General features: G+C 69.4%; 111 protein-coding genes, 2 tRNA genes and 4 pseudogenes (2 of these 117 only partly in view). 51 read left to right on the forward strand and 66 right to left on the reverse strand.

All coding sequences use genetic code 11. The features are described from left to right. Window positions 1-236 carry the 5' portion of a TRAP transporter substrate-binding protein gene (locus FNF32_RS04500; RefSeq protein ID WP_131674599.1) on the reverse strand. It extends 877 nt beyond the left edge of the window, so the window shows 236 of its 1,113 coding nt (coding positions 1-236); it begins with the start codon at window positions 234-236; its stop codon lies off the left edge, out of view. Window positions 237-562: 326 nt separating this feature from the next. On the opposite strand from FNF32_RS04500, the gene FNF32_RS04505 reads away from it, so the two are divergent. From FNF32_RS04505 to FNF32_RS04520, 4 genes are all read left to right on the forward strand, one after another. Beyond that, the gene (locus FNF32_RS04505) at window positions 563-1,432 is read left to right on the forward strand and encodes an ABC transporter permease (protein WP_131674592.1); all 870 of its coding nucleotides are present in this window, start codon (window positions 563-565) and stop codon (window positions 1,430-1,432) included. 5 nt (window positions 1,433-1,437) lie between these two features. Then, window positions 1,438-2,244: an ABC transporter permease gene (locus tag FNF32_RS04510; protein ID WP_131674598.1), complete on the forward strand. Its 807-nt coding sequence runs from the start codon at window positions 1,438-1,440 to the stop codon at window positions 2,242-2,244. Between the two features lie 89 nt (window positions 2,245-2,333). Further along, the gene (locus tag FNF32_RS04515) at window positions 2,334-3,431 is read left to right on the forward strand and encodes an ABC transporter ATP-binding protein (RefSeq protein ID WP_131674597.1); all 1,098 of its coding nucleotides are present in this window, start codon (window positions 2,334-2,336) and stop codon (window positions 3,429-3,431) included. 121 nt (window positions 3,432-3,552) lie between these two features. Continuing rightward, window positions 3,553-3,945, forward strand: coding sequence for a response regulator (locus FNF32_RS04520; protein ID WP_185961849.1), 393 nt, complete (start codon window positions 3,553-3,555; stop codon window positions 3,943-3,945). Window positions 3,946-4,139: 194 nt separating this feature from the next. Here FNF32_RS04520 and FNF32_RS04525 read toward each other — a convergent pair whose 3' ends face one another. The 6 genes and pseudogenes from FNF32_RS04525 to radA form a co-directional block, all read right to left on the reverse strand. After that, entirely contained in the window at window positions 4,140-5,099 is a 960-nt protein-coding gene (locus FNF32_RS04525; RefSeq protein WP_281285642.1) for a LysR family transcriptional regulator, read from the reverse strand. 4 nt (window positions 5,100-5,103) lie between these two features. Next, a pseudogene (locus FNF32_RS04530) lies at window positions 5,104-5,562 on the reverse strand (Lrp/AsnC family transcriptional regulator); the annotation flags it as partial. Between the two features lie 289 nt (window positions 5,563-5,851). Then, window positions 5,852-6,568: a VIT1/CCC1 transporter family protein gene (locus FNF32_RS04535; protein ID WP_246087688.1), complete on the reverse strand. Its 717-nt coding sequence runs from the start codon at window positions 6,566-6,568 to the stop codon at window positions 5,852-5,854. Between the two features lie 177 nt (window positions 6,569-6,745). After that, a pseudogene (purF, locus tag FNF32_RS04540) lies at window positions 6,746-8,194 on the reverse strand (amidophosphoribosyltransferase); the annotation flags it as partial. A 122-nt stretch (window positions 8,195-8,316) separates the two neighbouring features. After that, window positions 8,317-8,955 carry a CvpA family protein gene (locus FNF32_RS04545; protein ID WP_131674588.1) on the reverse strand — a complete coding sequence of 213 codons (639 nt, stop codon included), beginning with the start codon at window positions 8,953-8,955 and terminating at the stop codon, window positions 8,317-8,319. Between the two features lie 53 nt (window positions 8,956-9,008). Continuing rightward, window positions 9,009-10,373: a DNA repair protein RadA gene (gene radA, locus FNF32_RS04550; RefSeq protein WP_131674587.1), complete on the reverse strand. Its 1,365-nt coding sequence runs from the start codon at window positions 10,371-10,373 to the stop codon at window positions 9,009-9,011. 133 nt (window positions 10,374-10,506) lie between these two features. On the opposite strand from radA, the gene FNF32_RS04555 reads away from it, so the two are divergent. From FNF32_RS04555 to FNF32_RS04565, 3 genes are read left to right on the forward strand one after another with little or no spacing between them, the layout of a single operon-like run. Further along, window positions 10,507-11,805 carry a lipoprotein-releasing ABC transporter permease subunit gene (locus FNF32_RS04555; protein ID WP_131674586.1) on the forward strand — a complete coding sequence of 433 codons (1,299 nt, stop codon included), beginning with the start codon at window positions 10,507-10,509 and terminating at the stop codon, window positions 11,803-11,805. Next, window positions 11,798-12,472 (forward strand): ABC transporter ATP-binding protein, encoded by a 675-nt coding sequence (locus tag FNF32_RS04560; protein WP_131674585.1) that lies wholly within the window; start codon window positions 11,798-11,800, stop codon window positions 12,470-12,472. The genes FNF32_RS04555 and FNF32_RS04560 overlap by 8 nt, the downstream gene beginning before the upstream one ends. A gap of 31 nt (window positions 12,473-12,503) precedes the next feature. Then, the gene (locus FNF32_RS04565; RefSeq protein WP_246087689.1) at window positions 12,504-12,995 is read left to right on the forward strand and encodes a phosphatase PAP2 family protein; all 492 of its coding nucleotides are present in this window, start codon (window positions 12,504-12,506) and stop codon (window positions 12,993-12,995) included. Between the two features lie 18 nt (window positions 12,996-13,013). On the opposite strand, the gene FNF32_RS04570 is transcribed toward FNF32_RS04565, so the two are convergent. From FNF32_RS04570 to parE, 4 genes are all read right to left on the reverse strand, one after another. Further along, complete coding sequence (locus FNF32_RS04570; protein ID WP_131674584.1) at window positions 13,014-13,283, reverse strand: hypothetical protein; 270 nt, start codon at window positions 13,281-13,283, stop codon at window positions 13,014-13,016. A gap of 77 nt (window positions 13,284-13,360) precedes the next feature. Beyond that, a complete protein-coding gene (locus FNF32_RS04575) occupies window positions 13,361-13,618 on the reverse strand; it encodes a BrnA antitoxin family protein (protein WP_131674583.1) in 258 nt (85 codons plus the stop codon). Continuing rightward, entirely contained in the window at window positions 13,599-13,868 is a 270-nt protein-coding gene (locus FNF32_RS04580) for a BrnT family toxin (RefSeq protein ID WP_131674582.1), read from the reverse strand. The genes FNF32_RS04575 and FNF32_RS04580 overlap by 20 nt, the downstream gene beginning before the upstream one ends. Before the next feature lie 34 nt (window positions 13,869-13,902). Beyond that, entirely contained in the window at window positions 13,903-15,873 is a 1,971-nt protein-coding gene (gene parE / locus FNF32_RS04585) for a DNA topoisomerase IV subunit B (protein WP_131674581.1), read from the reverse strand. 178 nt (window positions 15,874-16,051) lie between these two features. On the opposite strand from parE, the gene FNF32_RS04590 reads away from it, so the two are divergent. Beyond that, window positions 16,052-17,146 carry an acyltransferase family protein gene (locus FNF32_RS04590; RefSeq protein WP_185961850.1) on the forward strand — a complete coding sequence of 365 codons (1,095 nt, stop codon included), beginning with the start codon at window positions 16,052-16,054 and terminating at the stop codon, window positions 17,144-17,146. Between the two features lie 16 nt (window positions 17,147-17,162). Here FNF32_RS04590 and FNF32_RS04595 read toward each other — a convergent pair whose 3' ends face one another. The 6 genes from FNF32_RS04595 to FNF32_RS04620 form a co-directional block, all read right to left on the reverse strand. Beyond that, window positions 17,163-17,825 (reverse strand): glutathione S-transferase family protein, encoded by a 663-nt coding sequence (locus FNF32_RS04595; protein WP_131674579.1) that lies wholly within the window; start codon window positions 17,823-17,825, stop codon window positions 17,163-17,165. A gap of 94 nt (window positions 17,826-17,919) precedes the next feature. Further along, the gene (rnhA, locus tag FNF32_RS04600; protein ID WP_131674578.1) at window positions 17,920-18,369 is read right to left on the reverse strand and encodes a ribonuclease HI; all 450 of its coding nucleotides are present in this window, start codon (window positions 18,367-18,369) and stop codon (window positions 17,920-17,922) included. Window positions 18,370-18,430: 61 nt separating this feature from the next. Further along, window positions 18,431-19,033, reverse strand: coding sequence for a LysE family translocator (locus FNF32_RS04605; protein WP_131674577.1), 603 nt, complete (start codon window positions 19,031-19,033; stop codon window positions 18,431-18,433). A 43-nt stretch (window positions 19,034-19,076) separates the two neighbouring features. Then, window positions 19,077-19,676, reverse strand: a complete 600-nt coding sequence (locus tag FNF32_RS04610; protein WP_131674576.1) for a glutathione S-transferase family protein — start codon at window positions 19,674-19,676, stop codon at window positions 19,077-19,079. A gap of 12 nt (window positions 19,677-19,688) precedes the next feature. Next, window positions 19,689-20,636, reverse strand: coding sequence for a 4-hydroxy-3-methylbut-2-enyl diphosphate reductase (gene ispH, locus FNF32_RS04615; RefSeq protein ID WP_131674575.1), 948 nt, complete (start codon window positions 20,634-20,636; stop codon window positions 19,689-19,691). 136 nt (window positions 20,637-20,772) lie between these two features. Then, a complete protein-coding gene (locus FNF32_RS04620) occupies window positions 20,773-21,339 on the reverse strand; it encodes a LabA-like NYN domain-containing protein (protein ID WP_131674574.1) in 567 nt (188 codons plus the stop codon). 28 nt (window positions 21,340-21,367) lie between these two features. On the opposite strand from FNF32_RS04620, the gene folK reads away from it, so the two are divergent. The 4 genes from folK (at window position 21,368) to FNF32_RS04640 (ending at window position 25,326) form a co-directional block, all read left to right on the forward strand. After that, entirely contained in the window at window positions 21,368-21,967 is a 600-nt protein-coding gene (gene folK / locus FNF32_RS04625; RefSeq protein ID WP_131674573.1) for a 2-amino-4-hydroxy-6-hydroxymethyldihydropteridine diphosphokinase, read from the forward strand. 65 nt (window positions 21,968-22,032) lie between these two features. After that, a complete protein-coding gene (gene rpoZ, locus FNF32_RS04630; protein WP_131674572.1) occupies window positions 22,033-22,389 on the forward strand; it encodes a DNA-directed RNA polymerase subunit omega in 357 nt (118 codons plus the stop codon). An 87-nt stretch (window positions 22,390-22,476) separates the two neighbouring features. Then, the gene (locus tag FNF32_RS04635; RefSeq protein WP_143796494.1) at window positions 22,477-24,615 is read left to right on the forward strand and encodes a RelA/SpoT family protein; all 2,139 of its coding nucleotides are present in this window, start codon (window positions 22,477-22,479) and stop codon (window positions 24,613-24,615) included. Between the two features lie 66 nt (window positions 24,616-24,681). Next, complete coding sequence (locus FNF32_RS04640; protein ID WP_131674570.1) at window positions 24,682-25,326, forward strand: DUF2062 domain-containing protein; 645 nt, start codon at window positions 24,682-24,684, stop codon at window positions 25,324-25,326. 15 nt (window positions 25,327-25,341) lie between these two features. Here FNF32_RS04640 and FNF32_RS04645 read toward each other — a convergent pair whose 3' ends face one another. The 14 genes and pseudogenes from FNF32_RS04645 to gloB form a co-directional block, all read right to left on the reverse strand. Further along, a complete protein-coding gene (locus FNF32_RS04645) occupies window positions 25,342-26,652 on the reverse strand; it encodes an NAD(P)/FAD-dependent oxidoreductase (protein WP_131674569.1) in 1,311 nt (436 codons plus the stop codon). A gap of 63 nt (window positions 26,653-26,715) precedes the next feature. Continuing rightward, a complete protein-coding gene (locus tag FNF32_RS04650; RefSeq protein WP_131674568.1) occupies window positions 26,716-28,071 on the reverse strand; it encodes a glutamine synthetase family protein in 1,356 nt (451 codons plus the stop codon). Window positions 28,072-28,112: 41 nt separating this feature from the next. After that, complete coding sequence (locus FNF32_RS04655) at window positions 28,113-28,745, reverse strand: FMN-binding negative transcriptional regulator (protein WP_131674567.1); 633 nt, start codon at window positions 28,743-28,745, stop codon at window positions 28,113-28,115. Then, window positions 28,745-29,473: a type 1 glutamine amidotransferase gene (locus FNF32_RS04660; RefSeq protein ID WP_131674566.1), complete on the reverse strand. Its 729-nt coding sequence runs from the start codon at window positions 29,471-29,473 to the stop codon at window positions 28,745-28,747. Before FNF32_RS04660 ends, FNF32_RS04655 begins: the two co-directional genes overlap by 1 nt. 177 nt (window positions 29,474-29,650) lie before the next feature. Then, entirely contained in the window at window positions 29,651-30,985 is a 1,335-nt protein-coding gene (locus tag FNF32_RS04665; protein WP_185961861.1) for a glutamine synthetase family protein, read from the reverse strand. A gap of 2 nt (window positions 30,986-30,987) precedes the next feature. Next, window positions 30,988-31,764, reverse strand: a complete 777-nt coding sequence (locus FNF32_RS04670; RefSeq protein ID WP_131674593.1) for an ABC transporter permease — start codon at window positions 31,762-31,764, stop codon at window positions 30,988-30,990. A gap of 47 nt (window positions 31,765-31,811) precedes the next feature. Further along, a complete protein-coding gene (locus FNF32_RS04675) occupies window positions 31,812-32,693 on the reverse strand; it encodes an ABC transporter permease (protein ID WP_131674564.1) in 882 nt (293 codons plus the stop codon). A 246-nt stretch (window positions 32,694-32,939) separates the two neighbouring features. Continuing rightward, a pseudogene (locus FNF32_RS04680) lies at window positions 32,940-33,662 on the reverse strand (transporter substrate-binding domain-containing protein); the annotation flags it as partial. Between the two features lie 100 nt (window positions 33,663-33,762). After that, window positions 33,763-34,617: an ABC transporter ATP-binding protein gene (locus FNF32_RS04685; protein ID WP_131675432.1), complete on the reverse strand. Its 855-nt coding sequence runs from the start codon at window positions 34,615-34,617 to the stop codon at window positions 33,763-33,765. Window positions 34,618-34,706: 89 nt separating this feature from the next. Next, the gene (locus FNF32_RS04690; RefSeq protein ID WP_131675431.1) at window positions 34,707-35,162 is read right to left on the reverse strand and encodes a tellurite resistance TerB family protein; all 456 of its coding nucleotides are present in this window, start codon (window positions 35,160-35,162) and stop codon (window positions 34,707-34,709) included. Between the two features lie 71 nt (window positions 35,163-35,233). Beyond that, entirely contained in the window at window positions 35,234-35,527 is a 294-nt protein-coding gene (locus tag FNF32_RS04695; protein WP_131675430.1) for a DUF1330 domain-containing protein, read from the reverse strand. Between the two features lie 36 nt (window positions 35,528-35,563). Then, window positions 35,564-36,472 carry a polyphosphate kinase 2 gene (ppk2, locus tag FNF32_RS04700; protein ID WP_246087697.1) on the reverse strand — a complete coding sequence of 303 codons (909 nt, stop codon included), beginning with the start codon at window positions 36,470-36,472 and terminating at the stop codon, window positions 35,564-35,566. 244 nt (window positions 36,473-36,716) lie between these two features. Continuing rightward, entirely contained in the window at window positions 36,717-39,038 is a 2,322-nt protein-coding gene (clpA, locus tag FNF32_RS04705) for an ATP-dependent Clp protease ATP-binding subunit ClpA (protein WP_131675429.1), read from the reverse strand. A gap of 229 nt (window positions 39,039-39,267) precedes the next feature. Next, window positions 39,268-40,017, reverse strand: a complete 750-nt coding sequence (gloB, locus tag FNF32_RS04710; RefSeq protein ID WP_131675428.1) for a hydroxyacylglutathione hydrolase — start codon at window positions 40,015-40,017, stop codon at window positions 39,268-39,270. 203 nt (window positions 40,018-40,220) lie between these two features. On the opposite strand from gloB, the gene FNF32_RS04715 reads away from it, so the two are divergent. The 7 genes from FNF32_RS04715 to FNF32_RS04745 all read left to right on the forward strand — a co-directional run bounded on the left by FNF32_RS04715 (window position 40,221) and on the right by FNF32_RS04745 (window position 46,759). Next, a complete protein-coding gene (locus tag FNF32_RS04715; RefSeq protein ID WP_131675427.1) occupies window positions 40,221-41,015 on the forward strand; it encodes a class I SAM-dependent methyltransferase in 795 nt (264 codons plus the stop codon). 316 nt (window positions 41,016-41,331) lie between these two features. Next, a complete protein-coding gene (locus FNF32_RS04720) occupies window positions 41,332-41,892 on the forward strand; it encodes a F0F1 ATP synthase subunit delta (RefSeq protein ID WP_185961852.1) in 561 nt (186 codons plus the stop codon). Further along, entirely contained in the window at window positions 41,892-43,427 is a 1,536-nt protein-coding gene (gene atpA, locus FNF32_RS04725; RefSeq protein ID WP_131675377.1) for a F0F1 ATP synthase subunit alpha, read from the forward strand. The genes FNF32_RS04720 and atpA overlap by 1 nt, the downstream gene beginning before the upstream one ends. A gap of 12 nt (window positions 43,428-43,439) precedes the next feature. Then, window positions 43,440-44,330: a F0F1 ATP synthase subunit gamma gene (locus FNF32_RS04730; RefSeq protein ID WP_131675378.1), complete on the forward strand. Its 891-nt coding sequence runs from the start codon at window positions 43,440-43,442 to the stop codon at window positions 44,328-44,330. Between the two features lie 21 nt (window positions 44,331-44,351). Then, window positions 44,352-45,773 (forward strand): F0F1 ATP synthase subunit beta, encoded by a 1,422-nt coding sequence (gene atpD, locus FNF32_RS04735; RefSeq protein WP_131675379.1) that lies wholly within the window; start codon window positions 44,352-44,354, stop codon window positions 45,771-45,773. 9 nt (window positions 45,774-45,782) lie between these two features. After that, a complete protein-coding gene (locus tag FNF32_RS04740) occupies window positions 45,783-46,232 on the forward strand; it encodes a F0F1 ATP synthase subunit epsilon (RefSeq protein WP_131675380.1) in 450 nt (149 codons plus the stop codon). 176 nt (window positions 46,233-46,408) lie between these two features. Further along, window positions 46,409-46,759, forward strand: a complete 351-nt coding sequence (locus tag FNF32_RS04745) for an H-type lectin domain-containing protein (RefSeq protein WP_246087690.1) — start codon at window positions 46,409-46,411, stop codon at window positions 46,757-46,759. 23 nt (window positions 46,760-46,782) lie between these two features. Here the strand turns inward: FNF32_RS04745 and FNF32_RS04750 are convergent, their stop codons facing one another. Both FNF32_RS04750 and FNF32_RS04755 read right to left on the reverse strand, forming a co-directional pair. Continuing rightward, window positions 46,783-47,601: an alpha/beta fold hydrolase gene (locus FNF32_RS04750; RefSeq protein WP_246087691.1), complete on the reverse strand. Its 819-nt coding sequence runs from the start codon at window positions 47,599-47,601 to the stop codon at window positions 46,783-46,785. After that, window positions 47,598-48,191 carry a 2-hydroxychromene-2-carboxylate isomerase gene (locus tag FNF32_RS04755; RefSeq protein WP_131675381.1) on the reverse strand — a complete coding sequence of 198 codons (594 nt, stop codon included), beginning with the start codon at window positions 48,189-48,191 and terminating at the stop codon, window positions 47,598-47,600. Before FNF32_RS04755 ends, FNF32_RS04750 begins: the two co-directional genes overlap by 4 nt. 118 nt (window positions 48,192-48,309) lie before the next feature. Between FNF32_RS04755 and FNF32_RS04760 the strand changes: the two genes are divergently transcribed. Then, window positions 48,310-49,329 carry a ribose-phosphate pyrophosphokinase gene (locus FNF32_RS04760; protein WP_131675382.1) on the forward strand — a complete coding sequence of 340 codons (1,020 nt, stop codon included), beginning with the start codon at window positions 48,310-48,312 and terminating at the stop codon, window positions 49,327-49,329. Here FNF32_RS04760 and FNF32_RS04765 read toward each other — a convergent pair. Then, the gene (locus FNF32_RS04765; RefSeq protein ID WP_131675383.1) at window positions 49,326-49,751 is read right to left on the reverse strand and encodes a DUF6508 domain-containing protein; all 426 of its coding nucleotides are present in this window, start codon (window positions 49,749-49,751) and stop codon (window positions 49,326-49,328) included. The genes FNF32_RS04760 and FNF32_RS04765 overlap by 4 nt on opposite strands. After that, the gene (gene purD / locus FNF32_RS04770) at window positions 49,748-51,010 is read right to left on the reverse strand and encodes a phosphoribosylamine--glycine ligase (protein ID WP_131675384.1); all 1,263 of its coding nucleotides are present in this window, start codon (window positions 51,008-51,010) and stop codon (window positions 49,748-49,750) included. Before purD ends, FNF32_RS04765 begins: the two co-directional genes overlap by 4 nt. A 113-nt stretch (window positions 51,011-51,123) precedes the next feature. Between purD and xseA the strand changes: the two genes are divergently transcribed. After that, window positions 51,124-52,851, forward strand: a complete 1,728-nt coding sequence (gene xseA / locus FNF32_RS04775; RefSeq protein ID WP_143796495.1) for an exodeoxyribonuclease VII large subunit — start codon at window positions 51,124-51,126, stop codon at window positions 52,849-52,851. Here the strand turns inward: xseA and eda are convergent. From eda to hemB, 5 genes are all read right to left on the reverse strand, one after another. Beyond that, window positions 52,848-53,498, reverse strand: coding sequence for a bifunctional 4-hydroxy-2-oxoglutarate aldolase/2-dehydro-3-deoxy-phosphogluconate aldolase (gene eda / locus FNF32_RS04780; RefSeq protein WP_131674467.1), 651 nt, complete (start codon window positions 53,496-53,498; stop codon window positions 52,848-52,850). The genes xseA and eda overlap by 4 nt on opposite strands. A gap of 38 nt (window positions 53,499-53,536) precedes the next feature. Further along, entirely contained in the window at window positions 53,537-54,199 is a 663-nt protein-coding gene (locus FNF32_RS04785; protein ID WP_131674435.1) for a DUF1190 domain-containing protein, read from the reverse strand. A gap of 3 nt (window positions 54,200-54,202) precedes the next feature. Beyond that, window positions 54,203-55,420: a glutathionylspermidine synthase family protein gene (locus tag FNF32_RS04790; RefSeq protein ID WP_131674436.1), complete on the reverse strand. Its 1,218-nt coding sequence runs from the start codon at window positions 55,418-55,420 to the stop codon at window positions 54,203-54,205. Between the two features lie 82 nt (window positions 55,421-55,502). Continuing rightward, a complete protein-coding gene (locus FNF32_RS04795) occupies window positions 55,503-56,363 on the reverse strand; it encodes a DMT family transporter (protein ID WP_131674437.1) in 861 nt (286 codons plus the stop codon). Window positions 56,364-56,427: 64 nt separating this feature from the next. After that, window positions 56,428-57,432, reverse strand: a complete 1,005-nt coding sequence (gene hemB, locus FNF32_RS04800) for a porphobilinogen synthase (RefSeq protein WP_131674438.1) — start codon at window positions 57,430-57,432, stop codon at window positions 56,428-56,430. Window positions 57,433-57,625: 193 nt separating this feature from the next. On the opposite strand from hemB, the gene FNF32_RS15255 reads away from it, so the two are divergent. Together FNF32_RS15255 and mfd are read left to right on the forward strand one after the other, a co-directional pair. Beyond that, complete coding sequence (locus tag FNF32_RS15255; RefSeq protein ID WP_185961854.1) at window positions 57,626-58,228, forward strand: hypothetical protein; 603 nt, start codon at window positions 57,626-57,628, stop codon at window positions 58,226-58,228. Between the two features lie 67 nt (window positions 58,229-58,295). Further along, entirely contained in the window at window positions 58,296-62,048 is a 3,753-nt protein-coding gene (mfd, locus tag FNF32_RS04810) for a transcription-repair coupling factor (RefSeq protein WP_246087692.1), read from the forward strand. A gap of 175 nt (window positions 62,049-62,223) precedes the next feature. Here the strand turns inward: mfd and FNF32_RS04815 are convergent, their stop codons facing one another. Together FNF32_RS04815 and FNF32_RS04820 are read right to left on the reverse strand one after the other, a co-directional pair. After that, on the reverse strand, window positions 62,224-63,414 hold the full coding sequence (locus FNF32_RS04815) for a PAS domain-containing protein (RefSeq protein WP_143796496.1): 1,191 nt from the start codon (window positions 63,412-63,414) through the stop codon (window positions 62,224-62,226). Window positions 63,415-63,512: 98 nt separating this feature from the next. Further along, complete coding sequence (locus FNF32_RS04820; protein ID WP_131674468.1) at window positions 63,513-63,992, reverse strand: hypothetical protein; 480 nt, start codon at window positions 63,990-63,992, stop codon at window positions 63,513-63,515. A gap of 103 nt (window positions 63,993-64,095) precedes the next feature. On the opposite strand from FNF32_RS04820, the gene hisF reads away from it, so the two are divergent. Further along, a complete protein-coding gene (hisF, locus tag FNF32_RS04825) occupies window positions 64,096-64,857 on the forward strand; it encodes an imidazole glycerol phosphate synthase subunit HisF (protein WP_131674440.1) in 762 nt (253 codons plus the stop codon). A gap of 26 nt (window positions 64,858-64,883) precedes the next feature. After that, window positions 64,884-65,186, forward strand: coding sequence for a phosphoribosyl-ATP diphosphatase (locus FNF32_RS04830; protein WP_246087698.1), 303 nt, complete (start codon window positions 64,884-64,886; stop codon window positions 65,184-65,186). 53 nt (window positions 65,187-65,239) lie between these two features. Here FNF32_RS04830 and FNF32_RS04835 read toward each other — a convergent pair. The 4 genes from FNF32_RS04835 to ssb form a co-directional block, all read right to left on the reverse strand. Then, window positions 65,240-65,314, reverse strand: a tRNA-Val gene (locus tag FNF32_RS04835). 189 nt (window positions 65,315-65,503) lie between these two features. Beyond that, window positions 65,504-67,924, reverse strand: coding sequence for an endopeptidase La (lon, locus tag FNF32_RS04840; protein WP_143796497.1), 2,421 nt, complete (start codon window positions 67,922-67,924; stop codon window positions 65,504-65,506). A 150-nt stretch (window positions 67,925-68,074) separates the two neighbouring features. Then, window positions 68,075-68,773, reverse strand: coding sequence for a fumarylacetoacetate hydrolase family protein (locus FNF32_RS04845; RefSeq protein ID WP_131674443.1), 699 nt, complete (start codon window positions 68,771-68,773; stop codon window positions 68,075-68,077). Between the two features lie 94 nt (window positions 68,774-68,867). Then, a complete protein-coding gene (ssb, locus tag FNF32_RS04850; RefSeq protein WP_131674444.1) occupies window positions 68,868-69,401 on the reverse strand; it encodes a single-stranded DNA-binding protein in 534 nt (177 codons plus the stop codon). Between the two features lie 272 nt (window positions 69,402-69,673). Between ssb and FNF32_RS04855 the strand changes: the two genes are divergently transcribed. The 5 genes from FNF32_RS04855 (at window position 69,674) to FNF32_RS04875 (ending at window position 73,327) form a co-directional block, all read left to right on the forward strand. Further along, complete coding sequence (locus tag FNF32_RS04855) at window positions 69,674-70,321, forward strand: lytic transglycosylase domain-containing protein (RefSeq protein WP_131674445.1); 648 nt, start codon at window positions 69,674-69,676, stop codon at window positions 70,319-70,321. Window positions 70,322-70,583: 262 nt separating this feature from the next. Then, window positions 70,584-71,087, forward strand: coding sequence for a type III secretion system chaperone family protein (locus FNF32_RS04860; RefSeq protein ID WP_131674446.1), 504 nt, complete (start codon window positions 70,584-70,586; stop codon window positions 71,085-71,087). A 118-nt stretch (window positions 71,088-71,205) separates the two neighbouring features. Then, a complete protein-coding gene (gene proC / locus FNF32_RS04865; RefSeq protein WP_131674447.1) occupies window positions 71,206-72,015 on the forward strand; it encodes a pyrroline-5-carboxylate reductase in 810 nt (269 codons plus the stop codon). Continuing rightward, window positions 72,012-72,374, forward strand: coding sequence for a tRNA-binding protein (locus FNF32_RS04870; protein ID WP_131674448.1), 363 nt, complete (start codon window positions 72,012-72,014; stop codon window positions 72,372-72,374). The genes proC and FNF32_RS04870 overlap by 4 nt, the downstream gene beginning before the upstream one ends. Further along, window positions 72,374-73,327 (forward strand): 2-hydroxyacid dehydrogenase, encoded by a 954-nt coding sequence (locus FNF32_RS04875; RefSeq protein WP_143796498.1) that lies wholly within the window; start codon window positions 72,374-72,376, stop codon window positions 73,325-73,327. Before FNF32_RS04870 ends, FNF32_RS04875 begins: the two co-directional genes overlap by 1 nt. A gap of 36 nt (window positions 73,328-73,363) precedes the next feature. Here FNF32_RS04875 and FNF32_RS04880 read toward each other — a convergent pair whose 3' ends face one another. From FNF32_RS04880 to FNF32_RS04895, 4 genes are all read right to left on the reverse strand, one after another. Continuing rightward, on the reverse strand, window positions 73,364-73,879 hold the full coding sequence (locus FNF32_RS04880; RefSeq protein ID WP_131674450.1) for a DUF2948 family protein: 516 nt from the start codon (window positions 73,877-73,879) through the stop codon (window positions 73,364-73,366). After that, window positions 73,872-75,155 (reverse strand): UDP-N-acetylglucosamine 1-carboxyvinyltransferase, encoded by a 1,284-nt coding sequence (murA, locus tag FNF32_RS04885; RefSeq protein WP_131674451.1) that lies wholly within the window; start codon window positions 75,153-75,155, stop codon window positions 73,872-73,874. Before murA ends, FNF32_RS04880 begins: the two co-directional genes overlap by 8 nt. Continuing rightward, window positions 75,156-75,353, reverse strand: a complete 198-nt coding sequence (locus tag FNF32_RS04890; RefSeq protein WP_131674452.1) for a hypothetical protein — start codon at window positions 75,351-75,353, stop codon at window positions 75,156-75,158. Between the two features lie 143 nt (window positions 75,354-75,496). Beyond that, a tRNA-Thr gene (locus FNF32_RS04895) sits at window positions 75,497-75,571 on the reverse strand. A 205-nt stretch (window positions 75,572-75,776) separates the two neighbouring features. On the opposite strand from FNF32_RS04895, the gene FNF32_RS15260 reads away from it, so the two are divergent. The 8 genes from FNF32_RS15260 (at window position 75,777) to modC (ending at window position 83,681) form a co-directional block, all read left to right on the forward strand. Further along, window positions 75,777-76,703 carry a hypothetical protein gene (locus FNF32_RS15260; protein WP_185961855.1) on the forward strand — a complete coding sequence of 309 codons (927 nt, stop codon included), beginning with the start codon at window positions 75,777-75,779 and terminating at the stop codon, window positions 76,701-76,703. Then, complete coding sequence (locus FNF32_RS04905) at window positions 76,703-77,083, forward strand: cell division protein ZapA (RefSeq protein WP_131674453.1); 381 nt, start codon at window positions 76,703-76,705, stop codon at window positions 77,081-77,083. The genes FNF32_RS15260 and FNF32_RS04905 overlap by 1 nt, the downstream gene beginning before the upstream one ends. A gap of 96 nt (window positions 77,084-77,179) precedes the next feature. Then, window positions 77,180-78,193, forward strand: a complete 1,014-nt coding sequence (ku, locus tag FNF32_RS04910) for a non-homologous end joining protein Ku (protein ID WP_131674454.1) — start codon at window positions 77,180-77,182, stop codon at window positions 78,191-78,193. Next, complete coding sequence (gene ligD / locus FNF32_RS04915) at window positions 78,194-80,656, forward strand: DNA ligase D (protein WP_131674455.1); 2,463 nt, start codon at window positions 78,194-78,196, stop codon at window positions 80,654-80,656. Continuing rightward, entirely contained in the window at window positions 80,653-81,030 is a 378-nt protein-coding gene (locus tag FNF32_RS04920; RefSeq protein ID WP_131674456.1) for a winged helix-turn-helix domain-containing protein, read from the forward strand. Before ligD ends, FNF32_RS04920 begins: the two co-directional genes overlap by 4 nt. Before the next feature lie 79 nt (window positions 81,031-81,109). Continuing rightward, complete coding sequence (gene modA, locus FNF32_RS04925) at window positions 81,110-81,892, forward strand: molybdate ABC transporter substrate-binding protein (RefSeq protein ID WP_131674457.1); 783 nt, start codon at window positions 81,110-81,112, stop codon at window positions 81,890-81,892. Between the two features lie 2 nt (window positions 81,893-81,894). Continuing rightward, window positions 81,895-82,605, forward strand: coding sequence for a molybdate ABC transporter permease subunit (gene modB, locus FNF32_RS04930; protein ID WP_131674458.1), 711 nt, complete (start codon window positions 81,895-81,897; stop codon window positions 82,603-82,605). Next, window positions 82,602-83,681, forward strand: a complete 1,080-nt coding sequence (gene modC, locus FNF32_RS04935) for a molybdenum ABC transporter ATP-binding protein (RefSeq protein ID WP_185961864.1) — start codon at window positions 82,602-82,604, stop codon at window positions 83,679-83,681. The genes modB and modC overlap by 4 nt, the downstream gene beginning before the upstream one ends. Window positions 83,682-83,705: 24 nt before the next feature. Here the strand turns inward: modC and FNF32_RS04940 are convergent, their stop codons facing one another. After that, window positions 83,706-84,296 carry a hypothetical protein gene (locus FNF32_RS04940; protein WP_131674459.1) on the reverse strand — a complete coding sequence of 197 codons (591 nt, stop codon included), beginning with the start codon at window positions 84,294-84,296 and terminating at the stop codon, window positions 83,706-83,708. 34 nt (window positions 84,297-84,330) lie between these two features. Continuing rightward, entirely contained in the window at window positions 84,331-86,469 is a 2,139-nt protein-coding gene (scpA, locus tag FNF32_RS04945) for a methylmalonyl-CoA mutase (protein ID WP_131674460.1), read from the reverse strand. 196 nt (window positions 86,470-86,665) lie between these two features. Here scpA and FNF32_RS04950 point away from each other — a divergent pair, with 196 nt between their 5' ends. Beyond that, window positions 86,666-87,079, forward strand: coding sequence for a DUF4174 domain-containing protein (locus FNF32_RS04950; RefSeq protein WP_246087693.1), 414 nt, complete (start codon window positions 86,666-86,668; stop codon window positions 87,077-87,079). 147 nt (window positions 87,080-87,226) lie between these two features. Here the strand turns inward: FNF32_RS04950 and FNF32_RS04955 are convergent, their stop codons facing one another. After that, window positions 87,227-87,829 (reverse strand): hypothetical protein, encoded by a 603-nt coding sequence (locus FNF32_RS04955; RefSeq protein ID WP_131674461.1) that lies wholly within the window; start codon window positions 87,827-87,829, stop codon window positions 87,227-87,229. Window positions 87,830-87,904: 75 nt separating this feature from the next. On the opposite strand from FNF32_RS04955, the gene FNF32_RS04960 reads away from it, so the two are divergent. Further along, complete coding sequence (locus FNF32_RS04960) at window positions 87,905-88,243, forward strand: DUF4174 domain-containing protein (RefSeq protein WP_131674462.1); 339 nt, start codon at window positions 87,905-87,907, stop codon at window positions 88,241-88,243. A gap of 87 nt (window positions 88,244-88,330) precedes the next feature. Here the strand turns inward: FNF32_RS04960 and FNF32_RS04965 are convergent, their stop codons facing one another. From FNF32_RS04965 to FNF32_RS04990, 7 genes are all read right to left on the reverse strand, one after another. Further along, the gene (locus FNF32_RS04965) at window positions 88,331-90,388 is read right to left on the reverse strand and encodes an acetyl-CoA carboxylase biotin carboxylase subunit (protein WP_131674463.1); all 2,058 of its coding nucleotides are present in this window, start codon (window positions 90,386-90,388) and stop codon (window positions 88,331-88,333) included. Between the two features lie 108 nt (window positions 90,389-90,496). Continuing rightward, complete coding sequence (locus tag FNF32_RS04970; RefSeq protein ID WP_131674464.1) at window positions 90,497-90,709, reverse strand: hypothetical protein; 213 nt, start codon at window positions 90,707-90,709, stop codon at window positions 90,497-90,499. A 105-nt stretch (window positions 90,710-90,814) separates the two neighbouring features. After that, window positions 90,815-91,063: a hypothetical protein gene (locus FNF32_RS04975; protein ID WP_131674465.1), complete on the reverse strand. Its 249-nt coding sequence runs from the start codon at window positions 91,061-91,063 to the stop codon at window positions 90,815-90,817. A gap of 235 nt (window positions 91,064-91,298) precedes the next feature. Further along, window positions 91,299-91,718 (reverse strand): hypothetical protein, encoded by a 420-nt coding sequence (locus FNF32_RS04980; RefSeq protein WP_131674466.1) that lies wholly within the window; start codon window positions 91,716-91,718, stop codon window positions 91,299-91,301. Window positions 91,719-91,793: 75 nt separating this feature from the next. Next, complete coding sequence (locus tag FNF32_RS15735) at window positions 91,794-91,922, reverse strand: hypothetical protein (RefSeq protein ID WP_281285643.1); 129 nt, start codon at window positions 91,920-91,922, stop codon at window positions 91,794-91,796. 187 nt (window positions 91,923-92,109) lie between these two features. Next, entirely contained in the window at window positions 92,110-92,925 is an 816-nt protein-coding gene (locus tag FNF32_RS04985) for a DUF6497 family protein (protein ID WP_143796499.1), read from the reverse strand. A 63-nt stretch (window positions 92,926-92,988) separates the two neighbouring features. Continuing rightward, window positions 92,989-94,521, reverse strand: a complete 1,533-nt coding sequence (locus FNF32_RS04990) for an acyl-CoA carboxylase subunit beta (RefSeq protein WP_131674995.1) — start codon at window positions 94,519-94,521, stop codon at window positions 92,989-92,991. Between the two features lie 206 nt (window positions 94,522-94,727). On the opposite strand from FNF32_RS04990, the gene alr reads away from it, so the two are divergent. The 4 genes and pseudogenes from alr to FNF32_RS05010 all read left to right on the forward strand — a co-directional run bounded on the left by alr (window position 94,728) and on the right by FNF32_RS05010 (window position 98,681). Beyond that, window positions 94,728-95,813 (forward strand): alanine racemase, encoded by a 1,086-nt coding sequence (gene alr, locus FNF32_RS04995; RefSeq protein ID WP_131674996.1) that lies wholly within the window; start codon window positions 94,728-94,730, stop codon window positions 95,811-95,813. A gap of 141 nt (window positions 95,814-95,954) precedes the next feature. Then, a pseudogene (locus tag FNF32_RS05000) lies at window positions 95,955-96,944 on the forward strand (PhoH family protein); the annotation flags it as partial. A gap of 188 nt (window positions 96,945-97,132) precedes the next feature. Then, window positions 97,133-97,753: an rRNA maturation RNase YbeY gene (gene ybeY / locus FNF32_RS05005; RefSeq protein ID WP_131674998.1), complete on the forward strand. Its 621-nt coding sequence runs from the start codon at window positions 97,133-97,135 to the stop codon at window positions 97,751-97,753. Window positions 97,754-97,757: 4 nt separating this feature from the next. Continuing rightward, complete coding sequence (locus tag FNF32_RS05010; RefSeq protein WP_131674999.1) at window positions 97,758-98,681, forward strand: hemolysin family protein; 924 nt, start codon at window positions 97,758-97,760, stop codon at window positions 98,679-98,681. A 4-nt stretch (window positions 98,682-98,685) separates the two neighbouring features. Here the strand turns inward: FNF32_RS05010 and FNF32_RS05015 are convergent, their stop codons facing one another. From FNF32_RS05015 to FNF32_RS05030, 4 genes are all read right to left on the reverse strand, one after another. Continuing rightward, entirely contained in the window at window positions 98,686-99,162 is a 477-nt protein-coding gene (locus FNF32_RS05015) for a GNAT family N-acetyltransferase (protein WP_131675000.1), read from the reverse strand. After that, the gene (locus FNF32_RS05020) at window positions 99,159-99,968 is read right to left on the reverse strand and encodes a DUF72 domain-containing protein (RefSeq protein ID WP_131675001.1); all 810 of its coding nucleotides are present in this window, start codon (window positions 99,966-99,968) and stop codon (window positions 99,159-99,161) included. The genes FNF32_RS05015 and FNF32_RS05020 overlap by 4 nt, the downstream gene beginning before the upstream one ends. A 95-nt stretch (window positions 99,969-100,063) precedes the next feature. Further along, window positions 100,064-100,408 carry a putative quinol monooxygenase gene (locus FNF32_RS05025; protein WP_131675002.1) on the reverse strand — a complete coding sequence of 115 codons (345 nt, stop codon included), beginning with the start codon at window positions 100,406-100,408 and terminating at the stop codon, window positions 100,064-100,066. Between the two features lie 126 nt (window positions 100,409-100,534). Continuing rightward, a complete protein-coding gene (locus FNF32_RS05030) occupies window positions 100,535-102,124 on the reverse strand; it encodes a Na+/H+ antiporter (RefSeq protein ID WP_143796500.1) in 1,590 nt (529 codons plus the stop codon). A gap of 172 nt (window positions 102,125-102,296) precedes the next feature. On the opposite strand from FNF32_RS05030, the gene FNF32_RS05035 reads away from it, so the two are divergent. The 4 genes from FNF32_RS05035 to FNF32_RS05050 all read left to right on the forward strand — a co-directional run bounded on the left by FNF32_RS05035 (window position 102,297) and on the right by FNF32_RS05050 (window position 104,969). Continuing rightward, a complete protein-coding gene (locus FNF32_RS05035; RefSeq protein ID WP_131675004.1) occupies window positions 102,297-102,869 on the forward strand; it encodes a TetR/AcrR family transcriptional regulator in 573 nt (190 codons plus the stop codon). A 116-nt stretch (window positions 102,870-102,985) separates the two neighbouring features. After that, a complete protein-coding gene (locus FNF32_RS05040) occupies window positions 102,986-103,360 on the forward strand; it encodes a VOC family protein (RefSeq protein ID WP_281285644.1) in 375 nt (124 codons plus the stop codon). A gap of 23 nt (window positions 103,361-103,383) precedes the next feature. Further along, complete coding sequence (locus tag FNF32_RS05045) at window positions 103,384-103,896, forward strand: DoxX family protein (protein WP_131675006.1); 513 nt, start codon at window positions 103,384-103,386, stop codon at window positions 103,894-103,896. Window positions 103,897-103,907: 11 nt separating this feature from the next. After that, on the forward strand, window positions 103,908-104,969 hold the full coding sequence (locus FNF32_RS05050; protein WP_143796501.1) for a saccharopine dehydrogenase NADP-binding domain-containing protein: 1,062 nt from the start codon (window positions 103,908-103,910) through the stop codon (window positions 104,967-104,969). A 47-nt stretch (window positions 104,970-105,016) separates the two neighbouring features. Here the strand turns inward: FNF32_RS05050 and guaA are convergent, their stop codons facing one another. Beyond that, the gene (guaA, locus tag FNF32_RS05055) at window positions 105,017-106,576 is read right to left on the reverse strand and encodes a glutamine-hydrolyzing GMP synthase (protein ID WP_131675008.1); all 1,560 of its coding nucleotides are present in this window, start codon (window positions 106,574-106,576) and stop codon (window positions 105,017-105,019) included. A gap of 41 nt (window positions 106,577-106,617) precedes the next feature. Beyond that, complete coding sequence (locus FNF32_RS05060) at window positions 106,618-107,238, reverse strand: thiamine phosphate synthase (protein ID WP_131675009.1); 621 nt, start codon at window positions 107,236-107,238, stop codon at window positions 106,618-106,620. 208 nt (window positions 107,239-107,446) lie between these two features. Between FNF32_RS05060 and FNF32_RS05065 the strand changes: the two genes are divergently transcribed. From FNF32_RS05065 to acs, 3 genes are all read left to right on the forward strand, one after another. Beyond that, entirely contained in the window at window positions 107,447-109,741 is a 2,295-nt protein-coding gene (locus FNF32_RS05065; protein ID WP_131675010.1) for a right-handed parallel beta-helix repeat-containing protein, read from the forward strand. Between the two features lie 206 nt (window positions 109,742-109,947). Then, window positions 109,948-110,355: a hypothetical protein gene (locus FNF32_RS05070; protein ID WP_185961856.1), complete on the forward strand. Its 408-nt coding sequence runs from the start codon at window positions 109,948-109,950 to the stop codon at window positions 110,353-110,355. 164 nt (window positions 110,356-110,519) lie between these two features. Beyond that, window positions 110,520-110,743, forward strand: the 5' end (the start) of a protein-coding gene (gene acs / locus FNF32_RS05075; protein WP_131675012.1) for an acetate--CoA ligase. The gene runs 1,729 nt beyond the window's last position; the window shows 224 of its 1,953 coding nt (coding positions 1-224); it begins with the start codon at window positions 110,520-110,522; its stop codon lies off the right edge, out of view.

A 110,743-nucleotide genomic window follows, 5' to 3' on the forward strand; every position in this document is an offset into this window, starting at 1 on the left:
ATCTCGCCCGCCGCGAAGACCTGAAGGTTGAACTTGCCGTCGGTCGCCTCGCGCAGGCGGTCAGCGACCTCGACGCCGCTGCCGTAGATGGTGTCGAGCGATTTCGGGAAGGACGACGCGACGCGCCAGTTGATGGTCGGGTTTTCCTGCGCGATGGCGGGCGCGGCCAGCGTGGCGCCGGCGGCCGCGACGGCACCGCCGAGCGACGCGGTGGTCAGGAACTTGCGGCGGTCCAGTGTGGTTTTCTCGGTCAAGTGCATCTCCTCCTCTGGTGCGGGCGACGGCATTGACCCACCGTTCGCCCGCCTGCGACGGCCAGATTGCAATGCCTCCGGGCCCCTGTCTACTCGCCGCATCGGCCCCGCGCCGCATTTCTGGCGGGGCGCCCGCAGGCACCCGCGCGTGGCCCTGCGCGCGGCCGTCCGTGCGGGCGTGCAGGCAGGGGCGCGTGCGGCCGCGCAACGCCCCTCGACCCGTCATCCGCGACCGCGCGAAAGCGGCTTTTCCTTTGCCTGCGGTTGTGGAATTCATGCGCCATATTCCGGCGAGGGCATGACACGGCATGGCGACAGGCAACGGCACAGAGACGGGGCAGGGACTTCGCCTGATCGCCCCGCCGCTGCTCTACGCGATCCTCCTGCTGGCGGTCCCGCTGCTGACGATCCTGGCCTATTCGTTCTTCAAAGACGGCTATCTGACGATCGTCCGCGAGTTCACGCTGGAAAACTACCTCGCGACGTGGGCCGACCCGATCTTCCGCACGATCCTGGTCCGGTCGCTGATGGTGGCGGCGATGGTTACGGCGGTGACCGTGCTGATGGCGTTCCCGGTCGCCTATTTCCTGTCGTTCGTGGTCGCGCCCGAGCGCAAGGCGCTGTGGATCTTTCTCATCACGATCCCGTTCTGGACCAGCTACCTCGTCCGCGTGTTCCTGTGGAAGGTGATCCTGGGCTTCAACGGGGTCATCAACTCGGGTCTCAAGGCGAACGGTCTTATCGACGAGCCGCTCAAGTTCCTTCTGTACAACACCGGCTCGATCGTCATGACGCTGAGCCATTCCTACGCGCCCTTCGCGATCCTGCCGATCTATGTCGCGCTGGAAAAGATCGACCGCTCGCTGCTCGAGGCGGGGCGCGACCTGGGTGAAAGCCGGCTGATGACGTTCTGGCGCGTGACGCTGCCGCTGGCGATGCCCGGCGTGGTCGCGGCCGTGCTGATCGTGTTCATCCCGACCATCGGCGACTACGTGACGCCCACGGTGATCGGCGGCGGCAAGATCCCGATGGTCGCGAACCTGATCCAGGCGCAGATGCTGGACATCGACAACAAGCCGCTGGGGTCCGCCGTGGCGATCAGCGCGATGGCGGTCGTGACGGCGCTGAGCCTGGCGTTCCTGTTCCTCAACCGCCGCTTCCTGAAGGTGCGCGCATGACCCGGCTGCGCGGATCGGGCCTTCGGGTCTATACGCTTCTCTACCTCGCGTTCCTTTACGCGCCGATCATCCTTTTGCCAATCTTCGCGTTCAACAACGCGACCGTCATCGCATTCCCGCTGCAGGGCTTCACGACCAACTGGTTCGTCCAGATGGCCGAGAACCCGACGCTGCGGCAGGCGCTGCTGAACTCGCTCTTGATCGCGGTCAGCGCGTCGGTGCTGGCGACCTGCCTTGGCATCTTCGCGGCCCGCGCCTCGACCCGGTTCGACTTTCGCGGCAAGGGGCCGGTGATGGGGCTCATCATGCTGCCGCTGGTCCTGCCCGAGATCATCGTGGCGGTGTCGCTGCTGGTGGTGCTGCTGGCGGCCGGGGTGGGGCTGTCGATCTTTACCGTGATCCTCGGCCACACGCTGATCTGCATGCCCTACGCGGTCGCGATCCTGTCCACCGCGTTCTCGAGCCTCGACAAGTCGCTTGAGGAAGCGGCCTACGATCTCGGCGAGACGAAGTGGAGCGCGTTCCGGCTGGTGATCCTTCCGCTGGTGATGCCCGGGATCGTGTCGGCGCTGCTGATGAGCTTCACCATCAGCCTGGACGAGTTCATCATCGCCTTCTTCCTTGCGGGCAACCAGCCGACGCTGCCGACCTATATCTTCAGCCAGCTGCGGTTCCCCAAGTCGATCCCGATGATCATGGCGCTCGGCACACTGCTGGTGCTGATGTCGATCCTGCTTCTGACCCTTGCCGAATACTTCCGCCGCCGCGGCGTCGCCCGCACCGGCCAGACCGATACCGGAGGCTTCATTTGACCGCCGCCCACACCCTTCAGCCCGTCGCGCTGGCCGCATCCGCGTCGCCGCGCGGCCCCGCGCGGCCTGCGCTCGACGATCGCAAGCCGATGATCGAATGCCGGGGCGTCCAGAAATACTACGGCGACTACCACGCGCTCCGCGGCATCGACCTGACGATCCGCGAGGGCGAGTTCTTCTCGCTTCTCGGGCCGTCGGGCTGCGGCAAGACGACGCTTTTGCGGACCATCGCCGGGTTCGAGGGGATCGACGGCGGCGTCGTGCTGGTGGACGGGCGCGACATGGCGAACGTGCCCGCGAACGTGCGGCCGACGAACATGGTGTTCCAGTCCTACGCGATCTTTCCGCACCTGACCGTGGCCGAGAACGTGGGCTTCGGCCTGCGCCGCGATCCGCGTTCGCGCGCCGAAAAGGCCGCGGCGGTGGACGACGCGCTCGACATGGTGGGGATGAAGGGCTTTGGCGGGCGCGCGGCGCACGCGCTGTCGGGCGGGCAGCGGCAGCGGGTGGCGCTGGCGCGGGCGCTGATCCTCAAGCCCAAGGTCCTGCTGCTGGACGAGCCGCTGTCGGCGCTGGACCGCAAGATGCGCGAGCAGATGCAGGTCGAGCTCATCAAGCTGCAGCGGCAGGTGGGCATCACCTTCGTTCTCGTGACCCACGACCAGGAAGAGGCGCTGGTCATGTCGGACCGGATCGCCGTCATGTTCGAGGGCGAGATCGCGCAGCTGGACGGCCCCGAGGCGCTGTATGCGCGCCCGGCCAGCCGCCGCGTCGCGGATTTCATCGGCGTGATGAACTTCATGCCCGCGCGGATCGTGGGCGAGGGGGCGGACCACGTCACCGTCGCGGTGCCGGGCTTCGGCACCGTGGACATCCCGGCGGCAAACGTCAGCCGCGCCGATCGCGGCGACGCGGGCCCCAGCATCGGCTTCCGCCCCGAGGCGGCGACGCTGCTGCCGATGGGCGCCGAAGCGCCGGGCCGCGTGACCGAAGGCGTGATCGACGAGGTCGTCTATTACGGCGACATGACCTATTACGACGTCATCATGGACGGCAGCGACGACTATGACGGCGTCCCGCACGAGGTCCGCATCTCGATGCGGAACGTGTTCGGCCGCGAGGTGCCGGACGTCGGCACCCGCGTCCGCGTCAGCTGGTCGCCGGGCTCGCTGGTGCTGTTTCGCTGAACCGCGCCGGCCGGTGTCTGGCCGCGTGGCATGGTGCGCGGTGCCATGACTGCGCCGCGCCGATGGCGCCTGCTTTGGCGCACCGCCGGTCTCGGCCATGCCTGATGATCGGAACGCGACCATGACCGATGCCGCTTCCCTCTCCGTCCTGATCGCGGAGGACGAGGTTCTGGTGTCGATGTTCCTTGCCGATGTGGTCGAGGACGCGGGACTGCGCGTGGCAGGCGTCGCCCGCACCGTCGAGGACGCGATCGCAAAGGCGCATGCCAATCCGCCCGACCTCGCGCTGCTCGACATGAACCTGAAAGGGGGCAGCGGGATCGAGGTGGCGCGCGCGCTGGCGGTCTACGGGACCGCGATCCTGTTCATCTCGGGCGATTCCGGGCTTGATCGCGACCCGGCGGTGCAGGCGATCGGGCCAGCCGCGGTGCTGGAAAAGCCCTGCATGCCCGACCGACTGATCGCAGTGCTGCAAAAGGTCGCGGCCGACGTGACCGCCGCCGGCGCATCCTGAGCCGAGCGGCCGCCGCGGAACACAGGACGTCGCGCACAATCGACATCCCCGACGACATGACGGTCATGGTGGCGAAGTCGCGCCGGGGGCACGCATGAACGGCAGCGGCCCGGATAGGCTCGACCGCGCGCCGCGCGCGATCCATGCGGCGATGCGGCGGGTCGCGACGCCACGCTGATGCCGCCGGAAGCGCGTCAGGTCGGCGGCAGGTCGGCCACGGTGCGGAAAATGCGCTCGATCGCGTCGATGATCCACGCCGTCGCCGGGCCGGGCGCGCTGCGCCGGCGGGTCACCAGCCACAGGTCGTAGCTGGTGGTCGGCGCCTCGGACAGGCTCATCCGCACAAGCCGGCCCTCGTCCAGATCCTTCTGAACCATGTGCAGCGGCATGTTGCCCCAGCCGATCCCCTGGATCAGCAGCGCGTGCTTGGCCGACAGGTCGGCGATGCGCCACGTCCGGGGCGAGCGGACCGAAAACTCCTGCCCTTCGGTCAGGGTCGAGCGGTCGGTCAGCACCAGTTGCAGGTAATCGCGCGCCTCGCCCAGGCGCAGGTCGTCGGCGGCCAGCGGATGGTCCGGCGCGCAGACCGGAACCAGCGTGATCGCGCCGAGATAGCGGTGGTCTGTGTTTTCGATCACAGGAGCGATGGGGCCGGTCACGGCCAAGTCGGCGCGGCCCGACAAGAGCCGTGCAAGGCCGCCCCCCAACGCCTCGACGTGCAGCTGCATCGGCACGGTCGGGAACGCAGCGGCGAAGTCGCGCAGCAGTTCGGCCGCCGCCGACATCGGCACCATGACGTCCAGCGCCAGCGCCACCTGCGGCTCGATCCCCCGGGTCAGCCCGGCCACGCGGGCCCGCAGCCGGTCCATGTCGTCGTCAACCCGCCGCACCTCGGTCAGAAGCGCCTGCCCCTTGGCGGTCAGCTTGGGCTTGCGCGACCCCTCGCGGTCGAAAAGCGACATGCCCAGTTCGGATTCGAGGTTCGACAGGGCGTAGCTGATGACGGACGTGGCGCGCCCCAGCTTGCGCGCGGCGGCCCCGAACCCGCCTTCGTCCACCACGGTAAGAAACACCCGCAACTGCTCGATCGTAGGGGATATTTCGTGCGATCCCGGGCCGTTTTCGCCGCCCCCATTTTCCGGTTTTCTGGCCACCGGATCAAAGCTCGATCGGAAGGGCTGTCGTCGCCTTCATCTGTTCCATCGACAAAAGCGCGGTCACGGACTGGACCCGCACCTCGGACGTCAGCGCCTGATAGAAGCGGTCGTAGGCGCGCGCGTTCCTCACCTGAACCTTGAGCAGGTAGTCGATGTCGCCGGCAAGCCGGTGCGCCTCGACCACCTCGGGGCGGGCGCGGACGGCGGCGATGAACTTGGCAGCCCAGGTCGGGTCGTGTTCGGCGGTGCGGATCAGGACGAAGAAGCACGCCTCAAGCCCCAGCGCCTCGGCATCCAGAAGCGCCACCTGCGCGCGGATCACGCCCTGGTCGCGCAGGCGGCGAATCCGGTTCCAGACCGGGGTGCGAGAGGCGCCCACCCGCGACGCGATCTCCTCCAGCGGCAGGGTCGCGTCCTGCTGCATGAGCGCCAGGATCTTGCGGTCGGTTGCGTCGAGCCGCGCAGGTCCGCCCCCGTCCTGAGGGTCGCGCCGGTCCCTTCGCCCCCCGGCTTTGGGGGCGTCGGAGGTCGTGCCCGTGCGAGCTGAGGGGGGGCGCGATTCGTCCGGCATGGGGGAAACACCTGCAGTTTGAGGGCTGCGGAGAAAACATTCCGGGAACAGAACAGACTGTTGGCGCGCAGGTTGCTGCACGCGGCGGCGCGCGTCAACGACAACAAATTATTACGACAGAACATCATCGGAACAGCGCGTTGTTCAGGAAAATGTTCTTTGTCAGGGGTGTGCGGGACTATGTTGATGCACCGAACAGGTGACCGACACCCGCGGTGACGGCCATCGCGAACACGCCCCAGCCCGCCACCCGAAGCGTCGCGGGCAGCATCGGGGCGCCGCCGGTCCGCGCGCCGAGCGCGCCCAGAAGCGCCAGCGCCGCGACCGTGACGATCAGGACCGTCGCCACGAGGGCGCCGGCGGGCGCGGCCACGGCAGCCAGCAGCGGCAGCGCGGCGGCGACCGAGAAGGTGACGCCCGACGCGAACGCCGCCTGCAGCGGGTTGGGGGAGTTCAGCTCGTGCAGGCCGAGTTCTTCCCGCACATGCGCGCCGAGCGCGTCGTGGGCCGTCACCTCGCGCGCCGCGGCGATCGCGGTCGCAGGTGTCATCCCGCGGCTCTCGAAGATCGCTGCAAGCTCGGCCAGCTCCTGTTCGGGCATGCGTTCCAGCGCGTCGCGTTCGCGTTCGATATCCGCGCGCTCGATGTCGGTCTGGGAATGGACCGACACGAACTCGCCGGCCGCCATCGACATCGCGCCCGCCGCCAGTCCTGCGATGCCCGCAAGCAGGATCGTCGGCCGGTCGCCGGTGGCGGTCGCCATCCCCACGATCAGCGAGCTGACCGAGACGATCCCGTCATTGGCCCCCATCACCGCCGCGCGAAGCCAGTTCGAGCGGTTGATGAGATGCGGCGCCTCGGGGTGGGCCGACGGGTCGTCGCTGTATTCGGTCACGTTCGGATCTCCGTGCCGCAACGGGCGGCCGGGCGATCCTAGGCACGCAAGCGCGGGTTGGCGAGCCGGTCAGTCGCCCATCGAGCGGGTCAGCTCGTTCGGCGTCAGCGTGTGGTCCACGGGCTTGTACCCTGTCTGGTCGGGCAGCGCCTCGGCGTCGCCGCTGACCGGATCGGTCTTCATTCGAAAGCCGCGGTCCACCTGGTCGGACGGCATCACCGGATAGTCGCCCGAGAAGCAGGCGTCGCAGTATTGCGGGCAGGCGTCGTTGCGCCCCTGCGCGTCGCCGGCCGCGCGGTAAAGCCCGTCAAGCGAGATGAAGGACAGGCTGTCCACGCCGATCCAGTCCTTCATCTCGGCCGGCGTCATCTGCGCGGCCAGCAGCTTGTCGCGGTCTGGCGTGTCCACGCCGTAAAAGCAGGGCCAGGCGGTCGGCGGGCTGGCGATGCGGAAGTGAACCTCGCTCGCGCCCGCGTCCAGGATCATGTCCTTGATCTTGCGGCTGGTGGTCCCGCGCACGACGCTGTCATCAACCAGCACCACGCGCTTGCCGCGCACCAGCGCCCGGTTGACGTTCAGCTTCAGCCGCACGCCCATGTTGCGGATCTGCTCGGTCGGCTCGATGAACGTCCGGCCCATGTACTGGTTGCGGATGATCCCCATGGCGTAGGGGATGCCGCTTTCCTGGCTGAACCCGATCGCCGCGGGCGTGCCGCTGTCGGGGACCGGGCAGACGAGGTCCGCCTCGGCCGGCGCCTCGCGCGCGAGTTCGACGCCGATCTGGCGGCGGGTCTCATAGACCGAGCGGCCGCCGATGATCGAATCGGGGCGGCTGAAATACACGTGCTCGAAGATGCAGAACCGGCCCGGATGGGTGCCGAAGGGGCGCGAGCTTTCGATGCGCCCCTTTGAGATCACGACCATCTCGCCCGGCTCCACGTCCCGCACATAGTCGGCGCCGATGATGTCCAGCGCGCAGGTCTCGGACGACAGGACGTAGCCTTCGTCGCCGATCTTTCCCAAGACCAGCGGGCGCACGCCTAGCACGTCGCGCACGCCGATCAGCTTGGTGCGGGTCATCGCGATGACCGAGAACGCCCCTTCGACCCGGCGCAGCGCGTCCTTCATCCGCTCGGGGATGTTGCGCTGGATCGAGCGCGCCATCAGGTGGATGATGCATTCGCTGTCGCTGCCGGACTGGAAGATCGAGCCGCGTTCGATCAGTTCGCGCCTGAGCGCGGTGGCGTTGGTCAGGTTGCCGTTATGGGCGATGGCGCAGCCGCCCATCGCGAATTCGCCGAAGAACGGCTGCACGTCGCGGATCGCGGCGGTCTTGGTGCCGCTGGTCGAATAGCGGACATGGCCGATGGCGAGGGGGCCCGGCAGCGTCTCCATCAGCGAGGACTTGGTGAAGTTGTCGCGGACGTAGCCGAAGCGGCGGGCGCTGTTGAACCCCTGTTCGGGGTCGTGGGCGACGATGCCGCCCGCTTCCTGGCCCCGGTGCTGCAGCGCATGCAGGCCAAGCGCCACGAAGTTCGCGGCATCGGTTACGCCGATGACGCCGAACACCCCGCATTCCTCGTGCAGGCTGTCGGAATCGAACGGGTCGGCGAGGAATGGCTGCATGGCACCACCTTGGGGTCGCGGCGTCGCGTCGGGGGAACGGCCCTATCTAGGGGCCGGCAACGGGAAAGTCACGCCCCCGGGCGCACGGGCCGGGAACGATTGCGAAGGGACGGGTCGCGGGATCAGTTTGTGGCAGGGGCCGGGGTGGTGGTCGTGGTCGTGGTGGTGGTCGCGGCCGGGGTTTGCGACGGCGACACGGCGGCGCCCGTCGGGCCGCAGGTCCGCACCAGCTGCTCGTAGCGACCGACGATCCAGCCGGGCGCATCGGCGGGGATCTGCTGGTCCATCTGGCCGCGCATCCGCTCGAACACGGCGCTGGAGCGCGAGTTCTCGACCATCGCGATCGGCTGCGTCGGCATCACCCGGTCGTAGACGATGAACGCGATCGCAACCAGAAGGATGCCGCGCGCGACCCCGAACAGGAACCCCATGCCCTGGTCCACGCCCCCCAGCGCCGAACGCTGGATCACCGACGAGAACAGCGGGCTGATGATCGAGAACACGACCAGCGCCACCGCGAACACCACCGCGAAGCCCGCGATCATCCCCAGTTCGCAGCTGTCGCCCAGGAAACGGTCCAGATAGGGGATCTGCGCGATCATCGGCCGCACGGTCGCCGCGAACAGGAACGCCAGCACCGCCGCGCCGATCCAGCCCAGAATCGACAGCGATTCGGCCACGAACCCCCGCGAATAGGCAAGGATCGCCGACAGGATGATCACCGCCGCAACGATGCCGTCGATAAGGGTAAATCCGTCCATCACATCGCCTTTGCTGCGGCTGTCCCGCCTCGCTTCATTCCGCCCGCGCGCCGTCACCCGGCGCCGAACGTCTCGCCCACGAAGCCGGTCAGGTCTGACGCCCGATCAAGCCGCATGCCGTCCGCGCCCTCGATCTTTTGACCGGCGGGCACGATCGCGTGTGAAAAACCAAGTTTCGTCGCCTCTTTCAACCTGTTTTCCGCCTGGGACACCGGGCGAAGCGCGCCGGAAAGGCTGATTTCGCCGAAGAACACGGCCTCGGCGGGCAGGGCATGATCCTCGCGCGCGCTCAGAAGGGCGGCGGCGATGGCAAGGTCGGCGGCCGGTTCGGCGACGCGCATGCCGCCCGCGACGTTCAGGAACACGTCGAGACCCGCGAACGGAACGGCGCAGCGCGCCTCCAGCACGGCAAGGATCGTGCTGACGCGGCCGCCGTCCAGACCCACGACCGTGCGGCGGGGCGCGGCCAGCGTCGAGGGGGCGACGAGCGCCTGGATTTCGGTCAGGACCGGGCGCGTGCCCTCGATGCCCGCAAAGACCGCGCTGCCCGCGACGGGCTGGCCGCGTTCCGAAAGGAACAGCGCCGAGGGGTTGGCGACCTCGGCAAGGCCGCCGCCCGTCATCTCGAACACGCCGATCTCGCCCGAGGGGCCGAAGCGGTTCTTGACCGCGCGCAGGATGCGGAACTGGTGGCCGCGCTCGCCTTCGAAATACAGCACCGTGTCGACCATGTGTTCGACGACGCGGGGGCCGGCGATCTGGCCTTCCTTGGTGACGTGGCCGACAAGGATCACGGCGACGCCGCTGCGCTTGGCGAACGTCACCAGCTCATGCACGGCGGCGCGGACCTGGCCCACGCTGCCGGGCGCCGCGTCAACCGTGTCGGACCACAGCGTCTGGATCGAATCGATGACCGCCACGTCGGGGCGTTCCGCGTCGAGCGTTGTCATGATGTCGCGCAGCGCCGTTTCCGTTCCCAGCCGCACCGGCGCATCGACCAGCCCCAGCCGCTGCGCCCGCAGCCGCAGCTGCGCGCCCGCTTCCTCGCCCGAGACATAGACCGCCTGCACACCCCGCCGCGCGAACGCGGCCGCCGCCTGCAAAAGCAGCGTGGACTTGCCGATCCCCGGATCGCCGCCGACCAGTATCGCGCTGCCGGGGACAAGACCGCCGCCCAGGACGCGGTCCAGTTCCTCCATGCCCGAGGGCGCGCGCGCGGGCGGCGCCTCGGTGATGTTCAGGCCGCTCAGCGGGATCGTCTTGCCCCGCTGCGCGCCCAGGCCCCGGCCCGGCCCCTGGCTCAGCGGCGCTTCCTCGACGATGGAGTTCCACTCGCCGCAGGCGTCGCAGCGGCCCGACCACTTGCGGTGGGCCGCGCCGCAGGCAGTGCAGGTGAAGACGATGACGGGCTTGGCCATGCGGGGGCTTGTGCCAGAACGCGGGGGCGGGCCGCAAGCGGCGCGAGCCTCACGGCAATGTCGGCTTGTCTTGTGGCGGGGCGCGGGGCAGGTTGCGCGCGCCTGACGAGAGGCCTGCCCCGAAAGCCACCCCATGCCGACCCCCCGCCCGTTTTCCCGCTACGAGTTCCTGATCGCCTGGCTCTACCTGCGCGCCCGCAAGACCGAGGGCGGGGTCAGCACGATGACCTGGATCAGCCTGATCGGGATCGCGCTCGGCGTCATGGCGCTTATCACGACGCTGGCGGTGCGGTCGGGCTTTCGGGCCGAGTTCGTGGACACGATCCTGGGCGCGAACGCCCACGTCACCGTCTACATGCCGCCGACGCAGGTCGAGAACGCGCTGACGGACGAAGTCTATACCGTATCCGGCCGGATCACCGACTACGACGCCGCCGCCGCCCGGATCGCCGCGCTGCCGGGCGTCGTCCGGGTGGACCCGGTCGTGAAGGGGCAGGTGATGGCCACGGCCTTCGACCGATCGAACGTGGCCGAGGTGATCGGGCTTTCCGCCGACGACCTGCGCGCGCTGCCCCGGATCGCGGACCCGGAAACGTCCTATGGCGACATCGGCGCCTTTGATCGCGGCATCGCGATCGGCTCGGGCATCGCCCGCGAACTGGGCGTGAACCCCGGCGACCGGGTGCAGCTGATCTCGCCCCAAGGCGCGCAGACGCCCTTCGGGACCACGCCGCGGGTCGTGTCCTACGAGGTTGTCTACGTCTTTTCCGCCGGCCGCTACGACATCGACCGCACGCGCATCTACATGCCGCTGCCCGCCGCGCAGGACTATTTCAACCGCGCGGGCGCCGCCGACGAAATGCAGGTCTATGTCGCCGACCCCGAACAGGTGGAACAGATCACCCCGGCGCTGATGCAGGCGCTGCCCGGCAGCATGGCCTGGACCTGGCGCGACGCGTCGGGGTCATTCCTGTCAGCGCTCGACATCGAGGACGACGTCATGTTCGTGATCCTGTCGGTGCTGGTGCTGATCGCGTCGATGAACATCACCTCGGGGTTGATCATGCTGGTCAAGAACAAGGGCCGTGACATCGGCATCCTGCGGACGATGGGGCTGGGCGAGGGGACGATCCTGCGGGTGTTCTTCCTGTGCGGCGCGTTCACCGGGGTGATCGGCACGCTTGCGGGCGTGATCCTTGGCGTGACGCTGTCGCTCAACGTCGATCACGTCATGTCGGCGGTGAACTGGGCGTCGGGCGGCGATGCGTGGGACCCGTCGGTGCGCGGCATCTACGAACTGCCCGCGCAGCTGCGCGCCTGGGACATCGGCCGCGCGATCGCGTTGTCGCTGGTTCTCAGCTTCGTCGTCACCATCTTCCCGGCCCGCCGCGCGGCCCGCATGAACCCGGTCGAGGCGCTGCGCTATGAATGACGTCCTGCGGCTGGAAGCGATATCCAAAAGCTACAACCCCGGCACGCCCGCCGCGGTGTCGGTGCTGTCGGACCTGAACCTGTCCGTCGCCCGGGCCGAGGTGGTGGCGCTGGTGGCCCCTTCGGGTGCCGGGAAATCGACCCTGCTGCACATCGCGGGCCTGCTGGACACGCCGGACGCGGGCCGGGTGGTGCTGGACGGGCGCGACATGACCGGGCTGCCCGACCGCGCCCGCACGGCGGCACGGCGCGAGCGGCTGGGCTTCGTCTATCAGTTCCACCACCTTCTGCCCGAGTTCACGGCGCTGGAAAACGTGGTGCTGCCCCAGCTTGCGAACGCCGTCCCCGAGGGACGCGCCCGCGACCGCGCCCGCGCCCTTTTGGACCGCGTCGGCCTGTCGGCGCGCGCAAGCCACCGTCCGGCGGAGATGTCGGGGGGCGAGCAGCAGCGCGTCGCCTTTTGCCGGGCGCTTGCAAACGGCCCGGCGCTGCTGCTTGCCGACGAGCCGACCGGGAACCTGGACCCGGCGACGTCGGACCACGTCTTCGCGGTGCTGATGGACCTTGTCCGCGCCACCGGCCTGTCGGCGCTGATCGCGACCCACAACCCGGACCTCGCGGCCCGGATGGACCGGGTGGTTCGCCTCCATGTGGGCGGGCGCGCCTAGCATGCGGTCGGGACGACGGGCAAGCGCGTGGATGAGGCGGGGTGGCGGCACCATCGCGGCGATCACCGCCGCATTCGTGACGGCGGCGACGCCGGTCCACGCCGATCCGTTCGAGGATTTCGGAACGGTGATGAAGTACGGGCTTCCGCTGGCCGCCGCTGTCTGCGCCGCCGAACAGGACCGGCTGGCCGACTTTGCCCTGCGCGGGGGGCTGCAGGTGGGCATCGTGCTGGGGCTGAAACGCAAGGTGGGCGCGCCCTTGGGGATCAGGCCGACCGGTCTGGACGAGGGGTTCCCAAGCGGCCATGCCGCATCCGCGGCGTTCGGCGCGGGCGATCTTGCCGCCCATTGCGTCGACGGAAACGAGGCCGCACAGGCGGGGCTGGTCGCCGCCGGCTTGCTGGCATCCGCCAGCCGGGTCCACGCGGGCGAGCATACGCCCGCCCAGGCCGCCGCCGGAACGGCGATCGGCGTGGTCCTCGGCGCGAGCGAGATCGGCTTCAGGATCGACGCGAAGTTCTGATGCCGCGCCTGCCTGGGATCACCGGTTCACGAACCTGAAGAACCGGCTTTCCTTCCCGTCCGCCGTTTCCTCCTGGTACAGGAAGGCGAGGCCGCGATCCTCGAAGGTGTCGAAGAACTCGTCCCACGAGATCTCCTCCAGCTTCTCGTCGCGCTCGGCGAAATCGACGCGCAGGATGCCCTCACCCTCGTCATCCTCGGTGCCCTTGACGACGGTCGGCACGCCGCCGCGATCCTCGATCCACTTGCGGATCGTGTCGTGGTCGGTGGTGGTTTCGCTGGTGGACATGGGTTTCTCCCGCAGGGTGTTCCGGGGATAACGTCGCGGGGCCGCGGCCGTTCCGGCGGCACACCGCCCCGCGTGGACTAAAGCCCCGCCGCCTTCCGCAGCAGCGCGTTGGCCCGCGTCTGCCACCCCTTGCCGTCGGCCTTGAGCCGTTCGAGCACGTCGCGGTCAAGATACATCGTTACCCGCTGCTTGCGCGCGTCCTCGGCCAGCGGCGGCCGGCCGCGACGGACCAGATCGGCGAGTTCGGGGATCTCGGACGAGGGTTTGGATCTGGCGAACCACTCTGCGTCGAGTTCCAGCGCGTCGCCGTTCTCGTCAATATAGCTCTTGCCCATAGAACTTTTCCTCACGCCGGTTCGCCTTTCGCAGGCTGATGACCCGCCTATGCCCATCGCGCCAGGTCCAGACGCAGACATGCAGACGGCGGTCGAGCGGCAGGATCGAGACGAAGCGCTCTTCTCCGTACGCGCCGCGGCTGTCGACGACCGTCCGCGCCGCCGACCAATCCAGCGCGCCCGCCGTCGCAAAATCCACGCCGTGTTTGGCAAGGTTCGCGGCGCGCTTCTCCTCATCCCACTCGAGCATTTAATATACGCACGTTAATCCCGAAAGCAAGGGCTCACACGTCCAGCCCCTCGTCCTCCACGAACCGGGCGTTCTCGCTGATGTACTGGAATCGCAGCTCCGGCTTCTTGCCCATCAGCCGCTCCACCAGGTCGCCGGTCTCGCCGCGTTCCTCCTCGTCGATAGACACCCGGATCAGCTTGCGCGACGCCGGGTTCATCGTCGTGTCCTTCAGGTCCTTGGCGTCCATCTCCCCCAGGCCCTTGAACCGCTGCACGTCGATCTTGCCCTTGCCGCCGAGGCCCTTCGCCAGCCAGACTTCCTTCTCGGCGTCGTCGGCGACGTAGATGCGTTCCGCCCCTTGCGTCAGGCGGTAGAGCGGCGGGCAGGCGAGGTACAGGTGCCCCTTGTCGATCAGCGGCCGCATCTGGGTGAAGAAGAACGTCATCAGAAGCGAGGCGATATGCGCGCCGTCCACGTCCGCGTCGGTCATGATGATGACCTTGTCGTAGCGCAGGTCGTCGATGTTGAAGCGCGAGCCAAGGCCCACGCCAAGCGCCTGCGACAGGTCAGCGATTTCCTGGTTCTGGCTCAGCTTCGACGACGCCGCGCCGAGCACGTTCAGGATCTTGCCGCGGATCGGCATGATCGCCTGCGTGGTCCGCTCGCGTGCGGACTTGGCGGACCCGCCCGCGCTGTCGCCTTCGACGATGAAAAGCTCCGTCCCTTCGCGCGCGCTGGCCGAGCAGTCCACCAGCTTGCCGGGCAGGCGCAGCTTCTTGGTCGCCGACTTCCGCGCGGTTTCCTTTTCCTGCCGCCGGCGCAGGCGTTCCTCGGCGCGAAGGACGAGGAAGTCCATGATCGCGCCCGCCGACTTCGCATCCGCCGCAAGCCAGTGGTCGAAATGGTCGCGGACCGCGCCCTCAACCAGCCGCGCCGCCTCGGTCGTGGCCAGGCGGTCCTTGGTCTGGCCCACGAACTCGGGTTCCGAGATGAAGCACGAGACCAGCGCGCAGCCGCCGGTCAGCAGGTCGTCGCGGGTGATGTTCTCGGCCTTGCGGTTCTTCGTCAGCTCGCCGTAGGCGCGCACGCCCTTGAGGATCGCGGTCCAGAAGCCCGCCTCGTGGGTGCCGCCTTCTGGCGTGGGGACCGTGTTGCAGTAGGACTGGATGAAGCCGTCGCGCGACGGGGTCCAGTTGATCGCCCAGTCCACCTTGCCGGGCACGCCGAAGCGTTCGCGGAAGCTGACCGATCCGGCGAACGGCCGGTCGGCATAGGTGGAGGCGCCGTGCAGCTGCTCGCCCAGGTAGTCGGCAAGGCCGCCGGGAAAGTGGAACGTCGCCTCGAGCGGGGTCTCGCCGTCGTCGATCTCGGACTTCCAGCGGATTTCCACGCCGGAATGCAGATAGGCTTTGGATTTCACCATCCGCATGATGCGGGCAGGCTTCATCCGGTTGTGGCCGAAGATGTCCTCGTCGGCGTGGAAGGTCGTCGTGGTGCCGCGCCGGTTCGGGGCGAGCCCGACCTTCTCGACGGGCCCAAGCGGGATACCGCGCGAGAAGGACTGCCGGAACAGTTCGCGGTTGCGCGCGACCTCGACCACCATGCTGTCGGACAGCGCATTCACGACCGACGCGCCGACCCCGTGAAGGCCGCCCGAGGTCTGGTAGGCGCCCTCGGTGAACTTTCCGCCCGCGTGCAGCGTGCACAGGATCACTTCGAGCGCGGACTTGCCGGGAAACTTCGGGTGCGGGTCGATCGGGATGCCGCGGCCGTTGTCGCGGATGGTGACGGACTGGTCGGCGCGCAGCTCGACCTCGATCCGGCTGGCGTGGCCCGCCACTGCCTCGTCCATCGAGTTGTCGAGAATTTCCGCGACGAGATGGTGCAGCGCCCGCTCGTCGGTGCCGCCGATATACATGCCGGGGCGCTTGCGGACCGGCTCCAGCCCCTCCAGCACCTCGATGGATGCGGCGGAATAGCTGTCGGTGGCGCGGTCGGCGCCGGAAAGAAGATCGTCGGACATGGGGATTTTTCTGTTCCGGTAAGGTAGGTGCTTATTCCACGCGAGTTCGACTTCGCGCAAGCCGAACCCCGCCGGCGCCCCGACTGCCCGTGCCAGGACTGCCCGTGCCTGACGCGGCGCTTGGCAGAAGCCCCGCCGGCGGATTATGGATCGGCAGCAGCAAGCAGGGCGGGCCCGGATGGACCAGAACTATCGTGCCTATATCGGCCGGTCGCATTTCGGCGACCTCGACGGGCTGCGCTTTCTCTGCATCGCGCTGGTCCTGTGGCACCACGGCAACCCGATGCTGAACCGCGGCCCGCAGATCTTCGAGCGCGGCTTCATGGGCGTCGATTTCTTCTTCGTCCTCAGCGGCTTTCTGATCACCACGCTGCTTCTGCGCGAGACACGGCGCCACGGCAGCTTTTCGTTGCTCGATTTCTACCGCCGCCGGATCCTCAGGATCCTGCCGCCGTTCTACCTGCTGGTGACGGTGGTGAGCCTTTACTACGTCGTCATCAAGGGCCAGTCCGAGCTCGCGCGGCTGGTGCCCTATTACTACCTGTTCCTGTCGAACTTCCTGACCGAGGACATATCGGTTCTGGGCATCACCTGGTCACTGTCGGTCGAGGAACAGTATTACGCGGTCTGGCCATTGCTGCTGGCGCTGCTGCCACGCCGGGCGATCGTGCCGGTGCTGGTGATGCTGATCGCGGTCAACGTGCTGGTGGGGGCGGGCGTGATCGACGTGGATGCGATCCCCGCCGGGCCGCTGCTGATCCGGCTGCCAACGGCGACCTACGCGCCGATCCTGATGGGGTCGCTGGCCGCGTGGCTTCTGGACCGGGCGGGCGGCTACGCCGTGTTTCACCGCCTGACGGGATGGACGGGGGCGCCCGTGGTGTTCCTCGGGCTGGTGCTGGTCCTGTTCCAGATGACCCCGCGCGACGTGAACGGCTGGCCCAACCTCGCGATCCACGGCGCCATGACGCTGGCGCTGGTGTCGCTGGTGATCGGGCCCGCGAACGTGCTGTCGCCGCTGCTGCGCTGGGGCCCGGTCGCGCGGTTCGGGCAGGTGAGCTACGGGATCTACCTTTACCACCTGATCGCGCTGCATGTCGGGCACGCGGTGCTGGGCCGGATCGGGATCGACGATCCGTGGCTGGCGCTGCCGGTCTATTCGCTGCTGTCGTGGGGGATGGCCGAGGTCAGCTTCCGCTACTACGAAAGCCGCTTTCTCGCGCTGCGCCGCAAACCGCCCGAGGCTGTGCCGGCGCTCGTCCCGCGGGGCTGAAACGCCCGCAGCGTCCTCAGGCTGGCTCGGCCAGCCGCGCCTCGATCATCTTCTTGAAGGCGGGGCGGTTCTGGCAGGCCTTCATCCAGGCCTCGACCGCCGGGAACTGGGACATCAGCGGCGCGTAGTCCTGCGCGTAGCGCGCGACCTCGGCCATGTTCAGGTCCGCCACCGTGAAGCGGTCGCCGACGATGTGGCGGCGGCGCGACAGGTGCTTTTCGAGAACCGCCATGGGCCGCACCAGCCGCTCGCCGGCCGCCGCGACCAGCGCCGCGTCCTCGCCCGACTGGGCCTGTCCGCGCGCGTGCAGGAACAGCAGCGTCAGCGCGTCGGGTTCGACCGAGGTCGCGGCGAAGAACGACCACTGGGTCATCTTCGCGTCCTCGGCGTCGTCTGCGGGACCCAGGCCGCCGCGATCGTGCTTGCGCGCGAGATGGAGCGTGCAGGCCAGCGATTCCGTCAGCACCAACCCGTCATCCTCGATCACAGGGATCGCACCTGCGGGCGACAGCTTCAGGAACTCGGGCGAGCGGGTGTTGAGCGGCGCGTCGGCGGCGTCGGCATCTGCAAGCCGATAAGCCTGAATCACGGGGATCTGCAGGAATGGCACGTCGAGCTCGAAGCACAGCCAGATGATACGCGAGGCGCGCGACCGGGTGACGCCGTGAATGGTCAGCATGAAGGGCTCTCCTCGAGGGTCGCGGGCACCGTAGGGGCGGCCGGGCCGTGGGGGAAGGGGCTTCGTGCGGGTGACGGCACGGCGGCGGGCGGGCCTACTTGAAGGGCGCCATCCCGGCGCGGGCGAGTTCGTCCGCGCGCTCGTTCTCGGCGTGGCCCGCGTGTCCCTTGATCCAGGCCCAGGTCACGTCGTGGCGTGCCTGCGCGGCGTCGAGCCGCTGCCACAGGTCCACGTTCTTGACCGGCTTGCGGTCGGCGGTTTTCCAGCCGTTCCGCTTCCAGCCGTGAATCCAGCCGGTGACGCCGTTCTTCACATAGGCGCTGTCGGTGGTGATGGTGATCGCGGTGTCGCGGCTCAGCGTTTCCAGCGCCGCGATGGCGGCCATCAGCTCCATCCGGTTGTTGGTGGTCAGCTTCTCGCCGCCCTGCAACTCGCGTTCCTTGAGGATCGCCGTTCCGTCCATGGCGCGCATGAGAACGCCCCATCCGCCGGGGCCGGGATTGCCGCTGCACGCGCCGTCGGTCCAGGCGAAAAGTCGGGTCATGGGGTCATCCTTCCGGCGCGGTCTTACCCGCCCCGCAAGACCGGGCGCAAGCCGGTGGCGGTCAAGCCCGCGCCAGCGCGAGCTTGAGCCCCAGCGCCGCGAAGGACGCGGCGAAAGCCCGGCGCATCCACGCCATCGCGGTTTCGGACGCGAGCAGCGCGTTGCGCCCGCCGGCAGCGACGAAGGCATAGCCAAGGAAGGTGACGAAGGTCACGACCGAGAAGCCGAACCCCAGCTCCATCAGCGCCCGTGTGCCCGCGCCGGGTTCGAGGAACTGGGGCAGGAACGCCACGAAAAAGAGCGGCAGCTTGGGGTTCAGCAGGTTCAGCAGCGCGCCCCGCCAGACGATCCGCCGCGCGGATTGCGGCGCGGCCGGTCCGACCGACAACCCGCCCCGGTCGTTCAGCACCGCCCACGCCATCCAGAGAAGGTAAAGGACGCCGGCGAACTTGATGGCCTGGAACAGCACGGCGCTTGTGTGCAGCACCGCCGCCAGTCCGGCCATCGCCACGATCAGGTGGACGACCGACGCCACCGTGCAGCCGATGGCCGCCCAGAACCCTGCGCGCAGTCCCCCGCCCAGGGTCGATGACAGAGTGAATACCACGCCGATCCCCGGCGACACGCAAACGATGAAGGCGGTCAGAAGATAGTCCCAGGTCATGCGCGCAACCTCCCCGTCGCGATGTCGGGGGCGGCGCGCGCCGTCAGAGCGCGCGATACCCCGGCAGCGCCGCCACCCGCGCGATCCAGGCGCCGATGCCGGGAAAGCGCGTCATGTCGAAGCCACCGCGATCCTGCGCCGTGTGGGTGTATCCGTAAAGCGAAACATCGGCGAGGCTGGGCGCGTCGCCCACCAGCCAGTCGTCCGCGGACAGCCGATCCTCCATCACCTGCAGATGGGCGTGGCCGCGGTCGAGCAGGTCGGCCATCCGTTCGGGCGTGGCGAGATGGCGGCGCGAAGGATAGTGGTTCAGCGCGCCCCGCACCGCGACCGTTCCTTCGTGCTGGTTCTGTTCCCAGAACAGCCACGCCAACACCTGCGCGCGGGTGAACGAGTCGGCGGGCAGGAAGGCGGAGCCTTCGCCCAGCCAGCACAGGATCGCGTTCGATTCGGGTAGCAGCCGGCCGTCGTCCAGTTCAAGCACCGGGGCCTTGCCGAAAGGCAGCCGGGCGTCTGCCCTGGCACGCGCCAGTTCGGGCGACGCGTCCTCCACGTCCACGATCTCGCAGTCGCGGCCAAGAAGCGACAGCAGCAGCCGGACCTTGTAGCTGTTGCCCGACGACGGCATGGACCACAGCCTCATCGCAAGCACCCCTCAGGCCCGCAGCACGCGGGGAACCTTGAACTCCACCCGCTCCTGCGCGGTTTCGACGATCTCGACCGACACGTCGTAGCGGGCGCGGACGGCGTCGATCACCTCGTTGACCAGCACCTCGGGGGCGCTGGCGCCCGCGGTGACGCCGAGCGAGCGGATCCCTTCGAGCGCGCGCCAGTCGATGTCGGCCGCCTCGCGCACCAGCTGCGCATAAGCGCAACCGGCGGTGCGGCCAACCTCGACCAGGCGGCGCGAGTTGGAGCTGTTGGGCGCGCCCACCACCAGCAAGGCGTCGATCCGGGGCGCGATCGCCTTGACGGCCGCCTGACGGTTCGTGGTGGCGTAGCAGATGTCGTCCTTGGCCGGACCGACGATGGCCGGGAACCGCGCCCTCAGCGCGTCCACGATGTCGGCGGTGTCGTCCACCGACAAGGTGGTCTGGGTGATCCACGCCAGCCGGTCGGGATCGCGGGGCGCGACGTGGGCCACGTCCTCGACCGTCTCGACCAGGATCACCTCGCCCTGCGGCAGCTGGCCCATGGTGCCCAGCACCTCGGGGTGGCCGCGATGGCCGACCATGATCATCTGCAGCCCGTCCTGGTGGTGACGCTCGGCCTCGACATGGACCTTGCTCACCAGCGGGCAGGTGGCGTCCACATAGATCATCTGCCGCCGCTCGGCCTCGGCCGGGACGGCCTTGGGCACGCCGTGGGCGGAAAAGATCACCGGCCGGTCGGTCGGGCATTCGTCAAGTTCCTCGACGAACACCGCGCCCTTGGCGCGCAGGCCGTCGACGACGAACCTGTTGTGCACGATCTCGTGACGGACAAAGACGGGCGCGCCCCATTTCTCGATCGCCATCTCGACGATCTTCACGGCGCGGTCCACGCCCGCGCAGAAGCCGCGCGGCGCGGCGAGATAGACGGAAAGGGGAGGTTTCGCGGTCATCGCAAAAGACGTATCGCCTTGGCGGCGCGCCGTCCAGCATGCCCGCGCATCTGCGGGCCGCGCCATCCCGCCCGGGCGGGTGGCGGACCGCAGCCGGGCAGGGGACCGCCCGGCCGCAGATCGCAGGGCCGGCGGCTCAGCCGTCCGTGTCGGCGCTGCTCGGCTCGCGCCCTTCGCGCGGCGGGCGGCCGATGACCTCGCGCAGCGCGTCCAGCTCGATGAAGTTGTCGGCCTGCCGGCGCAGTTCGTCCGCGATCATGGGCGGCTGGCTGCGCATCGTGGACACGACCGACACCCGCACCGCCTGGCGTTGCAAAGCCTCGACCAGCGGGCGGAAGTCGCCGTCGCCCGAGAACAGGACCGCGTGATCCAGCCGCGGCGCAAGCTCCATCGCGTTGACGGTCAGGTCGATGTCCATGTTGCCCTTGATCTTGCGCCTGCCAAGGGGGTCGGTGAACTCCTTCGCCGGTTTCGTCACCAGCGTGAAGCCGTTGTAGTTCAGCCAGTCGATCAGCGGGCGGATCGGGGAATACTCCTCGTTGTCCAGCAGAGCGGTGTAGTAGTAGGCGCGGATCAGCTTGCCCCGACGCTCGAATTCCTGGCGCAACAGCTTGTAGTCGATGTCGAACCCGAGCGCCTTTGCAGCCGCGTGCAGGTTGGAGCCGTCGATGAACAGCGCCAGCCTGTCGTCCTTGTAGAACATTGGTGAAAACCCTTGAGCGGAAAGTGGAATGGCGTCGAGTTGTGGGAAGCTAGCCGTGATCGCCCTTGGTGCAAACCTGACCAGTTCGGCAGGTCCGCCGGAGGCCACGTTGCGTGCCGCGCTGTCAGTAATTGCTGGCGAAAACGCGGCTGAGGGCGCCCGCCCGGTCCGTATCGCCGCGGTCAGCCGGTTCTGGCGCACCCCGGCCTTTCCGCGGGGCAGCGGGCCGGACTATGTCAACGCCTGCGCGGCGCTTGCCACGACGCTGGACGCGCCCGCGCTGCTGGCGCTGCTGCACCGGGTGGAAGCGGCGATGGGTCGCACCCGCGACGGCGGCCGCTGGGCCGCGCGGGGGATCGACCTCGACCTGCTGGCGATGGGGGCCGAGGTGCGACCGGATGCCGCGGGGCAGGCGCGCTGGCGCACCCTTCCGCCCGACCGGCAGCGGGTCGAGACGCCGGGCGAACTGATCCTGCCGCACCCCCGGCTGCAGGACCGCGCCTTCGTACTGGCGCCGCTGGCCGACATCGCACCACGCTGGCGCCATCCGCTGACGGGCGCGCGGGTGCAGGAAATGCTGGAGGCCCTGCCGCCCGGCGCGCTGGCCGAGGTGGCGCCATTCGCTTGACTTCGGGTCAGCTTATGGTCACCTATGCCACTTCGCCACAAACGATTCGCAGCGAAAGGTGACTCATGGCCCGCGTGACCGTCGAAGATTGCGTCGACAAGGTTCCGAACCGGTTCGACCTGGTGATGCTGGCGGCCCACCGCTCGCGCGAGATCGCTTCGGGCAGCACCATCACCATCGACCGCGACAACGACAAGAACCCCGTCGTCGCCCTGCGCGAGATCGCGGACGAAACGCAGCCGGTCGATGACCTGCGCGAACGGATGATCGAATCCACCCAGACCCAGATCGAGGTGGACGAGCCCGAGGATGACGCCATGGCCCTGCTGCTGGGCGCCGAGGTCGATCGCCCGCGCCCCGTGAGCGAGGAAAACGAGGAACGCGTCCTTCGCATGATGCTGGAAGCGAACGAGCGCGGCTGACGCTGCGCGGTTCCACCCGGGGGCGAGGGGCACAGAAACAGGAAGGCGCGGGAACTGGGCGAGGAAAAACCGGCGGTCGCAAGGGCCATGCAGGCCGGGGCCGGACTTGAACGGATCGACTGCGAGGACCTGATCGCGCTGATCCGCAACTACAACCCGCGCACCAACGCCGACCTGATCGCGCAGGCCTGGTCCTATGCCAAGCGCATGCACGAAGGCCAGATGCGGCAGTCGGGCGAACCCTACTTCACCCACCCCGCCGCCGTCGCCGCGATCCTTACGGAAATGCGGCTGGACGACGCGACCATCATCACCGCGCTTCTTCACGACACGATCGAGGATACAAGGTCCACCTGGGCCGACATCGCGGGCCTGTTCGGGCGCGAGATCGCGGACCTCGTCGATGGCGTCACCAAGCTGACGAACCTTCAGCTGTCCGGGGCGCATTCCAAGCAGGCCGAGAACTTCCGCAAGCTTTTCATGGCCATGTCGCGCGATCTTCGCGTGATCTTGGTCAAGCTGGCCGACCGCCTGCACAACATGCGCACGATCAAGTCGATGCGGCCCGAAAAGCAGGTGCAGAAGGCGCGCGAGACGATGGACATCTATGCGCCCTTGGCCGGGCGCATGGGCATGCAGTGGATGCGCGAGGAACTCGAGGACCTCGCGTTCAAGGTCATCAACCCCGAGGGGCGCAGCTCGATCATCCGCCGCTTCGTGCGCCTGCAAAAGGAAAACGGGGACATCATCCCCAAGATCACGGCCGAGATCCGCTGCGAACTCGACAAGGCCGGGATCGACGCCGAGGTGTTCGGCCGCGCCAAGAAGCCGTTCAGCGTCTGGCGCAAGATGCAGGAAAAGCAGCTGTCGTTCAGCCGCCTGTCCGACATCTACGGCTTCCGCATCATCACCCGGTCCGAAGCGGACTGCTACCGCGCGCTCGGCACGATCCACCAGATCTGGCGTGTCGTGCCGGGCCGCTTCAAGGACTACATCAGCCACCCCAAGGCGAACGGCTACCGGTCGATCCACACCACCGTCGCGGGCCGCGACGGCACCCGGACCGAGGTGCAGATCCGCACCCGCCAGATGCACGAGGTGGCGGAAGCCGGCGTCGCCGCCCACTGGGCGTATCGCGACGGCGTCCGCACCCGGAACCCCTTTGCGGTCGATCCCGGCGAATGGATCTCCAGCCTGACCGAGCGGTTCGGGCGCGAGGATCACGACGAGTTCCTGGAACACGTCAAGCTGGAAATGTACTCGGACCAGGTGTTCGTGTTCTCGCCCAAGGGCGACGTGATCCAGCTGCCGAAAGGGGCGACGCCCATCGACTTCGCCTATGCGATCCACACGCGGCTGGGCAACGCCTGCGTCGGGGCCAAGGTGGACGGCATGCGGGTGCCGATGTGGACGCGGCTGAAGAACGGGCAGTCGGTGGAAATCATTGCCGCGTCAGGCCAGCGTCCGCAGGCCACCTGGCTCGACATCGTGGCGACCGGCCGCGCCAAGGCCGCGATCCGGCGCAGCTTGCGCGAACAGGACCGGTCGCGCTTCATCAGGCTGGGGTCGGAACTGACCCGCGTCGCGTTCGAGCATGTGGGCCGCAAGGTCACGGACAAGGCGCTCAGGACCGCGGCGCGGTCGCTGGCGCTGCCCGACGCGGACGAGTTGCTCGCCCGGATCGGCAGCGCGGAGCTGTCCGCGCAGCAGGTGATCGCGGCGCTTTACCCCAACCTCGCCGCCCCGGCCGAGGACGTGGACGCGAGCCGTGGCGTGACCGGGCTCGCCGCCGACCAGGAATTCAGCCGCGCGCCCTGCTGCAACGCGCTGCCAGGCGAACGCATCGTGGGCATCACCTATCGCGGCAAGGGTCTGGTGATCCACGCGATCGACTGCCCGATGCTCGCGGAATACGAGGATCAGCCCGAACGCTGGGTCGATCTCAACTGGCGCGAGGGGCGGCACCCGCCGGTCTATTCGACCCAGCTGTCGCTCACGATCCGCCACGACGCCGGCGTGCTGGGGCGCATCTGCACGCTGATCGGCCAACAAGGCGCGAACATCACCGACCTGGAATTCGTCGATCGAAAGTCGGATTTCTACCGCCTGCGGGTTGAAGTCGCGCTGCGCGACCGCGAACATCTGCACGCGTTGACGACCGCGATCGAGGCGGAAAGCGACGTGGCGCAAGTGGCCCGGATCAGGGATCGCGACCGGCTGGTCTGACCGGCGCGCGTGACCCGGGGTCGCTCGTCGGGGCTGGGGTCGAGCGATCGGAAAGGAATCCGAGCGGTGTTCAAGCGCAAGCCGCGCAGCTACGCGCAGATGGCGTCCGACATGGTGTGGCCGCGCGGCGGCTGGTCGCGGTCGGCGCAGTACGTCGTTCACCGGGTGCGCCGCCTGCCGGACGAGCCACACCGGGTCGCCCGCGGCTTCGGCATCGGCGTGTTCGTGAACTTCACGCCGCTGTTCGGCTTTCACCTGATGCTGGCGATGGGGATGGCGTGGATCATGCGCGCCAACATGCTGGCGGCCGTCCTGGGCACCTTTGTGGGCAATCCGCTGACCACGCCGCTGATCGCGGTCCTTTCCGTCAGCCTTGGCAGGCGGATGCTGGGCGTCCACGGCAGCGCCAGTCCCGGCGCGATCCTCAAGGAGTTCACGTCAGCCGGGCAGGAGCTGTGGCAGAACTTCCTCGCCATCTTCTCGGACGCGCCGACGCAATGGGACCGGCTGGGCACGTTCTTCGACAGCATCTTTCTGCCCTATCTGGTGGGCGGGCTGCTGCCGGGGATCGTGCTGGGCATCGTCGCCCACTACCTGACGGTGCCGGTCATCCGCGCCTATCACAAGCGCCGCGCGGCGAAGCTGCGCAAGCGCGCGGTGCAGCTGGGGCTGCAGGTGGACCGCCGCGACGGCGGGTTGCCCCGGGCCTGAGGCACCGGCGGCGGGTCAGATCCCCAGCCGGTCGCGCAGCCCGTACCACGACATGCCCGCCACCAGCAGCGGAAGCCGCAGCGCCGCGCCGCCGGGAAACGGCCGCTGCGGCAGCGCGGCCATGACGTCGAACCCGTCCGACTGCCCCTGCACCGCCTGCGCCATCAGCTTGCCGGCAAGGTTCGCAAGCGCGACCCCGTGCCCCGAATAGCCGCTGGCCGACAGGCAGTTCGGCGCGGGTCGCGCGAACACCGGCATCCGGTTCATCGTGATCGCCAGCGTCCCGCCCCAGGCGTGGGTGATCGCCACGTCCCTCAGCTGCGGATAGACCTGCAGCATCGCCCGCCGGACCTTGCCGGCAATGTCGCGCGGGAACCGGTAGCCCACGTTCTCGCCGCCGCCGAAGATCAGCCGCCCATCCGGCGACATGCGCCAGTAATTCACCACGAAGCGGGTGTCGTGAACGGCGATGTCGCGGGCCAGCACGTCGCGGGCGCGGTCGCCCAGGGGCTCGGTCGCGACGACGAAGTTGTTGATGGGCATGACGCGCGCGGCGACGTGGCGGTCGAGCCTGCCCAGATAGCCGTTCGCGGCCAGGATCACGTGGTCGCAGAGGACGCTGCCCGCATCGGTGTGAACCCGGCTTGTCGCGCCCGCGTGCGGGCCGTGGTCGATGCGGGTGACGTGGCTCAGTTCGTGGATGACGGCGCCCGCGGCCTCGGCCTGCCCGGCGATCCCCAGCGCCAGCGCCAGCGGGTCCAGATGCCCCGACCCGTGATCGATGTCGCCGCCGACATAGGCGTCCGACTTCACCAGCGCGCGCAGGCCCTCGCGGTCCAGCTTCTCGATCCGGTCATAGCCGTAGTCGCGCGCCAGCCGGTCGGCCATCCCGTGCGCATGCGCGACCTCGGCCGTGGTGCGCGCTGCATGCGCGATGCCGGGGTGAAAGGCGACGCCCGACGCGCGGGCGAGCGACAGGGTCAGCGCCTTCGCCTCCTCCGCCATGTCCCACAGGCGGCGGGCGGCGGCCGGTCCCGCCATCCGCTCCAGCTCATCGACCTCGAGCCGCTGCCCCGATCCGACCTGCCCGCCGTTGCGCCCCGACGCGCCGAAGCCCGCGCGATGCGCCTCGATCACGACCACGCGCCGGCCCGCGCGGGCAAGATGCAGCGCCGCCGAAAGGCCGGTATAGCCCGCGCCCACGACCGCCACGTCGGCCCGCACCTCGCCCCGAAGCGCGGGCCGGTCCGGCGCGCGGGCCACCTGATCGGCATAAAGGCTGGGCGGATAGGCCCCGCGGGTGTCGTTGGAAAACAGCAGGTCCATCGCGGGCGCCTGTTCTTCTTTGCGGAAAATATCCCGGGGGTCCGCGGGCCGGCCCCCGGTCCGTCAGACGTTCAGCAGCAGATGCTCGCGTTCCCACGGGCTGATGACCTGCAGGAACTCCTTGTACTCGTTGCGCTTCACCGCCTCGTAGATATCGACGAACTGCGTCCCCAGAACCTCGCGCATGGGGGCCGACGCCGCCATGTAGTCCAGCGCGGCGCCCAGATCGGTCGGCAGGTCGTCATGCGACATGTAGGCATCGCCGAGGCATTCGGGGCGCGGGTTGGCCTTGTCGATCAGCCCCAGGTACCCGGTCGCAAGCGACGCGGCGAGGCCCAGATAGGGGTTGCAGTCCATCCCGGCCAGCCGGTTTTCCAGCCGCCGCGCCTCGGGGTCCGAGATCGGGACCCGCAGCCCGGTGGTGCGGTTGTCGCGGCCCCATTCAAGGTTGATGGGCGCGGCGAAGTCCGGGACGTAGCGGCGGTAGCTGTTGACGTAGGGCGCGAGCAGGGCCACGGCAGCCGGCAGGTGGTTCTGCATCCCGGCGATGAAGTGCAGGAACTCCGGCGTCTCGCGGCCCTTGTCGTCCGAAAAGATGTTGCGCCCGGTGGTGGCGTCCACGACCGAGTGATGGATGTGCATGGCGCTGCCCGGCTCGCCCTCGATCGGCTTGGCCATGAAGGTGGCGAAGCAGTCGTGGCGCAGCGCCGCCTCGCGGATCAGGCGCTTGAAGTAGAAGATCTGGTCGGCCAGATGCACCGGGTCGCCGTGGGCCAAGTTGATCTCGACCTGGCCCGCGCCGCCTTCCTGCAGGATGCCGTCGATCTCGAACCCCTGCGCCTCGGCGAAGTCGTAGATGTCGTCGATGACCTTGCCGTATTCATCGACCGCCGACAGCGAATAGGCCTGCTTGGCGGCCGCACGGCGCCCCGATCGGCCCATCGGCGGCAGGATCGGCTGGTTGGGGTCGATGTTGCGCGCGACCAGGAAGAACTCCATCTCCGGCGCCACGATCGGGCGCCAGCCGCGGTCGGCGTACATCTTGACCACGCGTTTGAGGACGTTGCGCGGCGCGGTTGGGATCGGCTCGCCCTGCTGGTCCAGCACGTCGTGGATCACCTGCAGCGTCCAGTCGGCGGTCCAGGGGGCGGCGGCCGTCGTCTCGAAGTCGGGCACGCAGACCATGTCGGGCTCGGTAAAGGCGCCGTGCGGGTTGTCGGCCCATTCGCCGGTGATCGTCTGCAGGAAGATGCTGTTGGGAAGAAAGAAGCTCGTCTGCCGCGCGAACTTGGACGCGGGCATGGCCTTGCCGCGCGCGACGCCCGCGATGTCGGGGACGATGCATTCGACCTCGTCCAGCCTGCGGTCGGCGAGGTAGCGGCGCGCGGCCTCGGGTGTGTTGGTAAGCCAGTCTGCCATGGGGTCTTTCCGCCGGATCATGGTCCGGCCTGGTTTCGGTCTCAGGCGCGGGGGATGACCCCGGCCATCGGGTTCTGTCGCGCGGCCAGCCCGTCGATGACGCCCGCGCGGTCGGCGGCGGGGCGGTTCTGGCTGGCCTTCCATTTGCCCGCGATCGCCGTGACGGGAATCTCGACCCCGACGATCCCGCGCAGTTGCGATGCGATGAAGGCGTCGGGCGCGTCGCCCACGCCCCACGGCGCGGGCTCGGACGATTCCAGCCGGTCGGTCAGGTCGGCCACTTGCGCGCGCAGCCAGTCCGCGTCGTCGATCACGCGGGGAACGCCCCGCACCTGCACCGCAAGGTAGTTCCACGTCGGAACGACCTTGCCGGTTTCCGCCTTGGTCGCATACCAGGCGGGCGAGACGTAAGCCTGCGCGCCCTGAAAGAGGACAAGGACGGGCGCGCCCGCCTGTTCCATTGCCCGCAGATCGGCCAGCTGACCGTTCGCGCGGGCGAGATGGGCGCGCAGGACGGCCGGCGCGCCGTCGCCCGCCGGGAGATGGACGACCGGGATCAGGTTCGCGGTCAGGCCGTTCTCGCCGTGAGTCACAACGGTTGCCAGCGGATGGGCGGCCATCAGGGCCGTCAGCATCTCTGGCCGGTCCTCGGCAAAGGCGGGCGGCACGTACATCAGGCGGCCCCGGCGACGGAGCCTGCCGCGTCCGCAGGCGCGCCTGCGGTCCGCTGCGCGGCGGGGTCCTTGAAGAACGCAGCGATGCGGTTGGCGAGCGCGGCCGGTTTCGCCTGGCCGCGCCGGGTCCGCGCCTCGTCCAGCAGCGCGGGCGGGACCGCGCCGCCGCGGTGTTCCATCAGCCCGTCGATGAACGGGTCGGGAAACTCGGGGTGCGGCTGCACGGTGAAGGCGCGGTGGTCATAGACCAGCGCGGCGGCCTGGCAGAACTCGTTCGTGCCCGCGATCTCGGCCCCCGGCGGCAGGTCCACGACCTGATCCTGATGCCAGGCGTTCAGCACCATCGGCCGCCCGTCGATCACGTAGTCATGCGCGCCCACGCGCCAGCCCTCGGGGTGCTTCACGACCCGTCCGCCCATCGCCTGCGCGATGATCTGGTGGCCGAAGCAGACGCCGACCAGCGGCACGCCTTCGGCGAACGCCGCGCGTATGAAATCCTCGAGCGGGGCGATGAACGGGTGATCCTCATAGACGCCGTGGCGCGACCCGGTGATGAGCCAGCCGTCCGCGTCGTGAACGCCCGCCGGGAACTGCATCGCCTCGACGTGGTAGCTGGCGAAGGTGAAGCCGCGGCCCGCCAGAAGCCGTTCGAACATGTCGTCATAGTCGCCCATCTCGGCCCGCAGGACGTCGGGCGACTGGCCGCATTTCAGGATGCCGATCCGCATGTGATGCTCGTGTTGTTCGTGCCGGAAGGTAAGCCCGCGTCGTCCGGCCCGCAAGCCTGCTAGCCTGCGGAGGGTGTTGCCAGAGTCCGGCTTTTGGTTCCCCCTACGAACACCGCGCATCGGTCGGACGCGCGAAGCGCCCCCGGCTCACCGGGGGCGTTCGTTCACGCGGCAGCGTCAGACGGTGTCAAGATACAGCTCGACCGTTTCCTCGTCCGACAGCTCGGCCATGTAGTGCAGCTCCTGACGCTTGGTCATGACGTAGTTCTCGATGAGGTGGTCCGGGAAGATGCGCCGGATCTCGGGCGATTTCTCGAAGCAGTCGATCGCGTCGCCCCACGAGGTCGGCAGCTGCGCCAGCCCCTGGTCGTAGGCGTTGCCCCTGATCGGGGCAGGGGGCTCGACCCTGTCCTCGATCCCGTTCAGCGCCGCGCCAAGAACCGCCGCGACGGTCAGATAGGGGTTCACGTCGCCGCCCGGGGTCCGATGCTCGATCCGGCGCGCCTTGTTGCCGGATGACGGAATGCGGATCGCCGAGGTGCGGTTTTCGTAGGCCCAGCCGATGCCCGTGGGCGCGTGGGCGTTCGGGACCAGCCGGTCGTACGAGTTTTCGTGCGGCGCGAACAGCAGCGTCGATCCCGGCATCGCCGCAAGGCAGCCCTGCACGGCGTGGCGCAGAACGTCCGACCCTTCGTCGGTGCCGTCGTCAAAGACGTTCTCGCCGTCCTCGTCCAGCACCGAGAAGTGCATGTGCATGCCCGAACCGTTGAACAGCTCGTAGGGTTTGGCCATGAACGATCCCGCAAAGCCGTAGCGGCGCGCGACCCCCTTGACCAGCTGCTTGAAAAGCCAGGCGTCGTCCGCCGCCTTCAGCGGGTCGGGCTGGTGCATCAGGTTGATCTCGAACTGCCCCGGCGCCGCTTCCGAGATCGCGGTGTCGGCGGGCACGTCCATCGCCTCGCAGGCGTCGTAAAGGTCGGTGAAGAAGCTGTCGAAAGCGTCGAGCGCGCGCAGGCTCAGCGTCTCGGCCCCGGTGCGGCGCTTGCCCGAACGCGGGCTGGGCGGCACCTGCAGATGCTTGCCGGAATCGTCGATCAGGAAGAACTCGAGCTCGGTCGCCACGACCGGCGTCAGGCCCGCGGCCTTGTAGCGTTCCACGACGCGGGCAAGCGCGTGGCGGGGATCGCCCTCGTACGGGCGCCCGTCGGGATGGAACATCCACAGGGGCAGAAGGCCGGTCGGCGCCTGCAGCCACGGCATCGGCATGAAGCCGCGCTCGGTCGGCATCAGCACACCGTCGGGGTCGCCCGCCTTGAAGACGAGGGGGCTGTCCTCGATGTCCTCGCCCCAGATGTCCATGTTCAGCACCGAATAGGGGAACTTGGTCCCTTCGGTCAGCAGCTTCTCGGCGAAACGTGCGGGCATGCGTTTGCCGCGTGCGACGCCGTTCAGATCGGCAGCGGCCACGCGGATCGTTCTTACCTCGGGATGTTCCCTCAGCCAGTCCATGATTGTCACCTGATAAGGTTCGGCCGGTATCTCGGCCGTTGGGCGGCACCCGGCAGGTGCCGGTTGAGCCGCCGATTGAAGACCCCGAAGATACCGATCAGGCACAGGGTCAGGAGGATGAAATACACCGCCGCGATCGGATAGGCCACGAACGGGTTGAAGGTCTTGTCCACGATGTAGCTGGCATAATACAGCGCGTCGCCTTGCTGGCGGAACGCCGGGAAGCTGGAAAAGAACACCAGCGTTGTGGCGTGGAACAGGAAGATCGCTTCGTTCGTGTAGGCGGGCCAGGCGAGTCGCAGCGCGGTCGGCCAGACGATCCGGCGGAACCGCGCCCAGCCCGACAGGCCATAGGCGTCCGCCGCCTCGAGATCGCCACGGGGAACGTTCCGAAGCGCGCCGTAGAAGATTTCGGCGGAATAGGCGGCGGTATTGAGGATCAGGACGATCAGCGCCCCGGCCCAGGCGCGCGACAGCCACGCGGTGGGCAGGGTTGCGCCGAAGATCTCGATCCCTTCCCGTGGCAGCAGGACGAACGCCTGGTAGGCCACGAAGAACTGGATGAAGAGCGGGCTGCCCCGGAAGACGAAGATGAACGCCTCGGCCGGGACCCGCAGCCACCTGATGCCGCCCGCCTTGGCGAGCGCGAGCCCGGTGGCAAGGCAGAACCCGATCGCGAGCGACAGCGCCCCGAAATAGAGGTTCCAGATCATCCCCGACCCGATCAGGACGACCTGCCGGCACAGCGTCATGTCGCCGGCGGGCAGCTTGAACTGCCCCATCCCGACCGAGCGCAGCGCGAAGTCGGCGAAATCCTGGGCGCAGGCGCTCACGGCGTCACCTCGTGGCGGATCGCCTCGCCGGCCATGGTGGCCTGACCGCGCGAAAGCCTGCGCGCCACGCGGTCGATCAGCCGCTGCGAAACCCAGGTCATCAGCAGGTAGAAGACGAGCAGCCCAAGGAAATACCAGACCCGCCAGTCCGGGTGTGGATAGGCGAAGTTCGCGGGCTTGGTCGCGCCGAGGTCGCGGGCCCAGTAGACGATGTCCTCGATCCCCAGCAGGAACAGCAGCGGCGTGGCCTTTATGAGCACCATCCACAGGTTCGACAGCCCCGGCAGCGCATAGGTCCACATCTGCGGGATCAGGACGCGGCGGGTCAGCTGGCGTTCGGACATGCCGTACGCCTCGGCCGTTTCCAGCTGCGCGCGCGGGACGGCGTTCATCGCCCCGCTGAGGACGTTGGCCGCGAACGCGCCGAACACGATGGCAAAGGCGATCACCGCCAGCGTGAAGCCGTAGCTCTGGTGAACCCAGGGCGCGGCGGTGGACAGGGGAAGTTTCGCTGCCTGGCAGACGACGAACTCGTTGCCTTGCCGGACGGGCACCGAGGGGTCGCAGTAGACCCGGCTGCGCAGCCATTCGAACGACTGGTCAAGCGCAATGGGCACGAACAGGAAGAAGATGATGTCGGGCACGCCGCGCACCATCGCCGTGTAGATCCGCCCGAACCAGCGTAGCGGCGCGATCCGCGACCGCGACGCCACCGCGCCGCCGAACCCGAACAGAAGCGCCAGCGGCGCCGTCACGGCAAGCAGCAGCAACACGGTGCCGAACGACCCGTAGAACAGCAGGTGCTTGCCGGACGTCAGATAACACGCCAGCCAGGCCAGCCCGTTCAGGGCGGAGGGATCGGAGCAGGTTGCGAACATGGCGATCGGAGAGCGACCGCCGCACACCGGGCGCGGTGTGCGGCGGCGCGCGTTGGGTCAGTTCGTGGCGGGTGCGGCGGGCGCGGCGGGTGCGGCGGACGCCGGCGCGCCGGTCGCGGGGGCCGGCGCGGTCGCGGCGGCGCCGGTCGGCGGCACGGTTGCGGGCGCGGTGCCGGTGGTGGCGCCCATCGTGGTGCCAGTCGTGGCGCCGGCGGTGGCGCCAGCCTTCGATGCCTCGAAGCTTGCGAAGGTCTCGGTCTTGTCGCCCAGCCACTTGGTGATCAGCGCGTCCAGCGACCCGTCGGCCTTCATGTCGGTCAGTGCCTTGTCGAAGCGCGCCTTCAGCTCGGTGTCGGATTTCCGCATCCCGATGCCCAGCCCCTCGGCCAGAACCAGGTTGTCCTGCCCCGTGATCCAGGACAGCTCGCCGTTCGATGCCGTGACCAGCGGGGCCGCGAACTCGCGGTCGGCCAGCACCGCCTCGGCCTCGCCGTTGCGGACGGCGGCCACGGCCTCGTCGAAGGTGCCGAACTCGAGCAGGTCTGCGCCCGACGCCGCCACGTGGGAGGACTGGACCGTGCCGGTCTGCGCGGCGACGACGCCGTCGATGGGCGCGTCGGCGGACAGGCCGACATAGCCCGACGCGGGCGGCGGGGTGTAGGGGATCGAGAAGGCGATCGCCTGCTTGCGTTCCTCGTTGATGTTCATGCCGGCCATGATCGTGTCATAGTTCGACGACACGAGGTTCGGAATGATCGAGTCCCACTCGTTGCGGACCCAGGTGCATTCGGCCTCGATCCGCTTGCACAGCTCGTTGCCGAGTTCGATCTCGAACCCGTCGAGCTCACCCTTGTCGTTGATGAAGTTGTAGGGTGCGTAGGCGCCTTCGGTGCCCATGCGGATCGTGTCGGCGGCGGCCATGCCGGCGGTCAGGGCCAGCGCGGCGGTGGCGAGCAGAAGCTTCTTCATTCAGGCAGTCTCCCGTTGGTGGTGTGGCCCGGTTGGTCGGGCGCTGGTTATGGCGAGGTGCGGGCGCGCGCAGGGCGGCGGGTTTGGTCCGGGGGCGAGGTCACGACGGCATCGTCGCGCTGATGAACTGGCGCAGCCGGTCGGTGCGGGGGGTGCGGAAGATCTGTTCGGGCGGGCCTTCTTCCTCGATCCGGCCCTTGTGCAGGAACACGACGTGGTCGCTGACGTCGGCCGCCAGCCGCATGTCGTGGGTGACGAGGATCATCGTCCGATGCTCGTTCGCCAGGTCCTTGATGACCCGCACGACTTCCTGCTGCAGTTCGGGGTCGAGCGCGCTGGTCGGTTCGTCGAAAAGCAGGGCGCGCGGCTCCATGCACAGCGCGCGGGCGATCGCGGCGCGCTGCTGCTGGCCGCCCGAAAGCTGCGCGGGCCAGGCGTCGGCCTTGTCGCCGATGCCGACCTTGGCAAGCAGCATCCGCGCCCGCGCCTCGACCTGCGCCGGATTCTGGCGCAGCACGGTCACCGGCGCTTCCATCACGTTCTGCAGGATCGTCAGGTGCGCCCACAGGTTGAACTGCTGGAACACCATCGCAAGGTTGGTGCGGATGCGGCGCAGCTGGTCGCGGTCGGCGGGGCGGCGTTCGCGGGCGGGGCCCGTCCAGCGCACCGGCTCCCCCTCGAACAGGATGGTGCCGGCCTGGCTGCTTTCCAGAAGATTGCAGCAACGCAGCAGCGTGGATTTGCCCGACCCCGACGACCCGATCAGCGTCACGACATGCCCCCGGGGCGCGCTGAGGCTAACGCCCTTGATGACCTCGAGCGGGCCGTACGCCTTGTGCAGATCGCGCAGTTCAATGACAGGGCTCGCGCCCGGTGCCGCCGCCGCTGCCTGCGCCGACTTCTGGGCGGCAAAGGCGGGGTCTGCGGCGGGCTGGAAAGGGGTGGACGCTGTCATGGTGGGGCTATCTGGCGCGATATCGCGGCCGATTGCAACGGCTGTCTGCGCGGGTGTCCGTGCGGCCGGGGCGTGCGGCCGCGCGCCCGTCAGCCGAGGCTGCGCGCCTCGACGACCTCCTGCCGCGCGACGGCGGATTCGCGGTCGGTGACGCCCAGAAGCTTGGCGGTCAGGCGGATCACCGCGTCCTCGTCGGCGGTCCTGCGGCCGTCGGCATAGGCCACTTCCCACATGGCGGCGATCACGCCGATGCGGTGTTCCAGCGCGATCCGGTCCTTGATCATGCGGGTGAAGCGCACGGTGTCCGGCGCCTCTGCCTCGATCATCTCGGCGGCGGCGCGGTATTCGGCGGCCGTGTCGGGGTCGAGGTGCTGGCGCGAGATCAGGACGCGGTCGATGTTGCGCCGCTCGGCGTCCGAATAGCGGTCGTCGGCGCGCGCGAGCCGCACCAGCAGCGCCGCGACCGCCACGTCGGCATCGTTGCCCGACAGCGGTGAAGCCTCGGACTCATCGGCGAACAGACGTGAGAGGAGGCTGCGGAACATTGTTCCATGATATGGGAACCGCGCGCGACTTCAACACCAATAAGTAGTGGTGCCCGGAAAGGCGGAACCGGTCAGCCGTCCCAGCCCTCGACCAGCATCACGTCGCCGGTGCTACAGGCCGTGCGAAGCGCCTTGGCTGCCTGGTATTCGGGCGAGTTATAGCACGCCTTCGCCGTCTCCATGTCCTCGAACTCGATCACGACGCAGCGCGGGCGCGTCTCGCCCTCGACCACCTCGACACGGCCGCCGCGGGCAAGGAAGCGCGCGCCGTACTTCTGGAACGGGACGGCGGTCGCCTTGCGGTAGTCTTCGTAGGCGACGGGATCGTCGACGGTGACGTGGGCCACCCAGTATGCCTTGGTCATGGCTGCGTTCCTTCCCGATGTTTCAGGGGGCCAGCCTCAGTATTTCTCGGGAACATACAAGTCGCGCGGCAGCACGTCGCGTTCGTAGTCGGGATTGAAGACGCGGTCGGGCAGGGTGATTTCCTCGTGCGGGACGTCCGTGTAGGGGACGAGACCCAGAAGATGCGAGATGCAGTTCAGCCGCGCCCGGCGCTTGTCGTTGGCGGGCACGATGTACCACGGCGCCTCGGGGATGTTCGTGTGTTCGAACATGTCTTCCTTGGCCTTGGTATAGGCTTCCCAGCGGACCCGCGACTGAAGGTCCATGGGGCTGAGCTTCCACTGCTTCAGGGGATCGTGGATGCGCATCAGGAAGCGCATCTGCTGTTCCTCATCGGTGACCGAGAACCAGTACTTCACCAGCCGGATGCCCGAGCGGACCAGCATCCGCTCGAACTCGGGGACGTCCTGGAAGAACTGTTCGACCTGGTCCTCGCCGGCAAATCCCATCACCCGCTCGACGCCCGCGCGGTTGTACCAGCTGCGGTCGAACAGCACGATCTCGCCGCCCGCCGGCAGGTGGGGGACGTAGCGCTGGAAATACCACTGGGTCTTCTCGCGGTCCGATGGCGCGGGCAGCGCGACGGTGCGGACCACGCGCGGGTTCAGCCGCTGGTTGATGCGTTTGATGACGCCGCCCTTGCCGGCGCTGTCGCGCCCCTCGAAGATGACGACGACCTTTTCCTTGGTGTGCGCGACCCAGTCCTGCAGCTTGATGAGTTCGGACTGAAGCCGCAGCAGCTCGCGGAAGTAGATGCGGCGGTCAAGCTGGTTCGGTCGCGCCTCGTTGTAGACGCGGGCGATCGCCTTGGACAGCTCGGCATCCTCGAGTTCAAGCTCCATTTCCTCGTCGAGGGTGTCGTCCAGCTCGTGGCGCAGCCAGTCGGCCGCCCCGTCGGGGGTCAGGTCCGCATGGGTCGGCGGCACGCCATCAACGGTTCTGTCGGTCACGGGCGAAGCTCCTCGATAGGTGGCCTGTCGGGTGAAGCATAGTTTTGTGACGGGAGTGTGGAAGGGCCGCCGATCCCTGCCCGTGGGGATCGTCGCACGCGGTGGTGATGCGCGACACGGCGCGGTGGACAGCAAAAAGGCGGCCCGGAGGTGATCCGGGCCGCCTGTACGATGGTCAAGGCCGTGGCCGGCGCTACGCTCAGCCTGCGGTCAGCAACGGCGGCATTTCCTTCGTGATCCGGGGCGTTTCGGGGCCCGAGATGTCGAAGGCGGGCTTGTCGTTCTCGATCCGCACCCGGACCACGCCGCCCTTCGTCAGGCGGCCGAACAGCAGCTCTTCGGCCAGCGGCTTCTTGATGTGCTCCTGGATGACGCGGGCAAGCGGGCGCGCGCCCATCTTGTCGTCGTAGCCCTTTTCGGCCAGCCAGGCCCCGGCCTCCTCGGTCAGCTCGATATGCACGCCGCGGTCCATCAGTTGGGCTTCCAGTTGCAGGATGAACTTCTCGACCACCTGCACGATCACCTCGCGCGGCAGCGGCGCGAAGCTGATGACCGCGTCCAGCCGGTTGCGGAACTCGGGCGTGAAGGTGCGCTCGATCGCCTCGCGGTCCTCGCCCTCGCGGCGGTCGCGGCCAAAGCCGATCGCCGCGCGGGCCTGGTCGGCGGCGCCCGCGTTCGAGGTCATGATCAGGATCACGTTGCGGAAATCGACCTGCTTGCCGTTGTGGTCGGTGAGCTTGCCGTGGTCCATCACCTGCAGAAGGATGTTGAAGACGTCCGGGTGCGCCTTCTCGATCTCGTCGAGCAGCAGGACGCTGTGCGGATGCTGATCCACGCCGTCGGTCAGAAGGCCCCCTTGGTCGAAGCCGACATAGCCGGGCGGCGCGCCGATCAGGCGGCTGACCGCGTGCTTTTCCATGTATTCCGACATGTCGAAGCGCAGCATCTCGACGCCAAGCGTGCTTGCCAGCTGTTTCGCGACCTCGGTCTTGCCGACGCCGGTCGGGCCCGCGAACAGGTAGTTGCCGATCGGCTTTTCCGGCTCGCGCAGGCCCGCGCGCGCGAGCTTGATCGACGAGGCCAGCGCCTCGATCGCCTTGTCCTGCCCGAAAACCAGCCGCTTGAGCGTCTTTTCAAGGTCGCGCAGCACCTCGGCGTCGTCCTTGCTGACGCTTTTCGGCGGGATCCGGGCGATCTTGGCCACGACCGCCTCGATCTCCTTGGTGCCGATGGTCTTGCGGCGCTTGCTTTCCGACACGAGGTGCTGGGCCGCGCCCGCCTCGTCGATCACGTCGATCGCGCTGTCGGGCAGCTTGCGGTCGTTGATGTAGCGCGAGGCGAGTTCGACCGCCGAGCGGATCGCGTCCGAGGTGTAGCGCACGTCGTGGTGCTTTTCGAAGCTGGGCTTCAGCCCCACGAGGATCTTGATCGCGTCGGGCACGTTCGGTTCGTTCACGTCGATCTTCTGGAACCGGCGGCTGAGCGCGCGGTCCTTTTCGAAGTGCTGGCGGAACTCCTTGTATGTCGTGGACCCCATGCAGCGCAGCTTGCCGCCCGCGAGCGCGGGTTTAAGCAGGTTCGACGCGTCCATCGCGCCCCCGCTGGTCGCGCCTGCGCCGATGACGGTGTGGATCTCGTCGATGAAAAGGATTGCGTCGTCGTGATCCTCGAGCTCTTTCACGACGGCCTTCAGCCGCTCCTCGAAGTCGCCGCGGTAGCGGGTGCCCGCCAGCAGCGCGCCCATGTCGAGCGAATAGATCGTGGCGCCCGCTAGGATTTCGGGCGTCTCGCCCCGCGTGATCTTGAGCGCGAGTCCTTCGGCGATGGCGGTCTTGCCGACGCCCGGATCGCCCACCAGCAGCGGGTTGTTCTTGCGGCGGCGGCACAGCACCTGGATGCAGCGCTCGACCTCGTCGGCGCGGCCGATCAGCGGGTCCACGTCGCCCTTCTGCGCCTTTTCGTTCAGGTCCACGCAGTATTTCGCCAGCGCGGATTCGTCCTTGCCGGGCTTGGCGCCCGACGCTTCGGCCTGCGGTTCCTGGTCGGCGCCCTGGACGTGCCGGGGTTCCGAGAAGGACGGGTTCTTGGCCACGCCGTGGGCGATGAAGTTGACGGCGTCGTAGCGCGTCATCTCCAGTTCCTGCAGGAAGAAGGCGGCGTTGGATTCGCGTTCGGCGAAGATCGCGACCAGCACGTTCGCGCCCGTGACCTCGGCCCGGCCCGACGACTGGACGTGGATCGCCGCGCGCTGGATCACGCGCTGGAACGCGGCCGTGGGCACCGCTTCCGAGCCGTCCACGTCGGTCACCAGCGTCGACAGGTCGTCGTCGATATAGTCGGTCAGCATCCGCCGCAGTTCGTCCAGATCGACGTTGCACGCCTTCATGACGGTGACGGCGTCCGGTTCCTCGGTCAGCGCGAGAAGGAGATGTTCGAGAGTGGCCAGTTCATGGCGGTGCTGGTTTGCCAGCGACAGCGCGGCATGAATGGCCTGTTCCAGGGTAGAGGAGAAGGTGGGCACGGGCAGGCTCCTGTCAGTCGGCTGGCGGTTTGGGCCACGCAGGGGTGCGGTCCACCTGTCAGACTGTCATCGTACGGTTAAGAATCTGTGGATCGGGGCGCAGTTCAAGGGAAATCGGAACGGTCGTCCCGAAACCGCGCCGGGTTGAATGAGATGTGATATTCGCGCCGCCGTTTTTCAAGGAACGCAGGGGTAAGGCGGCGCGGGGCGGCGCGGGGCAGGGCGGCCCTCAGCCCCGGAACTCGTCCTTCATCTTGCGAAGCCGCGCGAACACCTCGGCGTCGGGCGCGCCGTCCATCCCCAGCGACGCGGCGAGGACCGGCGCGCGCAGGAACGGGTTGGTCTGCCGCTCGTCGTCCAGCGTCGAGGGCGCGCAGGGGCGCCTGCCCGCCGCGGTGTCGTCCAGCCGCTGACGAAGCGCGGCGTTGCCTGCGTCCACCGACATGGCGAAGGCGCCGTTGCCCTTGCAATAGTCGTGACCCGAGCAGACGACCGTCTCGCCCGGCAGGGCGTTCAGCGCCGAAAGGCTGGTCCACATCTGGTCGGCCGTGCCTTCCAGCAGGCGCCCGCAGCCGATCGCCATCAGGCTGTCGGCGGTAAAGACCAGCGCGGCCCCGGGCATGTGGAACGCCACATGGCCCACGGTATGGCCGGGCACGTCGATGACATGGACGTCCTCGCCGCAGGCGGTGAAGGTCTCGCCCGCGCGCACCTGCCGGTCGAGCGGGGGCAGGCGGTGCGCGTCGGCGGCGGCGCCGGTGACGCGGGCGCCGGTCGCCTCGACGATCTCGGCCAAGCCGTCGATGTGGTCGTCGTGATGGTGCGTCAGCAGGATCTCGTCCAGCGTCCAGCCACGGCGGTCCAGTTCGGCAAGGATCGGCGCGGCCTCGGGCGCGTCCACCAGGATCGTCTGCCCGCCGCCCTGCACGAGATAGGCGTAGTTGTCGCTGAGGCAGCGGATCGTCACCAGTTCGGCCATGGCCTGTCCTTTCGTCTGCGTGACTGAAAGCTAGGACGCCGGGTGGCCGGGTTCAAACCCCAACCGCGCGATCGCGCGCCCCGGCCCCAACCGCGCGATCGCGCGCCCCGGTCCCGCCTACGCGCCTGCTTGACGCTCCCGCCCGACGCACCCGCCCGACGCTCCCGCTTGACGCGCGCGCGGTAGCGGGGCGTTCTGCGGCCATGCACCACGACGTCATCGACCTGCGGCGATTCTATTACCAGCGCGCTCTGGGCCGGGTCGTGCAGCGGATCCTGCGCGACCGCATGACCAGCTTCTGGGCGCCCGCTGGCGTGACCGGCATGACCGTTGCGGGATACGGCTTCGCCGCGCCTCTGCTGCGGCCATACCTCGCGCCCGCGCGCCGGGTCACGGCGCTGATGCCGGGGCCGCAGGGGGTGATGGCCTGGCCCACCGGCGCGCCCAACCATTCGGTGCTGTGCGACGAGAACGCCTGGCCCCTGGACACGGGCAGCGTCGATCGTCTGGTGATGCTGCACGGGCTGGAAACCTCGGACCACCCGGCGGCGCTGCTGGCCGAGGCGCGGCGCGTGCTGGGCCCCGGCGGGCGGGCGCTCGTCATGGTCCCGAACCGGGCGGGCCTGTGGGCGCAGACGGACGCGACGCCCTTCGGGTTCGGTCGCAGCTATACCCGCGGCCAGCTCGATGCGCAGGCGCGCGGCGCCGGGCTGGTGATCGAGCGGGGGGTGGCGGCCCTGTACATCCCGCCGTCGAACCGGCGCTTCTGGCTGAAAAGCGCGCAGATGTGGGAACGCACCGGCAGCCGCATCGCGCAGGCGCTGGTGGCGGGCGTGCTGATCGTGGAGTTGTCAAAGCAGGTCCACGCGCCTACCGGACCCGAGACGCGGATCACCGTGCCGGGCCCGCTGGACGTGCTGGAGGGAATCGTGCGACCCGCCGCGCAGCCGCCGGTCGGGGCCGGGCGGCGGCGCGGCCGGGCCGGTGGGGGCGCCTGAGCGCGCGCGCGCCCAGCGGGGCAGGGCGGTCGCCGTGAAAGCCGCGGACGTGGCGTCATTCCGCGCTTTCGCGACCCGCGCGCCCCCGGTCCGCAACGGTGCCTCGCGCCGCCGCGGAAGTTTGCAACTTCTTCCGCGTTTTCACGTTCCTTGCGGTTGCGTCGGTACCGAAACTGCTGCTAGAGACGCCGCAGATTTCCGGGGGCCCGCCGCAAGGCGTCCCCACCGAACGCGCCCCGCGACTGACCGGCAGGAACGCCGGCCCGGCCCGCGGGGCTACGCGCACAGCAGATGTGCCGATACCAAAGGGGTGACCGTGGCCAATACCGCTTCGATTTCCGCAAACGTCGCCGGGCGGTACGCGCAGGCCGTCTTCGACATCGCCCGCGAACAGGGTGACATCGACGCGCTGGCGGGCCAGGTCGACGACCTTGGCCGCGCGCTGACCGAAAGCGAGGATCTTCGCACGCTGACCACCTCGCCGCTGTATTCGCGGGACGAGCAGGGGCGCGCGATCGGCGCGATCGCCGACCGCATGGGGCTGTCGCCGGTGCTGGGCAACACGCTGCGGATCATGGCCCGCAACAACCGCCTGTTCGCGCTGCCGCAGCTGGTGCAGGCGCTGAAGTCGCTGGTCGCCGAAGCGCGCGGCGAGGTCACGGCCGAGGTCGTGTCGGCCGCCCCCCTGACCACGGAACAGGAACGCCGGCTGACCGAGACGCTGGCGCAGAAATCGGGCAAGACGGTGAAGCTGGATGCCCGCGTCGATGACACCCTCATCGGCGGCATGATCGTCAAGCTGGGCTCGCAGATGATCGACAGCTCGATCCGCTCGAAGCTCGCTTCCCTTCAGAATGTGTTGAAAGAGGTCCGATAATGGCTATCCAGGCTGCCGAGATTTCGGCGATCCTCAAGGATCAGATCAAGAATTTCGGTCAGGACGCCGAAGTGGCCGAGGTCGGCCAGGTGCTGTCGGTCGGCGACGGGATCGCGCGCATCTACGGCCTGGACAAGGTGCAGGCCGGCGAGATGGTCGAGTTCCCGGGCGGCATCCGCGGCATGGTGCTGAACCTCGAAACCGACAACGTCGGCGTCGTGATCTTCGGTGACGACCGCTCGATCCGCGAAGGCGACACCGTCAAGCGCACCCGTTCCATCGTGGACGTGCCGGTCGGTCCCGCGCTTCTGGGCCGCGTCGTGGACGCGCTCGGCAACCCGATCGACGGCAAGGGCCCGATCGAGGCGACCGAGCGCCGCGTGGCCGACGTGAAGGCACCCGGCATCATGCCGCGCAAGTCGGTGCACGAGCCGATGGCGACCGGCCTGAAGTCCGTCGACGCCATGATCCCCGTCGGCCGCGGCCAGCGCGAGCTGATCATCGGCGACCGCCAGACCGGCAAGACCGCGATCGCGCTCGACACGATCCTGAACCAGAAGAACTACAACGGCCGCGAAGCCGACGGGATGAAGACGCTGCACTGCTTCTACGTCGCGATCGGGCAGAAGCGTTCGACCGTGGCGCAGCTGGTCAAGAAGCTCGAAGAAACCGGCGCGATGGCCTACACCACCATCATCGCCGCGACCGCGTCCGAACCCGCGCCGATGCAGTACCTCGCCCCCTACGCCGCGACCGCGATGGCCGAATACTACCGCGACAACGGCATGGACGCGCTCATCATCTATGACGACCTGTCCAAGCAGGCCGTGGCCTATCGCCAGATGTCGCTGCTGCTGCGCCGTCCGCCGGGGCGCGAAGCCTATCCGGGCGACGTGTTCTACCTGCACTCGCGCCTGCTCGAGCGTTCGGCCAAGCTGAACGAGGATCACGGCGCCGGCTCTCTGACCGCGCTGCCGATTATCGAGACGCAGGCGGGCGACGTGTCGGCCTATATCCCGACCAACGTGATCTCGATCACCGACGGCCAGATCTTCCTTGAAACCGACCTGTTCTTCCAGGGCGTCCGCCCGGCCGTGAACACCGGTCTTTCGGTCAGCCGCGTGGGTTCGTCCGCGCAGACCAACGCGATGAAGTCGGTCGCGGGCCCGGTCAAGCTGGAGCTGGCGCAGTACCGCGAGATGGCGGCCTTCGCGCAGTTCGGGTCGGACCTCGACGCGGCGACGCAGAAGCTGCTGAACCGCGGCGCGCGCCTGACCGAGCTGATGAAGCAGCCGCAGTATTCGCCGCTGACCAACGCGGAAATCGTGGCCGTCATCTATGCGGGCACCAAGGGTTACCTGGACAGCGTTCCGGTCAACCAGGTCGCGCGCTGGGAAGAAGGCCTGATCGGCTTCCTGCGCAACCAGCACTCGGACGTTCTGGACTGGCTGACCCGCGAGGATCCCAAGATCAAGGGCGAGGCTGAAAACCGGCTCAAGGCGGTGCTGGACGCGTACGCCAAGTCCTACGCCTGAGGGGGACGCTAGATGCCCAGCCTCAAGGACCTCAAGAACCGGATCGGAAGCGTCAAGAACACGCGGAAGATCACGAAGGCGATGCAGATGGTCGCCGCCGCGAAGCTGCGCCGCGCGCAGGACGCGGCGGAGGCCGCGCGCCCCTATGCCGACCGCATGTCGGCGGTGATGGGCAGCCTGACCTCGGCCGCCGCCGGCTCGCCCGGCGCGCCGCGCCTGCTGGCGGGCAGCGGCTCGGACCAGCGCCACCTGCTGGTGGTCATGACCTCGGAACGCGGCCTCGCGGGCGGGTTCAACAGCTCGATCGTCAAGCTGGCCCGCGTCCGCGCGGACGAGCTGCGCGCGCAGGGCAAGGACGTGGCGATGCTGACCGTGGGCAAGAAGGCCCGCGAGCAGCTGCGCCGCGACTATGGCAAGAGCTTCGTCCATCACGTGGACCTGTCCGAGGTCAAGCGCGTCGGCTACGAGAACGCGCGCGAGATCGCGGATGAGATCCTGAACCGCTTCGAGGCGGGCGACTTCGACGTGGCGACGCTGTTCTACAGCCGCTTCGAATCCGTCATCGCCCAGATCCCGACCGCACGCCAGATCATCCCGGCCCTGGTCGAGGAAAGCGCGGCCACGGGCGCGGACGCAGGCGGCGCCTCGGCGCTTTACGACTACGAACCCGGTGAGGACGCGATCCTGGCCGAGCTGCTGCCGCGGTCGATCTCGACCCAGGTGTTCGCGGCTCTGCTGGAAAACGCGGCCAGCGAACAGGGCGCGCGGATGACGGCCATGGACAACGCCACGCGCAACGCGGGCGACATGATCGACCGCCTGACCATGGAATACAACCGCTCGCGTCAGGCCGCGATCACCACCGAACTCATCGAAATCATTGCGGGCGCCGAGGCGCTCTGACCGTAACGCAGGGGTAGACACATGGCAGCCACGGGCAAGATCACTCAGGTCATCGGCGCCGTCGTCGACGTCAAGTTCGACGACCAACTGCCGGCGATTCTGAACGCGCTGGAAACCGAGAACAACGGCCGCAAGCTGGTGCTGGAAGTGGCGCAGCACCTGGGCGAGAACACCGTCCGCGCGATCGCGATGGACGCGACCGAGGGCCTGGTCCGCGGCGAGTCGGTGCGCGACACCGGCGGCCCGATCCAGGTGCCGGTGGGCGAGGCGACGCTGGGCCGCATCCTGAACGTCGTGGGCGAGCCCGTGGACGACCAGGGCCCGGTCGTGGCGCAGGAAACCCGCGCCATCCACCAGCCCGCGCCCGAGTTCGCGGCGCAGGCGACCAGCTCGGAAATCCTCGTCACCGGCATCAAGGTCATCGACCTGCTCGCGCCCTATTCCAAGGGCGGCAAGATCGGCCTGTTCGGCGGCGCCGGCGTGGGCAAGACGGTTCTGATCATGGAACTGATCAACAACATCGCCAAGGTGCACTCGGGCTATTCCGTGTTCGCCGGCGTGGGCGAGCGGACCCGTGAAGGCAACGACCTTTACCACGAGATGGTGGAATCGGGCGTCATCAAGCCCGACAACCTCGCGGAAAGCCAGGTGGCGCTGGTCTACGGCCAGATGAACGAGCCTCCGGGGGCGCGGATGCGCGTCGCCCTGACCGGCCTGACGCTGGCCGAGCAGTTCCGCGACGCTTCGGGCACGGACGTGCTGTTCTTCGTGGACAACATCTTCCGCTTCACGCAAGCCGGGTCGGAAGTGTCGGCGCTGCTGGGCCGGATCCCGTCCGCCGTGGGCTACCAGCCGACGCTGGCGACCGACATGGGCGCGATGCAGGAACGCATCACCTCGACCAAGAACGGCTCGATCACCTCGATTCAGGCCGTGTACGTTCCGGCCGATGACCTGACCGACCCGGCGCCCGCCACAACCTTCGCCCACCTCGATGCCACGACCAACCTGTCGCGCGCGATCTCGGAACTGGGGATCTACCCGGCCGTGGACCCGCTCGACTCGTCGTCGCGCCTGATGGACCCGCAGATCCTGGGCGAGGAACATTACGGCGTCGCGCGTTCGGTTCAGGGCATCCTGCAGAAGTACAAGTCGCTGCAGGACATCATCGCCATCCTCGGCATGGACGAGCTGTCCGAAGAGGACAAGCTGACCGTGGCCCGCGCCCGCAAGATCCAGCGCTTCCTGTCGCAACCGTTCGACGTGGCCAAGGTCTTTACCGGCTCGGACGGCGTGCAGGTTCCGCTGGAGGACACGATCTCGTCGTTCAAGGCGGTCGTCGCCGGTGAATACGACCACCTTCCCGAAGCGGCCTTCTACATGGTCGGCGGGATCGAGGAAGTGAAAGCCAAGGCGCAGCGCCTGGCCTCGGACGCGGCGTAAGGGGGCGACATGGCCGACACGATGCAGTTCGACCTCGTCTCGCCGGAACGGAGCCTCGTCTCCGTCGCCGCGCGCGAGGTTCGCCTGCCGGGGACGGACGGCGACCTGACGGCGATGCCCGGCCACGCGCCGACCATCGTCACGCTGCGGCCCGGCATGGTCACGGTGATCGACAACGGCGGCACCGCGACCGAGTTCGCGGTGACCGGCGGGTTCGCCGAGATCAACGGCGACAGCGTCAGCCTGCTGGCCGAGCGCGGGCATCCGCGCGACGAGGTCACGCAGGACGTCTTCAACGGCATGATGAAGGACGCGCACCGGGTCCGTAAGGCCGCCGAAGGCCGCGTCGACAACGAAGGCGCGGACATGGTGGCCAGCGCCGCCAAGCTGCTGGGCGACATGCAGGCGCTTGGGACGCATATCGGGCTCGACCCGAACCAGGCCACGGTCCCGGAATGAGCCTGCCATCGACCTGAACGATCCGACGGCCCCCTTTGCGGGGCCGTCTGCGTCTTGCAGCCGGGCGTCTCACGGGCCTTCCTCGACGCCCCGTGCGGATCGGGCTTGCGCTTGGGGGATTTGCATCGTCCGATTGCAGGATCGCAGTCGGGTCCGTCACGACGAAAGGTATTGCCTTGATCAGGTTCGGTGATGCAACCGTCGGCATCGCGCGCGGCGCAAAGCTGATGTTTTCCGCGTTCGAGGATGGCGGAGAGATGTGGACCGGGCAGGGCGCCCGCGAGGCGCGGACCCGCGTCGTGTTTCTTGAGCCGTTCCTGTCGCCGCCGGTGGTCCATGTGGGGATCGGCATGTGGGACATGGGCGGCGACACGAACCAGCGCGCCGACATTCAGGCCGACCGGATCACCGCCGAAGGGTTCGACCTGGTGTTCAGCACTTGGGGCGACACCCGCGTCGCGCGGATCAGGGCCGAATGGCTGGCGATCGGCCCGGCGCGTCATCTGGACGATTTCGACGATATCTGACGCGGGCTGGCGCTGACAGCGGCTCAGGCGCGTTCGAGGTTCGCGGCGATCAGCCCGGCGATCTCGGCCGGGTGGGTCAGCGGCGCCATGTGCCCCGCGCCCGGAACGACCGCGCGCCCAACGTCGGGCAGCCGCGCGGCCAGACCGTCGATGATGCCGGTGATCTCCGGCCGCGTGTCGGCACCGCGGACCAGCATGACCGGGGCGTCAATCGCCTCCAGCCCGCCGTCGCGCAGGATGCGCGCGGTGTCGTGCCAAAGCGTCGCGTTGCTGTCGAGAACCAGCTCGATCTGCCGCGCGAGCGCCGGGTGCATCGCCGACGGCATCGCGTCGAACCCGCCCGGACCGCCCCAGGCATCCAGGAACTGCCGGGCCGCCGTCAGGTTCTCGCCTGCACCCACCAGCCGGTCAAGGTCGGGCACGCCGGCGTCGCGGCCCTCGGTCCCGTCCGGCAGGGCCGCGAACAGCACCGGCTCGATCAGCGTGAGCGTGCGCACCGCCTCGGGCGCCGCGACCGCGATCCGCAGCGCGACGGTCGCGCCCATGGAATGGCCGATCAGGTCCAGCGGCCGGTCGATCATGGCGGCGGCGATCCGGGTGACGCCGGTGTGGAAGTCGATGCCGCCCCCCGGCACCCACGGCGCGCTGCGTCCGTGCCCCGGCATGTCGAAGGCGCGCAGATCGACGGCGCCGCCCAGCCGGTCGGCGATCGGCCCCCAATAGGATGCGCTGCCCATCATGCAGTGCAGCGCCAGCGCCGGCCGGCCGGGATTGCCCGGCCAGTGCCGCATGTTCACCGGCCGGATCGCGGCCGACCCCGCCCGCTCGTCCACGCCGGTCACAGGGTCGACAGATGGCGGTCGAGGAAGTCGAGCCGGTCCTGTCCCCAGAACTTCTGCCCGGTCTCGCGGACGACGTAGAAGGGCGCGCCGAACGCGCCCGCCTCGACCGCGCGGTCTAGGTTGCGGCCGTATTCCTCGGCGCCCACCAGCAGCCCCTTGTCGGCCAGCGCCGGATCGAACCCCGCTGCCGACAGCACGTCGCGGATCACCGCGTCGTCTGAGGTGTCGCGCCCGTCCGCGAACCGCGCCGACAGGAACCCGCGAACCAGCGCGCCCACGTCGCCGCCGCCCTGTTCCTGCGCCGCGATCACCGCATAGGACGACGGCGCCATGTTCACCATCGGCACGTCGGTCCGCAGGGGCACGCCCAGATGCTCGGACCACCGCGCGAGTTCCTGCGCGCGGTAATCCATCCGCGCAGGGTGGCGCGCGGGCGGGCGCACGCCGCCCGTGCGGTCGAACAGCTGCATGATGTCGAGCGGGCGATAGGTGACGCGCGCCCCGTGGCGGCCGGCGATCTTCTCGAGCCGGTCGCCCGCAAGATAGGCGTAGGGGCTGATCGTCGAAAGGTAATAGTCGATCTGCGTCATGGATAGCTCCGTTGGCAAGGTGCCGTTCTCGCGGTTTGCCGGGACGCTATCGCGGTGATAATGCGGGCGCAATCGGCCGATTCCCCGCCCTGAGGCCCCAACTTCCCGGAGACGCGAGATGCCCGCAATGACCGAACCCAAGCTCATCGCGGGCAACGCGAACCGTCCGCTGGCGCTGGCGATCGCGCGGCGCATGTCGATGCACCGGGGGATGAACGTGTCGCCGGTGGACGCGCGGGTCGAACGCTTCAACGACCAGGAAATCTTCGTCGAGGTGTACGAGAACGTGCGCGGCGAGGACATGTACATCGTCCAGCCGACCTCGAACCCGGCCAACGACAACCTGATGGAACTGCTCATCATCGCCGACGCGCTTCGCCGGTCGAGCGCGGACCGCATCACCGCCGTGATCCCGTATTTCGGCTATGCCCGCCAGGACCGCCGCGCCAAGGCCCGCACCCCGATCAGCGCGAAGCTGGTCGCGAACCTGCTGACGCAGGCGGGGATCGACCGGGTGCTGACGCTGGACCTGCACGCGACGCAGATCCAGGGGTTCTTCGACATCCCGGTGGACAACCTTTATGCCGCGCCGATCTTTTCGCTCGATATCCAGCACCACTTCAAGGGGCGCATGGACGACATCATGATCGTGTCGCCCGACGTGGGCGGCGTCGCCCGCGCGCGCGAGATCGCGGCCCGGATCAACGCGCCGATGGCGATCGTGGACAAGCGGCGCGAAAAGGCGGGCGAGATCGCCGACATGACCGTGATCGGCGACGTGTCGGGCAAGACCTGCATCATCGTAGACGACATCTGCGATACCGCGGGCACGCTGGTAAAGGCCGCGCAGCTGCTGGCCGACCACGGCGCGACCGAGGTTCACGCCTACATCACCCACGGCGTCCTGTCCGGCCCGGCGGTCGAGCGGATCGAGAACTCGATCATGAAGTCGCTTGTCATCACCGATTCGATCCATCAGCAGGACGCGGTGCGGTCGGCCCGCAACATCCGCGTGGTCCCCACCGCGCCGCTGTTCGCGCAGGCGATCATGTCGATCTGGAACGGCACGTCGGTGTCGTCGCTGTTCGAGCTGGAAACCCTGCAGCCGATCTACGAGGGGATGTATTCGCCGCTTTAAGCGGCGGGTGCCCCTGCCAGCGCGGCAAGGCGGCGGATCAGGGCGGGCATGCGGCCGTCCGCGAACGCCTCGGCCAGCGCGCCCTCGGTAAAGCGGTCGCCGCGGATGATCGCGGTGACCGTCCGCTGAACGTCGGCCAGCGGATAGGCGGCCATCGCGGCGGGGTCGGCGAACACCACGTCGCGGCCCCCGTCCGACATCCAGTCCGACCAGCCGAACGGCACCACGAGCCCGTGTTCGTAGGCGGCCGCGACGAAATCGTTGACCATCGCCGATGCGGCGAACCACGGCATCGAGATTGCGTCCTCGTCCAGCGTGTCGCCGCCCTTCCATTCCCCCACCGGCTCGTCCAGCCGGTCGGCGAATGCGGCCAGCGCCGCAAGCCCGGCAGGCGCGATATGTCCCAGCGTCGCGTCTGTCACAGCGCCCTCCACCCGATGTCGCGGCGGAAGAAGCCGTCCGGCCACTCCACCGCCTCGGCCAGAGCATAGGCGCGCTCGCGCGCATGGGCCAGCGTCGCGCCGCGGCCGGTTGCGGCAAGCACCCGCCCGCCGTTCGCGACGATCGCGCCGTCGCGTTCTGCGGTGCCCGCGTGAAACAGCATCTGCGACGAGGTTTCGGGCAGCCCGTCCAGCCCCGCGATCGCGCCGCCCCGGGCGTAGTCGCCGGGATAGCCCTTGGCCGCCAGCACCACCGTCATCGCGTGGTCGTCGGCCCAGGTGACCGACATGTCCGCCAGCCGCCCCTCGGCGCAGGCCTGTATCAGGTCCAGCGCCTGCGCCCCCAGCCGCATCATCAGCGCCTGACATTCCGGGTCGCCGAAGCGGACGTTGTATTCGACCAGCCGCGCCGCGCCGTTCTCGATCATCAGCCCGACAAACAGGACGCCGTGGAACGGCGTGCCCCGGCGCGCCATTTCCGCCATCGTCGGCGTGACGATGCGGTCCATGACCTGCGCCTGCACTGCGTCCGTCATCACCGGGGCGGGGGAATAGGCGCCCATGCCGCCGGTGTTGGGTCCGGTGTCGCCTTCGCCGGCGCGCTTGTGGTCCTGCGCGGTGCCGATGGGCAGGCAGGTGGTGCCGTCCACGAGGACGAAGAAGCTCGCCTCCTCGCCCTGCATGAACTCTTCGATCACGACCTCGGCCCCGGCATCCCCGAAAGCGCCGCCAAAGGCCGCGTCGATGGCGGCGCAAGCCTCGGCCTCGGTCATGGCGACCGTGACGCCCTTGCCGGCGGCGAGCCCGTCCGCCTTGACCACGATCGGCGCGCCGGTGCGGGCGACGTGGGCGCGGGCGGCGGCGGCGTCGGTAAAGCGCCCCCAGGCGGCGGTGGGCGCCCCCACCGCGTCGCAGATTTCCTTGGTGAACGCCTTTGACGCCTCGAGCATCGCGGCCGCGCGCGAGGGGCCGAAGACGAGGATCCCCGCCTCGCGCAGCGCATCGGCGACGCCCGCGGCCAGCGGAGCCTCGGGGCCGATGACCACCAGGTCGATCGCCTGTTCCTCGCAGAACGCCGCGACCGCCTGCCCGTCGAGGATCGCAAGATCGGCGCAGCGGGCGATGGCGGCGATGCCCGCATTGCCCGGCGCGACGATCAGCCGGTCGCATTTGGGGTTCTGCCGGATCGCCCAGGCCAGCGCATGTTCGCGCCCGCCGCCGCCGAGAATGAGGATGTTCATGCCGGTCCCGCCTTGCCGCCCGCTTTGGATGGGGCGGTTGATATGGCGGGCGCCGCCCGCTCACAAGGCTCGCCGCACTTGCAAACCGCCCGCCCGCCACGCCATCTAGGCGCATGGATCTGTTCGAAGACGCGGGCCCCGGCCCTGCCGCCGGCCCCGGCAACACCCCGCCCCTGACGGTGTCCGAAATCTCGGGCGCCGTGAAGCGCGTGATCGAGGGGGAGTTCGCCCGCGTCCGCGTGCGCGGCGAGGTCGGGCGCGTGTCGCGGCCGTCGTCGGGGCACCTGTATTTCGACCTCAAGGACGACCGCGCCTGCATCGCGTCGGTCTGCTGGAAAGGCACCGCCGGCCGCCTGTCCCATCGCCCCGAAGAGGGGATGGAGGTGATCGCCACCGGCCGCCTGACAACGTTCCCCGGCCAGTCAAAATACCAGCTGCTGGTCGAAGAGGTCGAGCCCGCGGGCCTTGGCGCGCTGATGGCAATGCTGGACCACCGCCGCCGCCAGTTCGAGGCCGAGGGGCTGTTCCGCGCCGACCGCAAGCGCAGGGTCCCGTATCTTCCGGGCGTGATCGCGGTCGTGACCTCGCCGTCCGGCGCGGTGATCCGCGACATCCTGCACCGCCTGCGCGACCGCTTCCCCAGCCGGGTCCTGATCTTTCCCGTGGCCGTCCAGGGTCGCGAATGCGCGCCGCAGGTGGCGGCCGCGATCCGGGGGCTGAACGGGATCGCGCCGGGCGGGCCGGTGCCGCGCCCCGATCTGATCATCGTCGCGCGCGGCGGCGGATCGGTCGAGGACCTGTGGGGCTTCAACGAGGAAATCGTCGTGCGCGCCGTGGCGCAGGGGACGATCCCGCTCATCTCGGCCGTGGGGCACGAGACGGACACGACGCTGATCGACCACGCGGCCGACCTGCGCGCGCCGACGCCGACGGCCGCCGCCGAGCTTGCGGTGCCGGTCCGGGCCGAGCTGGTGCTGCGGATGGCCGACGCGCGGGCGCGGATGCTGCGGGCGGCCACACGGTCGGGGACGCTGGCGCGGCAGCGGCTGGGCGATCTGGGCCGCGCGCTCGGCCGGCCGCAGGCGCTGACGGAAGGGGCGCGGCAACGGCTCGATTTCACCGGGCCGCGGCTGGAACCGGCGCTGCGGGGCTTTGTCCGCGACCGGGGTCGTGCGGTCGCGGCGCTGCCGATCCCGTCGCTTCGCGCCTATACCCGCGACAAGCGTGCGGGCTTCGCGCAGCTGGGCGCCCGGCTCGACCCGGCGGTCCGGCGTGACGGGGCGGCTAGGCGCCGCGCGCTGGACCAGGTGCCGCGCGGAAACCTGCGCCGGCCGGTGGCCGACGCGCGCCGGTCGCTTGCGGGTCTCGCGCCCCGGCTGGACGGCGCCGCCCGCCGGGTCCGGCGCGGCCAGGCCGAGCGGCTGGCGCGGCTGGCCCGCCAGCTTGACGGTGCGCGGGCGCGGGTGCTGGCCGAGGCGCGGCGCGGCGTCGAGGACCGGCGAAGGATGCTGGACGGGCTCGCGTCGCGGCTGGACCAGTCGGGCGCGCGGATCGCCCCCGACCGGGCGCAGGCGCTTGAGCGGCTGGACCGCCTGCGCCAGACGCTGGGCCATATGGAGACGCTGCGGCGCGGCTTTGCCGTGATCCGCGGTCCCGACGGGCAGGTCGTGACCTCGGCCGTGCCCGCCGCCAAGCTGGCGCAGGTGACGATCGAGTTCCACGACGGGCAGGTGCTGACGCGGCCCGAGCCGCCGGGCGAGGCGACGGCGCCGAGCGGACCTGCCAAGGGCAGGGGCAAGGGCGGCGGGTCCGCGCCCGGCGCGCAGGAGTCGCTGTTCTAGGGACTGACCTGCCCTTGCAGCGACGCGGCCGCCCGCGCTCGGCCGCCGATCGCGTCCCAGTCGCGGGCACGCTGGTCGGCCTCGGGCGCGATCCAGCTGCCGCCGACGCAGGTCACGTTCGCGAGGGCGAGATAGTCGGGGGCGGTCGCGGTGGTGATCCCGCCCGTGGGGCAGAAGCTCAGCTGCGGCAGTGGTCCGGCCAGTGCCTTCAGCAGCGCGCGCCCGCCGACCGCCTCGGCGGGAAACAGTTTCAGCATGTCGAAACCCATGTCGCGCGCGGCCATCGCCTCGGTCGCGGTGGCGACGCCGGGCAGCAGCGGCAGGTCCAGATCCTCGCAGGCGGCGGCGATCGCGTCGGTCAGGCCGGGCGACACGGCGAAGGTCGCGCCGTGATCCTTGGCGCGCCGCGCGTCGTCGGCGCTCAGCACCGTGCCCGCGCCCACGTGCCCGCCCGGCAGCGCCGCCATCGCCCGGATCGCGTCGAGCGCGGCGTCAGATCGCAGCGTGACCTCCAGCACCGGCAACCCGGCCCCGATCAGCGTCCGGCCCAGGTCCGCCGCCACGGCCGCGTCCGGGATGACCAGCACCGGGATCACCGGGGCGAGGCCGCAAAGATAGCGGGTGTGGTCGGAACGTGACGGGGTCAGGCTGGTCATGGGGTGTCCTTTCACGGTCCGTGGGTGGTTCAGCCGCCGACGCTGCGCGCGGCCCCGCCGCCGGTGCCGCTCACGCCGCGCGAGGTGGCCGAGCGGCCGAACCCGCCCCGCTGCGACACCTGCGTCGAGGTCATCGGCGCCTTGCCGATGGTCGAGGGCGCGCGGGTAAAGGTGTTCCCGGGCACCCGCGCCGAGCCGCGGTTCGAGGCGAAGGACTGGTTGCCGTTGGGCGTCGAATAGCCGTTGGGCGTGCGGATCATCGGCTGGCTGAAGATGCCGCCGCCGCGCGACAGCATCGACCCCATCATGTAGCCCACGAGCAGCGGCATGAAGCTGAAACCCCCGCCCTGGTTCTGCTGCGCGGCCGGATCGCCCCCGCAGGCGCCCGCGCCGTGTTCCTGTTCGCACAGCTCCTTGCTGGCGTAGCGGGGCGCGGTTTCCAGATGCTCTTTCTCGGCCGCGGCGAACTGGGTGCGGCAGTCGTCCTCGGTGAAAAACAGCCCGCCTTCCTTGGCGGCGGCAAGGCAGCTGTCGAGATCGGGAAAAGCCTGCGCATCGACCTTGTCGTCCTCGCACGCGGCGAGCGTCAGCATCGTGGCCCCGGCCAGCAGCAGCGCGACATGGCGCGACCGCTTGCGGGCCGGGCGCGCGGCGGGGGCGGAAATGCGGGGGGTCGGGGTCTGGATGGTCATGGCTTAGCCCTCGATGAAATGCGGCTTGAAGCGCGACAGGTTGTGGGTGATGCGGGTCCGGTCCTCGCGCACGCCAAGGCCCGCGCAGCGCAGGCCCAGGATCCACGCGCCCAAGACCGGGTGGAAGCCGTCGAAATCGGGCAGCGGCGCCAGCGCCTGCACGACCTGCGGATGGTGCGAATAGCTCTCGTCGGGGGCGCGCTCGGTCTCGTGCCCGTTCTCGGTAATGACGACGCCCGCGCCTTCGCGCGAGAACACGGGCTTGGTGACGTGCCCGCGCCTGAGCAGCGGCTCGGCCAGGGCGATGGCGTCGGCGAAGTCGCCGCGTTCGCCCCGCCGCGCGGCGTCGAGGTCGGCGGCGAAAAAGGCGGGCAGAAGGTTGGGGTGGTCGGGGAACATTTGCCACAGCAGCGGCAGGATGCCCTTGTTGGACAGCACCGCCTTCCACGGCGGCTCGATGAAGCGGGTCTGCGAGGGTTGCAGGTTCGCGGCAAAGTCGTCGCGCAGCATGTCTTCCCACGGATACAGCTTGAACAGCGTGCCGATCACCCGGTCCCTGTCGTCGGCGAACTGGCCGTCCTCGCTGAGCCCGATGTCGGCAAGCGCCGTGAAATGCGCGCCAAGCCCCGCCTCGCGCGCGGCCCAGGCCATCGCCTCGACCGTGGCGAAATCCTCGGGGTTGTCGCGGTCGGCGGCAAAATGGATGTCCTCGCCCTGCGCCGCGATCTCGGCCCAGCGTTCGACCAGCGCCTCGTGGATGGTGTTGAACTGGTCGGTGTTGGGGCCAAGCGTGCCCGCGTCGCGGCTTTCCTCGAACCACAGCCACTGGAACGCGGCGGATTCGTAAAGCGAGGTAGGCGTGTCGGCGTTGTATTCCAGAAGCTTCGCGGGGCCGCTGCCGTCATAGGCGAGGTCGAAGCGACCGTAGAGCTCCGGCTCACCGTTGGCCCAGCTGCGTTCGACGAAATCCCAGTGCGGGCGCGGGATTTCCAGCCGGGTCATCCATTCCTCGGACGTGACGGCGTGGGCCACCGCCTGCCGGCACATGTCGTGCAGTTCGGTCGAGGGGTCCTCGATGTCGTCTTCGATCTGGCGCAGGGTGAAGCGGTAGGCCGAGGTTTCGTCCCAGTAGGGCTCGCCGCCCATGTCGGCGAAGGTGAACCCCACCTCGGCGGCGCGATCGCGCCAGCCGGGCCGTTCGGCAACGGTGATCTTCTGCATCGCGGCTCCTGTTCCTGCCCTGTCCGATTTGGCCCGGCCGGATCGGCTTTGCAAGATTGAAGGGCTCGCTCATGCGGGCCGGTCAGGCGAAACGCTTCGCCCCCGAGACGCAGGCGACCACGACCGCGGCGGACGCGACCATGGTCCACCCGATCGGCTCACCCAGCAGGATGGCGGCCAGCAGGAACCCGAAGAACGGCTGCAGCAGTTGCAGCTGGCCCACGCGGGCGATGCCGCCGGTCGCAAGGCCGCGATACCAGAACACGAACCCCACCAGCATGCTGAACACCGACACGTAGGCAAGGCCGATCCACGCCGGGCGCCCGACCCGGCCCAGATCGTCGGGCCAGCTGGCAAGCGCGATCGCGGCCATGACCGGCAAGGACAGCAGCAGCGCCCACGAAATGACCTGCCACCCGCCCAGCCGGCGCGAAAGCGTCGCCCCCTCGGCATAGCCCAGCCCGCAGACGAGGATCGCCGCGATCATCAGCAGGTCGCCCCGCATCGTGCCGCCCTCGCTTCCATACCGCGCGAATCCGGCGACGGCGACCGCGCCGAGGATCGAGAAAAGCCAGAAGGCCGGCCGGGGCCGTTCGCCGCCGCGCAAGACCCCGAAGATCGCGGTGGCGAGCGGCAGGAAGCCGATGAAGACGATCGAATGCGCCGCCGTGATCCGCTGAAGCGCAAGCGCGGTCAGCAGCGGAAAGCCGATGACGCCGCCGATGGCGACCAGCGCCAGCGGACCGATGTCGGATCGCTGCGGACGGCGCTGGCGAAGCGCCAGCAACAACAGCGCGGCCAGCGCGGCGGCGATCACCGCCCGGACCGAGGTGAGGAACATGGGCGAGAAACCCGCCACCGCCACCCGCGTGGCGGGCAGCGAGCCGCTGAAGATGATTACCCCCAAAAGGCCGCTGCCCCATCCGCCGAGCCGAAGCGTCATCCGTCGTTCCTCCGCCTGTCAATCATTCTTGCCGCTCGGGGTCGGCGCGCCGCCCCGCTTTTGCTCACCCTGCCGCCAGCGTCTCGGCGACCTGCGGGGCGTAGTAGGTCAGGACCCCGTCGCAACCCGCGCGGAGAAAGCCGAGCAGGCTTTCGGCCACCGCGTCGCGGCTGAGCCATCCGGCGCGGATCGCCCCTTCCAGCATCGCGTATTCGCCGCTGACCTGATAGGCGAAGGTGGGCGCGCCGAACCGGTCCTTCACCTCGCGGCAGAGGTCGAGATAGGGCATCCCCGGCTTCACTATCACCATGTCCGCGCCCTCGGACAGGTCGCGCGCCACGCAGCGGATGGCCTCGCCCCGGTTCGCGGGGTTGATCTGATAGGTCTTCTTGTCGCCCACCAGCCGCCCCGAGGCGCCGACCGCGTCGCGGAACGGACCGTAGAAGCTGGACGCGAACTTTGCCGCATAGGACAGGATCGCCACGTCCTTGTGGCCAGCGGCTTCCAGCGCCGCCCGCAGCGCGCCGATGCGCCCGTCCATCATGTCGCTGGGACCAAGGATGTCCGCGCCCGCATCCGCCTGCGCCAGCCCCATCCGCACCAGCGCCTCGACCGTCTCGTCGTTGAGGATGATCCCGTCGCGGACCAGCCCGTCATGCCCGTTGATGTTGTAGGGATCGAGCGCGATGTCGGTCATCACCGCCAGGTCTGGCGCGACTTCCTTCACCGCGCGGATCGCCTGGTTGCCGATGTTGTCCGCATCCCAGGCGCGGGCGCAGGTCTCGTCCTTCAGGGCGGGATCGGAATGCGGGAAGATGCAGATCGCCGGAATGCCAAGGCGCGCGGCCCGTTCGGCCGCCCGCCGCGCGCCGTCCAGCGTCAGCCGTTCGACACCCGGCATCGACGCGATCTCGCCTTCGGCGCCCGGAACCTCGGTCACGAAGATCGGCCAGATCAGGTTGCTGACGGACAGCGCGTGTTCGGCCGTCAGCGCGCGGATCGCGGGGGTGCGGCGCAGGCGGCGCAGGCGGGTCGCGGGGTAGGGGGCGATGACGGGGGTCGCGGTCATGTGGCTTCCTTCGGCTGGCAAGTGCGGGCGGCGGCCATGCGGGGGGCGCGGTCAGGGCGGGCAGCGGGGCCGCCCGTCCGTGATACGGGGCATTGGCGGGGCGCCGCAACCGCTGGCGGTTTCGCGTTCCCTCGCGCGGGGCCAATCCCTAAGGTAAGGGTTCGGGCGGGTTTTTGTTCTCAGGACGTGGGACGTGGCGGGATACGAAGGGTTCATGAAGCTTCTGGACCTGCGGTCCTTCAGCTCGGTCTGGTACTGGCTGGCGCTTCTGTCCGCGTGGACGGTCGTCGGGCGCGGCATTCTGGGCGTGCCCGGCGAGGTGCTGCACCGCGCCCGCGCCGCGATGCGGCCCGACGGTGACACCGGGGCGGGCGATCCGGTCCCGGCCGTCGCCCCGGCCGAGGGGCTGCTGCTGCTCGACTGGCTGTCGCTGACGCTGCCGCGCTGGCACGTGCCGCCGCTGGACGGCGCGATCCTTGCCGGAACCGGCGCCTTCGTCATGACCAGCCTCGGCGTTCTGGGCTTCGGCTACGGGCTGGAACTGGCGCAGGCGGTGTTCCTGCTGGCGGCGCCGCTGGCGGTCCTGCTGCTGCTGCGGGTGCGGCTGGCGCATCGCCTGTTGCCGGTGCTGGCCGACGCCCATGCCGGGCGCGTCCCGCCCGCGACGGCGGCCCGGACCGCCGCCGCCGCCATGGTCCGCCACCGACTGCAGGGAATGGTGCTGTCGATGCTGGCGGTTGCCGCCGCCGCGACCTGGGGGACCTGGTGGGTCATCGTCCACCCCTACGGTTTCTGATCCGCCCCGCGCGAGACCCGGGCCCGCGCGGCTTGACTTCCCCGGCCCTCGGTTTACCTCAACCCCCATGTCCGAGAACCTGATCCTATCCGGCGCCCCCGAGGGCATGGACGCAGCCCTGCTGGCGCAGGAGGCGCAGGCGGCCGCCGGGCGCGGCGCCGCCGTGGTCCACGTCGCCCGCGATGACCGGCGAATGGCCGCGATGCGCGCCGCGCTGTCGTTCTTTGCCCCGCAGCTCGCGGTGCTGGAGTTTCCCGCCTGGGACACGACGCCCTACGACCGCGTGTCGCCGTCGGGCGAGATCATGGCGCAGCGGCTGCAGGTGCTGGCGGCGCTTGCTTCGGGCACGGGCGACGGCGGCGTCATCGGGCCGCCCTTCGTCCTGCTGACCACGCTCAACGCCGCCATGCAGCGCGTGCCCGCGCGCGATACGGTGCGCGGCACCAGCTTCGCCGCCGTCAAGGGCGAGCGGCTGGACGAGGCGCGGCTGCGCGCCTTCCTCGTCCGCATGGGATTTTCGCAGGCGCCGACCGTGACCGAACCCGGCGACTACGCGGTGCGCGGCGGCATCATCGACATCTTCCCGCCCGGCGGATCCGGCCCGGTCCGGCTGGACCTCTTCGGCGACGTGCTGGACGGCATCCGCCGGTTCGACCCGGAAACGCAGCGCAGTCTCGGCAGCCTCGACCGGGTCGAGATCGCGCCCATGTCCGAGGTCGTGCTGGACGACGCATCCATCACCCGCTTCCGCACCACCTACCGCGCCGAATACGGCGGCGGCGCGAACGATCCCCTGTACGAGGCGATCAGCGCCGGCCAGAAGGTCGCGGGGATGGAACACTGGCTGCCGTGGTTCCACGAGCGGCTGGACAGCCTGTTCGACTATCTGCCCAATGCGTCGGTGATGCTGGACGACCACCTGGAACAGGTGCGCGCGGGCCGCTGGCACACGGTCAGCGAACAGTACGACGCCCGGCGCGAGGCGATGGGCAAGCGCAGCGGCGACAGCGTCTATCGCCCCGTCGCGCCTTTGCTGCTGTTCGCGGACGAGGGGGAATGGTCCGCCTGGATGGCCGCGGGGCGCACGCTGCGGCTGTCGGTCCTGCACCAGCCGCCGGGGCCGGGCGTGCTGGACGCGGGCGGCCGCGCTGGCCGCAACTTCGCGCCCGAGCGGCAGGCCGAAAAGACCGACCTGTTCGGCGCGCTGGCCGGCCACATCCGCGACCTGCGAAAGACCCGCCGCGTCGTGGTCGCAACCTTTTCCGAAGGCGCGCGCGAACGCCTGACCGGGCTTCTGGCCGACGAGGGGCTGGTCGGCGCGGCCCCCATCGGCGCGCTGCGCGACCTTTCCGACCAGCAGGGATCGCTGGGTATCGCCGTCTGGCCGCTCGAGGAAGGCTTCGTCGCCGACGGCAAGGCGACCGGCGCGCTCGCCGTCATCTCGGAACAGGACGTGCTGGGCGACCGGCTGATCCGCGGCGCGAAGAAGCGGCGGCGGGCCGAGAATTTCCTCAAGGACACGACCACGCTCAGCCCCGGCGACCTGGTGGTCCACGTCGAACACGGGATCGGCCGTTACACGCGGCTTGAGACGATCAAGGCGCTTGGCGTCCCGCATGACTGCGTGGCGCTGGAATACGCGGGCGGGGACCGGCTGTACCTGCCGGTCGAAAACATCGAGCTGCTGACCCGCTACGGCCATGAACAGGGGCTGCTCGACAAGCTGGGCGGCGGCGCGTGGCAGGCGCGGAAGTCGCGGCTGAAGGACCGGATCCGCCAGATCGCCGACAAGCTGATGCGGATCGCGGCCGAGCGCGTGCTGCGCGCCGCGCCCGTCCTGGAACCCGAGCACCACGAGTGGGAGGCGTTCGCCGCCCGCTTTCCCTATACCGAGACCGACGACCAGATGGCCGCGATCGAGGACGTGTCCGAGGACCTGTCGGCCGGTCGGCCGATGGACCGGCTGGTGGTGGGCGACGTGGGCTTCGGCAAGACCGAGGTCGCGATGCGCGCGGCCTTTGTCGCGGCATCCCAGGGCAAGCAGGTCGCGGTGGTCGCGCCGACGACGCTGCTTGCGCGCCAGCACTTCCGCAGCTTCGCCGAACGCTTCCGCGGCACGGCGATCACCGTGCGGCCGCTGTCGCGGTTCGTCACCGCGCGCGACGCGGCCGAAACCCGCGCAGGACTTGCCGACGGCACCGTGGACATCGTCGTCGGCACCCATGCGGTGCTGGCCAAGCAGGTCCGGTTCAAGGACCTCGGCCTTCTCATCATCGACGAGGAACAGCACTTCGGCGTCGCCCACAAGGAACGGCTGAAGGAACTGCGGTCGGACATCCACGTCCTGACCCTGACCGCGACGCCGATCCCGCGCACGCTGCAACTGTCGCTCACCGGCGTGCGCGACCTGTCGGTGATCGGCACGCCGCCGGTGGACCGTCTCGCCATCCGCACCTACGTGTCCGAATTCGACAGCGTCACCATCCGCGAGGCGCTGCTGCGCGAGAAATACCGCGGCGGGCAGTCGTTCTTTGTCGTCCCGCGCCTCTCTGACCTGCCCGAGGTCGAGGACTGGCTGCGCGGGAACGTGCCCGAGGTCAGCTTCATCGTCGCCCACGGTCAGCTTGCGGCGGGCGACCTGGACGAGCGGATGAACGCTTTTTACGACGGCAGCCACGACGTGCTGCTGGCGACGACGATCGTGGAATCCGGCCTCGACATCCCGCGCGCGAACACGATGATCGTGTGGCGCGCCGACATGTTCGGCCTGTCCCAGCTTTACCAGATCCGCGGCCGCGTGGGCCGGTCCAAGACCCGCGCCTATGCCTATCTGACCACGAAGCCGCGCGTCCCGCTGACGCCGCAGGCGATCCGGCGGCTGAAGTTCCTGGGCTCGATCGACAGCCTTGGCGCGGGGTTCAACCTCGCCTCGCAGGACCTGGACCTGCGCGGGGCGGGCAACCTTCTGGGCGAGGAGCAGTCGGGCCACATCAAGGAGGTGGGGTTCGAACTGTACCAGCAGATGCTGGAGGAAACGATCGCCAAGCTGAAATCGGGCGAGCTTGAGGGCACGCCCGACGACGAATGGGCGCCGCAGCTGAACCTGGGCGTGCCGGTGACGATTCCCGAAAGCTTCATCCCCGATCTGGACGTGCGGCTGGACCTCTATCGCCGCCTGTCGCAGCTGACGACCAAGGTCGAACTGGAAGGCTTCGCGGCCGAGCTGATCGACCGCTTCGGCCCGCTGCCGCGCGAGGTGAACACGCTGCTGCTCGTCATCCGCATCAAGGCGATGGCCAAGCGCGCCAACATCGCCAAGCTGGATGCGGGCCCCAAGGGCGCGACGGTCCAGTTCCACATGGACCGCTTTCCGAACCCGGCCGGGCTGGTGGAGTTCCTGGACGAACAGAACGGGCGCGCGCGGATCGTGGACAACAAGATCGTCGTCGCGCGAGAGTGGAAAACCGACGCCGACCGGATCAAGGGCGCATTCGGTGTGGCCCGCGATCTGGCGGCCAAGGTAAAGGCGGGCGAGGGCCCGACTTCGGTCGGCGTGGATCGGGGGCCGAAGGCTGCGACCGCGAAAGCGGGCGCGCAGCCGGGCAGCGACGCGGTTCGGGGCAAGCCGGGGTCCGCCCAGGCCGGGCCGACGACCACGGTCGCTGCGGTGGCAAAGGCCGTGGCACCGACCGCGCGCAAGGACGGGACGCTGTCGGCGAAACCTGAATCGCGGCCGTTCAAGCCCGTCGTGAAAAGCACGGCACGGGGTGCGGCGGCGCGCGCGGTATTCGATCGCAAGGGGAAGCCTCGGCCGAGATAGGGACAGAGGCGCGCGGTGCCGTTCACGTCGGCCGGCGCAAACGGCGATGCTGCACGGACGGTGCGTCGCAGCCCATGCCTCGCCGACCGGTCCGTTGCGACAGATCAAAGCGGCATGCCCGGTCTCGGCTGGCCACTGCCCGTGGGGCCCAACCGCCCCGTTGTTCCCCTGCCGCTCAGGACGCCGTCTCGAACTGGCGCAGAAGCGAGATCATCGGCGCGATCCCGTCACGCACCCGCGTATGAAACTCTTGCATCTGCGCCATGACGGCCGACAGGCCCAGGTCCGCGCCGCGCAGGCGGCTGCTTTCGACCTCGCCGAGGATCCGCACCTGCTCCAACCCCTTCATCAGGCGGATCACCGCCTCGGCCTCGTGCCTGACCTTTCGGACACGCTGCTGCAGCTCGTCCGGCGACAGGGTCCCGGGCGGCGGGGGAAGGTCGCCATAGGCTTGCATCAGGGCGGCCACCTCTGCCCCGGTCACCAATCCGACCAGCTCGTTCCGCGTCACCTGCGATGCCGCGGCGCGCAGCAGGCGGGTTGCCGCGTCGTGGATCATCAGCTCGTCAAGTTGCGCGATCACGGGCCGGACCGATCCGGGCCGGGTTTCCCCGCCGCCCGCAAGCTGTCCCAGCAATTCGGCCGCATCGGCCTTGTAGCGTTGCGAGATCGCGCTGATCGGCCCGCCCGACGGCTCGAGCCGCGAGGCGATGATCCGCATGTTCGTGGGCAGCAGGCGCATCGTCATGATCGAATCCGACAGGCGCTCGCGCGCGTCCTGCAGCGCCGCAAGCCGGGCGCGCACACCGGTCATCCGCCCCCGCCAATCGCGTGCGTCGTCGGTGTCGGGCAGGTCCGCGACCTCGGTCTGCATCGCCTGTGCCATGAACGACCGGAAATCGGCGAAGCCCAGATCGGCAAGTTCGCCGTCCAGCCGCGCAAGCTGCGCGGCCAGTCCTTCCCCTTGGCGCTCGGCCGCGCGAAGCCGCCGATAAGCCTCCGCGACCTCGGCGAACAGCGGACCGCGCGGGGCGCGCCGCACGTTGACATGCCCGCCCGCGACCGGGACTACGACCGAGAACACCCAGAAGAACCGCCCGTCCCCGGCAAGGTTCTTGACGTAGGCCGCAGCCAGCCCGCCGTCGTGCAGCAGTTGCCACGTGCGCGCGAACACCGCGCGCGGCATGTCCGGGTGCCGCACGACCCGGTGGTGCGCGCCGACGATGGACGCGGGATCGTGGCCCGACAGGTCGGCGAACGACCGGTCGGCCGACTGGATCACCCCGCGCCGGTTCGACAGCGTATGCATGATCAGACCGGGATCGACCGGAACCTCGGCTGGTGAATGGCTGAACGATCTGGGCACGTGCAAGACCGCGTTCCCCGGACGCATCGCGCGGGCGGCCCGTCCGCCCCGCGCGTCTGGCATAGCGCAAGCCCCTTAAGGCCCGGTTAGCGCGCCTCTCAGTCGCGAAAGAATCGTTTCGCGCAGGTCATCGTCAGCCCGAAGGCGAACCCGCCGCCCGACGCGCCCGTGACCGTCCCGCACCATTCGCCCGCGTTCGACATCAGGCTTTTCGTGTGCCCGCCCGCTGGCTGGTAAGCGACGCGCCGCCCGCTCGCCGAAAACAGGTTCAGCGCCCCGCCCGCTCGGGTGGCGTAGCCCGCGTATTCCCCGTCGGTCGTGTAGATCGCGTTGACGCCGTCGGGCGCGTTCGCGGGATTTTCGGGGGCGTTCCGCGCCGATTTGGGCGAATTGGCCCAGTTCGCGGCCGAGTTGCCGGGCTGCGACGGCGCGTTGCGGATATTGGCGGGCGAGTTCGCCTTGGCCCCGGGGCTGAGGTCGAAGGGAAGCTGCGACTGGTCCAGCACGAACAGGACCGAGTCCGCCCGCGCGGGCAGGGCGAGCAGCAGGGTGGCGATCAGGACGGCAACGGGGCGCATGGGCCGCAGGTTAGGCGCCCGTCCCGCTTCCGTCCAGCGGGCGCGATGTTGACTCGCCCGCGCGCCGCCGCCATGCAGCGGACGGTCGCTGCAAAGGTTCGCCATGCTGAAAACCCGCATCATCCCCTGCCTCGACGTGGCCGACGGACGCGTGGTCAAGGGCGTCAACTTTGTCGATCTGGTGGACGCGGGCGACCCGGTCCAGGCGGCGCGCGCCTACGACGCGGCGGGCGCCGACGAGATCTGCTTTCTCGATATCCACGCCACCCATGAAAACCGCGGCACGATGTTCGACCTTGTGACACGGACGGCCGAGCAGTGCTTCGTGCCGCTGACGGTCGGCGGCGGCGTCCGGTCGCACCACGACGTGCGCGACCTGCTGCTGGCGGGCGCGGACAAGGTCAGCTTCAACTCGGCCGCGGTCGCGGACCCCGACGTGGTGGCCGAGGCGGCGGCGCGGTTCGGCAGCCAGTGCATCGTCTGCGCCATCGACGCCAAGACCGTGGCCCCGGGGCGGTGGGAGATCTTCACCCATGGCGGGCGACGGGCCACTGGCATCGACGCGGTGGCGTTCGCGCGCACCATCGCGGAGAGGGGCGCGGGCGAGATCCTGCTGACCAGCATGGACCGGGACGGGACTCGCACGGGCTTCAACCTGGGCCTGACCCGCGCCATCGCGGACGCGGTGCAGGTCCCGGTGATCGCGTCGGGCGGGGTCGGGACGCTGGACCACCTGGTCGAGGGCGTCACGCTGGGGCGCGCGAGCGCGGTGCTGGCGGCCTCGATCTTCCATTTCGGCACCCATACCGTGGCCGAGGCCAAGGCCCACATGGCCGCCGCCGGCATTCCGATGAGGCTGACATGACCGACCCGAGTGACCGCACCCACCCGATGGACCGCCTTGCCGCAACGATCGAGGCGCGGCGCGGCGCGGACCTGGCGTCCAGCTGGACCGCGCAGCTGCTGGCCAAGGGCCCGGCGAAATGCGCCGAGAAGTTCGGCGAGGAAGCGGTCGAGGCGATCATCGAGGCGGTGCGCGGCGACCGCGCGCGGCTGGCGGCGGAAGCGGCGGATGCGCTTTACCACCTGGCGGTGATGCTCGCCGCCTGCGACGTGCCGCTGTCGGATGTCTGGGCGGAACTGGAACGCCGCGAGGCGCAGTCGGGCGTCGCGGAAAAGGCCGCGCGCGGCTGAACCCCGGCCCGCCACGAAGAAAGCCGCCCCTTTCGGGACGGCTTTCGGAATGATGGTGGGTGATAACGGATTTGAACCGCTGACATCTTCGATGTGAACGAAGCGCTCTACCACTGAGCTAATCACCCGGTGACGCGCCTGATACCGGCTGGCGCGGCGCGCTGCAAGGGCGAAAAGCGGTTGAGCAGTCGCGGGGATTATGGACCGACCTTGGCGCGCCAAGCTGCGTCGTGTGGCCCAAGCCGCAAGACCCCGGCGCGCGCAAATGAAAACGGGCGGAGTTTCCTCCGCCCGTTCCCGTGTCCAAATGCGCGACCTCAGTGGGCGACGGCCACGCTTCCCGGATCGCGCATCGCGGCCAGCCGGGCGGCCTCGGCCGCGGCGGCTTCCTCGGCCGCCTCGTCCCATTCCAGCGCCTCGGGCATCCGCACCAGCGCATGGTGCAGCACCTCGCGGACGTTCGAGACGGGGATGATGTTCAGCCCCTCCTTCACGTTCGCCGGGATGTCGGCCAGGTCCTTCTCGTTCTCCTGCGGGATCAGCACCGTCGTGATGCCGCCGCGGAGCGCCGCGAGAAGCTTTTCCTTCAAGCCCCCGATCGCCAGCGCGTTGCCGCGAAGCGTCACCTCGCCCGTCATCGCCACGTCCTTGCGGACCGGGATGCCGGTCATGACCGACACGACCGAGGTCACCATCGCCAGACCGGCCGACGGGCCGTCCTTGGGCGTCGCGCCTTCGGGGACGTGAACGTGGATGTCGCGCTTTTCGAACTCCGGCGGACGGATGCCCAGTTCCGGCGCGACCGACCGCACGAAGCTCGACGCCGCGTCGATCGATTCCTTCATCACGTCGCCCAATTTCCCGGTCGTCTTCATGCGGCCCTTGCCGGGCAGGCGCAGCGCCTCGATCTGCAGCAGGTCGCCGCCGACCTGCGTCCACGCCAGACCCGTGACCACGCCGACCTGGTCGTCCTTTTCGGCCAGGCCGTAGCGGTGCCGGCGGACGCCCAGGTATTCCTCGACCTTCTCGGGCGTGACGTGCACGGACTTCGCGCCGCCCTTGAGGATCTCGGTCACGGCCTTGCGCGCCAGTTTCGCGATCTCGCGTTCCAGCGACCGGACCCCGGCTTCCCGCGTGTAGTAGCGGATCATGTGGGTCAGCGCCTCGTCCGAGACCGAGAACTCGCCCTTCTTCAGGCCGTTCGCCTTGATCTGCTTGTCCAGCAGGTGCTGGCGCGCGATCTCGCGCTTCTCGTCCTCGGTGTAGCCCGACAGCGGGATGATCTCCATCCGGTCCAGAAGCGGGCCCGGCATGTTGTAGCTGTTGGCCGTGGTCAGGAACATCACGTTCGACAGGTCGTATTCCACCTCGAGATAGTGGTCCACGAAGGTCGCGTTCTGTTCCGGGTCCAGCACCTCGAGCATCGCCGACGCCGGGTCGCCCCGGAAGTCCTGGCCCATCTTGTCGATTTCATCGAGCAGGATCAGCGGGTTGGTCGTCTTGGCCTTTTTCAGCGCCTGGATGATCTTGCCGGGCATGGAGCCGATATAGGTCCGGCGGTGGCCGCGGATCTCGCTTTCGTCACGCACGCCGCCCAGGCTGATGCGGATGAACTCGCGCCCCGTCGCCTTGGCAACCGACCGGCCAAGCGAGGTCTTGCCGACGCCCGGAGGGCCGACGAGGCACAGGATCGGACCTTTCAGCTTGTCTGACCGGGCCTGCACGGCCAGATACTCGACGATCCGCTCCTTGACCTTTTCCAGACCGTAGTGGTCGGCGTCCAGCACCTGTTCCGCGCGGCCGAGATCCTTCTTGGTGCGCGACTTCACGCCCCACGGTAGCGCCAGCAGCCAGTCGAGGTAGTTGCGGCTGACCGTCGCCTCGGCCGACATCGGCGACATCGACTTAAGCTTCTTCAGCTCGGATTCCGCCTTTTCGCGGGCTTCCTTGCTGAACTTGGTGGCCGCGATCTTCTCTTCCAGCTCGGCGATCTCGTTCTGGCCCTCGTCGCCATCCCCCAGCTCGCGCTGGATCGCCTTCATCTGCTCGTTGAGATAGTACTCGCGCTGCGTCTTTTCCATCTGGGTCTTGACGCGGGTCTTGATCTTCTTCTCGACCTGCAACACGGACATCTCGCCCTGCATCAGGCCATAGACCTTTTCCAGCCGCTGAGCGACGTCCAGCGTGTCCAGCAGGTCCTGCTTGCGGGCGATGTCGATGCCAAGATGGCCCGACACCAGGTCGGCCAGCACGGCCGGCTCGCGCGCTTCGCCGATGGCGGACACGGCTTCCTCGGGGATGTTCTTGCGGACCTTGACGTAGCGCTCGAACTCTTCGGACACGGTACGGACCAGCGCCGCCACGCTGTCGGCGTCGCCGGGCAGCTCGGTCAGCGGTTCTGCCGTCGCCTCGAAATGGGCGTCGTTCTTGACGAAGCCGGTGATGGTCACGCGCTCGCGCCCCTCGACCAGCACCTTGACGGTGCCGTCGGGCAGTTTCAGCAGCTGCAGGACGTTCGCCAGCACGCCGGTGCGGTGGATCCCGTCCTCGCCCGGCTCGTCGACCGAGGCGTCCTTCTGCGCGGCCAGCAGGATCGGCGCGTCGCCGTTCATCACCGCCTCGAGCGCGCGGACGGATTTCTCGCGTCCGACGAACAGCGGCACGACCATGTGGGGGAACACGACGATGTCACGCAGCGGAAGCACGGCATAGGTGTTCGGGGAAGATGCAGTGGTCATCCTGGTCCTTTCGTGCCCGGAAGTGGGGGCCCCGTCATGGCAGCCCGCCAAACCGGCTTGCGAGTAATCTAGGACCGCAGGTCCGCCGCTTCAATGCCCGCGACGTTCCCCCGATGTTCCCGCGTTGAAGGCGCAGGAAGGGACGAAGGGCTACTCGGCCGCGCCGATCGTCAGCTCGATCCCGGCCAGCCCGTCCACGCCGCCGCGCAGCACGTTGCCCGGCGCGACCGCGCCCACGCCGGCGGGGGTGCCGGTATAGATCACGTCGCCTGGCTGCAGGTGGTAATAGCGCGACAGGTCGGTCAGGATGTCAGGCACCGACCACACCATCTCGGACAGGGTGGACTGCTGGCGGACGGTGCCGTCCACCTCAAGCCAGATGCGCTGGCCGCCGATCTCGCCGAACTCAGCTGCCCGGGTGATCGGCGACAGCACGGCGCCGGTCTCGAAGTTCTTGCCGAAGTCCCAGGGGCGGCCCTGGTCCTTGGCCTTGTTCTGCAGGTCGCGCCGGGTCATGTCGAGCCCGGTCGCATAGCCCAGCACGGCCGCCATCGCCGCGTCGCGGCTGGCGCGGAACAGGGGCTTGCCGATCGCCACGACGAACTCGATCTCGTGGTGCAGGTTCTCGGTGCCGGGCGGGTAGGGGGCGGTCGCGCCGCTTTCCACCAGCGCGTAGGCGCCCTTGAGAAAGTAGAACGGCGCTTCGCGGTCCACCTCGGACCCCATTTCCTTCGCGTGGTCGGCGTAGTTGCGGCCGACGCAGAAGATGCGGTGAACGGGAAACAGCGCATCCTCGCCCACGACCGGAACGGCGGGGAAGTCGGGGCTGGGGAACAGACGCTGGGACATGGGGCCTCGGCTGGTGCTTGGGGGTTTGACGGGAGGTGAGGCGAGCCGAAACGATGACGGCGGCCGATCAGGGGCCGCCGTGGTCGCTCAATCCTCAGAACGGGATCTCGTCGTCGAACTCGGGCCGGTTGCCGCCCGCGCCGCCGCCCGATGAGCCCGAACCGCCGCGCCCGCCGGAGGAGCCGCCCGAACCCCCGCCGTAGTCACCGTAGCCCTGGTCGTAGCTGCCCTGGCCGCCGCCCGCGCCCCCACCCTGGCCACCGCCAGAACCGCCGCCGCGCGCGTCGAGCATCTGCAGTTCCGACCGGAACGGCCGCAGCGCGACCTCGGTCGAATAGCGGTCGGCGCCCGACTGGTCCTGCCACTTGCGGGTTTCAAGCTGGCCCTCGACGTAGATCTTCATGCCCTTCTTCAGGTACTGTTCGGCCACCCGCACCAGCGGCTCGGAATGGATCACGACCGTGTGCCATTCCGTGCGCTCGCGCCGCTCGCCGCTGTTCTTGTCCTTCCAGTTCTCGGACGTGGCGATGCGAAGGTTCGCGATCTTGCCGCCGTTCTGGAAGGTGCGGATTTCCGGGTCCTGGCCCAGATTGCCGACCAGGATGACCTTGTTGATGCTGCCTGCCATGGTGCGTCCCCCTTCTGCACGTCCGTATTGCCGGGTGGTGTAGACCGCGCGGCCGCCGCCCGGCAAGGGCCGTGGGGGGCCATGGGGAGCCGTGGGGGCCGGGGCGCAGGTAACCGGCCGCCCGGACCGGCACCGGCCCGGCACTGGCCCGGAACCGGCTCGGCGTGATCCTGCCGATCGTTTCTCGCGGCTGCGTGAGAAAACGTGGCGGATAGTCGCGATTTGCGTATAGTCGCCCCAAAACAAGAATACGGCGGATCAAGAGGGCGACCATGATGATCAGCAAGACGGCTGGGCGGATTCTGAGGGCCTGTGTCCTGGCGGTGGCCGCCACGGCGGTCGCGGTGCCAGCCTCGGCAGAAGGGCTCAGGCTTTCGGGGGCATCGTCGAAATCGCGGGCGAGCCAGTTCCAGCGCCAGACGCAGCTGATGGATTCGCGGCTGTCGGGCCAGTACCAGCGCTCGCAGAAACTGCGCCCGGACGCGGGGCGCGAGCGGCGCACGGTGAAGGTGATCGAGCTCGACCGCGGCGCGATCCCGGCCTATCGCGGCAACCAGCGCAGCAAGTACCTGCCGCACGCCCGCGCCGTCGCGCGCAAGCACGGCATCCCCGAGGATCTGTTCCTGCGCCTCGTCCAGCAGGAATCGGGCTGGAACCCGGCGGCGCGGTCCCACAAGGGCGCGCGCGGCCTCGCGCAGCTGATGCCCGCGACGGCCGCCAAGCTGGGCGTGAACCCGAACGATCCGCTGCAGAACCTGGAAGGCGGCGCGCGCTACCTGCGCCAGCAGTACAACACCTTTGGCAACTGGCAGCTGGCGCTTGCCGCCTACAACGCCGGTCCCGGCGCGGTGCAGAAATATCGCGGCATCCCGCCCTACCGCGAGACGAAGAACTACGTCCGCATCATCCACGGCGGCTGATCGCGCCGGTCCCTTGCGGGCGCAATAACCACCGAGACGACCGCCCGCGATCCGCGGGCGGTTCGCGTTTCAGGGGGGCGGCATGCGTGCGCGCGGGGGTTATCCCCGGAAAACATCCACCGTCATCAATGTTTTCCTTTACACCACTCCCGATTCGACCCGACGATATCTGGTAGAGGCGGCGCGGAAACCACCCGGTTGTTGTGTTCGCCACCACAGGTTGGGGTTAACCCGACCGAGCAGAGGCAGAGGGCAGACAGGCATGGCACAGACCGACAGCTTCATCCTCAGCGACGAGATCCATCCCATCGACATCGTCGAAAGCGTCGCCACCCACCACGAATGGGATTTCGACCGGCTCGCCGACGACCAGATCGCCATGGTGGTCGAGGGGCAGTGGCGCAGCTACTCGCTCACGCTCGCCTGGTCGGCCCGCGACGAGGTGCTGCGGCTGGTCTGCACCTTCGACATGGACCCGCCCGCCGACCGGATGACGACGCTGCACGAGCTGCTGAACCTTGCCAACGACCAGGTCTGGGACGGCGGCTTCACCTTCTGGGGCGAGCAGCGGCTGATGGTGTGGCGCTACGGACTGGTCCTGTCGGGCGAGGCGGTGGCCGGGCCCGAGCAGGTCGATCGGATGATCCGCGCCGCCATCGACGCCTCGGAACGGTTCTATCCGGCGTTCCAGATGGCCTGCTGGGGCAACGCCCCTGCGTCCGAGGCGCTCAACATCGCCATCGCCGGGGCCTACGGCCGCGCCTGAGCGCGCGTCATTCGCGCCCGTGCCATAGCCGGGAAGGCTGCGGCTGGACAGGCTGCGGCTGGACAGGGTGCGGCGGGCTGGCTACCCCTAGGGCGTTTTCGGAAAACAGGGGGCGCGCATGGACCTTGCGGAACTGAACGGGCGCGGGCTGGTGCTGGTCGGCTGCGGCCGGATGGGCGGCGCGCTGCTGAAAGGCTGGCTCGCGCGCGGGATCGAGCCGGGCGCGGTCGCGGTGATCGACCCCGATCCGCCCGCGTGGCTTTCGCAGGCCGGGGTCGCGGCGAACGGGGTCCTGCCGGACGATCCCGCCGTTCTGGTGATCGCGGTCAAGCCGCAGATGATGGGCGACGTGCTGCCGCGCCTGCAACCCGGGCGCGCGGGGCGCACGCTGGTCCTGTCGGTCGCGGCGGGCGTCACCCTTGCCGCCTTTGCGCGCGCGTTCCCGGGCGCGGCGGTGGTGCGGACCATGCCCAACACGCCGGCGGCGATCGGGCAGGGGATCACCGCCATCGTCGGGAACGACCGGGCCGATGCATCGGCGCTCGACCTCGCCCATTCGCTGATGGCGGCGGTCGGCAACGTCGTTCGGCTGGATGACGAGGCGCAGATGGATGCGGTCACGGCGCTGTCGGGATCGGGCCCGGCCTACGTGTTCCACCTGATCGAGGCGATGGCGGCGGCTGGCGAGGCGCAGGGACTGCCGCCCGCGCTGGCGCTCGATCTTGCCCGCGCGACGGTCGCGGGCGCGGGCGCGCTGGCCATGGCGGGCGATGAGGATCCGGCGGTGCTGCGGGCGAACGTGACCTCGCCCGGCGGGACCACGGCGGCTGGTCTGTCGGTCCTGATGGACGAGCGCGCGGGCCTGCCGCCGCTCATGGCGCAAACGGTGGCCGCCGCCGCCGCCCGCTCGCGGGAACTCGGCGCATGACCGACGCCAGCGCCGCACCGGACGCCGTCCTGGCCACAATCGACGACTTCGACCGCCTCGACCTCCGCGTGGGCACCATCACCCGCGCCGAACCCTTCCCCGAGGCGCGAAAGCCCGCGATCCGGCTGTGGATCGACTTCGGCCCCTTGGGCGAAAAGCGCAGCTCGGCCCAGATCACCCGGCATTACGACGCGGCGACGCTGCCCGGGCGGCAGGTGATCGCGGTCGTCAACTTTCCGCCCCGCCAGATCGGCAAGGTGCTGTCCGAGGTCCTGGTGCTGGGCCTGCCCGATGCGGATGGCGAGGTCGTGCTGATCCGCCCCGACCTCGACGTGCCCGACGGCGGAGCGATGTATTGATGCGCCTTCTCGTCACCCGCCGCATGACCGAGGCCGCCGAGCGCGCCATGACGGCGCGGTTCGACACCACCATCCGCCAGGATGCCGCGCCGCTTGCGGTCGCGGACGCCCGCGCGGCGCTGCGCGACTTCGACGCGATTATCCCTACGCTGGGGGACGCGTTCACCGCCGAGGCGTTCGCGGGCCGCGGGCTGCGGACGCGGCTGGTCGCGAACTTCGGCGCGGGCTTCAACCACATCGACGTGGACGCCGCGCGCGCCGCGGGGGTCGTCGTCACCAACACCCCCGGCGTCGTCACCGACGCCACCGCCGACATCGCGATGACGCTGATCCTCGCGACCGCGCGCCGCGCAGGCGAGGGGGAGCGGATCCTGCGCGCGGGCGGGTGGGAGGGCTGGCAGCCGACGCAGATGCTGGGCCGCCACGTCACCGGCGGGATCGTCGGCATCGTCGGCATGGGACGGATCGGCAAGGCGATCGCCGCGCGCTGCCATCTGGGCTTCGGGATGCGGGTCGTGTTCCACAACCGCTCGCGCGTGTCGGCGCTCGACATCCCGGCGATGCAGCTTGCCGACATCGACGCGCTGCTGGCGGTGGCCGACTTCGTCGTGCTGGCGGTGCCGGGCGGGGCGGGGACGCGGCACATGATCGGCGCCGCCGAACTGGCGCGGATGCGCCACGACGCCTTTCTCATCAACATCTCGCGCGGCGACGTGGTGGACGAGGCGGCGCTGGTGCGGGCGCTGGCCGCAGGACAGATCGCGGGCGCGGGCCTTGACGTCTATGAACACGAGCCCCGCATGCCCGAGGCGCTGCGGGCTATGGAAAACGTCACTCTGCTGCCGCATCTGGGCACCGCCACCGCCGAGACGCGCACCGCGATGGCGCTGCGGGCGATGGCCAACGTCGTGGCGCTGGACGAGGGACGCGAGCCGCCGGACCGGGTCGCCTGATCGCTCGGGCTTCAGGGCGTTCGGGTTATCGGGCGGTCACACGTCGTGCCTCGGCATCGCGCCAGACACGGCGCGGTGCGGGCGGTTCACATCGCGCAGGTCCACCGACAGGCACTCGCAATCGACCGCCAGCGCGCCGTCGCCCGCGAATGTCAGGACCAGCGTTCCGGTGCCGTCCGGCCCGGGGGTCCAGCCCAGTGACAGAAGCGACAGGACGGTGTCCTTGTCCTCGCGCCCGATCCCGTCGCTGCGGACCGCCGTCACGTCGCGGACGGCAAGGATCGCGCGCACCCGCTCATACGGGCGGTCGGCGTCCTCGGCCGAGGCCGCGCTTGCCAGCCCGAACGCCGGCGCCCGGTCGGCCAGATCCTCCCACCGGAAGCGGCTGGTCAGCAGCGCCAGCGTGCGGGCGGTCCCGTCATAGCGGATGTCGCCCACGGTCAGCACCGCGTCCTGGCAGAGCGCCGACAGGATCGGCAGCTCGTCGGGCGTTTCCGCCCGGATCGCCAGCGCGCCGCCCTGCGCGCCGTCCGTGTAGCTTGCGTCAGCCATGGCTCGCCGGCTCCTTGATGCGTTCGATGTCGGCGCCGACGCCGCGCAGCTTTCGCACGACCTTCTCGTAGCCGCGGTCGAGGTGATAGACGCGGCTGACGACGGTCTCGCCGTCCGCCGCGAGCCCGGCGAGGATCAGGCTGACCGAGGCACGCAGGTCGGTGGCCATCACCGGCGCGCCGCGCAGCTTCTCGACGCCCCGCACCTTGGCGGTGCCGCCGTGAACCTCGATCCGCGCGCCCATCCGCAGCAGTTCGGGGGCGTGCATGAAGCGGTTCTCGAAGATCGTCTCCTCCAGCGTGCTTTCGCCTTCGGCCGTGCAGAGCATCGCCATGATCTGCGCCTGCAGGTCGGTGGGGAAGCCGGGGAACGGCTCGGTCCGCACGTCCACGGCCCGGATCGCGCCGTTCTTGCGTGCGACGGTCAGGCCGCGCTCGGTCTGGGTGACCGACACGCCCGCCTCGTCCAGCTTCTCGCAGAACGACTGCACCAGCTCGATCCGGCCGCCAAGGCAGGTGACCTCGCCGCCGCAGATGGCGGGCGCGAGCATGTAGGTGCCCAGTTCGATCCGGTCGGTGACGACGGGGTGGGTGGCGCCGTGCAGCGCGTCCACGCCCTGGATCGTGATGGTGGACGTGCCCTCGCCGTCGATCTGCGCGCCCATCGCCCGCAGGCAGCGGGCGAGATCGACGATCTCGGGCTCGCGCGCGGCGTTGTTGAGGACGGTAGTGCCGCGCGCCAGGGTCGCGGCTAGCAGCGCGTTCTCGGTCGCGCCGACGGACACCAGCGGAAAGTCGATGACCGCGCCCTTCAGCCCGCCCGCCGGGGCCTTGGCGTGGACATAGCCGTCGCGAAGATCCAGCGACGCGCCCATCAGCTCTAGCGCCCGCAGGTGCAGGTCCACCGGACGCGCGCCGATGGCGCAGCCCCCCGGCAGCGACACGATCGCATGACCGTCGCGCGCCAGCATCGGGCCAAGGACCAGGATCGATGCGCGCATCTTGCGGACGATGTCGTAGTCGGCCGTGTGGTTGCCGATGTCGTCGCTCGACAACGCCAGCACCTGCCCGTCCTGCAGCGAGGCGACCTCGGCCCCCAGCGACTGCAGAAGCGCGGTCATGGTGCGGATGTCCGACAGCCGCGGCGCGTTCGTCAGCGTCAGCGGCTCGTCGGTCAGCAGCGTGGCGGGCATCAGCGCCAGGCAGGCGTTCTTGGCCCCGGCAATCGCGATGTCGCCGTTCAGCGGGCCGTTCCCGCGAACCAGAATCTGGTCCATCTATCCCTCGCTTTCGTCCGCCGGGTCCGGGCGCTCGATCCCCGCCGGCGGCTCGTTCTCGTTGTGGTCGCGGCCACCGTCCGCGCGGCTGCGGGCCTGTTCCTTGCGCCGCTGCAGGTTGGCGCGAAGCGCGGCCCCGCGGCGGGCAAGGCGGTCGGATGCCGAGGCACCGGGCGGATCGGGAAGACGTCTGGTCATCCCGCCCAATTACCCGCGCCGCCCGCCGAGGTCCATAAGGGACGGGTGATGGGCGCGTCGGAGTTGGCGGCAGCCGGGGCAGGACGCAGGTGTCCGACAGGACAGTTCCGCACGTCGCCGGGGTATCGCTGCAAGGGGGAAGATGGTGCTGTGAGAGAGGATTGAACTCTCGACCTCACCCTTACCAAGGGTGTGCTCTACCACTGAGCTACCACAGCATCGGCGGCCGTCTGGGCCGTGGGGCGCGATGTAGACAAAGCCTTGGGGCGGCGCAAGTGAGAAAAATCCGTGACGCGGCCGAATGTTGCGGCAAGGGGCGGCGAGCGTCCGAGCCGATGGGGCGGATGACGCGATCCGGCACTACGGCTTGCCAGCCCTCGCACCCGATGCCACAAAAAGGGTGGACAAGCGGGAACCCAGTGAATGAGTGATCTCTCGGCCAGTGAACGGCGGCTGATCGTCGCGCTTGACCGGCTCGACTATACGGTCGAGCAGGCGGGACGCGACCTGACCCGGCTGCGCGCGCGGCCCGCGACCGCGGTCGCGCCGGCAGTTGCCGCGCCGCCCGCCCCATCGCTGCAAGCCGAGAACCGGCAACTGTCGGACGATGTCGTGGCGCTGCACGACCGGCAGGCCGCGACGCTCGAGGCGATGCGCGAACGGCTTGAGGAAACGCTTGAGCGGCTGGCGGGCGCGGGCGAGCACATGGCGCGGCTTGCGGCGGCAAATGACGGGCTGTCGGCCGCGAACCGCGACCTGATCGCCGCGGCGGACGGCAAGGCGCCCTCAGGCGATGCGGCCCGCGACACCGTGCGCGCGGCGCTGGAGGCCGAGATCGAGTCGTTGCGGGCCGCCCGCGCCGCCGAGATCGCGCAGATGGGCGAGATCCTCGACGCGCTGGACCGGATGCTGGGAACGCCCGCGCCCGCGCCGCGCAAGCCGCTGGTGGGCAAGCCCGCATCGGCTGCGGATCACGGTTCCGACGCGTTCGCGGGCGACGTTCCCGATGCCGTTGCGGCAGCGCGCGATACCACCGCCACCTTCCTTCCTGCTGGCCTGCCCGCCGGCCTGCCCGCTGGCCTGCCCGTCAGCCCGCCCCAAGCCGTTGCGGAATCGGGCACCGACCTGACCGCCGGTGACACCGACGCAGGCGCCGGCGCGCAGGACGACGCCGACTTGGCCGCCGATCTCGACCTTGACCTTGACGGCGGCGGGCCCGCCGAACGCGAACTGACGGTCGAGCGCGAAGACCTGCCCGAGGACGAGCTGTCCCTTTTCGGCGGCGTCTACGACGACGAGGATGACGGGGAGGGCAGCGTCCCCGAGGACACCGAAGGAGACCGGCGCTGATGCCCAACGTGGAATTCAAGGTCGGTCACAAGGACTACACCCTGTCCTGCCAGGACGGCGAGGAAAAGCTGCTGCGCCGCGCGGCCGGCATGCTGGACGCCGAGGCGCGCCAGATCCTCGACCAGGCGGGCCGGATGCCCGAGCCGCGGCTGCTGCTGCTTGCCGGGCTGATGCTGGCCGACCGCACCTCGGCGCTTGAGGACCGGGCGGCGGCGGCCGAGCGTGAACTGGCGCGGCTGAAATCGAACCCGCCGCGCATCGAGGTCCCGGTGATCCCGGCCGAGATCGGCGAGGTCATGGCCGAACTCGCCGCCCGCGCCGAGGCTCTGGCCGAGAAGGCCGAGGAGATGCTGGGCGACGAGGAAGATCGGTCCGCGTAACGTCCGCCTGCGCCGCCACGCCGCGCGGTAAAATCACGGTCCTGCCGAAACTCGCGCGGGGCCGGCGCGTTCCGCCCCTGGAACAGGGGAACGACGATGGCCTCACGTGCGATCTGGAAGGGACAGTTGCGCCTGTCCCTCGTGGCGATACCGGTGGAAATCCACAGCGCGACCAAGACCGCGCGCAGGGTGAGCTTTCGCCAGATCCACGGCCCCAGCGGCAAGCCGATCCGCTATGAAAAGACGGTCGCCGGGATCGGTCCGGTGGACACCGACGACATCATGAAGGGCTATGCGCTCGGCGATAACGAATACCTGCTGATCGAACCTGACGAGATCGACGCGATCAAGCTTGAGACCAAGAAGACGTTCGAGTTGGTCCAGTTCGTCGGCATGGATGAGATTTCGCCGCTTTACTACGACCAGCCCTATTACATCGTGCCCACGGACGAGCTGGCCGAGGATGCGTATCGTGTGGTGCGCGACGCGCTGAGGAAATCGGGCAAGGTGGGTCTTGGGCAATTGACCGTGCACGGCAGCGAAAAGCTGTGCGCCGTGCGCCCCTGCGGCGACGGGCTGCTGATGGAGACGCTGTTCTACGCCGACGAGATCAAGGACGCCGACCCGCTGTTCTCGTCGATCGAGGACGAGGAGGCGGACGAGGACCTGCTGAACGTGGCCGAGGCGCTGATCGAGAAAAAGACCGCGCCGTTCGATGCGGCGGCGTTCACCGACCACTACGACAGGGCGCTGCGGGCCCTGATCGAGGACAAGCGCAAGGGCCGCGCGCCGCGCGTGACGACCGAAGGCGAAAGCCGCCCGTCGGGCGACAACGTCGTGGACCTGATGCAGGCACTGCGCGAAAGCCTGAAGGCGTCGGGCGGATCGGCGGGCAAGGCCGGGGCCAAGGCCGCCCCGAAAGCGGCCCCGAAGGCTGCGGTGAAGCCCGCGGCAAAGACGACGGCAAAGACCGCGGCCGCCACCAAGACTCGCGCGTCCCGCGCCAAGTCCACCGCTCGACCCGCCGACAACGCCGACGATGACGACGACGCGCCCGCCAAGCCCGCGAAAGCGCCCGCCCGGCGCGCGCCCGCCCGCAAGGCGGGTTGATTGGCCGACCGGCTCGACACTTACCGCGCCAAGCGCAACCCCGCCCGCACGGCCGAGCCGTTCGACGAGGGCGCGCCATCCTCGGGCGCGCTGCGCTATTCCATGCAGAACCACGACGCGACCCGGCTGCACTGGGACCTGCGTCTGGAATGGGGCGGCGTGCTGCTGAGCTGGGCGGTGACGCGCGGTCCCAGCTTCGATCCTAAGGAAAAGCGGCTTGCGGTGCGGACCGAGGATCACCCGATCCCGTACCTCACCTTCGAGGGCACGATCCCCAAGGGGGAATACGGCGGCGGCACGGTGATGCTGTGGGACATCGGGTCGTGGCGGCCCGACGGCGATGTGGACGACGGCCTGGGCAAGGGGCACCTGCGGTTCCAGATCTACGGGCGGCGGCTGACCGGGTCGTGGGACCTCGTGCGGATCAAGGGAAAACCCAGCGAAAAGCGCGAGAACTGGCTGCTCATCAAGCAGGATGACGACGCCGCCCACGCGCCCGATCCCGTTAAACGCTACCGCGCGAGCGTCGCCACCAACCGCGACTTCGCGGGGATCGCCGGGGACGCGCCCGTGGCGCCGTTCGGGCGCGCGGATCGTCTTGCTCGGCCCAAGCCGGTCGAGCCGATGCTGGCCAAGCTCGTGGATGACGCGCCCTCCGGCGAGGGCTGGCAGCACGAGATCAAGATCGACGGCTATCGCGGGCTGGTCGAGATCGGCAAGGGTGGCGCGCTGATCCGCACGCGCAACGGCCTCGACTGGTCTGACCGCTTCGCCCCCCTGCTGCCCGCGTTCGAGGAACTGCCCGCGCGTTCGGCGCTGATAGACGGCGAGATCGTGGCGGGCGCGGGGCAGCTGGGGTTCACGGCGCTGCAACAGGCGATCAAGGCGGGCGGGCCGTTCGCGTTCGTGGCTTTCGACCTGCTGCACCTCGATGGCAAGGACCTGAAGCGGGAACCGCTGAAGGCGCGTCAGGCGGCGCTGGCGGCGCTTCTGAAGGACGTGCCCGCGCTGGGGTTGATCGAGCAGTCGCTCGCGGTGGAAGGCAGCGGCGACGACGCGCTGGCCGCGATCTGCGCCGCGCGGGGCGAGGGCATCGTGTCGAAGCGGATCGATTCGACCTATCGCTCGGGACGCGGCGACAGCTGGCGCAAGGTGAAATGCGAACGCCGCGACGACTACCTGATCGTGGGCTGGGTGCCCTCGCAGGCGACCGGGCGCGCGTTCTCGTCGCTGCTGCTGGCGGACCGGGCTGAGGATGGCGAGTTGTTCTATCGCGGCAAGGTGGGCACCGGGTTCGACGGCGCGGCGCAAGACGCCGTCACGGCGGCGCTAAGGCCACATGCGCGCCCCAAGCCCGCGCTCGACGTGCCCCGGGCCGAGGCGCGGGGCGCGAAATGGGTCGAGCCGGTGATCGCCGCCGAGATCCGCTTTGCCGACATAACCGGCGACGGCCGCCTGCGCCACGCGAGTTTCCAGGGGCTGCGCGAGGACAAGATGCCCGAGCCGCCCGCCGCGCGGAAAGCCGCCAAGCCCGCGCGGCGGACGGCCGCAAAGCCCACCCCCGTCGTCCGGGTCGCATCGGGCCGGTCGGACGAAGGCGCGGTGGTCGCGGGCGTCCGCATTTCGAACCCAAAGCGCGTCGTCTATCCCGACGTGAAGGTCACGAAGGGCGAGATCGCCGCCTATTACGAGGCTGCGGCGGGGCTGATGCTGCCCCATACGGGCGACCGCCCCGTCTCGCTGGTGCGCCTGCCCGAAGGGTTGGGCGGCGAGTCGTTCTTTCAGAAGCACGCCGGCAAGGGGTTCCCCGCGCAGATCCGCGAGACGGAGATCGAGGGGGAGGACGAGCCGGCGCTGTATGTCCGCGACGCGGCGGGGCTGGTCGCGGGCGCGCAGATGGGCGTCATCGAATATCACATCCGGGGCGTTCACCGCGACCGGCCGGATCGGCCCGACCGGCTGGTGTTCGACCTTGACCCCGACGAGGGGCTGGGCTGGGGCGACGTGCGCCGCGCGGCGTTCGACCTGCGCGACCGGCTGCAGACGCTCGGCCTGCCGAGCTGGCCGATGGTGACCGGCGGCAAGGGCGTCCACATCGTCTGCGACATCAAGCGCACCGTCCCGTGGTCCACCGCGACGCTGTTCGCGCGCACGCTGACGACGGTGCTGGCCGACGAGGAGCCCGACCGTTTCGTCGCCGTGATGTCCAAGGCGAAGCGGACCGGGCGCATCTTCATCGACTGGCTCAGAAACCAGCCGCAAGCAACTGCTGTCGCTCCTTTTTCCCTGCGCGCCAGACCGGGCGCCACGGTCGCCGTGCCGGTGTCTTGGGACGTCCTGGAAACGCTGCCCGGCGCGAACGTCTTCACCATCCGCGACGCGCTGGACCGCGCACCGGGCGTCGCGCCCGACTATCCGGCCCCGGTTCCGCTGACTCCGGCGATCCGGGCGCTGACCACATGACGGATGAAGCCCGCGCCCTGACCGGCCGCCCGCTTCGCCTGCGCGTCTATCTAGACGACCGGCGCTGGCTGGGGCCCGGCAAGGCCGACCTGCTGGCATTGATCGGGGAAACCGGCTCGATCGCCGCCGCCGGGCGGCGCATGGGCATGAGCTACAAGCGCGCGTGGACGCTGGCCGAGGCGCTGAACGCCATGTTCGACGCGCCCCTGATCGAAAGCGCGCGCGGCGGCGTGCAAGGCGGCGGCGCCGCGCTGACACCCTTGGGGCACGAGGTGCTGGCGCGGTTCCGCGCCATCCAGGACGGTGCCGAGAAAGCGGCGGCCGCCGACATCGACGCGCTGCGGCGGCTTTCCGATATGTCCGGGCGGAAATAGCGCTTGCCGCCGGAACGCGGCTTTGCCTAACTGGCGGCGACGCAGCCCCCTTCGAACCCCAGCAAGCAAGGTCCCCAGCATGACCCGCATCCTCCGCCTCGCCGCCGCGACCCTGACCGCCGCCCTGATCGCCGTCCCGGCCCACGCCGAGGAGATCACGGTCTTCGCGGCCGCCAGTCTCAAGACCGCGCTTGACCGGGTCGTCGTTGACTGGGAAAGCCGCACCGGCGACACTGCGACCGTGTCCTACGCGGGCAGCCCCCAACTAGCGCGCCAGATCGAGGAAGGGGCGCCCGCCGACATCTTCATCTCGGCCGCCCCCGAATGGATGGACACGCTGGAAAAGGCCGGCCGCATCGACGCGGGCAGCCGGGTGGACCTGCTCGGCAACACGCTGGTCCTCGTGCGTTCGGGTGGCGAGACGCCGCGCGAGGTGCCGCAGATCGACGGCAAGCTTGATCTCAAGGGGCAGCTTGCGGGCGGGAAGCTGGCGATGGCGCTGGTTGATTCGGTTCCGGCCGGGGTCTACGGCAAGCAGGCGCTGACCGCGCTGGGGCTGTGGGACGGGGTTCAGGCCGACGTGGCGCAGGCCGACAACGTGCGCGCGGCGCTGGCGCTGGTCGCGTCGGGCGAGGCGGCGATGGGGATCGTCTATGCGACCGATGCGCATGCCGAGTCGGGCGTTAGCGTCGCGGGCGTGTTCCCTGCGGGCAGCCACGACCCGATCACCTATCCGGCGGCGCTGGTGACCGGGGCCGCGGCCAGGCCCGCCGCCGCCGGGTTCTTCGCGGAACTCAAGGGCGACGCCGCGCAGAAGATCTTCGCCGCCGAAGGCTTCAGCCAGCCGCCCGCCGCGAACTGATCGTGCTTGGCGGGGCGGCGGGCTGGCTGGGACCGGACGGGGCGGCGGCGCTTGCCTTGTCGCTCAAGGTCGCGCTGGTCGCCACGGCCGCAAGCCTGCCGCTGGGAATGATCTGCGCGCTGGCCCTGGCGCGGGGGCGGTTCTGGGGGCATGGGCTGCTGAACGGGCTCGTCCACCTGCCGCTGATCCTGCCGCCGGTGGTCACGGGCTACCTGCTGCTGGTGACGATGGGGCGGCGCGGGCCGATCGGCGCGTGGCTGGAACAGACGTTCGGCATCGTCTTCGCCTTTCGCTGGACGGGTGCTGCGCTGGCCGCCGCCGTCATGGCGTTCCCGCTGATGGTCCGCGCGATGCGGCTGGCGATCGAGGCGGTGGACCCCCGGCTCGAGGATGCGGCGGCGACGCTGGGCGCGTCGCGCGCGGCGGTCTTCGCGACCGTCACCCTGCCGCTGGTCCTGCCCGGCATTATCGCCGGGGCGGTGCTGGCGTTCGCCAAGTCGATGGGCGAGTTCGGGGCCACGATCACCTTCGTGTCGAACATCCCCGGCCAGACCCAGACCCTGCCGTCGGCGATCTACACCGCGCTGCAGGTTCCGGGGCAGGAAGGAGCGGTCGCGCGGCTGGCCGCCTTGTCCATCGCGGTCGCGATGGTGGCGCTGGTCGCGGCGGAGTGGCTGTCGCGCCGCGTCGCGGCCCGGATCGCCGGGCGCTGATGCTGGACGTCGCCCTGCGCCACCGCTTTCCGGGCTTCGCGCTCGATGCGTCCTTCGCGGCGCCCGCAGGCGTGACCGCGTTGTTCGGGCGCTCGGGCTCGGGCAAGACGACGATCGTGAACGCGGTCGCGGGGCTGATCGCGCCCGACCACGGCAGGGTGGTCGTGGACGGGCGGGTGCTGACCGACACCGCCGCGGGCATCGCGGTGCCGGTCCGCCGCCGCCGGATCGGCTACGTGTTCCAGGACGCGCGGCTGTTCCCTCACATGACGGTGCGCGGCAACCTCGGCTACGGCACGCGCTTTGCGCCGCCCGGGGCGGCGGGGCCGTCGCTGGAAGCGGTGGTGGCGATGCTGGGGATCGGCGCGCTTCTGGACCGCCGGCCCGCGCTTCTTTCGGGCGGGGAACGCGCCCGCGTCGCCATCGGCCGCGCGCTTCTGTCCCGCCCGCGCCTGCTGATCCTGGACGAGCCGCTGGCCGCGCTCGACGCCGCCCGCCGGGCCGAGATCCTGCCCTATCTCGAAAACCTCCGGGACCGGACCGAGGTGCCGATCCTCTACATCAGTCACGCCATCGCCGAGGTCGCGCGCCTCGCCACGACGCTCGTGCTGGTGGACGCGGGCCGCGTCGCGCGCGCGGGCGGGCTGGAACAAATGCTGGCCGACCCCACCACCGCCGCGCTTCTGGACCGGGATGAGGTCGGGGCGGTCCTGACGGGCAGGGTGGCCGGGATCGAGCCCGACCGGCTTGCCCGCATCGCCACGGCTGCGGGCGACCTGCTGGTGCCGGGGCTCGCGGCGGAACCCAGCACGGCGGTGCGGCTGCGGATCAGGGCGGCCGAGGTCATTCTGTCCCTGACCCCGCCCCGCGACAGTTCCGCCCTGAACGTCCTGCCCGCGACGGTCGCCGCCATCGTGCCCGAGGGGCCGACCGCGCTGATCCAACTGCGCCTGCCCGGCGGCGCGGCGCTGCTGGCCCGCATCACCGCCCGCTCGGTCGAGGCGCTGCGGCTGGAACCCGGCACGCCCTGCCACGCGACGGTGAAAAGCGCGGGGCTGGTGCAGGGCGGGGGGTGAGCGTCGGGCGGTCGGCTCAGGTCATCATTCGGCGACGAGCGTGATCCTCGCGGCGCGGATGATCTGAACCATGCGGCCGATTTCGGTCGAGGCGAGCGTCGTCGTCAGCGTATCCTGGATCTCCATCAGCATGGTCTTGAACTCGATCAGCTTGATGGGGTTGCCGCCCATCGCTTCGATGAACGCGGGGCGGGTTTCCCAATCCTGCGCTGCGCCTTTCAGCCGCGCGACGGCAGTCACATAGGTAAAGCTGCTCGACCCGGTTTCGCGCAGGACGGCGGCGCGGAAGGCTTCGGACCATTTGGGGCTCGTCAGCTCGCGGAACCGCTTGCTGGCGCTGCTGCCACCGATTTTTCCGCCGCTTTCGATGGCCTTGATGACAGACTTGGGATTGAACCCGCTTTGCCAGCTTTTGCAACTGACAGCCATGATGCGCTCCGGGCCCGTGATGGTCGGGTGGATGCCGATCACATCGATGTCGCTGTGGTTCGAGTCCTGGTTGGTGACGTAGTCGGCGTGACCCTTGTCCGGCAGGAACTTGACGTTGTGCCGGACAAAATAGCCGCGGTGGGACAGGTATTCCTCGACGATCTGTTCGAGAACGTCTTCCTTCACCTATCCACCCCCTCTGCCCGGACTACGCCCCAGCCTACGCCCGCGATGCCTGCACGATGTCCAGGATCTCGCGCGCGGCCACCGGGATGTTGGTGCCCGGGCCGAAGATCGCGGCAACGCCCGCCTGACGCAGAAAGTCGTAGTCCTGCTGCGGGATCACGCCGCCGCAGATCACGATGATCCCGTCGGCGCCCTTGTCCTTGAGCGCGCGGATCAATTGCGGCGCCAGCGTCTTGTGGCCCGCCGCCTGGCTCGAGATGCCGACCACGTGGACGTCGTTGTCCACCGCGTCCTGCGCCGCCTCGTCGGGGGTCTGGAACAGCGGTCCCACGTCCACGTCGAAGCCGATATCGGCGAAGGCGGTGGCGATCACCTTGGCCCCGCGGTCGTGGCCGTCCTGGCCCATTTTGACGACCAGCATCCGCGGGCGGCGGCCTTCTTCCTCGGCAAAGGCTTCCACGTCGCGCTGGATCTGGGCGAACCCCTCGTCGCCGTCATAGGCGGCACCGTAGACGCCGGCGAGCGTCCTCACCTCGGCGCGATGGCGGCCGAACACGTCCTCCATCGCCATGCTGATCTCGCCCACGGTGGCGCGGGCGCGGGCGGCCTCGACGGCCGCTTCCAGCAGGTTCCCGCCCTCGCGCGCGCGGCGCGTCATCTCGGCCAGCGCGGCGTCGCAGGCCGCCTTGTCGCGGGTGGCGCGGATGGTTTCCAGCCGGGCGATCTGGCTGGCGCGGACCTTCACGTTGTCGATGTCGAGGATGTCGATCGGGTCCTCGCGGTCCTTGCGGTAGCGGTTGACGCCGACGATGACTTCCTCGCCGCGGTCGATCATGGCCTGGCGGCGGGCGGCGGTCTCCTCGATCCGCAGCTTGGGCTGACCGGTGGCGACGGCCTTGGTCATGCCGCCCATCGCTTCCACTTCCTCGATGATCGCCCAGGCCTTGTCGGCCAGTTCGGCGGTCAGGCTTTCGATGTAATAGGACCCGGCCAGCGGATCGACGACATGGGTGATCCCGGTTTCCTCTTGCAGGATCAGCTGCGTGTTCCGCGCGATCCGGGCCGAGAAGTCGGTCGGCAGCGCGATCGCCTCGTCGAGCGCGTTGGTGTGCAGCGACTGGGTGCCGCCCAGGGCGGCGCTCATCGCCTCGTACGCGGTGCGGACGACGTTGTTGTAGGGGTCCTGTTCCTGCAACGACACGCCCGAGGTCTGGCAATGGGTGCGCAGCATCAGCGACGACTGCTTCTTCGCGCCGATGTCCGACATGATCCGATGCCACAGCAGCCGCGCGGCCCGCAGCTTGGCGATTTCCATGAAGAAGTTCATGCCGATGGCGAAAAAGAACGACAGGCGGCCCGCGAAGTCGTCCACGTCCATGCCGGCGGCCATCGCGGCGCGGACGTATTCGCGCCCGTCCGCCAGCGTGTAGGCCAGTTCCTGCACCAGGTTCGCGCCCGCTTCCTGCATGTGATAGCCGGAAATCGAGATCGAGTTGAACTTGGGCATTTCCGCCGAGGTGTAGCCGATGATGTCCGCGATGATCCGCATCGAGGGTTCGGGCGGATAGATGTAGGTGTTGCGGACCATGAACTCCTTGAGGATGTCGTTCTGGATCGTGCCCGACAGGACGGCGCGGGAATGGCCCTGTTCCTCGCCCGCCACGATGAAGTTCGCGAGGATCGGGATCACCGCGCCGTTCATGGTCATCGACACCGAAACCTTGTCGAGCGGGATACCGTCGAACAGGATCTTCATGTCCTCGACGCTGTCGATGGCGACGCCCGCCTTGCCCACGTCGCCTTCGACCCGCGGGTGGTCGCTGTCATAGCCCCGGTGCGTGGCCAGGTCGAACGCGACCGACACGCCCTGCTGCCCGGCGGCGAGATTGCGGCGGTAGAAGGCGTTCGATTCCTCCGCCGTCGAAAAGCCCGCGTATTGCCGGATCGTCCAGGGCCGGCCCGCATACATCGTCGCGCGAGGGCCGCGTGTGAACGGCTCGATCCCCGGCAGGCTGCCCATGTGCGGCAGGTCCTGCGTGTCGGCCGAGGTGTACAGCGGCTTGACGCGGATCCCTTCAAGCGTGTCCCAGTCCAGCGTCTCGGGTGCTGCGCCCTTGAGCTCTTTGCGGGCAAGGTCGTTCCACTGGTCGAGCGTTGGCTTGGGGTCGGTCATCACGTGGTCCTTTAAGGCGGCGGGCGCGTCACTATACTTGCGAAAACGAGGCGAGGCACAGATGCTATCGATGCGATGGACGGCAGGATTGGCGGCAATGATGGTGGCGGCAATGGGGGCAGGGACCCCGCCCGCGCCGGGACCCGCATCCACGCCCGCATCTGACGCAGCGTCAGGTCCGGCAGAGCGTCCTTCTGTGCGTCCGGCCGCGCCCGCCGCCGTCCAGGCCCCCGATCTGGCGCTGCACCAGGCATCCGGGGTCGCGCCCGAGGATTTCGTGTTCGCCTCGCGCCCCGTCGTCGTCTTTGCCGATACGCCCGACGACCCGGCCTTCCGGTCGCAGCTGGACCTCATCGCGCGCGACGCGGCGTATCTTGCGCAGCGCGACGTGGTGGTGGTGGTCGACACAGATCCGGCGCAGCAATCGGCGTGGCGGCGCAAGCTGCGGCCGGTCGGCTTCTCGCTCGTGATCCTCGACAAGCAGGGGGTGCTGGTCGATCGAAAGCCGTTCCCGTGGAGCGCGCGGGAAATCGGCCGGGCGATCGACAAGACGCCCGAAAGCCGGGCCGAAAATGCTCGGGCGCGCGCGGGGAATGCAGGGGCGGAATGACGCCAGAGGAAAGATTGGCCGACATTTGCCGCGCGCGATTGAAACCCCCGGCAATGGGCTATTGAATACGGGCGTTATCGTTCCTATTCTTTGCGAGCAGGAACAGGAGCCCGCGAATGAGCACCACATCCTACAACCCGCCGCCGATTACCGGCCGGACCGGTCCGAAGCCGGGCTACTGACCGCGCGTCCGCCGCGCGCGTTTGCGCCGGTTCCGCGCCCGTCGATGTTGCTGCGGATCGCCAGCAGCGCGGTCTGCCCCATCTCCACCGCCTCGACCTTCATCGCGATATAGTCGCGATACATCGACGCCGCCCGTTCCGGGCCGATCTTGGCCAGATCAATGCTCCTAAGATCGGCGATCATCGCCACGATGGCGTTGAGCTGGCTGTAGTAAAGGACGACCGGATCGACGGTGTCGCGCGGCAGCACGTGGATCTCGCCCACGATCGCGTTGAAGATGGCGTCGTTGCGTTCCGACGGGATCACCGGGAAATAGCCGGGCTCGTCCACGATCCGCGCCGCGATCCGCGCGCCGTAAACCGCGACATCGTCGCGTTCGAGAACGGCGAGATAGGCGCGGATTTCAGCGAACAGCGCGCGTTGCACGTCGCGCACCCGCTCGGCCCGCAGGCGGTCGTCGCGCCGGCGGTTCTGCCAACCCACGACCCACCAGCCGATCGCCAGGAACAGCCCCGCGATGACCGCCTGCTGGGCCTGCGGCGACAGAAGATCGTCAAGCGGCGCCATCAGGAACTGGCCCCGACGGGAACCCGGCCGGGTCCCGGCGCGTCAGTCCGCAACAGACCGGAAGGAACCGCCATCATGGAACGAGTCGTCACCATCCCGCTTAGCGAGGCCGACATGGACAAGCTGCACGGAAGAGCGCGCCCGCTCGTCATCGCCGCGCCGTCCAAGGGCGACGGCCGCGTGACCGAGCAGCTGCGCATCCTCGAGGCGGCGGCGCACGGGCTTGGCGAACGCGACATGCCGGTGCTGACCGATTTCGGCGGCGTGGACGGGTTCGAGCTGCGCCTGATCGGCAAGGACGGGACCGTCAAGCGCCGGTTCGAGACGCCGGTCGATGCCGAGACCTTGTTCGAAATCGTGGACGCGATGCCGATGCGGCAGGACGAGATGGAGCGCGACGGCGACCCGGGCTGAGACGCAGCCTGCGACCCGGCCCGAGACCCGGCCAGCGCCGGGCCGGCGGGCGGACGCTTTCGTCCCTGTGCCGCGCCGCCGGTCAACTCACTCGAACTCCATGATGACGTCGTCCACCTTCAGGCTTTCGCCCGCGCTGGCGGCGACCGACTTGACCACGCCCTTGCGCTCGGCCCGCAGGATGTTTTCCATCTTCATCGCCTCGACGGTGGCGAGCGGCTGGCCTTCCTGCACCTCGTCCCCGGTGGCGACGTTGATGCGGACGACAAGGCCCGGCATCGGGCACAGCAGGAACTTCGACGTATCGGGCGGCAGCTTTTCGGGCATCAGCCGCGAAAGCTCGGCCGCGCGGGGGCTGCGGACGTGGGTGCGCAGGTCCGCGCCGCGCGTGCGCAGGCGGTAGCCGGCGGGGATCCGTTCGACCTTCATGACCAGCGGCGCGCCGTCCACCATGATCTCGGCCAGGGCCATGCCGGGCTTCCACCCGCTTTCCAGGCGCAGGTCGCGCCCGCCCACGGTCACGGTCGAGCCCGCCTTGTCGGCCCGAACGCGCACCGGGAACTCGCGCCCGTTCAGGCCCACGACCCAGTCCTCGCCCACGCGGCGCTCGTGGTTGCCCAGCCGCCCGGTGATCTGGGTGCGGCGGATTTCGGCCACGCGGTGCATGGCGGCGGAGGCGGCGGCGATCCGTTCCAGCTCGGCGTCGGGCAGGGTCACGCCGGCGAAGCCTTCGGGGTATTCCTCGGCGATGAACGCGGTCGAGATGTCGCCCGACACGAAGCGCGGATGGTCCATGACCGCAGACAGGAACGGCAGGTTGTGCCCGATCCCCTCGACCTCGAAGCTGTCGAGAGCGCTGCGCATGGCGTCGATGGCGGCGGCGCGGTCGGGGGCCCAGGTGCAGAGCTTGGCGATCATCGGGTCATAGAACATGCTGATCTCGCCCCCTTCATAGACGCCGGTGTCGTTGCGGATGGCGGCGTCGCCCACGGCGGGCGCCGTGCCCGCGACCGACGGCACCCAGCGGTCGTTCGCGGCCAGCGGGCCGCCCGCGACCTCGGCGGGGGGCCGGTAACGGGTCAGGCGCCCGATCGAGGGCAGGAAGTTGCGATACGGGTCCTCGGCGTAAAGCCGGCTTTCGATCGCCCAACCGTCGATCGACAGGTCGGCCTGCGCGAAGGGCAGCGGCTCGCCCGCCGCGACGCGGATCATCTGCTCGACCAGGTCGATCCCGGTGATCAGCTCGGTCACCGGATGCTCGACCTGAAGTCGGGTATTCATTTCAAGGAAGTAGAAGTTCTTGTTCGCGTCGACGATGAACTCGACCGTGCCGGCGCTGGCGTAGCCCACGGCCTTGGCCAGCGCGACCGCCTGCTCGCCCATCGCCGCGCGGGTGGCGGGGTCGAGGAACGGCGAAGGGGCCTCTTCGATGACCTTCTGGTTGCGGCGCTGGATCGAACATTCGCGTTCATGCAGATAGACGCAGTTGCCGTGCGCGTCGGCCAGCACCTGGATTTCGATGTGGCGCGGTTCGGTCACGAACTTTTCGATGAAGATGCGGTCGTCGCCGAAGCTGCTGGCGGCTTCGCTTTGCGACGAGGCGAACCCCTCGCGCGCCTCGTCGTCGTTCCACGCGATCCGCATGCCCTTGCCGCCGCCGCCCGCGCTGGCCTTGATCATCACCGGATAGCCGACCTGGGCCGCGATCCGCGCCGCCTCGTCCGCGTCGCCGATCAGCCCCATGTAGCCCGGAACGGTCGAGACGCCGGCGTCCTGCGCGATCTTCTTCGACGTGATCTTGTCGCCCATCGCCTGGATCGCGGGCGAGGGCGGACCGATGAAAACCACACCCTCTTTCTCAAGGGCGGCCGCGAAGTTCATGTTCTCGCTAAGGAAGCCATAGCCGGGGTGAACGGCTTCGGCGCCGCTGCGGCGGACGGCGTCCATGATCTTGTCGATGACGATATAGGACTGGTTCGCGGGCGACGGGCCGATGTGGATCGCCTCGTCCGCCATCTTGACGTGCAGCGCGTTCCGGTCTGCATCCGAATAGACCGCCACCGTCGCGATGCCCATCTTCTTCGCGGTCTTGATGACGCGGCACGCGATTTCGCCGCGATTGGCAATCAGGATCTTCTGGAACATGCGGCGCGCCTTGAACTGGACATGGAAAGGCCGCCCGGAATGAAGCGTCCGGGCGGCCGGGATGGTGGTTCGGAACGGTCGCGTCGGGCGCGACCGTCCGCCGTCAGCTTACTGGCACAACCGGACGTCGTCGCACAGCGCGCCGCCGACCGCACCGATCGCGGCGCCGCCGGCGACCGATTTGCCCGACAGGTCGGCCACGACCGCGCCGGTGCCGGCGCCGATGATCGCGCGGTCCAGGTCGGTCGGCTGGATGTTCTGGGTGCAGCCGGCAAGCAGGGCAGCGCCAAGGCCAGCGACGAGCAGCAGTTTCTTCGACATCTGGTGTCTTTCTTTTCTGTGGGCGCGGGCTCCGCGAGGGGCTGTCCGGCGGCCGTGATGGTCAGGTCGCGCGCCGCCCGGGGAAGGGCCGGCGCGCGGGTCGGATTACTGGCAGACGCCCACGTCGTCGCAAAGCGCGCCGCCGGCCGCACCGATGAGGGCGCCGGTCGAGGCTTTCTCGTCAAGCGCCTTGGCGATGACCGCACCGGCGACGGCGCCGCCCGCGGCGCGCTGCGCGTCGGCGGGGATGCCGGTCTGGTAGCCGTAGCCGGGGTAGCCGCCCTGTGCGCAGGCCGACAGGCCAGCGGCCAGAAGCGCGACAGCGGCGACGCGAGCGATGAACTTGGTTTGCATTTTCCCATGCCTGTATTGAGGGCCCTTTTCCGGGCCGATTGGATAACACACGGCGTAACTATGTCACGGAGGTTACATCCGTCAAACTGACAAGCCGGTGATGGATGCGGCATCGGCGCACTCATGCCAACGTCCCGTGCCTGCGGCCCTTTTCCGGCAAGTGCCGCACCGGTCCGGCCGGGCGGATTGCTGGCGGTCAGGGTCGGGGTCAGCGGCGGCGCGGCGCGGTGCGCGATCATGCGTCGGCTTCGTCCCCGGCATCGTCGTCATCGTCCCAGTCGTCGTCGTCCCAGCCGAAGTCGGGCGGACTTTCGACCGCGAACAGCTCGGGGAACGACGCCTCGGCCTTTTTCAGATCGACCTTCAGCAGCTGCTCGTAGCTGGTGGGGTCCAGCTTGCCGACGGCCACGACCTCGCGCCCCAGAAGCCAGGACAGGCGGCCCGCGTCGAGATTGCCGCGCTCGAACGGCTCGTCGCCGAACTGGCGGATCAGCGCGGCCATGAAGCCCGCGTCGGCGCGGCGGTCGGCGGGCTGGCGGTCGCGGTAGCGTTCGCGGGCGACGAGCTTGGTCGCGCCCTTCTTGTTGGCGCGACGCACCGTGAACTGGAAATCGGTCGAGGGAAGGCGGCCCGGAAAGCCGCGGTGCTTCAGCATGGCATGGCTTTCAGGCAGACGGCGGGCTGCGCCGGTTGCGGGCCGGCCAATTCGGCCGACCCGCGCACGGCAGGATCAGTTGCCATACTTGCCGGCGAACACCGGCTCGGGGGTGACGACCGGCTGCACGACCGGCGGGGGCGGCTGCTGGCAGCCTGCGACGACGCCGGCCAGAACCAGCACCAGTGCGATCTTCTTCGACATGTTCCCATGCTCCTGTTTCGCGGGGGTTTCGTGCCCCGACTGCTCGGTTGAAGGCCCGCTCGGCGCGGGCCGCCCCCGATCATACAGGCCGCCGCGCCGCCGTCACGGCCGGGCCCCCGCGCGCCGGCACCGCCGCCCGCGCCCTGTGGCGCGGCTGCATCATGGGCGCAAGGCGGCCGCGCGCCGCTCACCACGGTTCCCAGATGCAGGCGTCGCGGTCGGGCGGAATGCGGAACCCCTCGAACAGCTGGACCACCGCGGGGTCGAAGGTGCCGAACTCGCTTTCCGCCGAGGCGAGCGAGATCACGACCTGTGACGGGCGGTCGGCCATGTCCCTGACCTGCGGCAGGGCCACGTTCTCGCACAGCCAGACCACGTCGATATGGTTGGGATCCTGCATCAGGACGTCGGGCGCCGCGGGCAGGGGAATGTCGGCGTCGGCTGCGGCCTCGGCGCCCGCCTGAACGGGCGGGACGGGCAGGTCGAACGCCTCTTCCGGGATCATCTCGCCCGCCTGCGCTTCGATGGCGTCGACGGGGGAGGCGGGGGCTGCGCCGGGTGCGTCGCCCCCAGCCTGGTCGCCCCCGGTGTGGTCGCCCCCGGTGTGGTCGCCCCCGGTCTGATGGCCCTTGGTCAAGTCGGTCGCGGGGGTGTCGGGGGGCAGCACCTCGAACACGGGCCCGTCGTCCATTCCCGCGCCGCCGTCCACCGCCGCGTCCCCGGCCGGCGTTCCGCTGAGCGAGCCGTCGTTCAGCGCGGCCTCATCCTCGGCGCTGAGAGGCTCGTCGGTATAATCCTGGATCCCCTCGGCCCCGATCTCGGGCACCTGGGCGGCAAGCGCCGGCATGACGAAACGGAACCGCGACACCAGCCCCATGCCCGCGACCTGCTCGGTCAGCACCTCCTGCAGCCAGACCTCGGTCCCCGACGGCACGGCCAGCTGCGTGCCCGAGGCGGCACCCACGGCAAGCGCGGTCGTGAAAAGCAGGTCGAATTGGCTCATTGCAATGTCGTGGTGGCGGCAAAGGGCAGGGGGCGAGATGCAGGGGGCGAGGGGCAAGCGGCGTCAAAGCGGGATGTTGTCGTGCTTCTTCCAGGGGTTGCTCAGCTGCTTGCCGCGCAGGCTGGCCAGCGCGCGGGCGACCCGGCGGCGGGTCGAATGGGGCTGGATCACCTCGTCGATGAAGCCCTTTTCGGCCGCGACGAAGGGGTTGGCGAAGCGGTCCTCGTAGTCCTTCGTGCGCGCCGCGATCTTGTCGGCGTCGCCGAGTTCCGAGCGGTACAGGATCTCGACCGCGCCCTTGGCGCCCATCACCGCGATCTCGGCCGTGGGCCAGGCATAGTTGAAATCGCCGCGCAGGTGCTTTGACGACATCACGTCGTAGGCCCCGCCGTAAGCCTTGCGGGTGATGACCGTGACCTTGGGCACCGTCGCCTCGCCATAGGCGAACAGCAGCTTCGCCCCGTGCTTGATGACGCCGCCATATTCCTGCGACGTGCCAGGCAGGAAGCCGGGCACGTCGACCAGCGTCAGGATCGGGATGTTGAAGGCGTCGCAGAAGCGCACGAACCGCGCGGCCTTGCGGCTGCTGTCAATGTCCAGCACGCCCGCCAGCACCATCGGCTGGTTGGCGACAACGCCGACCGTCTGCCCCTCGATCCGGACGAAGCCGGTCAGTGTGTTGCCCGCGAAGTCGCGCTGGATCTCGTAGAAGTCGCCCTCGTCGGCGATCTTCGCGATCAGCTCCTTCATGTCGTAGGGCTGGTTCGGGTTGTCGGGAATCAGCGTGTCCAGCGACGCCTCGACCCGCGCGGGATCGTCGAAGAACGGCCGGGTGGGCGCGCGGTCGCGGTTCGACAGCGGCAGGAAGTCGAACAGGCGGCGGATTTCGGTCAGCATCTCGACATCGTTGTCGAACGCGCCGTCCGCGACGGAAGATTTCTTGGTGTGGGTCGAGGCGCCGCCGAGCTGTTCGGCCGTCACGACCTCGTTCGTCACGGTTTTCACGACGTCCGGGCCGGTCACGAACATGTAGGACGTGTCGCGCACCATGAAGATGAAGTCGGTCATGGCGGGCGAATAGACCGCGCCGCCCGCGCAGGGCCCCATGATGAGCGAGATCTGCGGCACCACGCCCGATGCCAGAACGTTGCGCTGGAACACGTCGGCATAGCCCGCAAGGCTCGCCACCCCTTCCTGGATGCGGGCCCCGCCGGAATCGTTGATGCCGATCACGGGCGCGCCGTTCTGCATCGCCATGTCCATGATCTTGCAGATCTTCTGCGCGTGGGTTTCCGACAGCGAGCCGCCGAACACGGTGAAGTCCTGCGAAAAGACATAGACCATGCGGCCGTTGATCGTGCCCCAGCCGGTCACGACGCCGTCGCCGTAGGGGCGGTCCGCCTCGATCCCGAAGTCGGTCGAGCGGTGGCGCACGAACATGTCGAACTCCTCGAAGCTGTCCTCGTCCAGCAGCAGCTCGATCCGTTCGCGGGCGGTCAGCTTGCCGCGGGCGTGCTGGGCATCGATTCGGCGCTGCCCGCCGCCCAGCCGTGCTTCGGCGCGGCGCTGGTCGAGCTGTTCCAGGATGTCCTTCATGCGGTCTCCGTTCGTTTCGTCGCGGTCCGGCCTAGGGGTGGCGTCCGTCGGGTCGTGAAAGGGACACTACTTGCGGCCGCGGCGGTGGCAAACATCTAATCCGTGCGCTTGCGCGCGGCGGGACGCAGCGAAAAGCGACGAAGCGGGTCGGTTGCGGCGCGATCGGCGGCCTTGACGGAGGCGGGGCCGCGCGACAATCAGTCGGCATGGGATTGAACGTCAGCCTTGATGCGATCGCGGCCAACTGGCGCAGCCTTGCGGCGCGCGCGCCTGCCGCGCGAACCGCCGCGGTGCTGAAGGCGGACGCTTATGGCACCGGCGCGGCACGGGTCGCGCCCGCGCTTTATGCGGCCGGCGCGCGCGATTTCTTCGTGGCGCTGCCGCACGAGGGGCGGGCGATCCGCCCGCTGCTGGCGCCCGACGCGCGTATCTTCGTGCTGTCGGGCCCGCTTGCGGGTGACGCCGATCTGGATGGGCTGATCCCGGTCCTGAACAGCGCCGAGCAGTTCTTCCGCGACCGGGTCACGCGGAAGAAGGGGGCGTTCGCCATCCAGCTTGATACCGGCATGAACCGGCTGGGGATGGAGCGGGCGGAATGGGCGGCCGTGCGGGCCGAGGCGCTGGAAGCCGTAACCGATCACGGCACCGGCCCGGCGCTCGTCATGTCGCACCTGGCCAACGCCGACGAGCCCGACCATCCGTCGAACCCGGCCCAGTTGGCCGAGTTCCGGGCAATGACCGACGGCATCGCCGCGCCGCGCAGCCTTGCGGCGACGGGCGGCGTCCTGCTGGGGCCGGATTACCACTTCGACCTGACCCGGCCGGGGATCGGCCTCTATGGCGGGCTGCCATTCAGGGGTGCGCGTCCGGTCGTGTCGCTGGACCTGCCGGTGATCCAGACGCGGCCCGTCCGCGCGGGCGAATGCGTGGGCTACGGCCATGCCTGGACGGCCCCGCGCGACGGCCGCATCGCCACGGTCGCGGCGGGCTACGCGGACGGCATCCCGCGCGCGCTGTCGGGCGCGGGGCTGCGCCTGTGGGCCGGGGACCGCGCCTGCCCGGTGGTCGGGCGGGTGTCGATGGACCTGATCACGGTGGACGTGACCGGACTGGACCGCGTGCCGCCGGTCCTGTCGCTTCTGAGCGAACGGCAGACGGTGGACGAGGTGGCGTCACTTGCCGGGACCATCGGGTATGAGATCCTGACCTCGCTCGGGTCGCGCTATCCGCGCAGCTGGACGGGCGATCAGGAGCCGGCAGCGTCGCCGCCGCCGCAGATGCCCCGACCCTGAGGCGCGGATCGCGCGCGCGCACGGCGCCTTCCAGCCGCCGCCCCCCAGCTTGCCCTTGCGCTGGACCGCCCGGCTTGCGACCATGACCCCACGCTCGCCACCCTCTCTTTCGCCCGCCAACCCCTTCGACGAGGATCGCTCTTGGGTCTTGCCCCGACCATTTCGGCAGCCGCCGAAACGCAGATCGAATTTCCCGACAACCGGCTGCTGATCGACCTTTGCGGCCCCCACGACCGGCACCTCGCCAGGATCGAACAGGCGCTTGGCGTCCACATCCTGCGCCGGGGCAACCTGCTTGCGGTAGTCGGCCCGGCCGACGCGCAGGGCGACGCGGCCGGAGTCCTGCGCGGGCTTTACGCGCGCCTCGAACAGGGCCGCCCGGTCGAGCCGGGCGACATCGACGCGGCGTTGCGGATGACCCTGGACAACGGCACCCGTGGCCCGACGCCGGCCGAACAGCTGGAAATGTTCGCGCACGGTCCGGTCGAGCTGCGGACCCGCAAGAAGGTGGTCGAGCCGCGCACCGACGCGCAAAAGGACTATGTGCGCTCGCTGTTCGCCAACGAACTCGCCTTCGGGATCGGGCCTGCGGGCACCGGCAAGACCTATCTCGCCGTCGCGGTCGGCGTTACGATGCTGATCGGGGGCCAGGTGGACCGGATCGTCCTGTCGCGCCCCGCGGTCGAGGCGGGCGAGCGGCTGGGCTTCCTGCCCGGCGACATGAAGGAGAAGGTCGATCCCTACATGCAGCCGCTCTACGACGCGCTGAACGACTTTCTGCCGCAAAAGCAGATGCAGAAGCTCATGGAGGAAAAGCGGATCGAGATCGCGCCGCTGGCGTTCATGCGCGGGCGCACGCTTGCCTCCAGCTTCGTGGTGCTGGACGAGGCGCAGAACGCGACCTCGATGCAGATGAAGATGTTCCTGACCCGCCTTGGCGAAGGGTCGCGCATGGTCATCACCGGCGACCGCACCCAGGTGGACCTGCCGCGCGGCGTGCAGTCGGGGCTGTCGGACGCCGAGCGCATCCTGAAGGGCGTGCCGGGGATCAGCTTCAGCTACTTCACCGCGCAGGACGTGGTGCGCCACCCGCTGGTCGCCCGCGTGATCCAGGCCTACGACGCCGCCGACGAGAACGCGCAGGCACGGGTGGCAGGCGCCGAAATGCGCGGCGAGTATCCGTCGCGCAAGAACCCGTTCGCGGGCGGGACGCGCGCGGCTGCGGGGCTGGATGCGGGGCATGACGCGGGGCCGGGGTCCGGGGCTGCCGGCGATGCGGGCGCGGGCACAGGTGCTGGAACGGGTGAGGGGCAGGGCGCATGAGCGTGCAGGCGAACGCCCCCGACCGGGTCCCGCCGGTCGATATCGTCATCGAGGACGAGCGCTGGATCGACGCGGGCCTTGAAGACCTGTCGAGCCGCGCGGTGGCGGCGACGGCGCAGTATCTCGGCCTCGGCCCGGTCGAGGTGGTGGTGCTGGGCTGCAACGACGAGCGGATCGCGGGGCTGAACGATCATTTCCGGGGCAAGTCCAGGCCCACGAACGTCCTCAGCTGGCCCGTCAACGACCCCGAGCCGCGCGACCCCGGGGCACGGCCCGCGCTTCCATCCGGCCACGGCCGCCACGCGGGCGACATGATCGAACTGGGCGACATCGCCATCAGCTACGACACCTGCCTGCGCGAGGCGGATGAGCAAGGCAAGCCGCTGGCCGACCACGTGGTCCACTTGGTCGTCCACGCCACGTTGCATCTGATCGGCTACGATCACGAAATCGACGCCGACGCCGAAACCATGGAGGGGTGCGAGCGTTCGGTGCTTGGCCTGCTGGGCATCCCCGACCCCTATGCGGACAGCCTCGCGGCGTCCGCCGGCGGCGCGGACGACCGGCGCCCGGCCACGCACGAAGCTTCGCACCAAGACACTGAGCAAGGCGCCTGATCCGATGAACGACCCCCGAAGTCCCGACACCTCCGGTTCCGACGCCGAGGGCGGCTGGCCCGACAGCGACGGGAGCGGGGGACGGGAACCGCCGGAACCGCGCGGCTTCCTGGGCCGGATTTTGGGGCGGCTTGGCGGCGCGGGCGCGGACAGTGATGACGTCCCCGCCTCGATGATGGAGGCGGCGGTCGCGGGGACCGCGCCAAGCATCCTCAATCTGCGGCGCAAGTCGGTGGACGACGTGGCGGTCACGCGCGCCGATATCGTGGCCGTGCCGGTGGACGTGACGCTGCCCGACCTGGTCGAGGTGTTCCGCGAACACGGCTATTCGCGGGTGCCGGTGTTCCGCGGCAACCTGGACCAGCCGCTGGGGCTGATCCACCTGAAAGATTTGGCGATGAAGCACGGCTTCGGCGCGCGGACGCCGATCCGCTTTGCCGTCCGGCCGATGCTGCGGCCGCTGCTTTACGTCCCCGGCAGCATGCCGATCGGCGCGCTCTTGCAGCAGATGCAGCAGAAGCGCATCCACATGGCGCTGGTGATCGACGAATACGGCGGGGTGGACGGTCTCGTCACCATCGAGGACCTGATCGAGCAGGTGATCGGCCAGATCGACGACGAGCACGACGACAGCGAGGATGCGATCTGGGTGGCCGAGCGGCCGGGCCAGTGGATGATCCTTGCCCGCGCGCCGATGGAGGAAGTCGAGCGGCAGACCGGCCTGCGCCTCGCGTCGGCCGGCGACGACGACGAGGTCGATACGCTGGGCGGTCTGATCTTCATGCTGGCCGGGCGGGTCCCCGCGCGGGGCGAGGTCATCACCCACGAAAGCGGCGCCGAGTTCGAGGTGGTGGACGCCGACGCCCGCCGCATCAAGCGGGTCCGGCTGCGCCTGCCCGACATGCCGGCCACCGGTTCGACCCTGTAACCCCTTAGCCGAGCGCGGAAAACGCGGGCGCGTAGGCGATGCGCGCGTGGTCGGGCACGTGCGGGCCGGTGGCTTGCAGGAACGGGCCCGCATAGGGGCAGTCCCAGCCCACCGGACGAAAGCCGAAGCGGCTGTAGAAGCGGGGCTCGCCCAGCACCACGACGGTGTGGCCGGGCCGCGCGGCCAGCGCCGCCCTGACCAGCGCCGAACCGATCCCCCGACCCTGATGCCGCGGCTCGACGGCGACCGGCGCGAGCGCCAGCGCCGGGAACGGCGCGGCAAGCGGCGACAGCGCCACATGCCCGACGATGCCGCCGTCGTCATTGACCGCCACCAGCGACAGGTCGAGGTCGCCATCGCGGCGCAGTTGGTCCACCAAAGCGGCCTCGGCGCCCGGTTCGCCCCCGTTTGCAAAGGCGGCGTTCAGAACGGCGGCGATGGCACCGGCGTCGACGGCGCGCTCGGGCCGCAGGCCGGTCACGCCTGCGTCCGCTCGATCAGCGCCATCGCGGCGGCGGGGTTGGCGGCCTTGTGGCCCGAGATGACGAACAGGAACACGTCGCGCGCACCGGACCTTGCAGGCGCGGCGATCCCCGGCAGGTCGTCGGGCTGCTGCCCCCCGGCCAGCGCCCGGGCGCGGTCCGCCCAGGTGTCGAGCGCGGCGGGCGGGTAGCCCTTGGGGTGCCCCTCGGTCGTGCCCGTGATCCGCAGGTAGCTGAAGTCAACGGTCTGGTCCGCGATCAGCGGGTAGTCGCTGTCGCCCGCCAGCACGATCGCCACGTTGCGGTCGCGGCAGGCGTCCACCGCGGCCGCATCGGCGAATGACGGGTGGCGCAGCTCGACCGCGTGGCGCAGGGCCACGTCGCCCGCGCGCCCGGGCAGCAGGTCCAGAAAGGCGCGGAAATCGTCGGGCTCGAACTTCTTGGTGGGCGGCAGCTGCCACAGCAGCGGCCCCAGCTTCGCGCCCAGCCTGTCGAGCCCGCTTTCGACGAAGCGGCCGATCGATTCGCCGCCCTCGGCCAGCACCTTGCGGTTGACGGCGTAGCGGGGCGCCTTGACGGCAAAGACGAAATCCTCGGGCACGGCGTCGTGCCACGCCTGGAACGTCTCGGGCTTCTGGGTGCGGTAGAAGGTGCCGTTGACCTCGATCGCGGACAGCTGCATCGCGGACCACGACAGCTGGTCCTTCTTCCTGAGATCGGCGGGGTAGAAGCTGTCGTCCCACGGCTCGAAGGTCCAGCCGCCGACGCCGATGCGGATGCTGCCCGCGCTGCCCTTGCCCGTCATGATCGTTCCCCCCCGCATGGATGTGGGCGCACCATCGGCCGATGCGCGGGCGGGGACAACCCGTCCCGCGGCAAGGAAGCCGCTGCCCGTGACGGTCAGGCCGCGTCGATGCGGTGGATGTCCCGGGCGATCCCCGCCGTCGCCGCCGCCCATGCGCTCGCCATCGTGCGCGCCTTGTGCGCCTTGAGCGCGGCGTCACCCGTGAACAGCTCCTCGACCTGCCAGACGAGCGGGTCGTCGGTCTGGGCGATGTCGAAATGCAGACAGCCCGCCTCGGCCCGGCTGGCCGCCACGTGATCGGGCAGATGCGTCAGCACCGCCATCAGCTGCGCGGCGTCGGCACAGCGCAGCTGGCCCGACAGGGCGATCTGGTCGCCAATGGGCGCTGGACGGCCGTGCCCGGCGGAGGGCCCGTGGTGACGGCCGCAGGCGCAGGTCATGGCCGGGCCTTCGGGCAGCGGCGCGCAGCCGGGTTCACACACGCCCTCACGCCGCCGGCGGCGACGCTCGAATCGCCTGGCTGAAATCTCATCGCGCTTCGTCCTTTCCTGCCGCCCGGCCGTTCGTCATACCGCGTCGCCGCGCTGAAGCATGATGCCCAGCTCCTCGACGTCAAGGTCGCGTTCCAGTTCGTGCAGGACCTCGTCCTCGATCAGCCCGGCGCGGTGCAGGCGGATCAGCTCGTCCCGACCGGCGGCCATCGCGTCCAGCTTGATGCCCCAGTGGGGCTGCAACTTTTCCATCGCCACCTCGGCGTTCGCGGCATAGCGGTCGGTCAGTTCGACCCGGCGGCGGTGTTCCTTGAGCAGCTGGGGGTGCAGCAGGGTGCCGTCGTCGCCGTAGACGAGTTCCTCGACGCGGGCGAGGCGCGCGCGCGTCATCGCGGCCTCGGCGGCAGGCAGGCGCACGGGCGCGGGCGGATCGAGGTCCTGCGGGTTGACCAGCCGGATCACCCAGCCCAGCGTCGATCCCTGCAGGATCACGGTGACAAAGATCGCGGCGAATGCCGCGAGCAGCATCAGGTCGCGCCCCGGCATCTCGGCCGGCAGCGCCAGCGGCACAGCCAGCGTCACGACGCCCCGCATGCCCGCCCATCCCAGCACGGTCGCCTGCCGCCACCCCATCGGCCGCGCCCGGCGCCAGCCCGCCCGGACGGCGGCGCGCAAGATCGCCTCGGACCCGAAGACATAGGCGAAGCGGGCCGCGATGATCGTCACGACGACCGCCACGACGGCCTGGATCATCGCCGGCGGCATCGCGCCCGCGCCGCCCACCCGGTCGATCGCGCCGCGCAGCGAAAAGCCGATCAGGATGAACACCAGCGCCTCGAGCACGAAGGAGAATATCTGCCAGAACGAGGTGCCGAGGATCCGCTCGGCCGCCGTCCAGACGGTGTGCTGGTACCAGCCCAGCACCAGCCCCGCGGCCACCACGGCGATGACGCCCGACACCTCGACCGCCTCGGCGGCGATATAGGCGGTCCAGCTGAGAAGCACGGTCACGATGACCATCAGCACGCGGTCGTCCAGGCGCCGAGCGATGAACACCCAAAGATAACCGCAGGCAAGTCCCACCGCCGCGCCGCCCACGGCCACGACCGCGAAGCCGCCAAGCGCTTGGCCCGCGTCGAACGTGCCGCTGAGGGTCGCGGCCACGGCAAAGCGCAGCAGCACCAGCCCGGTCGCGTCGTTGAGCAGGCTTTCCCCCTCCAGCAGCGTCGTCACCCGGCGCGGCAGCGGCACGTTCTTGAGAACCGCGCGCGCCGACACCGCGTCGGGCGGCGACACGATCGCGCCGAGCGCGAAGCACGCGGCCCAGGGCAGGGACGGCACGATGATGTGGACGACGACACCGACCGCCAGCGTGGTGAAGACGACCGCCCCGACCGCAAGCGACAGGATCCCCGGCAGGAGCCTGCGGAACCGCCCCAGCGCCGTGTAGAACGCCCCGTCGATCAGCAGCGGCGGCAGGAACAGGACCAGCACCAGTTCCGGGTCGAGCGAGATTTCCGGCAGGCCCGGGATGAAGGCAAGCGCCCCGCCGCCGACCAGCAGCGCGGTGGCGGGCGGCACGTGCAGCCGCGACGCCAACCAGTAAAGCGCGACCACGACGCCAAGAAGGGCAAGGACAAGTTCGAACGCTTCGACAGCAGGCATGATGGCTTCCTCTCGGTCCTGCCCCGGCGCGGGTCTGACGGTGGCGTGCGATCCGGCGGACCCATCGGCGCAGGACCGCTCGAGCCTGCGGTGCAACGGCCCGGGCTTCAAGGTGGCGCGTCAAGACCAAGGGCGCTTGCCGCCGGGTTAGGTCCATGTTAACAGCGTTACCATGATCGACGAGACCGACCCGGACAGCGCCCCGAAGCGGGGATATCACCACGGCGACCTGCGAAGCGCGCTGGTCTGCGAAGGGCTGCGCCTGCTTGCAGCCCAGGATGCCGATACCCTGTCGCTGCGCGAGGTCGCGCGGGCGGCGGGGGTAAGTGCCACCTCGGTCTACCGGCATTTTCCCGACAAGACGGCGTTGCTGACCGCGCTTGCGGCGCAGGGGCTGGCGCAGCTCGGCGCCGAACAGACCGCCGCGGCGGAGGCCGCGGGAGGGGGCGAGGCGGGGTTCCTTGCGACCGGCCGCGCCTATGTGCGGTTCGCCCGCGCGAACCCGGCACTGTTCCGCCTGATCTTCGCCACGCCCATCCTCAGCGCCGCGCAGGACATGGACCCGGCGGAGTCCGACGCCAACAGGATCCTTCAGGCGAACGCCGTCGATGCCGCCGCCCGCGACGGCACCGAGGCGCGCGTCCATGCGCTCCGTAGCTGGGGCCTGGTCCACGGGATCGCGATGCTCGCGCTCGACGGACAGATCGAGATCGACGACGCGATGATCGACGCGGTGATCGCGTGACCGGTGTGTGCGGCGCCCCCGCCCGCGTCCTTTCGCGCGCGGCGCGGCGCGGACGCCGCTGAACCCGAAACTTCCCCACGACAAGAAAGCAAAGCCGATGCTCACCCATCCTGCCGATCCGCTACGTCGCGGACGTCGCCGCCACCACCGCCTTTTACGAAGGGCTGGGCCTGCGCCACGACCGCGCGGCCAGCTTCGCCCCCGTCTATCAGCACCTGCAGGTCGGGGCGGGGGCGCTGGGGATCCACGATGCGGGCGCATCGAAGGGCCGGCCGATCGGCACGGTGGAGCTGAACTTCATGACCGACGAGCCGCTGGACGACGTGGCCGCGCGGCTGGCGGAAGCAGGCTATGCCTTCACGCTTCACGACGAGGATTTCGGGCGCAGCCTGCGCGTCGTCGATCCCGACGGCATCATGGTCCAGATCCAGCGCATCGACCCGGACGTGTCGCGCCGTTCGGCCGGCGAACTTGCCGGCGCGGCGGACTGACGGACGCGGATCGGGGTCAGGTCATGGATGATTTGCTGATCGTGGTGCTGTGCCTCGCGCCCCTGGCGGTTGGCGGGCTGATCCGGGGCCGGACGCCTGCGGAACGGCGCCGGCTGGCGGCACTGGGGATGGGGCTTGCCTTCTGCTTCTTCGCGCTGGGTCATGTGGCCATTCACGACCGGATGGTGCGGATGCTGCCGGAATGGTTGCCCGGCCGCAGCCCGCTGGTCCATGCGACCGGCGCGCTCGAGGTGCTGATCGCCGCGGGGCTGATGTCGCCCCGGTGGCAGCGGGTCGCGGCGCGCGCGGCGATGGTGGTGCTGGTCCTGTTCTTTCCGGCCAACGTCTATGCGGCTTTCGCGGGCACGTGGGACGTGCCGGGGCAAGAGGGTCCGGGCTACCTGTGGATCAGGGCCCCGTTGCAGCTGTTCCTGCTGGCCTGGGCCGCCTGGCCTGCCTTTGGCGGGCGGGATTCCGAAGGCACGGCGGGGCGACCCGTCCGCGACGATCGAACCAACAACGAAACTGCAGCATGACGGAGGACAGGATGACGCAGAAAGATGGACACGACTCGCAGCGGGATGCGGGGCAGGGCAGTGCCCGCAAGGTCGCGGTCTATGGCGCGACGGGCCACACGGGGCGCCTCGTCGTCGGGGAACTGCTGCGGCGCGGGTTTAACCCGATCGCGGTCGCCCGCGATCAGGCGACCCTGTCCGCCGCCGATTTTCAGGGCGGCGACGTGACCCGGCGGGTGGCGGCGGTGGACGACGCGGCGTCGCTCGATCGCGCGCTCGAGGGGGCGCTTGCGGTCGTCAACTGCGCCGAGGCGTTCCTTGACACGGCCGACGCCGTCGCCGGGGCGGCGGTACGGGCGGGGATCCATTATCTCGACGTGACCGCCGAGCAGCCGAGCGCGGCCGCCACGCTCGAGGATTTCGACGCGCCCGCGATCGAGGCCGGGGTGGTCGTGATCCCCGCGATGGGTTTCTACGGCGGGTTCGCGGACCTGCTTGCCACGGTCGCGACCGATGGCTGGGACAGCGTGGACAGCATCGACGTGATGATCGGCCTGGACAGCTGGCAGCCGACGCGCGGGACGCGACTGACGGGCGCGCGCAACACCGCCCGCCGCATGGTGATCGAGGGCGGCGCGCTGGTCCCGGTCGACCTGCCGGCCCGCGAACGGGGCTGGCAATTCGCCGCCCCCATCGGCCCGCAGCCGATGCTGGAGGTCCCGTTTTCCGAGGTGGTGCTGATCGCCCGGCACCTCGCGCCCACGACGCTGCACACCTATCTCAGCGCCAACGCGCTCGGCGATATCCGCAACGAGGCGACGCCTGCGCCCACCCTGGACGAAACGGGGCGGTCGCCCCAGCATTTCGCGGTCGAGGTGGTGGCGACGGCCGGGGACAAACACCGGCGGGTGAAGGCCGCGGGCCGCGACATTTACGCGTTCTCGGCGCCGCTGGTCTGCGAGGTGGTCGAGCGCATCCTTTCCCCCGGCTTCGACCATCGCGGCGCGTTCGCCCCGGGCGAAATCCTCGACGCGGGGGACGTTCTGCGGTCGCTGAGCGAGGGCCACATCACGCTGGCGGTAGAGGCCGGTTAAGGGCGAGGTCAGTCAAGGCCGGACGGCGGCGCGATGCTGCCGTCCGGTCACTCCCACTCGATCGTGCCGGGCGGCTTCGACGTGATGTCGTAGGTCACGCGGTTGATGCCCTTGACCTCGTTGATGATGCGGGTCGCGGTTTCGCCCAGGAACTCGTGCGTGAAGGGGTAGTAGTCGGCGGTCATGCCGTCCACCGATGTCACCGCGCGCAGCGCGCAGGCGAAATCGTAGGTGCGGCCGTCGCCCATGACGCCGACCGTGCGGACGGGAAGGATGGCGACAAAGGCCTGCCAGATTTCGTCGTAAAGGCCGTGGCGACGGATCTGGTCGATGTAGACGGCGTCGGCGCGGCGCAGGATCTCCAGCTTCTCGCGCGTGATCTCGCCGGGGCAGCGGATCGCGAGGCCGGGGCCGGGGAAGGGGTGGCGGCCGATGAAGCGGTCGGGCAGGCCCAGCTCGCGGCCAAGCGCGCGGACCTCGTCCTTGAAAAGTTCGCGCAGCGGCTCGACCAGCTTCAGGCCCATCTTTTCGGGCAGGCCGCCCACGTTGTGGTGCGACTTGATCGTGACCGACGGCCCGCCTGAAAAGCTGACAGACTCGATCACGTCGGGGTAAAGCGTGCCCTGGGCCAGGAACTTCGCCCCGCCGACCTCGGCCGCGTGTTTCTGGAACACGTCGATGAACAGGCGGCCTATGGTCTTGCGCTTGACCTCGGGGTCGCTGACGCCTTCCAGCTCGCCCAGGAACAGGTTGGACTCGTCGGCGTGGATCAGCGGGATGTTGTAGTGGTGGCGGAACATGGTCAGGACCTCGTCCGCCTCGCCCTGCCGCAGCAGGCCGTGGTCCACGAAAACGCAGGTTAGCTGGTCGCCGATCGCCTCGTGGATCAGGACCGCCGCGACGGACGAATCGACGCCGCCCGACAGGCCGCAGATGACCTTGGCGTCGCCCACCTGCTCGCGGATGCGGCGCACGGCCTCGGCCCGGTAGCCGGCCATCGTCCAGTCGCCGGTGAACCCGGCAAGGCGGACGAAGTTCTCCAGCATGACGCGGCCGTTGCGGGTGTGATGCACCTCGGGGTGGAACTGGACGGCGTAGAAGCGGCGCGACTCGTCCGCGATCATGGCGAGGGGGGCGCCCGGCGAGGTGCCGATCACCTGGAACCCCGGCGCAATCGCGGTCACGCGGTCGCCGTGGCTCATCCACACCTCCTCGCGCCCGTCGGAGAATAGGCCCGCGAAGATGCCGTCGCCGGCGTGGCCCGGCGCGGGCGTCACAAAGGCGCGGCCGTATTCGGCGTGGTGGCCCGCCTCGACCCGGCCGCCGAGCTGTTCCATCATCGTCTGCTGGCCGTAGCAGATGCCGAACACCGGGACGCCCAGCTCGAACACCGCCTGCGGGGCGCGGGGGCTGCCGGGCCGGGTCACGCTGTCGGGGCCGCCCGACAGGATCACCGCCTGCGGCGGGTCGGCGCGCAGGTCGGCGTCGCTGATCGACTGGTAGGGGCGGATCTCGCAGAAGATGCCGAGTTCACGCAGGCGGCGCGCGATGAGCTGCGTCACCTGGCTGCCGAAATCGATGATGAGAAGGCGCTGATGCTGGGTCATGGCCAGCGATTAAGCCAGCCGCGTCCGCCCGGCAAGCGGGGTCAGGCGCGCCAGAGCCGCGAGAGCGCGGCGACGGGGTCATCGGCCGACCAGATCTCGGGGCCGATGGCGACGAAGTCGGCGACTGGCCACAGCTTTTCGACCAGGTCGGGGTCGAGCGCGCCTTCGGCGACGACCGGAACCTCGATCATCTCGGACCACCACTGGAAGAGGTCGATCGGCGCGGGTTCCGCGTTGCCCAGCAGCGTCGCGCCGCAGGGGCCGAACGCCACATAGTCGGCCCCGGCCTCGCCCGCGCTCATCCCCTCGTGCCGCGACGTGCCGCAGAACGCGCCGACGATGGCATCGGACCCCAGTTCCTTGCGGGCATAGCGCACGGTGCGCGCGCCGTCGGTCAGGTGGACCCCGTCAAGCCCGTGCGCGCGGGCGATCGCCACGTGGTTTTCGATCACCACCGCCACGTCGCGGGCATGGGCGATGTCGCGGACGAGATCGGCAAGGCGGCCCAGCGCGCCCTCGTCCCCCGTTCCGGGCAGGCGCAGGCAGGCGACGGGATGGGCGCCCAGCACCGCGGCCAGCCGGTCCGACAGCTCGGTTTCGGCGACCAGCGACGGCGCGATCAGGTAAAGCTGCGGCGCGTCCGGGACGGTCAGGTCGGTCATGGCGTGTTCCCCGTTGATCGGCCGCAGATACATGAGCGCGCGCCGCGTTGGAAGGCCGGTCCGTCGCGGCCTGTTGCGGTGCGGGCCGTTGCGCCGCGCGCAAGGTTAAGGGGCGGTTAACGCCCTGTTGCGACCTTGCGCGCGATGACTGCGCCCATGCCCGGCCCGACACGGCCTGGCCCCGCGCGCCGCTTTGGGGAGATCACGGATGAACATCGCCATCACCGCCGGCCTGCAGCTGAACCCGCCCGGCTTCGGGGCGGGGCTCGGCGCCTGGTCCCGCGAGAACGGTCTGTCGGGCGAGCCGACCTGGGCCGGCGTCCCGAACGCCGCCATCGTGCCCGGCGACCAGGACTTCGGCACCTGCATGGAGATCGTGAAGCAGGCGGACGTGACGCGCCTGCGCTTTGTCGGCGAAACGCCGATCCTGCCCGGCACCTACCTGCGCGTCTCGGCGAGGGTGAAGGCGATCGCGGGCAACCTGCCGCAGGTCCGCATCGGGGCCTGGGCGGGCACCGCGGGCCGCGTCCATGTCGATGGCGTGGCCGAGGCGGGGGCCGCGACCGCGCTGCGCGGTTACGGCGAGATCGTCGAGGTGTCGGCGATCGTGGGCGTGGGACGGCGTCCCGGCGTCACCATGTCGTGGGGCCGGACCGCGCAGATCGGGCATTTCGGGATCGACCTTGTCGGCGTCAACGGCGGCGCGGTCCGCATCGAAAGCATCCGCATCGAGGATGTGACGGCGGCGTTCCTGCCCGCGGGCCTCGACTGGGTGGACGTGCGCGACTTCGGCGCCGTGGGCGACGGCATCGCCAACGACCGCGACGCGTTCATCGCCGCCGACGCGGCCGCGAACGGGGGCGAGATCCTCGTGCCGGACGGGGTCTATTTCCTTGCCGCCGACACCGCGATCAAGGCGCCGGTGCGCTTCAAGGGCCGCATCACCATGCCGCGCGCCGCGCGCCTGTCGCTGCAGGGCCGGTTCGACTTTCCGACCTACGCCGACGCCTTCGGGGACGAGACCGAGGGGCTGAAGCGCGCGTTGCAGGCGCTGTTCGGGTTCACCGACCACACCGCGCTCGACCTCTGCGGCCGCCGCGTGGACCTGACCGAGCCGCTGGACGTAGCGGCCGCCTGCCCGGGTCTTGCCTCGTTTTCGAACCGCCGCGTGATCTGCAACGGCCAGATCGCGACGGTGTCGGGGACGGCGTGGAGGACGACGGCCGTCACGTCGAACGGCACCTACGACCCGGCGCGACCCGAGGAAATCCGCGCCGTGCCGCAGGTCGCGCAGATCGCGATCGGATCGCGCGTCAGCGGTGCGGGTGTGGGACGCGAGGTCTATGTCCGCGACCGCAACGTGGCCACCGGCACGCTGACGCTGTCGCAGCCGCTTTACGGCGGGGCGGGGACGCGCAGCTATACCTTCACCCGCGAAAGCTATGCGCTCGACTTCGCTGCCTTGGGCAACATCGACCGCCTGACCTTCGCCGATATCGAGTTCCTGATGGACGGGACTGGCAACGGCGTCATGCTGCCGCCCGCGGGCCAGCTCTGGACCTTCCGCGACTGTTTCTTCACCCGGCCGCAAAGCCGCGCGATCACCTCGATCGGGCGGGCCTGCCAGGATCTGGTCGTCGAACAGTGCCAGTTTTTGTCCGACGAGATGGGCGAGCTGGCGCAGAACCGCCGTTCCATCGCGATCAACGTGAACGGCAACGACACCAAGATCCGCAACAGCCGCTTCGTGCGCTTCGGCCATTTCATGGTCGCGAACGGCAACGGCCACATGATTTCCGGCAACCACTGGTTCCAGGGCGACAGCGCCACCTCGGGCGTGCGGTTCGCGGGGCTGGTCCTGACCTCGTGCAACCTGCAGGTCAACGTGACCGGCAACTACGTCGACAACGCCACCATCGAGTGGACGAACGAACACAGCGCCTATCCCAACTACAACCCGCAGTTCTACAGCTTCGGCGGGCTTACCATCACCGGGAACACCTTCCTCTGCTCGAACGTGGTGCCCGGATTCTCGTGGCTGGTCATCAAGCCCTATGGCACCGGGCAGTTCCTGCAGGGGCTGACGGTGATGGGGAACGTGTTCAAGTGCAGCGTGGGGCGCGTGACCCGGATCGACCGCGTGGATGCGACGATCGCCGGGCTGAACCACGCCTCGGCCCGCAACGTGGTCTTTTCGGGCAACAGCTTCACCGGGGTCGATACCTTCGTGGCGAACCCGGTCACGATCACCCACGCCCAGAACACCGCCGCCGCCAAGTGGGTCGTGGACACGGCGACCTCGCTTCCGTTCGGGGCCTTCGCGCTCAAGGTCGATTCGGTGATCGCCGAAACCCCGGTCCGGGGCGCGGGCGGGAACATCCTGTCGGAAATGCCGTTCGTATCAGTACGTGAGGGAACGTCGCAGGCCAATGTCGGCCTGAACTGGTCCGCGCCTGCGTCGGGCCGGATGGCAGTGCGGATCAGGATGGACAATCCGAGCTGAACTGCCGCGCGCGGTCCGCGCGGAAGCGATCATGCAAGCCTCGCCGGTTGGTCCGGCGGGGCCCTTTTTCCGTCAACGAGCTTGATTGCGACGGATGTTGGTCCTTGCTTGATGCGCGGAGCTTGGGGATGGTGCGGGCCGGACCATTGCGCCTGTCTTGTTTTCGCAAGCCCCCCGACCGGCCCGCCTGCGTGCCGCCAGCATCCATGATCGGTTCCGCGATGAAGATCGTTCTCGCCGCCCTCGCTTCGCTGACGCTCGCCTCGGACGCCGCCGCGCAGGACATGCCGCCGAACGTCACTGAAATCGTCTGCGGCATGGTCAGGGACCTGGCGTTCATCGCCGAAGGCATGCACCAGGCGGGCTATCCCGCGCGCGACACCGGCGCCTATATCGGCGAGCTGATCGGCAAGGCCCTGTCGAACCAGGGAGATGCGACGGACATCGGCATGCGACAGGTCTTCGCGGACGCGCTGGCCGCCGAATCGAAGGAGATCATCGCGATGGCCTACGCGCTGCCGCTGCACTTCGATGAGCGCGATCGTGAACTGTCCGCGCGGGTTCTATCGGACGTGGCCTACCAAAGCTGCTTCGTCAATCTGGCGGGCTCCTGATCCGAGGCCCCGGTGCCCGGTCCGTCCTGCGCCCGGCCGAACGCGCGATCGGCGGTTCCGCCTTTACCCGCGCGTTCTTGTGTCCATACTGTCGTGAAATCGGCCACTTGCGCCGCGCGGAGAGGCGCGTGCGCCGGATGACCGGACCGAAGGGGGACGCACAGATGACCGAAGCAGCGACGCTGCATCCCGTGCCGCCGGGCTGGGAAAACGCCCGCATCACGCCGGAGCTTTACACGCAGATGTATGCGGAATCGGTCGCGGACCCGGACGGGTTCTGGGGCCGCATCGGCCAGCGGCTGGACTGGATCACGCCCTATACGCGGGTCAAGAACACCGACTTCACGCTGGGGCAGGTGTCGATCCGCTGGTTCGAGGACGGCACCCT

It is taken from the genome of Paracoccus marinus (assembly GCF_007018965.1).
Lineage (GTDB): Bacteria > Pseudomonadota > Alphaproteobacteria > Rhodobacterales > Rhodobacteraceae > Paracoccus > Paracoccus marinus.

What these genes read in the sequence shown, in the direction of transcription:
- FNF32_RS04505 (WP_131674592.1), top strand. Translation starts at nt 563, where the DNA reads ATGGCGACAGGCAACGGCACAGAGACGGGGCAGGGACTTCGCCTGATC.
- FNF32_RS04515 (WP_131674597.1), top strand. Translation starts at nt 2,334, where the DNA reads ATGATCGAATGCCGGGGCGTCCAGAAATACTACGGCGACTACCACGCG.
- FNF32_RS04520 (WP_185961849.1), top strand. Translation starts at nt 3,553, where the DNA reads ATGACCGATGCCGCTTCCCTCTCCGTCCTGATCGCGGAGGACGAGGTT.
- FNF32_RS04545 (WP_131674588.1), bottom strand. Translation starts at nt 8,955, where the DNA reads ATGGACGGATTTACCCTTATCGACGGCATCGTTGCGGCGGTGATCATC.
- radA (WP_131674587.1), bottom strand. Translation starts at nt 10,373, where the DNA reads ATGGCCAAGCCCGTCATCGTCTTCACCTGCACTGCCTGCGGCGCGGCC.
- FNF32_RS04555 (WP_131674586.1), top strand. Translation starts at nt 10,507, where the DNA reads ATGCCGACCCCCCGCCCGTTTTCCCGCTACGAGTTCCTGATCGCCTGG.
- FNF32_RS04560 (WP_131674585.1), top strand. Translation starts at nt 11,798, where the DNA reads ATGAATGACGTCCTGCGGCTGGAAGCGATATCCAAAAGCTACAACCCC.
- FNF32_RS04565 (WP_246087689.1), top strand. Translation starts at nt 12,504, where the DNA reads ATGAGGCGGGGTGGCGGCACCATCGCGGCGATCACCGCCGCATTCGTG.
- FNF32_RS04570 (WP_131674584.1), bottom strand. Translation starts at nt 13,283, where the DNA reads ATGTCCACCAGCGAAACCACCACCGACCACGACACGATCCGCAAGTGG.
- FNF32_RS04575 (WP_131674583.1), bottom strand. Translation starts at nt 13,618, where the DNA reads ATGGGCAAGAGCTATATTGACGAGAACGGCGACGCGCTGGAACTCGAC.
- FNF32_RS04580 (WP_131674582.1), bottom strand. Translation starts at nt 13,868, where the DNA reads ATGCTCGAGTGGGATGAGGAGAAGCGCGCCGCGAACCTTGCCAAACAC.
- parE (WP_131674581.1), bottom strand. Translation starts at nt 15,873, where the DNA reads ATGTCCGACGATCTTCTTTCCGGCGCCGACCGCGCCACCGACAGCTAT.
- FNF32_RS04590 (WP_185961850.1), top strand. Translation starts at nt 16,052, where the DNA reads ATGGACCAGAACTATCGTGCCTATATCGGCCGGTCGCATTTCGGCGAC.
- FNF32_RS04595 (WP_131674579.1), bottom strand. Translation starts at nt 17,825, where the DNA reads ATGCTGACCATTCACGGCGTCACCCGGTCGCGCGCCTCGCGTATCATC.
- rnhA (WP_131674578.1), bottom strand. Translation starts at nt 18,369, where the DNA reads ATGACCCGACTTTTCGCCTGGACCGACGGCGCGTGCAGCGGCAATCCC.
- FNF32_RS04605 (WP_131674577.1), bottom strand. Translation starts at nt 19,033, where the DNA reads ATGACCTGGGACTATCTTCTGACCGCCTTCATCGTTTGCGTGTCGCCG.
- FNF32_RS04610 (WP_131674576.1), bottom strand. Translation starts at nt 19,676, where the DNA reads ATGAGGCTGTGGTCCATGCCGTCGTCGGGCAACAGCTACAAGGTCCGG.
- ispH (WP_131674575.1), bottom strand. Translation starts at nt 20,636, where the DNA reads ATGACCGCGAAACCTCCCCTTTCCGTCTATCTCGCCGCGCCGCGCGGC.
- FNF32_RS04620 (WP_131674574.1), bottom strand. Translation starts at nt 21,339, where the DNA reads ATGTTCTACAAGGACGACAGGCTGGCGCTGTTCATCGACGGCTCCAAC.
- folK (WP_131674573.1), top strand. Translation starts at nt 21,368, where the DNA reads ATGGCGTCGAGTTGTGGGAAGCTAGCCGTGATCGCCCTTGGTGCAAAC.
- rpoZ (WP_131674572.1), top strand. Translation starts at nt 22,033, where the DNA reads ATGGCCCGCGTGACCGTCGAAGATTGCGTCGACAAGGTTCCGAACCGG.
- FNF32_RS04635 (WP_143796494.1), top strand. Translation starts at nt 22,477, where the DNA reads ATGCAGGCCGGGGCCGGACTTGAACGGATCGACTGCGAGGACCTGATC.
- FNF32_RS04645 (WP_131674569.1), bottom strand. Translation starts at nt 26,652, where the DNA reads ATGGACCTGCTGTTTTCCAACGACACCCGCGGGGCCTATCCGCCCAGC.
- FNF32_RS04650 (WP_131674568.1), bottom strand. Translation starts at nt 28,071, where the DNA reads ATGGCAGACTGGCTTACCAACACACCCGAGGCCGCGCGCCGCTACCTC.
- FNF32_RS04655 (WP_131674567.1), bottom strand. Translation starts at nt 28,745, where the DNA reads ATGTACGTGCCGCCCGCCTTTGCCGAGGACCGGCCAGAGATGCTGACG.
- FNF32_RS04660 (WP_131674566.1), bottom strand. Translation starts at nt 29,473, where the DNA reads ATGCGGATCGGCATCCTGAAATGCGGCCAGTCGCCCGACGTCCTGCGG.
- FNF32_RS04670 (WP_131674593.1), bottom strand. Translation starts at nt 31,764, where the DNA reads ATGGGGCAGTTCAAGCTGCCCGCCGGCGACATGACGCTGTGCCGGCAG.
- FNF32_RS04675 (WP_131674564.1), bottom strand. Translation starts at nt 32,693, where the DNA reads ATGTTCGCAACCTGCTCCGATCCCTCCGCCCTGAACGGGCTGGCCTGG.
- FNF32_RS04685 (WP_131675432.1), bottom strand. Translation starts at nt 34,617, where the DNA reads ATGACAGCGTCCACCCCTTTCCAGCCCGCCGCAGACCCCGCCTTTGCC.
- FNF32_RS04690 (WP_131675431.1), bottom strand. Translation starts at nt 35,162, where the DNA reads ATGTTCCGCAGCCTCCTCTCACGTCTGTTCGCCGATGAGTCCGAGGCT.
- FNF32_RS04695 (WP_131675430.1), bottom strand. Translation starts at nt 35,527, where the DNA reads ATGACCAAGGCATACTGGGTGGCCCACGTCACCGTCGACGATCCCGTC.
- gloB (WP_131675428.1), bottom strand. Translation starts at nt 40,017, where the DNA reads ATGGCCGAACTGGTGACGATCCGCTGCCTCAGCGACAACTACGCCTAT.
- FNF32_RS04715 (WP_131675427.1), top strand. Translation starts at nt 40,221, where the DNA reads ATGCACCACGACGTCATCGACCTGCGGCGATTCTATTACCAGCGCGCT.
- atpA (WP_131675377.1), top strand. Translation starts at nt 41,892, where the DNA reads ATGGCTATCCAGGCTGCCGAGATTTCGGCGATCCTCAAGGATCAGATC.
- FNF32_RS04730 (WP_131675378.1), top strand. Translation starts at nt 43,440, where the DNA reads ATGCCCAGCCTCAAGGACCTCAAGAACCGGATCGGAAGCGTCAAGAAC.
- atpD (WP_131675379.1), top strand. Translation starts at nt 44,352, where the DNA reads ATGGCAGCCACGGGCAAGATCACTCAGGTCATCGGCGCCGTCGTCGAC.
- FNF32_RS04740 (WP_131675380.1), top strand. Translation starts at nt 45,783, where the DNA reads ATGGCCGACACGATGCAGTTCGACCTCGTCTCGCCGGAACGGAGCCTC.
- FNF32_RS04755 (WP_131675381.1), bottom strand. Translation starts at nt 48,191, where the DNA reads ATGACGCAGATCGACTATTACCTTTCGACGATCAGCCCCTACGCCTAT.
- FNF32_RS04760 (WP_131675382.1), top strand. Translation starts at nt 48,310, where the DNA reads ATGCCCGCAATGACCGAACCCAAGCTCATCGCGGGCAACGCGAACCGT.
- purD (WP_131675384.1), bottom strand. Translation starts at nt 51,010, where the DNA reads ATGAACATCCTCATTCTCGGCGGCGGCGGGCGCGAACATGCGCTGGCC.
- xseA (WP_143796495.1), top strand. Translation starts at nt 51,124, where the DNA reads ATGGATCTGTTCGAAGACGCGGGCCCCGGCCCTGCCGCCGGCCCCGGC.
- FNF32_RS04785 (WP_131674435.1), bottom strand. Translation starts at nt 54,199, where the DNA reads ATGACCATCCAGACCCCGACCCCCCGCATTTCCGCCCCCGCCGCGCGC.
- FNF32_RS04790 (WP_131674436.1), bottom strand. Translation starts at nt 55,420, where the DNA reads ATGCAGAAGATCACCGTTGCCGAACGGCCCGGCTGGCGCGATCGCGCC.
- FNF32_RS04795 (WP_131674437.1), bottom strand. Translation starts at nt 56,363, where the DNA reads ATGACGCTTCGGCTCGGCGGATGGGGCAGCGGCCTTTTGGGGGTAATC.
- hemB (WP_131674438.1), bottom strand. Translation starts at nt 57,432, where the DNA reads ATGACCGCGACCCCCGTCATCGCCCCCTACCCCGCGACCCGCCTGCGC.
- mfd (WP_246087692.1), top strand. Translation starts at nt 58,296, where the DNA reads ATGTCCGAGAACCTGATCCTATCCGGCGCCCCCGAGGGCATGGACGCA.
- FNF32_RS04820 (WP_131674468.1), bottom strand. Translation starts at nt 63,992, where the DNA reads ATGCGCCCCGTTGCCGTCCTGATCGCCACCCTGCTGCTCGCCCTGCCC.
- hisF (WP_131674440.1), top strand. Translation starts at nt 64,096, where the DNA reads ATGCTGAAAACCCGCATCATCCCCTGCCTCGACGTGGCCGACGGACGC.
- FNF32_RS04830 (WP_246087698.1), top strand. Translation starts at nt 64,884, where the DNA reads ATGGACCGCCTTGCCGCAACGATCGAGGCGCGGCGCGGCGCGGACCTG.
- lon (WP_143796497.1), bottom strand. Translation starts at nt 67,924, where the DNA reads ATGACCACTGCATCTTCCCCGAACACCTATGCCGTGCTTCCGCTGCGT.
- FNF32_RS04845 (WP_131674443.1), bottom strand. Translation starts at nt 68,773, where the DNA reads ATGTCCCAGCGTCTGTTCCCCAGCCCCGACTTCCCCGCCGTTCCGGTC.
- ssb (WP_131674444.1), bottom strand. Translation starts at nt 69,401, where the DNA reads ATGGCAGGCAGCATCAACAAGGTCATCCTGGTCGGCAATCTGGGCCAG.
- FNF32_RS04855 (WP_131674445.1), top strand. Translation starts at nt 69,674, where the DNA reads ATGATGATCAGCAAGACGGCTGGGCGGATTCTGAGGGCCTGTGTCCTG.
- FNF32_RS04860 (WP_131674446.1), top strand. Translation starts at nt 70,584, where the DNA reads ATGGCACAGACCGACAGCTTCATCCTCAGCGACGAGATCCATCCCATC.
- proC (WP_131674447.1), top strand. Translation starts at nt 71,206, where the DNA reads ATGGACCTTGCGGAACTGAACGGGCGCGGGCTGGTGCTGGTCGGCTGC.
- FNF32_RS04870 (WP_131674448.1), top strand. Translation starts at nt 72,012, where the DNA reads ATGACCGACGCCAGCGCCGCACCGGACGCCGTCCTGGCCACAATCGAC.
- FNF32_RS04875 (WP_143796498.1), top strand. Translation starts at nt 72,374, where the DNA reads ATGCGCCTTCTCGTCACCCGCCGCATGACCGAGGCCGCCGAGCGCGCC.
- FNF32_RS04880 (WP_131674450.1), bottom strand. Translation starts at nt 73,879, where the DNA reads ATGGCTGACGCAAGCTACACGGACGGCGCGCAGGGCGGCGCGCTGGCG.
- murA (WP_131674451.1), bottom strand. Translation starts at nt 75,155, where the DNA reads ATGGACCAGATTCTGGTTCGCGGGAACGGCCCGCTGAACGGCGACATC.
- FNF32_RS04890 (WP_131674452.1), bottom strand. Translation starts at nt 75,353, where the DNA reads ATGACCAGACGTCTTCCCGATCCGCCCGGTGCCTCGGCATCCGACCGC.
- FNF32_RS15260 (WP_185961855.1), top strand. Translation starts at nt 75,777, where the DNA reads ATGAGTGATCTCTCGGCCAGTGAACGGCGGCTGATCGTCGCGCTTGAC.
- FNF32_RS04905 (WP_131674453.1), top strand. Translation starts at nt 76,703, where the DNA reads ATGCCCAACGTGGAATTCAAGGTCGGTCACAAGGACTACACCCTGTCC.
- ku (WP_131674454.1), top strand. Translation starts at nt 77,180, where the DNA reads ATGGCCTCACGTGCGATCTGGAAGGGACAGTTGCGCCTGTCCCTCGTG.
- FNF32_RS04920 (WP_131674456.1), top strand. Translation starts at nt 80,653, where the DNA reads ATGACGGATGAAGCCCGCGCCCTGACCGGCCGCCCGCTTCGCCTGCGC.
- modA (WP_131674457.1), top strand. Translation starts at nt 81,110, where the DNA reads ATGACCCGCATCCTCCGCCTCGCCGCCGCGACCCTGACCGCCGCCCTG.
- scpA (WP_131674460.1), bottom strand. Translation starts at nt 86,469, where the DNA reads ATGACCGACCCCAAGCCAACGCTCGACCAGTGGAACGACCTTGCCCGC.
- FNF32_RS04955 (WP_131674461.1), bottom strand. Translation starts at nt 87,829, where the DNA reads ATGGCGCCGCTTGACGATCTTCTGTCGCCGCAGGCCCAGCAGGCGGTC.
- FNF32_RS04960 (WP_131674462.1), top strand. Translation starts at nt 87,905, where the DNA reads ATGGAACGAGTCGTCACCATCCCGCTTAGCGAGGCCGACATGGACAAG.
- FNF32_RS04965 (WP_131674463.1), bottom strand. Translation starts at nt 90,388, where the DNA reads ATGTTCCAGAAGATCCTGATTGCCAATCGCGGCGAAATCGCGTGCCGC.
- FNF32_RS04970 (WP_131674464.1), bottom strand. Translation starts at nt 90,709, where the DNA reads ATGTCGAAGAAACTGCTGCTCGTCGCTGGCCTTGGCGCTGCCCTGCTT.
- FNF32_RS04975 (WP_131674465.1), bottom strand. Translation starts at nt 91,063, where the DNA reads ATGCAAACCAAGTTCATCGCTCGCGTCGCCGCTGTCGCGCTTCTGGCC.
- FNF32_RS04980 (WP_131674466.1), bottom strand. Translation starts at nt 91,718, where the DNA reads ATGCTGAAGCACCGCGGCTTTCCGGGCCGCCTTCCCTCGACCGATTTC.
- FNF32_RS15735 (WP_281285643.1), bottom strand. Translation starts at nt 91,922, where the DNA reads ATGTCGAAGAAGATCGCACTGGTGCTGGTTCTGGCCGGCGTCGTCGCA.
- FNF32_RS04985 (WP_143796499.1), bottom strand. Translation starts at nt 92,925, where the DNA reads ATGAGCCAATTCGACCTGCTTTTCACGACCGCGCTTGCCGTGGGTGCC.
- FNF32_RS04990 (WP_131674995.1), bottom strand. Translation starts at nt 94,521, where the DNA reads ATGAAGGACATCCTGGAACAGCTCGACCAGCGCCGCGCCGAAGCACGG.
- alr (WP_131674996.1), top strand. Translation starts at nt 94,728, where the DNA reads ATGGGATTGAACGTCAGCCTTGATGCGATCGCGGCCAACTGGCGCAGC.
- ybeY (WP_131674998.1), top strand. Translation starts at nt 97,133, where the DNA reads ATGAGCGTGCAGGCGAACGCCCCCGACCGGGTCCCGCCGGTCGATATC.
- FNF32_RS05010 (WP_131674999.1), top strand. Translation starts at nt 97,758, where the DNA reads ATGAACGACCCCCGAAGTCCCGACACCTCCGGTTCCGACGCCGAGGGC.
- FNF32_RS05020 (WP_131675001.1), bottom strand. Translation starts at nt 99,968, where the DNA reads ATGACGGGCAAGGGCAGCGCGGGCAGCATCCGCATCGGCGTCGGCGGC.
- FNF32_RS05025 (WP_131675002.1), bottom strand. Translation starts at nt 100,408, where the DNA reads ATGACCTGCGCCTGCGGCCGTCACCACGGGCCCTCCGCCGGGCACGGC.
- FNF32_RS05030 (WP_143796500.1), bottom strand. Translation starts at nt 102,124, where the DNA reads ATGCCTGCTGTCGAAGCGTTCGAACTTGTCCTTGCCCTTCTTGGCGTC.
- FNF32_RS05035 (WP_131675004.1), top strand. Translation starts at nt 102,297, where the DNA reads ATGATCGACGAGACCGACCCGGACAGCGCCCCGAAGCGGGGATATCAC.
- FNF32_RS05045 (WP_131675006.1), top strand. Translation starts at nt 103,384, where the DNA reads ATGGATGATTTGCTGATCGTGGTGCTGTGCCTCGCGCCCCTGGCGGTT.
- FNF32_RS05050 (WP_143796501.1), top strand. Translation starts at nt 103,908, where the DNA reads ATGACGCAGAAAGATGGACACGACTCGCAGCGGGATGCGGGGCAGGGC.
- guaA (WP_131675008.1), bottom strand. Translation starts at nt 106,576, where the DNA reads ATGACCCAGCATCAGCGCCTTCTCATCATCGATTTCGGCAGCCAGGTG.
- FNF32_RS05060 (WP_131675009.1), bottom strand. Translation starts at nt 107,238, where the DNA reads ATGACCGACCTGACCGTCCCGGACGCGCCGCAGCTTTACCTGATCGCG.
- FNF32_RS05065 (WP_131675010.1), top strand. Translation starts at nt 107,447, where the DNA reads ATGAACATCGCCATCACCGCCGGCCTGCAGCTGAACCCGCCCGGCTTC.
- FNF32_RS05070 (WP_185961856.1), top strand. Translation starts at nt 109,948, where the DNA reads ATGATCGGTTCCGCGATGAAGATCGTTCTCGCCGCCCTCGCTTCGCTG.